Below are 111,285 nucleotides of genomic sequence, written 5' to 3'. Positions count from 1 at the left end.
GCCGCTCCGATCAGAGCGCCGGCCGCGAGCGCGGCAGCGGCCAGACGACGGGCGGTTACAGAAGCAGTAGCGGACACAGGTACCCCTCGGGTTGTGCGGGCACCTCCCCGCCTCGGCCGTGGGCCGTGTCGGGGGTGGTGCGATGTGCGGTGGCGACCGGCTGGCCGCGCACTCACACTCTGGCCGCCACGGGCCGACGTGAACGCGATACGCGCATGGTGTGACGAAGCGACCACATTGCCGTTACCTTCGCCTGTAATGCCCATCTATACCGAAAAGGCATGATGTTGACGCCACGCCAGTCGATCAACCCTTGTGGGCACTGGCCGGCGGCGGTCTGCCACCCCGGTTCGCCACCCCACCCGGGACTCGGCCGTCACCCGAAAGTGAGTAACAGTCCGCGGCCGCACGGAGTGCGGCGACGTTCGGTGCGAGGGATGGAATCCGCAAGGTCACGGGCAGTGCGGCGCCCTGTGGCCGCAGCGTCGGCGCTTCGCCCTGCCTAGCGGTCGATCCGCACCTGTCGGGTCTCGCTCACCTGGTCCACGTCCGACACCCTGACCGTGACCTTCATGGACCAGGTGCCGGGCAGGGGGAGGTTGAACGCGTCCGCCGCCCAATAGCCGCCCCGGTCCGTCACCTTGGTGTCGAGCGGACCGATCCTCTGCCCGGGAAGAGTGAAGGAGAGGCGGAGTTCGGGGACCGTGGACAGGCCGCCGTCGGGGCCGAAGACCACGGCCTCCACCGAGTTGTCACCCACCCGGCCGGGGTCGAGCGTGACCTGCACCTCGCCCTGGGCGCCGGGGGTGCCGAGGTCGAAGGGGACGGTGGTCACGGAGGCGGCGGCGATACCGGGCCCGGACACCGCCGCCGCCCCCGGCTCCGCCGCCTCGGCCTCGGCGCGGCCGGGGAGGGTGGACGTGAGCGCCGTCGTGATCACGAGCACCACCAGGCCGACGGCGGCCTCGGCGAGGACGGAACGGCGCAGGCCTCGCGCGGCGCCGACCTCCGACCGCGACAGCGGCTGCGGCTGCGGCTGCGGCTGCGGCTGCGGCTGCGGCTGCGGCTGCGGCTGCGGCTGCGGCTGCGACAGCGGCTGCGAATCCGCATCCTGTACCGACACCGAATGCCGTTCCGGTGCCGACTCCCGTACCAGTGCCGGCTCCGGTTCCGGTCCCTGCTTCGGGAGCGGTGGTCCGCCCGCCATCTCCGGTACCCGTTCCGTCACGGCCACCTCCACCGACGCCAGCCGTGCCGTCCAGCGCCGCGAGGCGGACGCCGCCGTCAGCAGCAGCGTCACCGCGGCCAGCTTGAGGAGCAGGAGGCGGCCGTACGAGGTGCCGGTGAGCGCGGACCAGGAGCCGAGGCCGCGCCAGGACTGGTAGACGCCGGTCACCACCAGGACCGTGACGGCGGTCGCCGCGATGCGGGAGAAACGGGCGATCACGGGGGCCGGGAGCCCGGTACGGCCCAGCACGGTCAGCAGGGCCGCCAGGCCGCCCAGCCAGACCGCCATCGCCAGCAGGTGCAGGACCGAGGACGTGATCGCCAGCGGGACCTGGAGGCCGGCCGAGGCGTGCTCGGCGACCGCCCAGGTCAGGGCCAGACCGAGGGAGAGCGCGGCGGCAGACGCGAGGGTCGCGCGCGTGGGCGGACGCCTGCGGGCCCGTAGGAGGAGGACGGCGGCCACGGCCAGCAGGGCCAGACGGGCCAGGAGCACCAGGCCCGGACGGCCCGTCAGGGTACGGGTCAGGGCGGACGGGTCGAGGGCCGCCGCCGGGCCCTCGCCGGTCTCGTACGGGGTGCGCAGCACCAGCAGGACGGCGGTGGACGCCAGCAGGGTCCACCAGCCCACGACGAACGGTGTGCGCAGGGCGGCGGTGTGCGGCGGGCGGCACGCCAGGACGAACGCGGCCGTGCCGATGAGGAGGGCCGCGGCGAGGTAGGCGGCGTACCGGGCGATGCCGTAGAGGGCGGCGGTGGCCGGGTCCTCCGTGGGGCCGGCGTTCACCGCGGCCGTGGTCGGGGTGGGTTTGCCGACGGAGAAGGTGAACGCGCCGGAGATCGGGTGGCTGTCCGCCGAGACCACTCGCCAGGCCACGGTGAAGGTGCCTTCGCCCAGTTCGGCGGGGAGGGTGACCCGGGCCGTGTCCGCGCGGTCCGCCGCGTGCTGCGGCTCGCCCGTGCGCACCTGGCGGTTGTCGGGGTCGAAGACGCGGAAGGAGTCGTCGAGCAGGCCGACGGACTCCGTGAAGGTCAGGGTGATGTCACGGGGAGCGGACTTGAGGACGGTGGCGTCGGCGGGGTCGCTGCCGCGGAGGGCGGCGTGGGCCGAGGCCGGTCCCGCGCTGCCGAGGAGGAGCAGGACCAGCACGGTGCCCAGCAGCACCAGCCCTTGAAGTCGCCGGTCCGCGTGCCGTGCACCGCCCCGTCGTCCGCCATCGCGCCCTTCGCTCACGTCACCGCTCCGTCTTCGGACTCGTGTGCTCTGGAATACGTACGGACGAGAACTCCTCCGCGCTCACCGCCGGCCAGCCCGTACGGCCGACGGCCCCCTCGCCGCTCACCGCCGACGGCTCCGTACGGCCGACGGCCCCCTCGCCGCTCGCCGCCGACGGCTCCGTACGGCCGACAGCCCCCTCGCCGCTCACCATGTGGGCCGTGCCGAGACTCCGCCGTCCAGCACCAGGTCGTGTCCGGTGAGCCAGGACGCCAGGGGTGAGGCCAGGAACACGCACGCGTCGCCCACGTCCCGCGGGCGTCCCAGCCGGCCGAGCGGGGCCGCCTGTCGCCACCGCCGCACGCCCTCCGGCCAGGCCTGCTCCAGTCCCTCGCGGTCGATGAGCCCGGGGGAGACGGTGTTGACGCGGATGCCGTGGTGCCCGTACTCCAGGGCCGCGGAACGGGCGTGCATCACCACCGCCGCCTTCGAGGCCGCGTAATGGGCGTGCGCGACCGCGGGCATCCGGGCCTCGATCGAGGCGATGTGCGTCACCGTGCCGCCGCCCTCCTGCCCGCGCATGACCTCCACGGCGGCCTGCGTGCAGGCGAACACGCTGGACAGGTTGGTGTCCACCACCGCCCGCCACTGCGCCGCCGTCATCCCCGCCAGCTCCCGCGTCGGCTGCACGCCCGCGTTGTTGACCAGCGCCGTCAGCCGGCCCTCGCCCCAGGCGGCCGCCTCGCCGACCAGGCGCCTGCACTCGTCCTCGTCGGTCAGGTCCGCGCGCAGGACGACGGTCCGGGCGCCCGAGTCCCGCAGGGTGTCCGCCGTGTCCCGCGCCGCCGCGACCGAGGTACGGCAGTGCAGCGCGACCGCCGCGCCCTCCTGCGCGAACCTGAGCGCGATGCCCCGGCCTATACCGCCGCCCGCGCCCGTGACCAGGGCGACCTGTCCCTGAAGAAGCCCGCTCATGGGCGGCACAGTGCCACGATCCGGGCGGCCTCGGCCGGATAGCGCGCCGTCAGTTCCGCCGGATCACCGTGCTCGTAACCCTCGTACGCGAAACCGGGGGCCATGGTGCAGCCGAAGAACGTCCACGCGCCGTCGCCGTCGACCCGCGCCCCCATCCAGGTGCCGGCGGGCACGGTGAACTGGAGGTGCTGGCCGGCCCGTACGTCGGGGCCCAGGACGACCGTCTCCGCGGTGCCGTCGGGGGCGAGGAGCAGGAGGCGCAGCGGGTCGCCGAGGTGGAAGTGCCAGACCTCGTCGCCGGGCAGCCGGTGCAGGGCCGAGAAGTCGTCCGCGGTGAGCAGGACGACGATCGCGGTGCCCTCCGGGCGGCCGTCCGGCCGCTCGGGGCCCGCCCAGGTACGGCGGAACAGGCCGCCCTCGCGCGGCAGGGGCCGCAGATCGTAGTGGGCGACGAGGTCTTCCGGGGTCACCCGGGGAAGGCTACCTCCCGGCGCAGGAAGGCCAGTTGGGCGTGCTTTTCCGGCAGGTACACGTCCGGGAGGTCGATCTCCGGCAGGACGACGACCGGGCCCGCCTCGAAGCCCTGGCGCAGGAAGCGGCTGATCGCCTTCTCGTTGCGCACGTCGGGGTCGACCACGACCCGGCGCCGGTCCAGGACCACCAGGACGTACGTGGCGAGGACGCCCATCAGGGCGGACGACCAGCCGGGGCGCACGCCCTCGTCCCCGGCGGGCGCGAGCAGCAGGTGTACGCCGATGTCGCCGGGCCGGACCTCGTAGCACTCGCTGACCCGGTCGGCGTCGGGCTCGTAGGTCTGGAGCAGGCCGACCGGTTCGCCGTCCTTGACGGCGAGGTAGGCGTGGTGGGTGTCGAGGGTGTCCAGGTGGGCGTAGATCTCGGCCACCTGGTCCCTGGTCAGGCCGTTCATGCCCCAGAAGGCGGCGCGCTCCTCGCTCACCCAGCGGTGGACGACCTCGGCGTCGGCCTTCGCGTCGAGGGCGAAGAGGCGCACGGTGCCGAAGCCGTCGGCCTCCTGCTCGTGGAGCGCCTCGCGGTCGGGGGCGGCAAGGGGGTCAGACATCGGTCTCCTTCTCCAGCTGGTCCCAGTCGGTGACGACCGGGGCGAGATCTCCCGCCAGCCACAGCGGGAGCTGATCACGGTGGTGCGGTGTGCCGGGGATGCCGGAGGCGCCGAACGGCACCACCCAGCGGCTGTCCTCGCGGCGGGCCAGGTCCCACACGTAGCGGGCCGCCGGGCCGCGCGCGGCGAGGTCGGTGAGGCCGGGCACGGCGGTGGTGCACAGCACGCAGTCGTGGTCGCCGGACAGCCCGGGTCCGGTGTACGACGGGTCGGGCAGCGCCTGCCAGGGGGCGAGCCGGTGGGTGTCGCCCCACGGGCGGTCGGCCGGGTGGGCGGCGGCCGTCTCCTCCAGGGCCTCGCGGACCACGGCCGCGCGGTCGATGCCGTACAGCTTCTCGGCGCGCAGCAGGTGTTCCAGGGCGAAGCCGACGCGCGGGGCGAGGGCGAGCCAGGGCAGGAGGACCTCGGGGTAGGCGGGCGGTGTGGTCAGGGCGGCGAGCGCGGGGTGGGCGGCCAGCCGGCGGACGACCGCGCCGCGCAGGGCCGCGTAGGCGGAAGCGTCCGTGCTGGTGGCGTCCATGTGCCGGTTCCAGCGCAGGAGGCTCTCGCGCAGGCCGGCGGCCTGTTCGGTGAGGCCGTCGAGGGCCGCCAGGTGGTCCAGCAGGGCGGCGGCGGAGGCGAGGTGGGTGTCGGTGTGGATGGCGGGCATGTCGGCCGCGGACAGGACGCGGCGCCGGTCGAGGAGGGCCCGGATGCGGTCGGCGCGGTGCGGCGGCGCGAACTCGACGCCGAGGGGGGTCGCGGGGCCGCGCTGGTTGGCCATGACGGCGATGCCGTCGGTCAGACCGGCGCGGGGCGGCTCGTGCCAGCCGGTCCACTCGTGGCCGGGCTCCCAGGCCGGGACCAGCCGGGTGCGGTTGGCGTCGGAGCGCACCGGCACCCGGCCCGCGACCCGGTGGAGCAGGCCGCCCTCGGTGTCGGCGGCCTGGACGACGTTGACGGGCTCGGCCCAGGCGTCGAGGGCGCGGTCGACGTCGGCGACCCGGCGGGCGCGCAGCAGCGGAAGGAGCGCGCCGAAGCCGAGGTCGGCGGTGACGCGGGGCGGGTAGCGCAGGCTGAGCGCGAGTGCCGTGCCGTCGTCGAGGCCCTCGGGGCCGCCGGCGATGACCGGGCCGCGGTCGGTCTCGATGACCTCGACCTCGACCGTCTCCTCACCGGCCACGCGGACGAGTTCGGTGTGCCGGGTGGCTCGGTGCCAGGTTCCGTCCGGGCCGAGGGCCTCGACGCCGGCGCCGGTGCGGCGCAGCCGTTCGCGGTAGAGGTCCTGGTAGTCGGCCATGGCGTTGGTGATGGCCCAGGCGACCGTGCCGGTGTGACCGAAGTGGGCGATGCCGGGGATGCCGGGCACGGCGAGGCCGACGACGTCGAACTCGGGGCAGGCGAGGCGGATCTGCTGGTAGACGCCCGGGTCCTCGATGAAGCGGTGCGGGTCGCCGGCGATGACGGCCCGGCCGGTGGCCGTGCGCTCGCCGGCGACCAGCCAGCCGTTGCTGCCGGAGGTGCCGGGGCCGTCGGTGGCGAACAGGCCGACCGCGTCCGGGCCGAGGTGGCGTACGGCCTCCTCCCGCCAGAGCTTGGCGGGGAAGCCCGCGAAGAGGATGTGGGTGGAGAGCCAGACGGCGAGCGGGCTCCAGGGCTCCCAGCGGCCGGGCGGGAGGTCCGTCCGGGTGAACTCCGGGGCCGTGGTGGCGGCCAGGCCCTCGTTGACGCCGTCGACGTAGGCGCGGACCCAGTCGGCCGTCTCGGGGTCGGTCCGCTCCAGGGCGGCGTAGCAGCGTCTGGCCGTGTCGTCGAGGCGGACGCGGCGCGCGAAGCGGTCCCAGGGCAGGGCCTCGGGTCCGAGGAAGGCGGCGGAGGTGCCCTGGGCGCGGTGCCGTTCCATCTCCAGCTGCCAGGCGCGGTCCCGGGCGGTGACCCGGCCCTGGGCATGGGCCAGTGCGTGGGCGCTACCCGCGCGCAGATGCGGAATTCCCCACGCATCTCGGTAGATCTCGGTGGTCACCGCTGTGGCCCCTCTGTCTTTTAGGTTAGCCTTGCCTAAGTAGGCCGTGACGGAATCGTACGCGAGACGTGAAGGAGTGCCATGGGGCAGGGGCGGGGTTGGGAAGGTGCGGTCCTGAGGCTGATGCGCGCCAAGGACTTCACCTTCACGGTGACGGACGCCGAGGACGTCACCCCGGACTTCCGGCGGCTGCGCCTGACCGACGGCGGCCTGCTCGCGGCGGCCGGCGTGCACCCGACGATGTGGGTGCGGCTGTGGTTCGACAACGCGGGCAAGCCGCACCAGCGGGCCTACACACTGGTCGATCCGGATCCGGCGGCCGGCACCTTCGCTCTGGAGTTCGCGCTGCACGAGGGGTGCGCCAGCGACTGGGCCCGGGCCGCGAAGCCCGGGGACACCGTGGAGGCGACCGTCCAGGGCACCGGTTTCGAGCGGCCCGAGCCCGCCCCCTCGCACCTCGTGGCGATCGGCGACCCGGCCTCGCTGCCCGCGATCAACTCCCTGCTCGACGCGGTCGGTACGGCCCCGGCGACCATCTTCTTCGAGGGCGCAGCCGACGCCCTTCCGCTGCGCGCCGACCCGGCCCGCCACGAGGTGCGCCAGGTGCCCCGGCCGGACTCCGGCGGCCGGCTCGTGGAACGGGTGAAGGCGGACCTGCCCGCACTGCTCGCGGCCACCCCGGACCCGTACGTGTGGATCGCCTGCGACACGGTGACGACCCGGGCGCTGTCGACGTACGTACGCAAGGAGCTGGGCGTTCCCAAGCACCGGACGCACGCGCTCGGGTACTGGCGCGCGTCCTGACCCCGTACGCGCGATCATCTACCCATGGACGTCACCCTGCACCTCGCCCAGGACCCCGAGGCCGACGAGCTCCTCGGCCGCTCCCCGCTCGCCGCGCTGGTCGGGATGCTGCTGGACCAGCAGGTCCCGATGGAGTGGGCGTTCAAGGGGCCGGCGACGATCGCGCGGCGGATGGGCGCCGACGACCTGGACGCGCACGCGATCGCGGCCATGGACCCGGAGGCGTTCGCCGCGCTGCTGTCCGAGAAGCCGGCCGTCCACCGCTACCCGGGGTCCATGGCCAAGCGGATCCAGCAGCTGTGCCAGTACCTCGTGGAGCACTACGACGGTGACGCCGAGGCCCTCTGGCGGGGCGTCGGCAGCGGGCCGGAACTGCTCGGGCGCCTCCAGGAGCTGCCCGGGTTCGGCAAGCAGAAGGCACAGATCTTCCTCGCGCTGCTCGGCAAGCAGCTCGGGGCTCGGCCCAAGGGCTGGCGGGAGGCCGCCGGGGCCTACGGCGAGGCGAAGTCCTTCCGTTCCGTCGCCGACATCACCGGGCCCGAGTCGCTCGCCAAGGTGCGGGCGCACAAGCAGGAGATGAAGGCGGCGGCGAAGGCGGCGAAGGCGGCCGGCGCCTAAGGCCTCTCGTTCGGACCGGGTCGGTCGTGGCCGACGGGGCTGATCGGCGAGCCCGAGCGGGGTGTGGCGCGGGTGGCCGCGAGGCGGAGGAGGGCGTCGAGGCCGAGCGCCGGCAACCGACGACAACGCCGCGCACGCGCGTGCCACACCCCGCGGCACCGGACCGATCCGAACGACAAGCCCCAGCCGTCAGCCGCCCGGCCCAGCCCGGGTGGCGGGAGGCCGGAACCCGGTCCAAGCATGGACCATGACCGAGCCACCGACCGGTGCCACCTGGGGCCCGGAATACGACGACCGCAAGGTGCACGCCGAACGCGCGTCCGTCCCGCCCGGCGGCGGCCGGACCGGCGGCCACGAGCTCGAACCACCGCTCGAAGGGCCGCTGCACGCCCTCTCCGAGGCCGCCTGGCAGGTCGTCCTGCTCACCGGCGTCGCCTCGCTCGTCCTGGGCATCCTGGTGCTGATCTGGCCGGGCGCCTCGCTGCTCGCCGCCGGCGTCCTTTTCGGCATCTACCTGCTGGTCAGCGGAGTTCTCCAGCTGGTCTCCGCGTTCGGCACCCACAAGAAGACCTCGCTGCGCGTGCTGGCCTTCATCAGCGGCGCCCTGTCGATCGTGCTGGGCCTGTTCTGCTTCCGCGGCCCCATGCAGTCGATCCTGCTGCTCGGTCTGTGGATCGGCATCGGCTGGGTGATCCGCGGGATCACCCAGACCCTGGCCGCCGTCCACGACCGCGGCATGCCCGCGCGCGGCTGGCAGATCTTCCTCGGGATCGTCACCTTCATCGCCGGGATCGTCCTGATCGACTCGCCGTTCGAGTCGGTCGCCGTGCTCACCCTGGTCGGCGGGATCTGGCTGATCGTGGTCGGCATCGTGGAGATCGTCACCTCGTTCCGGATCCGGGGAATGGCCCGGCAGGTCCCGCGCGCCGCATGAACCCCGCCTACGCCGAGCGGGCGGATCTGCCGCCCGGCGCGATGAACGTCGTACGCCGCCCGGGGAGATGAAGCTCCGTGAGCAGCAGCACCGCCCCCCGCCGCACCCCGTACGGCCGTGCCTGGCTGCGGGCGCTCGTCCTGCTGCTCGCCCTGCTGGTGCCGGGCACCCACGCCGAGGTCCACGCGGCCCCGGCCGTCTCCGGCGTCTCCGGTGAGACGACCGTCGAGTACGACATCCTCGACGGCGCTCTGCGGCCGCCGGCCCGCACCGCCCACCGGCCCGCCGCGCCCCTGCGGCCCGCGCCCCTGCCGGATCCCGCGCCCGGTGCGGCCCGGGGTCCGGCCTGCACCGCCCCGCTCGGCTCCGCGTACCCCCCGCACCCCGCCCTGAGCACCGTGGTCCTGCGCTGCTGACGAGAACCGGTCTCCTCCGGTCCCCCTCGGTTCAGTACGACGCAAGGAACACGGACAGCCATGCTCAAAGACCCGTACGCGGTCCTGCGCGCCCTGCTGCGCGCCGAAGCCGCACGCAACGCGCCGAAGCCGGAGACGAAGGAAGCGAGGCAGGCGAAGCCGCAGCCGTCGCCCGTGAGCGAGCGGCAACACGGCTGACCCGGAGCCGGGCCGGACGCTTGCGCGCGTCCGGCCCGTCCCGGCAGGGCGGCAGTTGCTCACCCCCGCCGCCGGACCGTCCTCGCCACTCCCCGGTGGCCCGGGCTCCCGATGGGCGGTCCTCAGCGTCGGCGGCGGGCCGTGCCGAAGAGGGAGCGGCTGATCTCGCGGCCGAGTTGGGTGCCCAGGGAGCGGGCCAGGGACTTGAACATGCCGCTGCCGACGACCTGTTCGACGACGGACTGCTGCTCCCGGGGCGCCGCCTGCCGGCGGCCCGTCGGGGCCGCCTCGGTGGGAGCCTGCGACTGCGCCGCCGCGAGCTTCTCGTACGCCGACTCCCGGTCCACAGCCTGTGCATAACGGGCGTGCAGCGTCGAGGAGCGGACCGCCTCGTCCAGGGCCGTGGCGTCCGCCGGGCCCATCAGGGACTCGGGGGCGCGCAGCCGGGTCGCGGCGACCGGCGTCGGGGCGCCCTTCTCGCTCAGCACGGTGACGACGGCCTCGCCGGTGCCGAGGCCGGTGAGGAGCTCCTCCAGGTCGTAGCGGGAGTCCGGGAAGGTCTTCACGGTGGCCCTCAGGGCCTTCTGGTCGTCCGGGGTGAAGGCACGCAGGGCGTGCTGGACGCGGTTGCCGAGTTGGGCGAGGACGTCACCGGGCACGTCCTTGGGGGTCTGCGTGACGAAGAAGACGCCGACCCCTTTCGAGCGAATGAGGCGGACGGTCTGCGTGATCGAGTCGAGGAACGCCTTGGAGGCGCCGGAGAAGAGCAGATGCGCCTCGTCGAAGAAGAAGACCAGCTTCGGCCTGTCCGCGTCGCCCACCTCGGGCAGGTCGTGGAAGAGGTCGGCCAGCAGCCACATCAGGAAGGTGGAGAAGAGCTGCGGCTTGTCCTGGACGGCGGGGAGTTCGAGGACGGAGACGACGCCCCGCCCGTCCGCCGCGGTGCGCAGCAGCTCGCTCGTGTCGAACTCCGGTTCGCCGAAGAAGTCCGCCATGCCCTGCGCCTCGAACGCGGTGAGCGAGCGCAGGATGACCCCGGCCGTGGCCGTGGACAGGCCGCCGATGTTCTTCAGCTCGCCGCGGCCCTCGTCGGAGGTGAGGAAGGCGACGACCGCCCTGAGGTCCTTGAGGTCGACGAGTTCCAGGCCCTTGGTGTCGGCGTAGTGGAAGATCAGACCGAGCGACTGCTCCTGGGTCTGGTTGAGCTGGAGCACCTTCGACAGCAGTACCGGCCCGAAGCTGGTGATCGTGGCCCGCACCGGGATGCCGTGGCCGAGTCCGCCCAGGGCGAGGAACTCCGCCGGGAACCCGACCGGCGTCCACTGCTGGTGCACCTCGGCGGTACGCGAGCGCACCCTGTCGTCGAGCCGCCCCGGCCGCGAGATCCCGGACAGGTCGCCCTTGACGTCGGCGAGGAAGACGGGCACCCCTTGCGCCGAGAGCTGCTCGGCGATCAGCTGGAGCGTCTTGGTCTTTCCGGTGCCGGTGGCGCCGGCGACCAGACCGTGCCGGTTGAGCATGGGCAGCGGGATGCGGACCTGGGCGTCGGGCAGACAGTTCCCGTCCCAGATCAGAGCGCCCAGATCGAGCGCCGGTCCGGCGAAGGCGTAGCCGGCGGCGATCTCCAGAGCCTCCCCCGGGAGGGCGGGGGCGCTGGCGGCGGCCTCGGGAACGGCGGCCTGCGGCACTGTCTCGCTGTCACTCATCTCTGGCCCCTGTTCCCGTATGCCCCGCTTTACACCGTCTTTTCCAGCGTCGCACTCCGTCGCCATGGCTGCGCCCGGAACGTCTGGGCCGGTAGGCTTTCCGTGTGATCTTCAAGCGCATCGGAAACGGCCGGCCATACCCCGACCACGGCCGGGAAAGCACCCGGCAGTGGGCGGACGTCGCGCCGCGCCCGGTCCGCCTCGATCAGCTGGTGACCACCAAGCAGCAGCTCGACCTCGAGACCCTCCTCGCCGAGGACTCGACGTTCTACGGCGACCTCTTCGCGCACGTCGTGAAGTGGCAGGGCGACCTGTACCTGGAGGACGGGCTGCACCGCGCGGTGCGGGCGGCGCTCCAGCAGCGACAGGTGCTGCACGCCCGCGTGCTCGAACTGGGCTGAACCCCGTACCGGTCACAGTTGACCCTTTCGGGTACTCCTCACCCCAGTCGGATGATCATCTATTAGTCAGGGCCGCTCCGGCGCACTACGCTGCGCTCATGAGCATGCTGACTCCTCCCGGCATGGGCGGCCAGTACCGGATCACGGGGGACAAGTACCCGCGTATGCGCCCACCCCGGCGGCGCGGCAGGCTTGTCGTCGTGGGCATCGCCTCCGTCGCCGTGCTGGGCGTGGTCGGCTGGGGCACGCTGCAGCTCATCGACGTCTTCACCGGCGGGGGCAGGAAAGCGGCGGCCAGCGCCAAGGCGGGCTGCGCCACCAAGGCCAGCCCCTCGGCGAGCGCGACCCCGCGGGTGGTCCCGAAGCCCGCCCAGATCACCGTCAACGTCTTCAACGCCACGCCCCGCGCCGGGCTCGCCAAGCAGACCGCGGACGAGCTCAAGAAGCGCGGCTTCCGCATCGGCGAAGTGGGCAACGCGTCGAAGGAGTTCGACAAGAAGGTCGCGGGCGCGGGCGTACTGCTCGGCCCCACGTCCTCTCTGAACACCTCGCTGCCCGTGCTCGCCACCCAGCTCGGTACCGCCGAGCGCCGCACGGACGCCGCCCGCAAGGGCGACACCGTCGACCTCGTCATCGGCACCGGCTTCAAGCAGCTGACGGCGAAGGCGGAGGCCGACAAGGCACTGGCCGGGCTGACCACGCCGGACCCGGCGTCCAGCAAGACGAAGAGCGGCTGCTGACGACCCGGGGGGTCTTCGAGCAGCCGCCGTAGGCCGTACCGGCCTTGTGGGCCGTCCCCGGCCCGTTCGTCCTGTCGGGTTCGCCGGAGGGCCCTCTCGGGCCCCTCGAGCCTCCTGGGCCTGCCGGGTCCGTGAACCGCCCGCGAGCCGCCGCCCGTCAGTCGGCCGTCAGCCCCCCGGCTCCTCCCGGCGGCCTATTCGGCAGCGCCGTAGAGGCGGTCTCCCGCGTCGCCCAGGCCCGGCACGATGTAGCCCTGCTCGTTGAGGTGGTCGTCGACGGCAGCCGTGACGACCGTGACCGGGGTGCCCGCGAGCTCGCGCTCCATGACCGCGACGCCCTCGGGGGCGGCCAGCAGCACCACGGCGGTGACGTCGTCGGCGCCGCGCTTGATCAGCTCCTGGATCGCCGCGACCAGCGTCCCGCCCGTGGCGAGCATCGGGTCGAGGACGTAGACCTGACGGCCGGAGAGGTCCTCCGGCATCCGCGAGGCGTACGTGGAGGCCTGCAACGTCTCCTCGTCGCGCACCATGCCCAGGAAACCCACCTCCGCGGTCGGCAGCAGCCGCACCATGCCGTCCAGCATGCCGAGGCCGGCCCGCAGGATCGGCACGACCAGCGGGCGCGGGTGGGACAGCTTCACACCGGTGGTTTCGGCGACCGGCGTGACGATGTCGACCTGTTCGGTGCGCACGTCACGCGTGGCCTCGTAGGCGAGCAGGGTGACCAGCTCGTCGGCGAGGCGGCGGAAGGTCGCGGAGTCGGTGCGGCGGTCGCGCAGCGTGGTGAGCTTGTGGGCGACCAGGGGGTGGTCGACGACGTGGAGACGCATGTCCACAACAGTAACCGGGCCGAACGGGCCCGGCGCCCCCCACACTGGGTCAGCCTCTGCCCCGGGCTCGGGGAGATCCCTGGCGTCAAACCGCCCGTCGGAGGGAAGGTGGTGAGGACGGACCGGGGTGGTGTGTCTATGCCTGAGCTGCCTGACCTGCCTGACCTGCCTGATCGCGACTCGCCGGACGCGGGCGAGCCGCCCGAGACGGCTGCCGAGCGCCGTCGGCGACGCGCCCAGTTCCTGCACGACCTGGCCGAGGCGCGGGAACTGCGCGACCGCGTCCAGCCGCGCCGCGCCAGGACGGCCAGGTTGCGGCACGCGGTGCGGATGCGGACCTTCCGCTGGTAGGACTCGCCCGGACCGCGGACCGGTCCGACGGGAGGCGATCAAGGGGGTGGCCGTGCGCGGACGTTGGGAAAAGCCGCGTACGATCCGCAGGTGGCGGCAACGAGTGTGCTGGTGAGTCCCGTTCGGACGCGCTTGCCCCCGTGCGATCAAAACTGCCAGACACAGGGAGCCGAAGACGTCCCCTGAACGCCTTGTTTCTGCCACGATTCCGAGTGGGTGGGGCTCGGAGCACAGCTCTCCCCGCCCGCAACCTCCGCCGGGGGGACCCCCAACCGGCACGCCTATGACCAGTGGGAGAGTCACGGTGTACTTCGCCGCACTGCTCGCGCGCACCGAAGACGGGTGGGAAGCGAGCGACACGGAGCTCGACGATGTGGAGACCCTGTCGGATCTCGCCGACCTGGCCCGGGAGGCCTCGCCCGACGACGACACCGTCCTCGTGCTCATCGAGCAGGAGGACGGGTGGTTCGGAGTCGTCCGGGTGGACGGCGAGGACGACCCGCGCATCTACGTCTCCGACGCCGCCGCCGCCGCCCGCAGCAGCTACGGCGAGATCCTGCTCACCGACGAGCTGCTCGGCCGCGACCCGGGCGACCCCGACGACGAGCTGGACTCGCTCGACCTCGACGGCACCGAGGACGGTGACGACCAGGACGAGGACGAGGACGACGAGGGCCCGGCCGGGGACGGCGGTTCCGACGAGGCCGTGCCGCACGGCCCGGTCGGCGACCCCGGGATCCTCGACGACCTCGGCATCAGCGAGAAGGAGCTGAAGTTGCTGTCGGACGACGCGCTCACCGAGATCGCCGAGGCGCTGGGCGCCGCCGACGTCCTGGAGACCGTCCGCTGACCGCACCAGAGGCGGCCCGGACCCCCGACCCGGTACGCGACCGCTGGCGGGCCGCGATGCGGCTCGCCCTGGACGAGGCCGCACAGGCCGTCCGGGGCGGGGACGTCCCCGTCGGCGCCGTCGTGCTGGCTCCGGACGGCACGACCGTGCTCGCGGCCGGGCACAACGAACGTGAGGCCGGCGGGGACCCGACCGCGCACGCGGAGGTCCTCGCCGTCCGGCGGGCGGCGGCCGCGCTCGGCGAGTGGCGGCTCACCGGCTGCACGCTCGTCGTCACCCTGGAGCCCTGCACGATGTGCGCGGGCGCCCTCGTGCAGTCCCGCGTGGACCGGGTCGTCTACGGCGCCCGCGACGAGAAGGCGGGCGCGGCCGGCTCCCTCTGGGACGTCGTACGCGACCGGCGGCTCAACCACCGTCCCGAGGTGATCGAGGGCGTCCTGGCCGAGGACTGCGCGCGACTCCTCACGGAGTTCTTCCGGGACCGCTGAACCCACGAACACGAACCCCGAGCCACACACCCGGGGTCGCCGCACCCGGCACCGCACGACCGCCGCACCCCGGGCGGAAAGACCCCCGGTAAACGGATTTCAGAGCACGGCCCACCTTGGGGTAGGGTCTCCCTCGGTAGCGTGTCCGAGCGGCCGAAGGAGCTCGCCTCGAAAGCGAGTGTGGCGCAAGTCACCGAGGGTTCAAATCCCTCCGCTACCGCAGATAGGAGAGGCGCCCGGTTCATCGAACCGGGCGCCTCTTCGGTTTCCGTCTCAGTTTCCGTCTCAGTCAGCCCCGTCGGCCGTAGAGGTGGGGAACGGCGAGCGCTCCCGACCCGCGACGCCAAGCCGGGAGGCCGCGCTGAATCGTGATGGCAAAACCGGAGGTGCCCCTCCCGGCCCGTCGTGCTCACCGTGCCTGGGTCCAGTCGCCCGCCTCCATGCCCCAGATCCCTCCGGTTCAGTCGCGGCACCGGACCGGGTGCGGTCTCGGTGGGGCGCACGAACGTCCAGGCGCCCGCCCCGGCCCATGGTCGGGGCGGGCGCGCGTCGCCGCCATCCCGAATGTGACGAACAGTCATAATACGTTCCATTCTGTCAGCCCGGTCGAGAGGATTGCTGTGGCTATCTGTCAAACCGTGAGGGGGGTGGGCGCGCAGGAGGCCCTCCCGTCGTCGGCGCCGCCTGGTCTTCGAGTGCGTCGCTCGTGGCGGGATGGGGCGCTGCGGGCGCTGGTGGCAGGTCTCGTCGTAGCGGCCGGCCTGGCCCTGCCCATGGTGGCCCCGCAGGCCGCCCAGGCCGTGCCGCCCGGCACCTACGCCTACGTCGCCAACTTCAACGCTGACACGGTGTCGGTGATCAACACAGCGACGAACACGGTGGTGGTCACGGTTCCCGTGGGCGATGCGCCGTGGGAAGTGGCGGTGTCGCCGGACGGCACCCGCGCCTACGTCACCAACCGCGCCGATGACACGGTGTCCGTGATCAACACCGCGACCGACACGGTCGTCGCCACCGTCCCCGTCGGCCTTGAGCCCCTGGGGGTGGCGGTGTCGCCGGACGGCACCCGCGCCTACGTCACCAACTTCAGCGCCAACACGGTGTCCGTGATCAGCACGAACACCAACACGGTCGTCGCCACCGCCCCCGTCGGCGCTGCTCCCATCGGGGTGGCGGTGTCGCCGAACGGCACCCGCGCCTACGTCACCAATTCCGACGCCGACACGGTGTCCGTGATCAACACGGCGACGAACACGGTCGTCGCCACCATCCCCGTCGGCGACTTCCCGTTCGGGGTGGCGGTGTCGATGAACGGCACCCGCGCCTACGTCACCAATTTGAACGACGACACGGCGTCCGTGATCAACACGAACACCAACACCGTCGTGGCCACCGTCCTCGTCGGCGATGCGCCCCAGGGGGTGGCGGTGTCGCCGAACGGCACCCGCGCCTACGTCATCAACGCCGACGCCGACACCGTGTCCGTGATCAACACGGCGACGAATACGGTCGTCGCCACCGTCCCCGTCGGCGATGCGCCTCGAGGGGTGGCGGTGTCGCCGGACGGCACCCGCGCCTACGTCACCGACGCCAACGCCGACACGGTGTCCGTGATCAACACGAACACCAACACCGTCGTGGCCACCGTCCCCGTCGACGACCTCCCGTTCGGGGTGGCGATCGGGGTCGTGCCCCAGCCGACGCTGACCTGCGCGACCGCCACGGCCACCATCACCGGTACCAACGGCAACAACGTCCTGATCGGCACTCCCGGCAATGACGTGATCTTCGCTCTCGGCGGCGACGACGTGGTCGACGGCCGCGGCGGTAACGACCTCATCTGCGGCGGCGACGGCAACGACGTGCTGTCCGGCGGCGACGGCAACGACCGCGTCGAAGGTGGCAACGGCGCCGACAACCTGAACGGCAACAACGGCAACGACGCCCTCTTCGGCGGTCCAGGCAACGACGCGCTCTTCGGCGGCCCCGGCACGAACACCAACGACGGCGGCCCCGGCTCCAACGCCTGCTTCACCCCCTCCACCGGACCCGGCTGCTTCTGACCCACCCACACGCCTCCGACCTGATCGACGAACATCGGAAACGGGCCCCGGCACATCCCTCGCCGCAGCAGCGACCGACGCCCGGGGCCCGTTTTCGACGCTCCGCGACACAGCCCGTCAGGGGGCCTACTGCACGCTCCGAAACCCTGCCGGCCAGGCACATTCAGCGTGGTTGCGCGGCTCATCGATCAGTGCCAGGTCGCGACTTGATCGACTGGGGACAAGTCCACCAACGTGCCCCCATCGCTCACCTGACCGATGGGAGCCCGCCGGCGGCTCCGGCGCCGGGCCCGTCTCCGTTCCGCCCGAGGATCAGCAGGACCGTGGCGGTGGTGTGCCGGGCGTCGTACAGCCGGCCGTCGCGAACCTTCGCGTCGGTGAGGAGCTCCTTCCAATCGTCGTAGTCCGTTCGGGGGGATGTGCCTCGGCCATTCGAAGTCGCGAACAGCCACCCCTCCGCAGCCCACTCGGCTCCTGCAACCGCGCGGTCCGCGTCCTGCTCGGCCTGGTGCAGCCTGAGCAGATCAACAAGCTGTGCGGGGACCCCGACCGCGCGCCTCCCCGCGCGCGACTCGGTCTCGGCCGTTTCAGGGTTCGTACGCTCCCGCTGCGGGCAGTAGCCGGCCTTTCGGCCGCAGGTGTCCCCGCACCCGTGGGCGTAGCGCGGTCGGCGACGGCTCCGACGGACCATCAGGACACCCCGCTTCAGGTCCAGCCGGTGAGCACCGAGCACGGGGATCAGGTGCCTTCGCACGGCCACCCGTACCCGACCATCGTGTTCTCGTTGACGGCCAGCGGCGCGATGCTCTCCACCCAGTGGGTCAGCCACGTCGCGGGCGCGGCCGGACGGGAACCGCGTGACCGGGCCGCGGAACCGTAAGATCGTTGGCCCTCGATTCGACGTGTAGTTACACTCGCCGCCGGTAGCAGGGGCGCCCGCACCAGGGACCCCAGGGGCACGGCAGTCACAGGGGAGGCCGCGGTGGCGGTGAATGCGAAGAAGATCGCCGTGTATGTGCTCGTGGTCTTCGCGCTGTATGTGATCATCACAGACCCGGCCAAAGCCGCGGACTACGTCCAGATAGCCTTCGAGGGCATATCGGACGCCGCCCAGGCCATCGGCGACTTCATGACGTGGGTCGCCAACGGAGCCAAGAACTAGGGAGTCCCCGTGATCCGCCACCTGGTCCTCTTCAAGCTCAACGAAGGTGTGGACCGTGACGACCCGCGGGTCGTCGAAGGCGTCGCCGCCTTCCGGGCGCTCGGCGGCCGGATCGACGAAGTGCGCTTCTGGGAGTTCGGCTCGAACATCACCGACCGGCCCATCGCCCACGACTTCGCGATCAACTCGGCGGTGGACGACGCGGACGCCCTCCAGCGCTACCTGGAGCACCCCGCACACCAGGCGGGCGTCGCCCTGTGGCGTGAGTTCGCCACCTGGGTCGTCGCGGACTACGAGTTCTGACCCACAGGCCGCCCACCGACACGAACATCCCTGCGAAGCCCTGCGCCGGAACGAACAGTGCGGGGCTTTTTTGCGTCATATGCCCCAACTCGCCCTCAACACGGCGTTATGCGGTGCTTGCACACAGTGCACATGTCTTGTGATGCTATGACCGCTTTTGACGGATGATTGACGGATGAAGAGGTGGCGTTGACCGTGTCGGCCAGTACTGCGCCGCCCCAGGAGGAGGCCCCCGCCCAGGCGGAGGCTCCCGAGGCCCCTGTTCCGGCCCCGGCTCCGGAGAAGCGCCGCGGCGCCGACACCCGGGCCCTCACCCAGCTGCTCTTCTCCCAGCTCAAGGATCTTCAGCCGGGCACCCCGGAGCACAACCGGGTGCGCGGGGCGCTCATCGAGGCGAACCTCCCGCTCGTGCGCTACGCGGCCGCCCGCTTCCGCAGCCGCAACGAGCCGATGGAGGACGTCGTCCAGGTCGGCACCATCGGGCTCATCAACGCCATCGACCGCTTCGACCCGGAGCGCGGCGTGCAGTTCCCGACGTTCGCGATGCCGACGGTGGTCGGCGAGATCAAGCGGTACTTCCGCGACAACGTCCGCACGGTCCACGTACCGCGCCGGCTGCACGAGCTGTGGGTACAGGTCAACAGCGCGACCGAGGACCTGACGACCGCCTTCGGGCGCACCCCGACCACCGCCGAGATCGCCCAGCGGCTGCGCATCGGCGAGGACGAGGTGCTGTCCTGCATCGAGGCCGGACGGTCGTACCACGCCACCTCGCTGGAGGCCGCGCAGGAGGGCGACGGGCTGCCCGGACTGCTCGACCGGCTCGGCTACGAGGACCCGGCGCTGGACGGCGTCGAACACCGCGACCTGGTCCGCCATCTCCTGGTCCAGCTGCCCGAACGCGAACAGCGCATCCTGTTGCTGCGTTACTACAGCAATCTCACCCAGTCGCAGATCAGCGCGGAACTCGGCGTCTCCCAGATGCACGTCTCGCGGCTACTCGCGCGTAGCTTCCAGCGGCTGCGCTCCGCGAACCGGATCGAGGCCTGACCGCACGCCGGATCGAACCGTCACCTTAAAGAGCGAATCGCTCACCAGGACCGTTCCCGACAGTTACGCGGTGAAGGACCGTCAGACCCCTTCTCTGCAGGGCCGATCCGCTCCTCACATGTCGACATGTCACTACAGCGTGTTGCCGACATGTGACATTCTGCGGGAAGAGCGTTTGCCGCGGCTCCGGCTCCGGTATTCAGGTGAAGGCTGATGTTCCTCGCCGGGAACATCCGCCGCGACCGTCCCGCGACCCAAAGGGGGTGGCATGTCCGCAGACCAGGGCAGCTCGAAGGTGCTCACGCTCATGAAGAGTGCTGAGGCGCCAGTCGAGCCCGTCGTGCCCGACGCGCTCGACGACGTTTCGGCCCTCGAGGCAGCGCCGACCCCGGCTCTCCCCGCCTCGGGAGCCATCGACACCCGCACCCTCTCCCGCTCCCTGTTCCTGCGGCTCGCCGCCCTCGACGAGGAGAGCCCCGAACGCGCGTACGTCCGGGACACCCTGATCGAGCTCAACCTCCCGCTGGTGCGCTACGCGGCCGCCCGCTTCCGCTCGCGCAACGAGCCGATGGAGGACATCGTCCAGGTCGGCACGATCGGCCTGATCAAGGCGATCGACCGCTTCGACTGCGAGCGCGGGGTGGAGTTCCCGACCTTCGCGATGCCGACGGTCGTGGGCGAGATCAAGCGGTTCTTCCGCGACACCTCGTGGTCGGTGCGTGTGCCGCGCCGCCTCCAGGAGCTGCGTCTGGCGCTCACCAAGGCCAGCGACGAGCTCTCCCAGAAGCTGGACCGCTCCCCCACCGTGACCGAACTCGCCGCCGTCCTGGGCGTCTCGGAGGAGGACGTCGTCGACGGCCTCGCGGTCGGCAACGCGTACACGGCGTCCTCCCTGGACTCACCGGCCCCCGAGGACGACGGCGGCGAGGGCTCCCTGGCCGACCGCCTCGGCTACGAGGACAGCGCCCTGGAGGGCGTGGAGTACCGCGAGTCCCTGAAGCCGCTGCTGGCCAAGCTCCCGTCCCGTGAGCGGCGCATCATCATGCTGCGCTTCTTCGCCAACATGACCCAGTCGCAGATCGGCGAGGAGGTCGGCATCTCCCAGATGCACGTCTCCCGGCTGCTCACCCGGACGCTGGCACAGCTGCGCGAGGGCCTCATCTCGGACTGAGCCCGCCGAGCCCGAGCGGGTCACGAGGGTTCCTATTTGACGAGGCGTCAGCCACCATGGCGCGATGCTTCGAGCGACATGGGCGACATGGACACATGGCCGCCGGGGCGCCGTACTGGGCGCGTCGGCGGCCGTCGTCTGTCTGGGCGGGGTGCTGGGCGCCTGCGGGAGCGGCGGGGACGACGACGGCTATGTCGCGGTCGGGGCGGCCGGCGGGCCGTCCCGGGCCCCTGACGCGGCAGCCGGGCCCACGGGCGAGGTGACGCTGGTCCCGCTCGACGGCACCGGCGAGCGCACGAGCGCCCGCGCGAACGGCACGGGCCACTCACCGGGCCCAGGAGACGGCTCAGGAGACGGCGCGGGGGCCGACGCCGAGGCCGGTGCAGGAGCCGGTACGGATCCCGACGGCGGGGCCGCCCCCGGGGCACGCCCCACGAGCGCGGGAGCCGTCCCGTCCCACGGCGGCACGCAGCCCGCCCGCCCGGGCACCGGCGCGAGCCCGTCCTCGCCCACTCCGGCCCCCTCCCGTACGACGTCCGGTACGCCCGCCGCCCTGAGCGTGGGCACGCCGACGCGGGAGGCGGCGGACGAGCGGTGGTGCGAGAGGGTGACCCTCGTTTTCCGCAACACCGGAGGAACCGCGGTGCGCTCGGGCACGGTGACCTTCGGAACGCACGTCATCGGCGCGCTCGGCGTCGACTGGGCGACGGTCGGGTCGGCCGTGGAGCTTCCCGCGCCGATCGGGGCCGGCGCACGGGAAGTGAGGACCTGGACGGTGTGCGTCGACGCGTGGCGCGTGCCGCTGGGGATGCACGTCGAGACGCGGGACGTGTCCGTCCGGTGGACGTAGGAGGAGTCGAGCCTGCGGGGTGAGCGGTTCGCTCTACTTGAGCGCCAGCCAGGCCACCGCGGCGACGATCGCCACGGCGACGACGACGCCCACGATCAGGCCGATGCGGGGACCGCCGGTGGAGGCCGCCGGCTGCTGCTGCTGTCGGCCCTGGGGGGCCTCGTCGACGAACGCGCGGAACATCTGGGTGCTGCCGGCGGGGTCGTGGTTGCCCTGGGGGCCCTGGGTGTTAGCCATGGGCCAGGACACTAGCGAATACGGGGGCCGGGCCCAAGTGGGGGCTTCGCTCCCGATACCCACCGGTACCACGCACAGCCACCTGCGGATTTACGTTCGCAATACTTGCCTTTGCCAAGTTTTTGTCCCCACCCCTACCGCTTTATTTGCCTGTAGCAACCAACCTCTCTATGGTTGCCCTAAGCAACGAATAGGGGAGGTGTGATGGCCGAGCAGGCGCAGTTCGAGGAGCTGGCACGTCAGCTCAGTGCTGTCGGGGCCGTGAAACGGGACCTCGGGCGCATCCTGCCGCACGACTGCCCGGCCGGTTCCGCGGCCGTGCTGACGCTGCTCGGCCGCCACGGGGACATGCGCATGAGCAAGCTCGCGGAGCTGCTCGCCGTGGACATGTCGGTCACCAGCCGCCATGTCGCACACGTGGCCGAACGGGGTTGGATCGAACGGTCCCCCGACCCGGCGGACAAGCGCTCGCGCATCGTGCATCTCACGGCCACCGGCCAGGACCGGCTCGCCGAGCTGTCCCAGCGGACCACCGAGCTGCTCGCCGACCGGCTGAGCGACTGGACCGACGACGAGGTCGAGCAGCTCATCGGGCTGATGACCAGGCTCAGAGCCAGCTTCGGCGACTGCCGTGCCGCACCCCGGCTGCCGCTTCCCGTACTCGGGACGACCACCCGTACACCCGCAAGCACGTAAGAGAAGGAAGCCCATGGCAACGACCACACCAGCCGGTGTGCGGGCAGCTCACGCCAAGCACGGGGGAGGCTCCTCCGGCTCCTCCGACGCCCCGATGACGCACCGGCAGATCATGGAGGCGCTCTCCGGGCTCCTGCTCGGTATGTTCGTCGCGATCCTGTCGTCGACGATCGTCTCCAACGCTCTGCCCAAGATCATCGGTGACCTGGGCGGCGGCCAGTCCGCCTACACCTGGGTCGTCACGGCCGCGCTGCTCTCCATGACCGCGACCACGCCCCTGTGGGGCAAGCTCTCCGACCTGTACAGCAAGAAGGCGCTCGTACAGATAGCCCTGGTCATCTATGTCCTGGGATCCGCCGCCGCGGGTCTGTCGCAGAACGCCGGCACGCTGATCGCCTGCCGTGTGGTCCAGGGCGTCGGCGTCGGCGGTCTGTCCGCCCTCGCCCAGATCGTCATGGCCGCGATGATCTCCCCGCGCGAGCGTGGCCGCTACTCCGGCTACCTCGGCGCGACCTTCGCCGTCGCGACCGTCGGCGGTCCGCTGCTCGGCGGCGTCATCACCGACACCTCGTGGCTCGGCTGGCGCTGGTGCTTCTACGTCGGTGTGCCCTTCGCGGTCCTCGCGCTGATCGTGCTCCAGAAGACCCTGCACCTGCCCGTCGTGAAGCGGGACGTGAAGGTCGACTGGGGCGGCGCGTTCTTCATCTCGGCCGCGGTCTCGCTGCTGCTGGTCTGGGTCACCTTCGCCGGTGACAAGTACGACTGGATGTCGTGGCAGACCGCCGCGATGGTCGGCGGCGCGGTCGTCCTCGGCGCGCTGTTCGTGCTCGTCGAGTCCAAGGCGAGCGAGCCGATCATCCCGCTGCGGCTGTTCCGCAACCGCACCATCACCCTGTCCTCCGTCGCCTCGCTCTTCGTGGGCGTCGCGATGTTCACCGGCACGGTCTTCTTCAGCCAGTACTTCCAGCTGGCCCGTGGCGAGTCCCCGACCATGTCGGGCGTCTTGACCATCCCGATGATCGGCGGCCTGTTCGTGGCCTCCACGGTCTCCGGCCAGGTCATCACCAAGACCGGCCGCTGGAAGTACTGGCTGGTCAGCGGCGGCGCCCTGATCACCGCGGGCCTGGGCCTGCTGAGCACCATCCGCTACGACACGACCTACTGGCACGTCGCGATCTTCATGGCGCTGCTCGGCCTCGGCATCGGTATGACGATGCAGAACCTGGTGCTGTCGACGCAGAACCAGGTGGCGCCGTCCGACCTCGGCTCGGCCAGCTCCACCGTGACGTTCTTCCGCTCCCTCGGCGGTGCGGTCGGCGTCTCCGCGCTGGGCGCGATCATGTCCAACCGGATCACCCACTACGTCAAGGACGGCCTGACCGCCCTCGACCCCAAGTACCAGGCCGCCGCGGCCGGCTCCGGCACCGGCACCATCCCGGACCTGGGCGCGCTGCCCGCCCCGCTGCGCACCCTCCTGGAGAGCGCCTACGGCCACGGCATCGCGGACGTCTTCCTGATCGCCTCCGCGGCCGCGCTGGTCGGCTTCCTCGTCATGCTGTTCATCAAGGAGGTCCCGCTGCGCACCTCGGCCGCGCCTGCCCAGGCCGATCAGGCCGACGCGGGCGTTCCCACCGTCGCCGCCGCGGCAGCCGCCGAGGAGCGGACCCCGAGCCCTGCCGTCGCCGCGCCGGTCACCGGCGCGGACCTCGCGTCCGGTCTCGAGGGCACCCAGCACCTCGCCGCCGTCGCCACGGTGGCGGCGCCCGGGGAGTCCGTCCCCGGCGGCATCCCGGTCCGCGGGCACGTCCGCGGCGCCGAGAGCGTCCCGGTGCCGCAGGCCGCGGTCACGCTGATCTCGCTGGCCGGACGTCAGCTGGGCCGGTCCGTCGCGCAGGCCGACGGCTCCTACGGGGTGGACGCGCCCGGCACGGGCACGTACGTCCTGATCGCCTCCGCCGACGGCCACCAGCCGCAGGCCTCCACGATCGTGGTGAACGAGGAGCCGCTGGCGTACGACATCCTGCTCAACGGCACCAGCGGCCTGACCGGTGTGGTCCGCAGCGTCGAGACCGCGCTGCCGGTCAAGGACGCGATGGTGATCGTCACCGATGTGCGCGGGGACCTGCTGGCCACCGCCGCCACCGGTGCGCAGGGCGAGTTCTCCTTCGCCGAGCTGGTGCCCGGCGTGGTGACCCTCGCGGTCAACGCCGTCGGCTACCGCCCGCGCGCGCTGCCCGTCGAGGTGGGCGGCACCGGCGTCACCCGGATCGAGGTCGACCTCGACTCGGGCGCCCAGCTCCAGGGCGTCGTACGCGCCCCGCACGGTCCGCTGGCCGACGCCCGCGTGACGCTGGTGGACGCGGCGGGCAACGTGGTCGGCACGGCCACCACGGGGACGGACGGGGCGTACGCCTTCACCGACCTCAACGGCGGCGACTACACCGTCATCGCGACGGGCTACCCGCCGGTGGCCACCGCCCTGACGGTCACCGGACCCGGCGTCGACGGCCACGACATCGCACTCGCCCACCCCGGCGAGTAGTCACCCCCCCGGCCCGCGGCGGGCGGCGTGCTCCGAGCGGAGGCGCGCCCCGCCGCGGGCCGGTCTCTTGACGACCAATTTCTGATGCTTTGCAGGGAGAAAACGGGATGGGACTGACCGCGAGGATCCGCACCAGGGACGGATGGGCCGTGTCGCACGCGGTCGTCACGGTGACCGACATGACGGGCACGCAGGTGCTGCGGGCCGAGGCGGACGCGGAGGGCGCGGTGCGGGACGCGAACGCGCTGGCGCCGGGGGCGTACACGGTGATCGTCACGGCCGTCGGATACGCGCCGGCCGCCTCGAGCGCGATCGTCACCGCGAGCGGCCGGGCCGAGGTCGGGACGGTGACGCTGGCCCGGCAGGGCGGCACGGAGCTGCCGCCGCCGGGTCCGTGGACCGTCGACCCGGCGCACTCGACGGTGGGCGCGGTCGCCCAGCACCTGGGCATCTCCAGCGTGCACGGCCGGTTCACGGAGTTCGCGGGCCTGGTGGAGATCGCCCCCGACGACGTCACCAAGTCCCGTGTCCAGGCGGTCATCCGGGCCGCGTCCATCGACACCGGCAACGGCACGCGCGACACGCACCTGCGTTCCGCGGACTTCCTGGACGTCGAGACCTATCCCGAGATCACCTACCGCTCCACCGCTCTGACGGTGGCGGGCTCCGACCGCTGGACCGTCCACGGGGAGCTCGGGATGCACGGGGTGGTCCGGCCCGTCGACCTGGACCTCGCGTATCTCGGCACCGGCTCCGACCCGTGGGGCGGCACCCGGGCCGCCTTCCGGGCGACCACGGAGCTGCACCGCGAGGACTTCGCCATGAACTACAACCAGATCGTGCAGGCGGGCATCGCGGCCATCGGCACGACCCTCAAGGTCGAGCTGGACATCCAGGCGGTACAGGGCGAGTCGCTGCCGCAGGCGTAGCCGCGTCCGGTGACCGGCGCCGGCCGCGTGCCGCACGCGTCTCACATGAGGCCGACCGTGCGGGGCGGGACGAACAGGTGCCGGGCGCGGTGCTCCTCGGCCACCATCACGGTGCCGAGCCGGAACTCCGAGGACTCGTCCGTCTTCGCCAGCCGGTCCTGGTGGTCGGCGCAGGTGCGGCAGTCCGGGTCCCAGCCGGGCAGCCGCTCGGGGTGGGCGTCGGCCAGGTGGCGGCTGAGGGCGATCTGGCTCCCCACGATGTTGTCCATGAAGTCCCAGTCCACGCCGGGGTCCTCGGCGACCAGCCCCGCGATCTCGGCCTGGATGTACTTCATCGCCTCGTACTTGCGCACGCAGTCCCGGCAGTCCCACATCCAGTCGGGCAGGAGCGGCCACTGGTCGTCGGGGCCGAGGTCGTCGGGGCTCTTGTTCGTCACCAGGAGCATCTTCCCCGGCCGGGGACGGGTCATGAGGGACGCGTTCACCCGGGTGGACGCCGGTCCTCGGACGTCGTCCTCGTCACCAACTCGGCGCACAGGTCGCGCAGTTTGATGTTGGCGTTCTGGGAGACGCGGCGCAGGCGTTCCAGCGCGGTGCTGGCGTTGATGCGCTCCTCGGCCATGAGGATGCCGATCGCCTGGTCGATGACGCTGCGGGAGAGCAGCGCGGTGCGGACGTCGGGGACGGACTTGCGTTCGTGTTCGACGCGCAGGGCGAGGTTGATCGCGTCGGCGGTCCGGTCGGCGAAGGCCCGGGCCGCCGCCCGGGACTCGCCCAGCGCGCCCACCTCGAGGCCGTAGAAGTTGAGCGCGGCGTCCCGTTCGCCCTCGACGGCGAGCGGGAGGGCCAGGACGCAGTGGACGCCCGCCGTCAGCGCGTAGGCCGCGTACCGGGGCCAGCGGGTCTCGGCGGCCAGGTCTGGGGCGTACTGCTCGACGCCCGTGCGCGCGGCCTGCACGCAGGGGCCGGAGCCGTTCTCGTACTGCCGTTGGTCGAGGCCGCTCGGCAGGCCGGGGCTGCCGGCCAGGGTCAGCAGCCGGTCGGCGCGGCGCACCGTGATGCTGCACGCGGCGGCACCGGGTACGGCCCGCACCGCGCGCTCTGTCAGGTCGCGCAGCAGCGTGTCGAGTCCGCTGCTGCGCACGATCGCCATCTCCAGCGTGTCGGGCGTCTGAGGGCTCATGGACGTACGGATATCCCGGCCCACGCCGTTCACGCCTGGCCCGGGCCCGCCCTCACCCGGGCCTGTCGGCGTCCCGCCGTCACGCCTGCTTGTTCGCGTCCACGATCCGGCGGGCCAGGTCGCGCAGCTTGGTGTTCTCCCGCTGCGAGGCCCGCACCAGGCTGTCGAAGGCCTGCGCCGCGTCGATGTTCAGCCGCTCCATGAGGATGCCGGTGGCCTGGCCGATCAGGTCCCGGGTGCGCATGGCCTCGGTGAGCTGCTCGCGCACGGTCGCCGATTCGAGCGCCAGGCCGACATGCGCGGTGAACAGCCGCCCGATGCGGGTGGCGGCCTCGTCGAAGGCCCGTGGCTTGCGGGCGTACGCCGTGAGCACGGTCAGGCGCCGGCCGTCGGCGCGCAGCCGCAGCGCGAGCACCGAGCGCAGTCCGAGGTCGGCCAGATCGGCGTCGCCCCCCTCGGACTCGCTGTCGTCGAGCCGTACGACCGGCGCCTGCCAGAGCTGGTCCCAGTACGGGCGCGCGGCACGGATCCCGTTCGGGGACTCGGCGGCCCGGACCACCTCGTCCGACCAGGCGACCGTACGGCGGTGCTCGGCGCGGTCGAGGACGGAGATCCCGGCGTGTTCGGCGCCGGGCAGGATGTGCACGGCCAGGCGGACCGCGGTGCGCAGGGTGCTGTGCGGGGTGACCGTGTCGTGCAGTTGCTGAGCCGCCACCGTCAGGGCTTCGGCCAGCTCGAAACCGACCGGAAAGCGGGGCAAATCAGGAAACTCGGACGCAGTCACCACGAACCTCTTCGGCATGCACGGCCGACCCGGCCATGCGCAGGAGAGCTCCGCAGCACATTCCCGACTGCGAGCAAAGGACGGAGAGCACTTTATCTGCTCCGTTGCGTGGAAGTGACGCCCGACTGACGGACCGTTCGAACGCCTTACCCAGTCGGCCATGGGCATGATGGAATGGACGACAGGTCAGGAAGTGGCCTCCCGGTCCCCGGACGAGTACGCCCTCTGCCAGGTGAGTGCCGTGACCTTCCTCCCGACGTCCTGCGGGGTGCGCGACCTTCCCGGCTGCACCCTGTTCACTCTGCCCCCGGAGATAGATCTCTCGAACACCGCGCCACTGCTCGCCGCCGTCACCGCCGCCGTGCACGCCCGCGGCGGCCGATTGGCGATGCTGGTCCTGGATCTCACCGGGACCCGCTTCATGGACTCCCAGGGAGCCCGCCTCGTCGACGACGTACGCCGTCTGCTGGGCGGCACCCCGCTGCGGGTCGCCGCGTCACCCCACGGGGTGCCCCGCCGCGTCCTGGACCTGACCGGCGTACGACGGGACGTGCCCGTGTACGACGACGTACCCGAGGCCCTGTCGGCCTAGGCTGATCCCATGGCACCGAACATCGCTACCAACACGCCCGTGGCACTGGAAGAGTTGCTGGACTTCGTACGTCCCCGCCACCGCGCCGTCCTGCTGACCCGGCGGGCCGACGGCAGCCCCCAGGGGTCGCCGCTGACCTGTGGGGTCGACGACTCGGGCCGGATCGTGGTCTCCACGTACCCGGAGCGGGCCAAGACCCGCAACGCCAAGCGGGATCCCCGGGTCAGCGTCATCGTGCTCAGCGACGACTGGAACGGCCCCTGGGTCCAGGTCGACGGCACGGCCGAGGTCGTCGACATCCCGGACTCCGTGGAGCCGCTGGTCGAGTACTACCGCAACATCGCCGGCGAGCACCCCGACTGGGACGAGTACCGGGCGGCCATGGTCAAGCAGGGCAAGTCGGTCATCCGGGTCACGCCCGAACGCTGGGGCCCGGTGGCGACCGGCGGGTTCCCGGCGCGTCTGGTGGCCGGGGAGTAGGGCGGCCGGGGAGCGCGCGGGAGAGCGGGCGCGCCCGACAGCGCGCCTCAGCCGCGTTCCACCATCGCCTCGATGCCCGCCACCAGCAGGTCCAGGGCGAAGGTGAAGTCCCGGTCCATCATCTCCCCGACCGTGTCACCACCGCGGGCCGCCATGATGTCCTTCGACTCCTGGATGACCTCGGCGGTGCCCGGGGACTCGTTCACGGCGCTCATGGCCTGCTGGAAGTAGTCGTCCGGGCTCACCCCGGCGTCCGCGACCCGGGCGAGGAAGTGGCCCTCGATGGTGCCGTAGCCGTAGACGAACTGGAAGACGGCGGAGATGGCGCCCGTGACGCCGTGCGCGGGCAGGCCCGTGCGGCGGATGACGTGCTGCACCAGCCGGGAGAAGGCCAGCGAGTTGGGGCCGATGTTGAGGTACCGCCCGGCGAGCGGCGACAGCCAGGGGTGGCGCACCAGCAGCGCCCGGTACTCCGTGGCCAGCGTGCGCAGTTGGTCGCGCCAGCCCGCTGCGTCCGCCGCGTCCGGATCGGGCAGGCGCAGCTCGCCGAAAGCCTGGTCCAGAGCGAGCTCGAGAAGGTCGTCCTTGGTGTCGACGTACCAGTAGACGGACATCGCGGTCACGTTCAGCTCGGCGGCCAGCCGGCGCATGGAGAACCCGGCCAGCCCCTCGGCGTCCAGGAGCCGGACCGTGGCCTCGGTGATGCGGTCCCGGTCGAGACCCGACGGCTGCCCGCCGCCGCGCCCGCCGCGACGCGCCTTGCCCGCCAGCCACACGCTGGTCCGCGCGGCCCGTTCGGCCGCCCTACCCGCTGTCACCGCCTTCACCGCCTTCACCATGGCGTACCTTCCTCGACACTCCCGCGGCCCCGGTCACGATGCTAGTGCCGTGGCAGGCAACGTTCGCCCGTGAAGGAGCGGCGTCCGGTGCGTGCTCCCGGCGGGCCGGCCGGAAGTCCTCGTACTGGACGTACGTGGGCTTTCGGCCGGAGCGGCGAGAGGGCGTGCCGGGCGTCGCGACGGGGCGAACGTCGCCCGCTGCGGCACTAGCTGCAAGCCGCACCGGCCGGGCTCCCGAACCTGGGCCCTGGGCCTAGGCCACCGCCACCTCCGAGTCTGCCCGCTGCGCCCTGTGCAGCAACGCCGCCGCCAGGAACCCGCCGAGCAGCACGGCCACCGCGCCCACCAACTGGCTGGTGGCCAGCCCGGAGGAGAACGCGTCGGTGACACGGACGCGTTCCCGCTCCCCGTCGGCCGACGCCAGCGCCGCGGGCAGCGAACTCGCCGTCACCGGGATCAGCGCGGCGAACCGCGAGTTGAGCACCGCGCCCAGGACGGCGACGCCCAGCCCGTTGCCGAACTCCGCGAGCGTGCCGTTGATTCCGGCGCCCACCCCGGCCTTCTCCGGCGGGATCGCGCCCATGATGGCGTGCGCCATCGCGGGGTTGGCGACCGCGCAGCCCGCGCCGATGAGCAACAGACCCAGCAGCGTACCCCCGTAGCCGCGGTCCGCGAGCGTGGCGATCGACACCAGGCCGCCGGACATCAGCGTCATGCCCAGCGCGATCGCCACCGGCGTGCCGAGCCTCGTCGTCCACCTCGCCGACAGACCCGAGAAGTTCAGCACCACGACGGACAGCGCGAGCGGCGCCGTGCGCAGGCCCGCCTCCAGGGGGCCGTAACCGAGCACGTACTGGAGGTGCTGGGTGAGCAGGAACAGCGCGCCGCCCATGCCGAAGGTGATCAGGACTGCGCCGGCGACCGCGCCCGTGAAGCGGCGGTCGCGGAAGAAGTGCAGGTCGAGCATCGGATACGGGACGCGGCTCTCCCAGTGCGCGAACAGGGCGAGGACGACCACCGCGACGGCCGCGCTCACCAGCACCCGCGCCGACGTCCAGCCGTGCACGGGACCGGAGATGATCGCGAACACCAGCGAGGCCATGCCGATCGTGGACAGCAGCGCGCCGAGCAGGTCCGGGCGGTCGCCCCGGGGGCTCTTGGACTCGGGGACCAGGGCCACCACCGCGGCCAGGCCCAGCGCCGCGACCGGCAGGTTGATCAGGAAGATCGCGCCCCACCAGAAGTGGTTCAGCACGAAGCCGCCGACGAGCGGACCGATCGCGAAGCCGAGGGCGTTGACAGCGGCCCAGACGCCGATCGCCTTGGCGTGCTCCTCGGGCGTGAAGATCTGCATCACCACGGCCAGGGTGGTGGTCAGCAGGAGCGCGCCGCCGACGCCCATGCCGGCCCGCGCGGCGATCAGCTGGCCGCTGGAGTCGGCGAGCCCGGCCACCAGCGAGCCGACGCCGAACAGGGCCAGGCCCGCGATGAGCAGTTTCTTGCGGCCGTAGCGGTCGGCGGCGCTGCCCGCGGTGAGCAGCAGACCGGACTGCACGAGCGAGTAGGCGTTGATCATCCACTGGATGTCGGAGGTGGCCGCGCCCAGCTCACGGGTGAGCGAGGGGATGGCGACGTTCAGCACCGTGTTGTCGAGCAGCACGGTGAGCTGCGCCAGGCAGATGACACCGAGGATCAGCCAGCGCTGGGGGTGGCCGTGGGCAGCGGGCGCGGGGGCGGAAGGGGGCATGTTGTACACCGTAGAACAGCCCTCGTACGGTGTACAACGGGGTATGGGTGGACGGGGTGGGAGATGGGGACGGGGACAGAGGTGGGGGGCGCGGACGCGGGGAAGGGCGGTGGCCGTGAGCCACCGCCCCTGCACTCCTCCGCCCTCCGCCGTCACGGCCCTCGGCCCCCGGCCTGCGGGCCGGGTGTCAGCTGTTCGTCGCCTGTGTCAGGTCGTAGAAGGTGGCCGAACCGACCGTGACCTTCTTGAAGTTGCTCTCGACCCACGAAGTGATCTGCGCGGAGGTGCCGCTGCTGCTTCCGCCCATGCCGCCGCCCGAGCCGCTGGAGATGAAGTAGTGGACCTTTCCGTCCCTCACGTACTTCTTGAACTGCGCCGGCGTCGGGGACGGGTCGGTGCCGTTGAAGCCGCCGATGGCCATCACGGCCTCACCGGTGGAGAGCTGGTAGCTCGCCGCGTTCTGGGCGCCGATGGCCGCGGCCACCCAGGTGTACTCGCCGGAGTCGGTCTCCAGCAGCTTCTCGGCCTCGGAGCTGACGCTCGCGCCGTTCAGCAGGCCGCCGACACCACCGCCACCGCCCATGCCGCCGCCTTCGCCCGTCCCGCCGCCGGGGAAGCCGGTGCCGTTCCGGGTCGTGCCGTCGCCCTGCTGTCCCCGGGCGTTGCCGCCGCCGGGGAAGCCGCCGGCAGCGCCGCCGCCCGGGAAACTGTTGCCGTTCTGGGCGGTGCCGTTGCCCGGCCGGCCCTGGGCGTTGCCGCCGGTGCCGCCACCGGGGCCGCCGCCGTTGCCGCCGAAGCCGCCCCGGCCTCCGCCTCCGCCGCCGCCCAACATGCTCGCGCCCGCCGGACCGGCGGTGACGATGGAGCCGGTGTGGCCTTCCTGGAGCGTGCTGAGGGTGTAGGCCGTGGGACCGGCCAGCGCCGCCACGACACTCACCGCCACCGCGGCGAGGGCGAGCCGCCGGTTCACCCGGCCCGCGAAGACCAGGCCGAGCGCGCCGGCCAGGCCGCCGACCAGGACCAGCCACTTCAGCCACGGCAGGTAGTCCGCGGTGCGGTCGAGCAGGACGTAGCTCCACACCGCGACTGCCACGGCCGAGGCCGCGAGGCCGATCGACGCAAGGATCTCGGCGCGCTTCTCCCACAGGACGCCCGCGCCCATGCCGATCACGGCCGCCATGTACGGGGCCAGGGCCACCGTGTAGTACTGGTGGAAGATGCCCGCCATGTAGCTGAAGACGACCATGGTCATCAACAGCGAGCCACCCCAGACCAGGAACGCGCCACGGGTCACCGACGTCCGCGAGTGCCTGCGCGTGGCCACCAGGCCCGCGACCAGCAGGACCAGCGCGGCCGGCAGCAGCCAGGAGATCTGGCCGCCGATCTCGGAGTTGAACATCCGGTCCCAGCCGGTCTCACCCCACTGACCGGTGCCGCCCGCGCCACCGCCACCGCCACCGACACCGACACTGCCGGTCTCGTCGCCGCTGAGCCGGCCGAGGCCGTTGTAGCCGAAGGTCAGTTCGAGGAAGCTGTTGTTCTGCGAACCGCCGATGTAGGGGCGGGAGGACGCCGGCCACAGCTCGACGATCGCGACCCACCAGCCGCCCGAGACGATGAGCGCCAGGGTCGCCAGCGCCAGCTGTCCCAGCCGCCTGCGCGGCCTCACCGGCGCGCAGACCCCGTACACGATCGCCAGCGGCGGCAGGTTCAGGAAGGCCTGGAGGGTCTTGGCGAGGAAGGCGAAGCCGATCGCCGCGCCGGCCCACAGCAGCCACTTCGTCCGGCCGTCCTCCAGGGCGCGGACCACGAGGTAGCAGGCGACGGCCATCAGCAGCGCCAGCATCGCGTCCGGGTTGTCGAACCGGAACATCAGCGCCGCGACGGGGGTGAGCGCGAGCACCGCGCCCGCGATCAGACCGGACGCGGCGCTGAACCGGCGGCGCACCCCCGCGTACACGACGGCGACGGTGGCGACGCCCATCAGCACCTCGGGGACGAGGATCGCCCACGAGCCGAGTCCGAAGACCCGCACCGCCAGCTCCATCGGCCACAGGGCGGCCGGGGGCTTGTCGACGGTGATGGCGTTGCCCGCGTCCAGCGAGCCGAAGAAGAACGCCTTCCAGCTCTTGCTGCCGGCCTGGACGGCCGCGGAGTAGAAGGAGTTGGCGTAGCCGGAGGCGCTCAGGTTGTACAGGTAGAGCAGACCGGTCGCCAGCAGCAGGCCGAGGAAGGCCGGGCGCGCCCAGCGGGGGTCCTCGGGGCGGCCGCGCCACAGTCTCCGTAGGAGGGGCTGCCGCGGTTCGCCGGCCTCGGGGACGGGCGCCCGCACGGCGGCCTGTTCCCGGGACGCGGCGGTCGAGGGCGCCGCGGTCGAAGGCGGCCCCCAGGTGGCGGGCGCACCCCCCTGGTCGATCGTCCGGTGGTACTGGGTGGTCATCGTGAGTCCCCCGGGTCGGTGTCGTAGGGGCGCACCGGCTGGAGCCGCACGGTCGCGTCCCGCCAGGTGCCGTCCGCGGCTTCACCGGCGCGGAACCGGGTCGTGTCGTGTGCGGCGGCGTACGGCTGCCGCGCCGCCGGGCGCTGCGGCAGCGGGGCGTACGGGTCCCCGGACTGCGCCGGCAACCCCGCCGTCGGGCGGGTCGGCGAGGACGGGGTGCGGGAGGCGACCACGGTCGAGTGGCCGTCGGCCTCACGCCGGTCCGGGAACACCCAGGCGCGGAAGAGCAGGAAGCGCAGCACGGTCGCCGCGAGGTTGGCGGCGATCAGCACCGCGAGCTCGGTGGAGTGCGCGGGGCCGGCGGTCGCCGCGTTCAGGGCGGCCAGCGAACCGCTGGTCAGCGCGAGGCCGATGCCGAAGACGACCAGCCCCTGCGCCTGGTGCCGGACGGCACCGCCACGGCCCCGGACCCCGAAGGTCAGCCGCCGGTTGGCGGCGGTGTTGGCGACCGCCGAGACCAGCAGCGCGAGCGCGTTGGCGATCTGCGAGCCGCCGAAGCCGCGGAAAACGCTGTAGAGCACGAGGTAGAAGAGGGTCGACAGACCGCCGACGACACAGAACCCGACGAGCTGTCGGGCCAGCCCCTTGGGCACGTCCTGGATGTCACGGTCGCGCGGGTCGTCGCCGAACGGACGGGCGAGCCGGTCCAGGGACAGCGAACCGGTGGTCAGGGCCCTGCCCACCCGCCACACCCCCTTCAGGTCCTCGGTCGCCGTCCGCACGATGTGCACCGTGGAGTCGGGGTCGTCGACCCAGTCGACGGGTACCTCGTGGATACGCAGTCCCGCGCGCTCGGCGAGCACCAGCATCTCGGTGTCGAAGAACCAGCCGGTGTCCTCCACCAGCGGCAGCAGCACCTGGGCGACATCACGGCGGATCGCCTTGAAGCCGCACTGCGCGTCCGAGAAGCGGGCTTGCAGCGAGCCGCGCAGGATCAGGTTGTAGGAGCGGCTGATGAACTCGCGCTTGGCGCCGCGCACCACCCGCGAACTGCGGGCGAGCCGCGATCCGATCGCGAGGTCCGAGTGGCCCGAGATCAGCGGGGCCACCAGCGGCAGCAGCGCGTTGAGGTCGGTGGACAGGTCCACGTCCATGTAGGCGAGGATCGGCGCCTCCGAGGCCGACCAGACGGTCCGCAGCGCACGGCCGCGGCCCTTCTGCTCCAGCCGGCAGACCCTCACCCCGGCGAGCTGAGCCTCCAGCCGCCGGGACACCCGCGGGGTCGTGTCCGTCGACGCGTTGTCCGCGATGGTGATGCGGAAGGGGTACGGGAAGGTCCGCTCGAGGTGGTCGTGCAGTCTGACGACGCACGGCTGGAGGTCCTTCTCCTCGTTGTGGACGGGGATCACTACGTCCAGGACAGGCGCACCGGCTGCCGCGGCCGGGAGGTGCTCCCGCGCCGGCAGGTTGCCGGGAGAAGAGTCGGTTCGCATGACACCGACTTTTCTCAAGTGCCCTGTCGCACCCATGTGGTGGCACTGTGCTGCACCTGTGAGCCGAGTCGCCGGTTCGTTTCGGGTGCCGGCGCTGGGACCGCCGGTCCGAGAGCGGGCAGACGCACGGTGAACACCGTCCGCCCGGGCACGCTGTCGACGGTCACGGCACCGCCGTGCGCGGTCGCGACGGCCTGCACGATGGCCAGGCCCAGACCGGTCGACCCGGTGGCGCGGGAACGCGCGGAGTCACCGCGCGCGAAGCGTTCGAAGACGTGTGGGAGCAGGTCCGGCGGGATGCCCTGGCCGTTGTCCTGGACGTCCACGCACAGCCACGGTCCGCGCCGCTGCACCCGTGCGGTGACGGTCGTACCGGGCGGGGTGTGGGTGCGCGCGTTCGCCAGCAGGTTGACCAGCACCTGCTGCAACCGGGCCGCGTCGGCGGACACCGGGGCGGGCTCGTCGGGCAGCTCCAGCCGCCAGACGTGGTCCCGGCCCGCGGCACGGGCGTCGCTGATGGTGTCGACCACGAGCGGTACGAGGTCGGTCTGCTCGAACCGGAGCGGCCGGCCCGCGTCGAGGCGGGCGAGCAGCAGCAGGTCCTCGACGAGCAGCGTCATCCGCCCGGCCTCTGATTCGATACGCCCCAGCGCGTGCCGGGTGTCGGGTCCGACCTGCTCCCGGCCGCGCCGGGTGAGCTCGGCGTAGCCGCGGATGGAGGCGAGGGGGGTGCGCAGCTCGTGGCTGGCGTCCGCGACGAACTGCCGTACCCGCGTCTCGCTCTGCTGGCGGGCGTGCAGGGCTCCGTGGACGTGGTTCAGCATCCGGTTGAGCGCGGCGCCGACCTGTCCGACCTCGGTGTGCGGGTCGGTCTCGGACTCGGATACCCGCTCGCTGAGGTTCACCTCGCCGGTGTGCAGGGGGAGTTCGGAGACCCGGGTGGCGGTGGCGGCGACCTTGCGCAGGGGGCGGGTGGCGACGCCGACCAGCACGTACCCGGCGATGCCGGCGGCGACGAGACCGGCGGCGGTGATGCTCACCTCGACCAGGACGAGGGTGTTGACGGTGTTGCTGACGTCGGTGGTCGGCAGAGCGACGTAGTACGAGTCGCCGCCGCTCCTGGCGGTGATGTATTCGACGCGGTAGTCCCCGAGACCGGGGAGGTCCACGGAGTGTGCTCTGCCGTCCCTCGGCACCGAGGCCAGTGCGGTCCTCTGCGCCGCCTTGAGAGCGACGGCGCTCATCTCCTTGTAGACACCGCTGCTGTCGTTCTTCTGCTTGGCGATGACCGCGGTGGTGATCGAACCGTTCTCCACGTAGGCGGCTATGGTCTCGGGCTGGGTGGGGCCCTGCTTGGCGAAGTTCTCGACCTTGTCGCCTCCCGGGACCCCGACGTCCGAGACCGCCCCGGCCGGACCGCCGGGGTCGCCCGGGGTGCTGCCGCCCGACGGCATGCGCCCGCCCGCCACGCGCATGGCGGTGTCGTGCAGCTTGCCGTCCAGCTGGTCGTACAGATGCGAACGCAGCGCCAGCGTCGTCACCGTGGCGATCACCGCGCACACGACGGCGATCAGCGCGACGGCGGAGACCACCAGTCGCGACCGCAGGGTCCGCGGAGGCCGCTGCCGCTTCTGCCGCGGCTTCTGCTTCTGCTTCTGCCGCTGTCTCTGCCTGCTCATCGCACTGCCTTCACCGAAGCGTCCGCAAGGGTCTCGGGGTCGTTGCGCCGGGCTCACGACCAGGTGGAGGAGCTACGGGTGACGCTCCACCACGACACGGGCGAGCGACCTGGGGACGCTCCGTCCACGACTCGGGCGGCGGGTACGAGGACCGACGGCCCCACCGGGCTCCCGGCCTCAGCCGGCCGGCTTGATCAGGTAACCGGCTCCGCGCCGGGTGTGGATCATCGGCTCCCGGCCGGCGTCGATCTTGCGCCGCAGGTACGAGATGTACAGCTCGACCACGTTGGCCTGACCACCGAAGTCGTACGACCACACGCGGTCCAGGATCTGCGCCTTGCTGAGCACCCGCCGGGGGTTGCGCATGAGGAAGCGCAGCAGCTCGAACTCGGTGGCGGTCAGGTGGATGCCGTCTCCGGCCCGCGACACCTCGTGGCTGTCCTCGTCGAGGGTGAGGTCGCCGACGACGAGGACCGATTCGGAGCGCCGGTCGGCCGCGCCGGAACGGCGGATCAGTCCGCGCAGCCGCGCCACGACCTCTTCGAGGCTGAACGGCTTGGTCACGTAGTCGTCGCCGCCGGCGGTGAGCCCGGCGATCCGGTCCTCCACCGCGTCCTTGGCGGTCAGGAAGAGCACCGGCACATCGGGCAGTTCGCGGCGCAGCCGGCCCAGGACGGCCAGCCCGTCCATGTCGGGCAGCATCATGTCCAGGACGACGGCGTCGGGCCGGAACTCGCGAGCGGTCTGGATCGCCCCCGTCCCGTCACCCGCGCTGCGGATCTGCCATCCCTCGTAACGGAGGGCCATGGACAGCAGTTCGGTGATCGACAACTCGTCGTCCACCACCAGGACTCGGACGGGGCTCCCGTCCGGCCTCAGCAGTTCGGTGCGCCCCTGGGGCGAGGTCGTGGTCATGGTGGAGACCATGTCGGGGTCCTCTGAGAGCCCGCTTTCACCAATCTGTGATTTCCCTGAGAAACGCACAGGCGCCTCTCAGGGAAGCCCTGGGCGATTCCTTGCCAGGCGCCGGGATCGGGCGGGATTCAGAAGAGCCCCTCCTGAACGTCCGACTCCCGTGTGAACTCCCTTACGGGAACGTCTATCCCGCGTACGGCGCGCCCCTCCGCCGGGATCAGCGGACCGGCCGGGACAAGCTCCCACCCGGTCATCAGCCGCGTGTCGAGCACCACGACCGCCCCCTCGCCACCCCCGCTCACCAGATGGAGGTCGGGCCCGGCCGCAGCCACCAGTTCACCTCTCACCGCACCCCCGGCGACCAGCTCCCTCACCTCGCCGACGGCGGCGGGCAGCCCGGCGAGCCCGAACACCCGGACGTGATCCACGGGCCGGAAGGGTTCGCGGATCAGCGACTCGGGCCAGCCGTCGAGCGACACCGCCCGCGCGTGCAGCGCCGCGATCTCGGCCGCCCGCTCGTCCTGCTCAGCGGGCAGCGCGGACCGCACCGCGCGCTTGTCGGCGTACGGAATCCGGTCGGGCACCCGGAGCGCGGCCCGCAGCAACTCCTCGGCCCGCCGAGCCGCCATCAACGGCCCGGCACCGAGCCAGCTGAAACAGACGGCCCCCTGCTCCAGCAGCCGGGCCGGCCCCCGCTCGAGCCTCGTGATCCCGACCTTGACCATGCCGGGCCCGAACCACGCCAGATACACGTGGTAGGGCCGGGGATCATCGGCGAGGGTGTCGGCGGCCACGGAGTGCGCCCGGTCCAGCCGCGCACACTCCTCGCACCGGGCACCCGTGCTCCGGCCGGACACCCCCGTCCGCGCCGCACACGGATGACCCCGCGCCCCGACACAGGTACGCACGGCCCCGTCGGCGACCCCGAAGGCCACCTGCTTCCCCCACGACAGCGCGCTGCCCCGCCCGCCGTCCCACATCAGCACGGGACCATCCGCCGACCACCGCAGTCCCGAGCACTTCCATGCCTGTGCCATCACCGTCGAGCGTAGAGGCAGCCACTGACAACGCCCGCCTCCCTCGGAGTGGCGGTCGGGCATCGCCGGTTCGCCCATCGGAGGAAGGACGGGCTCAGGTCTCAGCCGTCGCCGGCCGCCCCGTCGTGACGATGGAAATCGGCCCACGCCTGCCGCTGGATCTCCTCGGCGTTCGCGAGGAGCTCGTCCAGAGGCTGCGCCGCCCCCGAAGGGCGTGAGACCGATCGGATGAGCGCGTCGTAGAGGTACGCGCAGGCCTCGGCCTCGGTGGCGAAACTCCGGATGGCGCTGTCCTGGGAGCGCTGGCGCACTCCTACGGTCCAGGCGTCGGCCTCACGGCGCAGAAAGTAGTAGGCGTCCGGTTCGACGGACACCTCGTGGACACCGGGGATGTCGTAGAACGCCTCCGGGACGTCCGCCTCGCGAAGTCTTTCGACGAGTTCCGCGATGTCCATCAGGTCCGTCCCGTCGCCTGCCTCGGAGGGCCCCCGACCGGGTGGCTCCGAGGCCACCCGAGGCTGGTTCGTCAGGTTACATTCACTTCTTCCAGCTTCTGCGAGCCGACGAGCGTGGCGATCGACGTGTCCGTCACGTACTGGAGGCCGAGGCCGGGCTGGCCGAACCAGGGCCTGATCGGGCCGGCCTGGACGGTGATCGGCTCGAGGACCCGGTAGAGGTGGTAGCTGTACGGAAAGGCCGTGACGTAGGTGTCGAGGTTGCTCGGCGGGATCGCGCGCTTGGCGTACGGCGTGCCCGCGGGGGCGAGGAAGTTGCCGAAACCGCTGCCGAAGAGGTCGACCAGCTGGCCCTTGCGCAGCGTCTGCGAATGCTCGACCGGCTTGCCGTCCTTCAACACGAAGCCGTTGTGGTCGGGGTACCACCAGCCCGACTTCCCCGTCTTGGGATCCGTCTGCCAGTAACACCCGAGGAACCAGTAGGGGGATGTGCCGCCCGCGCGGTGGTAGCCCTTCAGCATCGCGCCGAGGGCACCCGTCTGAGGAAGGGGCTTCGGTCCCAGCCGCCAGTCGCCGAGGTAGTAACGGTCGAGTTCCGTCGTCGGCGCGGAGTTGTTCCCGCGGTCGCGGTTCTGGGTCGGACAGTGGGCTCCGTACCCCGTAGGGGTGCCGTCGGCGTAGGCCGTGGCCGGTGAGATGCCGATCAGCAGGAGGAGCGACGCGATGGCGCTCCCCACGAAGGCGCGCAGTACGCGCATCCGGTGTCCCTTCTCTTCCGACGCCAGCCCGGCGCCGCCCGGGGGCGGGCAGCCGGTCGCGGTGACCGACCGCCGGCCTCATCGTGTGACAGGCATACGTTCACCCACGGCACACGCACGGACGGCGCAGGCGTCGCGGTCAGTCACCCGGACAGATGAGCAGACTTGCCCGGTCAGCCGAAGAAAGGACCTACGCGGCCAGGTTTCCGCGGTGGTCGCAGCGGTCACGAAGGTCGCGTTGCCCTCGTCGACGCCGAGTTGACAGAGCGTCAGGGCCTGTTCGGCTTGCTCGGCACCCGGCGCTGCGACGCGGATCCCGTCAGCCGCACTCGCACTCAGCCCGCCGGTGCGATCTCGGCGATCAGGTCGCGGACGCGCTTCTCGATCTCGTCGCGGATCGGGCGCACGGCTTCGACTCCCTGCCCGGCCGGGTCGGGGAGCTCCCAGTCGAGGTAGCGCCTGCCGGGGAAGACGGGGCAGGTGTCGCCGCAGCCCATCGTGATCACGACGTCCGACGCCTTGACCGCCTCCACGGTGAGCACCTTGGGGACCTCGGCCGAGATGTCGACGCCCGACTCCGCCATGGCCTCGGCCACGGCAGGGTTGACGGTGTCGGCGGGGGCGGAGCCGGCGGAACGCACGTGGACGCGGTCGCCCGCCAGGTGGGTGAGGAACGCGGCGGCCATCTGGGAGCGCCCGGCGTTGTGGACGCAGACGAACAGGACGGACGGCCGCTCGGCAGGAGTGGTCATGGTGGGTGTCTTCCTGGGCGTGGCTGATCAGGGGCTGGAGGGCGTGGAGAGTTCGGGTCCGCTCCGGAGGGGGACGGTGCCGGTCGGCATCGGTACGGAGCGCTTGAACGTGGCGGCCGCAAGGCACAGGCCGAGTACGGCACCGGCCGTCTGTGCCGCGATGAACGGACCGACCGAGGCGGGCGCGATACCGGCGAACGTGTCGGTGAAGGCCCGGCCGACGGTGACGGCCGGATTGGCGAACGACGTGGAGGACGTGAACCAGTACGCCGCACCGATGTAGGAGGCCACGGCGACGGCGCCGAGATGGGCACGGCGGGTGCGCGCGAGCCCGAAGACCAGCAGGACGAGTCCGGCGGTCGCGACCAGTTCGCCGAGCCACAGGTGGCCGGCGTAGCGGTCATGGGTTGACCACCGCACCAGGGGCTCGGCGAACATGGCGTCGGCCAGGACGGCGCCGCCGATCGCCCCGGCCGTCTGCGCGAAGACGTACGCGAGCGCGTCCCGCAGGGGCGGCCCCTCGGGGGTGCGGCGGCCGGTGAACCAGGCCGCGAGCGTGACGACGGGGTTGAAGTGCGCGCCGGAGACGGGCCCGAACAGCGTGATGAGGACACCCAGGCCGAACGCGGTGGCCAGGGAGTCGGCCAGCAGTCGCAGGCCGACGTCGTGGGTCAGCTGCGTGGCCTGGATGCCGGAGCCGACCACCACCGCGACCAGGGCGGCCGACCCCACGGCTTCGGCGAGGGCCCGACGTCCCAGCGAGGCGGTCACGCGGTCGCCTCGGCCGTCCGCGACGTCTTGAGGAAGGCGGCGAGCCGGTCGAGGGTGGCGGGCAGCGCCCAGTAGTAGACCCACGTGCCGCGCCGCTCGCAGTCGATGAGACCTGTCTGGCGCAGCAGCTTGAGGTGATGCGAGATCGTCGGCTGGGACAGGTCGAACGCCGGGGTCAGGTCACACACGCAGACCTCCCCGCCCTGCCGTGAGGCGATCATCGACAGCAGGCGCAGGCGCACCGGGTCCCCCAGCGCCTTGAACAGCTTCGCCAGCTCCGCCGCCTGGTCCTCGTCCAGCGGTGCGGTCACCAGCCCCGAGCAGCACGCGCCGTCCTCGTCGCTCCGTCCGAGCACCACAAGCTCTTGCTTCGACATGCGTCTATATTGACGGCCTTCGATCCAAGGCGCAACCTTGCATCGACAGACATCAATGCAAGCGGATGGGAGCCGTCATGGCCCGTGCCCAGCTCGCCCTGCGCGTCAGCGACCTCGAAGCGTCGATCACCTTCTACTCGAAGCTCTTCGACACCGAACCGGCCAAGCGTCGCGAGGGATACGCCAACTTCGCCATCGCCGAGCCCCCGCTCAAGCTCGTTCTGATCGAAGGCGAGCCAGGCGAGGAAACCCGCCTCGACCACCTCGGCGTAGAGGTCGAGTCCACCGGCCAGGTCGCCGCCGCCACCACCCGACTCAGCGACGCCGGCCTGGCCACCTCCGCGGAGACCGGCACCTCCTGCTGCTACGCCCTTCAGGACAAGGTGTGGGTGCACGGCCCCGGCCAGGAGCCGTGGGAGGTGTACGTGGTCAAGGCCGACGCTGACACCTTCAGCAAGCACGCCGGCCCCGACACCACCGGCGACGGCTGCTGCGCCGGCATCCCGGGCTGAGAAGGCCGTCCCGCGAAAGGTCCGGGACGGATGGGCACAGCTGAGCCCCCTCACCGGCCGGGAGGGGGGCTCAGCCGCGCTCGGGTCAGCAGGACGCGGGCGGGACGCTCTGGTCGTACTGGAAGACGTTGTGCGGGTCGTACTTCGCCTTGATCTTGCGCAGGCGGTCGAAGTTGTCCCTCCAGTAGGCGTGCTCCCAGTCCTGCATGCCGACGTTCGGCACGTTGACGTAGGCGCCGTCGACGTAGGGGCGCAGGGCCTGGCTGAACTCGGCGATCCAGGCCTGGGCCTGAGGGGTGAGCGGGTCGCAGATGCCCGGCTGATCGGAACGAGTCCCCCAGCCGGCGCCGGGCTCGGAGTAGAAGAGCGCGTCGCGGTGCGGGAACGCCGTGCCGCCGCGGGGGCTCCTTCTGACCGCCCCGCCGAACGCCTGGGTGAAGAAGTTGCTGTCGTCCGTGGGCGCGTCCCGCATGAACGAGGAGATCACGTCGATCGCCTTGGCCGGGAACCGTTTCCTGGTGAACTGCGAGTAGAACTTCCAGTTCGCGGGTTCGTTCTCGGTCGGGATCTGGAATCCCGCATAGACCTCGCCCCAGTTGCCGACCTGCGACGACACCTGCGGGCTGCCGACCGACAGGATCGGGGCCAGCAGCCTCTCGGCCTCCGCGGGGGTTCCCTCCGCGAGGACCGCGAACAGCAGGGTCTGATTGCGGTGGATCTCGAGCTGGGTGCCGAGGCGGTCATCGGCGTCCAGCGCGGTGCGCTGCCAGGCGTCGAAGACCCTGCGCAGGTCGCCGATCCCGTCCCACGTGGCCTGGAGATAGGTCACGCTCTTCAGCGGGGCCAGTTTGTAGGTGAGCGAGGTGACAATCCCGAAGTTGCCGTTGCCCGCGCCTCGCAGCGCCCACAGCAGGTCCGCGTTGTGGTTCAGGTCGGCCTTGACCACCTTGGCGCACTCGGCGCCTTCGGCGACGACGACCTCGGCACCGATCAGGCTGTCGCAGGCCATGCCGAGCCAGCGGGTCAGAAAGCCGAAGCCGCCGCCGAGCGTGGCGCCGGCCAGACCCACGGTGCCCTCGGTGCCCGTCGTCACCGCGAAGTTCCGCTTCGCGAGTGTGGTCACCGCTTCCAGCTGGTTGAGCCCGGAGCCGACCGTCGCGACACGAGCGGCGCTGTCGATGTGAACCGACTTCAGCTCGCTGATGTCGATCACGAGACCACTGTCGACGTTCGACCAGCCCTCAAGGCTGTGCCGGCCGCTGCGGATCCGCAGCGCGACATCGTTCTGCCGCGCCCACGTCAGAGCGTTGACCACGTCCTGGGTGTTCTGAGCGAAGACGATCACCAGCGGATAGTGCGAGAAGAGCTGATCCCAGCCGAGGCGCGCGTCCGTGTACCCGGGATCGTGGGGCCGGACGATTCGGCCGGTCAGCTTCGCAGGCGCGCACCGCGCCCCGTACGCCTCGCTCACGGAAGCCTCCGTCTCGGCGCTCGCACCGGGGGCAGCGGCAGCCGCGACGCCCGGCACGACGACCGCTCCGGCACCGGCGACCGCCGAAGTCTTGAGCAGTCGGCGACGGGAAAAGTCGTTCATGGTCCGTGTCCTCTCGACCGCCAGCACGCGCGAGTCGGTCCTTTATGGGGCATTTGGGCGAAGTGGACGGTAGCAAGGATGATCACGGAGGACCGTCTCGACACGCACACCGCCACGGCCACGACGTCTGCCGCCGCACCGCGCCCGACCCTGTTCGATTCGCTTTCCGACGGCCGGGTCTCCCCTCGAACGGACAGAGCCCGACGGCCGGAAACCGCATTTTCCGCGCCAGGCACCGCACAACCGGCGTTCCTCAGTCGGGCCGTTGGGTTCGGTTCTCGTGAGCCAGACCGTCCGGGTGGGCAGCCGTACGAGGCCCGAGCCCGAGAGGAAGCACCAGGGCCCGCAGCACCATGTCCTCTGGCGGCTGGAGAGGCCGGAGAGCCGAGCGGTCCGACGGACGGTGGACCGTCCCGATGTCCTGCCAGCCCCACGACAGCAAGGCGTCGCAGACCGCCGAGTCGGCTTGATCCACCAACGTCGCCCCGAGCGAGGCATGGTGGTCCGCGAGCAGACGTTGCTGGAGTCGACGGGCGAGGCCCTGGTCGTCCGTGTGAGGGTGCACCAGTGTCTCGCTGATCGCGAAGACGTGCCCGGAGGCGGTGAGTTGTTCGACGCTCCGCGGCAGGGGTCCGTCGAATCCCTGCCACCACGTCCCCTCGCGCCGTACCGGGAACCCGTAGGCACACCCGGCGAAGGCCGTGTTCTCCGCGATCATCAGGGCGAAGCCCGGCCGCCGGATGTCGCCGGTCAGTCGCCGCAGGAACGTTTCCCGGCCCTGGTACTCCCCGCCGGGCTGTGCCCGGGATGACTCCACGTACAGATCGGCCAGGTCCTCCTTGAGCGTCTCGGCCTGCCAGCGGTTCAGCCGGCGCAGGCGTAACGCGTCCATGGCGGGCGGTGTGCTTCCGTCACCGTGCGGGGGCTGCTCCCGCCGACGCGGAGCCGTCACCGCGCACCACACGTGGAATCGGAAATCCGGCACGGTCGTGCGCGACCGGTGAGGACCGGATGAAGCAGAAATCCGGAGCCGGTGATCTCGATGACACGGGCCATGGTCCGCGACGCGTGGTGCAGCCGCAGGGACATACCGGCATCCGTGACAAGCCGGAATGCCGCGAGGAAGGCGTTGAGTCCGCCGGCGTCGCAGAAGGTGACCGCCGTGAGATCGACATCGATGCTTCGGATGCCGTCGCTCAGGCACTCGGCCAGCGCCGCGCTCACCTGCGGTGCCGTGGCCAGGTCGACCTCTCCCACCAGGGTGATCAGCGCGCGGGTGTCGCGGTCGTGCCGGTAGACGTTCAGTTGTGGAAGGGGCATGGCTCCTCGGTTCGATCGGCTTTCTGCCGGCGTCCCGCCAGAAACCTGACGGGGATCGTGCGAAAGCGACCGTGGTGGGGATCGCGGCGACGCGGTCGCTGCACTGCGAGTTCAGGAGGTGGACGAGGAACACGCCCAGAGCGCTCATCGCCATGAGCCTCACATCAGCATCGGCCCATTCGGGAGCCCGGCGGATCCAGCGCCTCGCGCTCCGCCCTCGGCCATCACCGCCGGGATCCGTGGCCGTACGACCGGATCGTGGGCCGCATGTCCGCCTTCGGAGTCCCAGACCGCCTCTACGCCCCGGTCGGTCTCCGACACCGTGCGCAGACGCGCCGCCTCGTCCATCAACCGGCTCGCGGTCGACGTGCCCAGGGGGTCGCTAGCGGCGGTCATCAGCCAGGCGGCCGGGACGGGATCCGTCCGCGGCGGAACCACCAACAGGTTCCACCGGCCCACGTCGTACGAGAGCAGCAGCAGTTCGTGCGGATCCTGCTCGGGCAGGAACCAACCCACGTTCACGACATGCCCGGCGACAGGCACCTTGCGCGGGACGACCGGCCAGTAGGTGGGATTCACCGTGACCCGGGTGATCCGGCCCCACAACGAATCCAGTACGGCTGTGAGAGCGGGAAGTTCCGTCATCAGATCGCGTGATCGGGGCCACCAGGCGCCGTCCAGGAGAGCCGGCGCGGCGCCGACGGGAGCCGGCGACAGGCGGAGCGGGGAAGAAGCGGGAGTGGACGACGGCAACCGGTCTTCGAGTGTCGGCGAGAAGGAAATGGTCGCAGTCATGACGCGAACCCTGCCCCGGGCCGACCGCGGTCGGCCCGGCCTATGCGATCGCCGAAAACGACACGAGCGTGGCAGCCGGTGCGCGGAATATCCTCGGTCTTTTCAGCCTACTCCTCGCCCGAGCCGAACGAGCCGTCTCGTCGCCGGATGACCGCCTCCCGCCTCTCCTCCGGACGGCCGCGCCGGTCAGCATCCGCCGACCGGCGCCGGCCTCCCGACGCCGATGACCCCTCAAGTCCACCACTCGCCCCGGTCGACACAGCAACTCCCGTCGGCGAGCCGCCAACTGAGGTCTTGGGCCCGGCTCGGTGTGCTGTCGTGGCCGACATCTGAGTACACGTACTCATGTGCCCATCCCCGCCACGCCGGAAGGTGAGGGGCGGAGGTGCGGAGATGAAGGGGACCGTGGCGGACCGGTGGCGCGACGTGCGCGCACCGTGGGTCCGGGCGGGCGGATTGCTGCTGGCGTTGGCCCTGGTGGGGCTGACCACGGCATGCTCGCGCGAGCCGTCGGATAAGGAGTTGCGGAAGCAGGCCACGTCTCCCGCGGCGGAGTCCCGCAGGTCGGTGGAGGAGCGAAAGATGCGCGCCCTGATCGAGCGCCTCACCGCCGTCGAGGGTCTGGAGCACGTGCTCACGCGTTTCGAGGACTCCTGCGTCAGGCCCTACAACGGCTCGATCTTCGAGAACCATGAGTCTCCGCACAGCCTCGAATGCGACATGCAGGCCGTCGCCTACTTCGGCGTACGGGGAGATCTCACCGACGTGCTGCGCCGAATCCGCGCGGCCGACATCGCAGCCTGGGGTCCGCACGATGACGAGGGGCGCGACATGCCTCACGCAGCAGGCACCGTGACCTACGCGATCGGCTACCAGCGTGATCACGGCCGGTACCCGGACGGCAGGCTGATGCCCGCGCCGACGCTCGAAGCCCCGGGGCTCCGGATCGACTGGGACCGGCCGCACCTGCCGCTTCCGAATCTGGTGGAGGAGCCTGCCCTGTGCCCCCCGGCTGGGTCCGGGATCTACCAGCGCTGCTCGACCGCCCCCGAGAACCCGATCAGCGTGGCAACCACGCGGGTCCGCTACGGCACCGTCCTCACTCTCAGCCTCGGTGGCTGGGACTCCTCCGCAGACAACTACTTCACCGTCACCCGCCGGAAGTGAACCCGGGACCGGGACCTGACCCTTCGGTTGTGAACCAGGTGCACGCGACCCCCAGGGCCTTTCGTTCGGATCAGGTCGGTCGTGGCCGACGGAGCTGATGGGCCGGCCCGAGCAGGGAGTGGCGCGGGGTGGCCGCGAGGCGGAGGAGGGCGTCGGCGACACGTACAGGCCTGTCCGGGTTGATGATGCTGCGCCCTGTTCGGCGCTGGTGACGACCAACCGCAATGAGCGTCACTGCCACGACAAGACAGAGAGCTGCTGTCTGGAAGTACGTCGCAGGTGACTCGGAAACGCAAGAGGCCCCGGATCACTCCGGGGCCTCTCACCTGTGTGCACTCGGCAGGATTCGAACCTGCAACCTTCTGATCCGTAGGCGTGTTCGCCTCAGATGAACCGACCGCCAACCAGCCTCTCAGCGATGCCAATCCGCCAAGTTCGCCTCACCTCGCCCCGCCGTTGTAAGCCGGTGTGCGTGGGCGTTGATGTCAGCGGTTGATGTCAGGCTGGCGCACAGGAAGATTCGATGGACTGCCCTCAGCGCGCCGTCGTCTGCGCTGTTCGCGGTGACGCCGACGATCCTTCCACCAGGCCAACCGATCGGCCGAATCCTGGGGGAAGACCGTCTGCAGCGCGATAACCGCGAAGCCCAACGTCAAGCACAGGGCGGCAGCCCACCAAGGAGCGCCCGCGAGGCTGCTGCCCACGGCCGCCAAACCGGCGGTAAGTGGAGCCGCAACTATCTGGCGACTCGACGTGGCCCGGCGGCCCCTCGTAGGCTCGGGAACGGAACTGATTGCTCTCTCCTTCCAAACGGTCTGCGAAGAGTGATCGGGTTGCGCAATGCGGCCCCTCGTTGGCGCGGGGGGCCGCAGCCGTTTCTGCCTCCTGTCGTGCGGGGGATCGGGTTACGCATGACGGCGACCTGTTGGCGCAGGGCGACCCCACCTGCTCCTGAGAGCGACTCAGGAACTCCGGTGCGCTGCGGTCGCGTTCGCCGTCAGAACAAGAGACTATGGCGCGGCACCGACACCAAAGCGTGTCGCGAGACATCCCGCGACGTGGCAGAGTGGATCCGATTCCTGAGGGGGGCTTGTGCCAGCTCGGCGGCGGCAAATCGACCCAACCCGAAGCGCATTGGAGGCCTTCGCAAGCGACCTCCGCGCCCTGGGATCAGGTAAGACGCCCATCCCGCACATCGCTCAGCAGTCTCCTGGCGTATCCCGAGCTGCCCTTTACGCGGCTCTGTCAGGGCGTCGCGTCCCCTCCGAGAGGACTTTGTCAACGCTCTTGCGCTGGTGGATTGGCGGTGAGGAAGCTCTTCTTGGCGAAGATGAGGCCGACAGCGGAGTCGACTGGATCGACGAAATCGTTCGGAAGTGGGCTTGGGCGTGGGTAGACAAACTGGCCCGTGACCACGAAGGCAGATCGAGCATCCAGGAGTGGATCCGCCGACGCGATGAACTCGCCATCGGCAAGGCGCCCGCGCAACATGCAGAGCCCGTTGCAATTCCGGTACCGGCCGAGCAAATGCGCTTCATCGAGGCGTTGCGGAAAATGTTGCAAGACAACGGACTTCTCAATGAGCCCCCGCCCGCGGACCTCTGGGAGTGGCGCAGGGCGCAGTCACGGCAGGCACAGCGCATCCAGCGGTATCTCAGCGGCGAGTACATTCCGGCAGACGAAAGTCTCGCCAGGCTCCTTGCTGGCATCGTCGATGGACACCAACTTGACAGCCTTGGGGAAATGGCAAGTGAAGCTCGTGCCGCACGCGTCCGGGATCGACGTGAGGCACGAAACGCTAAGGGCAAGGCCGTTCGAAGAGACTGACAAGGCACCCTTTGGAAAACCAGCTAGGCCGAAAATTACATGAGCCAGCTTGTACAGTCACGCGCGGCAGCCATTCGTACGCCTTAGCTGAGACGGAAACTGGAGAGGCACCCGGTTCGATGAATCGGGTGCCTCTCTTGTCTGCGGTAACGGAAGCTAGGACGGAGCGCTACCCAACCGAGCTGGGCTTCTGCCCAGCGAATGTCAAGGGCGCGAGGTTTCTAGAGCCGCAATTACGGCCGCAGCATCTCCGTCGTACACGAGGTGCGGTTCGCCCGCTTGAGGGGGGATGAACCGCGTGCGGTACCGCTGCAGGTCGCTCTCGGAGAAGTAGATCGAGTTGGGATCGTCCGCGTGGAACTCGTTGCGCTTGCTGATCCGCGCCCAGAGTTCGTCGTGGCCTGCCGCGAGGTAGACGAGCACTGGGGTGGCGCCAGCGTCGATGGCGATGCCTCGCCATCTGGCCCGGTCCTCCGGGGTCCAAAAACCGTGGTCGACGACGACATCGTGCCCCGCCTTGAGCTGCTCGCCGAGGTCGACCGCCACGTCTTCGAGGACCGGTCGCTCAAGAGTGGGGAAGCTGCCTCGGGGGAAGTCCACTCCATAGACACCGTGCCTGCGGTACATCTCTTCGTCGGGGCAGAGTCGTATGAACCCACGATCGGTGAGGGCGCGGGAAAGAGTGGTCTTGCCGGAGCCGGGAAGCCCGGCCATCAGGACACAGAACGGCGGACGTGGTGGCATCGGTCTCGTCATGGTTCGGGAGATGGTGGCCATCTCCGCTTCGGCTTCGGGCGTGATTCTGCCAGCCCTGCGGGCCGCGAGCAGTGAACCTAGGCGGTCTTCGAGCACACTCACGAGCGTGTCATCCAGGACCGTCACGGTGAGACCTCCGATTCTGTACGCCATGTACGGCCAGGGCCTCCCAGGTCCACGCCGTATTCCACGATGGTGCCCTCGCTGTCGACGAACTTCGCGGTCATGACAACAACAGGTTCTGTCGGCGGGTTCTCGGGGTCCAGTTCCAGGAGCCGTACGTACTCCGGTGTCAACCGACGGGCTGAGGCAGTGTCGATGCGGTGACTGATCGGGTGGCCGGTCACCTGGGCGATGAGCTGGAGCGAAGTGCCACCCGTCAGACGCTCGCTAGCCGCTAGCTGTGGGATCAGCTTCCCGTAGCGAGCCGGGATCCAAGACGTGCTGTGCGCCACGATGCCGTGCCGGTCCCTGTACACCCGGCTACGGCGGACCACGTCGGCACCGGGCTCAAGGTCCAGCGCTTGGGCGACTTCAGCGGGCGCGGCCACTACGGCCGCTTGGTGTGAGTCGGACCTTTCGCCTGCTCCCCAGCTAGACCCGGTACGGCGTCCCCGGTCCTGACGCTGGGACCCTGAAGACATCGGCGCCGGCTGGTCCAGGACCTCGGTCCCGATGCCGTGGATGCCCCGGACAAGCCCCTCATTGCGCAGCTTGCGCAGGGCCTTCTCAGCCGTCGCGGTGCTCACCTTCCACTCTTCCGCGAGGTTCTTGATGCTCGGCAAGAGTGATCCGGGCTGGAGCTGACCAGAGGCGATCAGCGCCGTGTAGTGGGCGGCGATCTTCGCGTACGGGGCCCGATTGTCGGCCTGGCCTGCCATGTCGCTCGCTCCTCATCCGTCACTTCCCTGGGGTTCCCTAGCTTACCGCTTGACACCACAGGGAACCCTAGGGAACCTTAGGGATGTGCCTGGAGGAAAGCCCGCAGGGGTGAGTACGAAGTGAGCGCGCATTGATTGAGAACTCAACAGTGGACCGAGGGAAGCCCGTTCCCCCTTCGCAAGCAAGAGAGCGGGCGCGCCCGGGTGCAGTCCCGTGCGCGGAACAGCGCGTTTCGACCTCTTCGCAGCGCAGCGGCGCTGCGGCCGGTTGCCTCTCCCGCCCGTCCAGCCCCGCTTGCTGCGGTGGTCGTACGGGCGGGGGCGTGGGGAGCCGAGATGAGAGGAGCAGGTCTTGCGCAGGATCACCAACCCGAAGCACCCGAATGCCGACCAGGTCGGCACGGAGGTGCAGTACCGGGGCGAGACGCACCGGATCACGGACGTCGGCGGCAGTCAGTTCACGCTCGTGCGACTCCGTGACGGCTACCCGGACAACGTCGACATCGCCGACGTCAACGCCCGCGACAAGCGCGGTTGATCTACGCACTTCCCCCAACGGCGCGCGGTCCCCGGGTTGCCCCCCGGGGACCGCTTTGGGCCGTACCACCTAACAGGGAGAACACGACCCAATGAACCACATCGTCACTGTTCAGGAAGCTGTTACCGCGTTCGCCGACTGGAACGAGCCGACGGACGCGCAGCTGGACGCGATCGAGCTGGAGATGCCGCTGATCCTGGCGGACGTCGACCTGATCGACGCGCAGATCATCGCCATGGACCACATGCCGAACGAGGTCGACACCCGCCGCACCCGCCGCGCCCTCGCCCGGATGCTGGCCGAGTGGCGCACCCTCGCCAACCGCACCACCGACGCCACGGTCGGGGGTGTGGCGTGAAGGCCAAGACCGTGCTGCCGGCCGTCGCGATGACGGCCGTGTCCATGGTGCTCACCCTCGCCGTGGTCGTCATGTGGCTGGGTACGGCGATGCCGTGGCCGGTTGCCCTGGTCGTCGGTCTGGGTATCGACGGCGGGTGGCTGGCCACCCTCGCCTACGAACGGCGCCTCGCCGCGCAGGGCGACCACAGCCGTGCCGTCACCGGCGTCGGCTGGTCCTTCGGCCTCATCGCCGCCGGCGTTCTGATCGCCCACGCGCTCAGCGCCGACGACAACCCGGGCGCGTGGCTGGCCGTGGCCTGGCTGCCCATCGCGGCCAAAGCGCTGTGGCTGGTCCACGGACTGTGGGAGCGGACCGCGCTCACCCCGAACGCCCTCGGGGCGATCCGCGGTATTCAGCAGGAGGCACGCGACGAGGCGGCCGTGGCCCGTGCCCGGTTGCGGGCAGAGGCCACGACGGAGGAGACGCGGCTGACGGCCGTGACGGAGGCCGGGGCCCGCGTCGCCCGCGTTCAGGCCAGGACCGCACACAGCCTGTCGCGGGCGTGGTCGACGCTGGAAACGGCACGTGAGGGCGAGGACACCGGACGGGCGCTGACCAGCGTGACGGCCCGGGTCACGCCCGGCGTCACACCCGCGTGGAACCTTCCGGTGTGGGGACCTACCGAACCCCTCGCCCTGGATGCGGGGCCCGCGCTCACCGACGCGGCGCTTGACGCGCTGGTCGACCAGATCCGCCACAGCGAGACCCCGGCCCTGTCCTACCGCGAGATGGCCACCCGCTTCCGTGCATCCGGCTACGCCGCTTCCGAGGTCCGGCTACGGGCCGCGTGGAAGCGCGTGGTCGTCATCCCGCCGGCGCCCGGCACGGGCGCGACTACCCACACCCCGTGAGGAGCACGTGACCATGGGCAAGCCCGACACCCGCCGCCTGGATCGTGCGATCCGGGAGACCACGCGCAAGCTCGAAGCCGTCCGCCAGGGCGAGATGTGGCCCCTGACCGGACCGGAACGCCGCGCCGCACTGCGCGCGCTGGCCGGCGGCTCCTACCGGGTCATGCGCGGCAAGAGCACCACCCGTGCAGACAACCGGCTGGAGTCCGTGTCCACGTCCGCGGAGACGCGGCTCGTGGCCGAGCTGACCGCGTTGCAGATCGAGCGGCAGCGGATCGTCACCGAGACCGCCCGCGCCAAGGCTGCCAAGAAGTCGACCGGCTGGTGGTGACACCCGCCCGCACCACACCGCCTCGCACGGAACCCCTTCCACTTCACCCCGTCATGGGGCAGTCAGGAGTGCTCACCACCATGAGCGAGAACGTCGTTCCCCTGCACAAGCCCACCGACCCGCCCCACGTGACCACGCTGACCGTGGTCCCCGCCCCGCCGGCCGCGCGGCCCGTGCCGCTGTGGGTGCGCTCCGGCCGCGCCGTGCGAACCGCGGTCACGCACGAGACCACCCGCACCGCCGCGCGGGCGGTGGTCCGGCATGGTCTCTACACCTTCAACGGGGGCCGGATCGTGGCCCGCCGCACCTGGGACGGCCGTACCGGCGCCCGCTACGAGCGCATGCTGCGCGCCGCGGAAGCCGCCGGGAACTACGAGGTGGCGGAAGAGTGGGAGGACCGTCTCCAGCGCTTCCGCGAGGCCCGACACCGCCGCCGCATGGACCTGCTGCACTCGCCCGTCGACGCGGCCAAGGGCATAGCGGTCGGCGCCGGCATGAGCGTCGGCGTGCTGGTCGCGCTCGGGGTCGTGATGGCCATCAACAACGGCGACGTCGCCGACGTCATCACCCCGCTCGCGGCCACGATCGCGTTCATCGGCCTGCTCATCCGGATCGTGCAAGTGGTGTGGGGCCCGGCGGTCACGATCGGCCCGTTCCTCGCCCTGCTCGCCCTGTGGGCCGTCGGCAGCAAACAGCAAGCCGCACCCGCATGGTCGATGCCCGACCACGTCCGCTCCAGCGAGGGCGAGCCCATCACGCCCTCGATCGTGGTCAAGGCCCTGCGCGACCTGGGCGTACCGGCCCTGCGCAACGCCATCAAGGAGATGGGCGACGCCGGCGCGAGCATGCTCGGGCCGATCCGAATCGCCGGATGTGGCGTGGAAGTCGACGTCACGCTCCCGTCCGGGGTCACCACGACCGAGGTGCAGCAGCGTCGACGCAAGCTCGCCGAGAACCTGACCCGGCACGAGCACGAGGTGTTCATCATGACCGCCGAAGCGGCCCGCACCGTCCGGGTCTGGATCGCCGACTCCGGAGCGCTGGACCAGCCGATCGGCCCCTCGCCGCTGGTCACCGACGACACGATGACCGCCGACTACACCAAGGGCCGCGCCCCCTGGGGGCAGGACCTCCGCGGCGACGCGGCAAGCCTGAGCGTGTTCCAGCGACACCTACTGATCACGGGCCTGTCCAACCAGGGCAAGACCGCCGCCCTGCGCGCCCTCGCCCTCTGGCTCGCCCTCGACCGGTCGGTCGAGTTCTGGATGGGAGACCTGAAGGGCGCGGGCGACTGGCGGATGTTCGACGGCCTGGCCACCCGGCTCATCCAGGGACCGACCGACGACCACGTCATCCAGGTCACCGAGATGGTCGAGGACGCGGTGGAGGAGATGAACCGTCGTCTTCAGGCGCCGCCCGGAACGGCATTCCCGCCGCTCATCATCGTCGTCGACGAGGCGCAGGTCGCGTTCATGTGCCCGGTCAAGGACGAACAGAAGCGCCCCTACGGCGGGTCCAGCTCCAACTCCCGGTACTTCATGGCCGCGCGGAAGATCCACAACCAGGGCCGGGCGGTGAACGTGCTGCTGTGGCAGGGCACCCAGGACCCCACCGACCAGAACCTTCCCAAGCTCGTGCGCGAGGGTGCTCACACCCGTGCCTCCCTCGCCCTGGGCACCGAAGCGCAGGCCGTCATGGCCCTTGGGGAGAAGGCCGTGAACGGCGGCGCCGCCCCACACCTGCTGCGCCCCGGTCTGGACAAGGGAACCCTGGTCGTCGCCTCCGACGGCATCGACATCCCCAAGGGGCAGTCGGCCATCACGGTCCGCACGCACTTCATCAGCACCGACGACGCGGAAGTCATCGCCGACCGCGCCAAGGCGCTGCGCGACGGCGTCACCACCCTGCATGTGGTCGAGCGGGGTGAGGAGCGTGACCCGCTCGCCGACGTCGCCGGCGTCATCGGGGACGCCCCGCGGCTGATCACCCAGGACGTGTTGAAGCGGCTCGCGGCGCTGAGCGAGGACGCCTACGGCAAGTGGTCGTTCATCGACCTCAAGCGCGTTCTCGACGGCACCGGAGCCGAACCGTACAAGTCCGACGGGCGCATGGTCGTCGCCCGCGAACGCGTCGCCCGCGCCCTCGCCAACCGCGACACGGATGGTTCCGCTTCCGCCGCCGAATGACAGGGAGCCACACCCCGATGGGTCAGGGAGGCAGGGAGAACTCCCTAGCCCCCTCCCTGACCCGCCTCCCTGCACCTGACCTGCGCGAATGATCGCCAGGGAGGCAGGGAGGCATCCCAGGTCAGAGCCCTGAAACCCCCTTCACAGCGCCCCCGGCAGGGTGTGTCCCTGCCTCCCTCACCGAGCACCGGAAGGGATTCCGCATGTACCCCGAACACGGCCACCACGCGCCCGCACAACGGGCCGTGGAAGTCCACATACCCACCCCGATCACTCCCGCCGCCATAGCGCCGGCGCCGCTCATCCCCGTCCAGCCGGGCGTGGTCCCGTCGGTGGCGAGCGTGGTCCTGCCCGACGGACGCGTCGTCACCGGCTACGCCATCAACCCCATGCAACCGGAGCCGATCACGACCAAGCCGGCCGTCTCGCGCGCCGCGGTGAACGTCGCCCTCGGGGGCGTCGGATTCCTCGCCGTATGCGGCGGACTGCTGCTGCTGACGACGTTCATCGCCGCGCTGACCGCGCTCATCACCCAGCTCATCACACTCGCCGCCGTCATCTTCGGCGGATGGATCGCCGTGCAGGTGTTCAGCGCGAGCGGCCACAGGGGCGGGACCACGGTCAACATCCGCCGCGCCGTGATCAAGCGCAACCGCTTCTACCAGTAGCTACGCCAAGGGCGGCCCCCGCGTCTCGCCAAAGAACGGGGCCGCCCTGACCAACCAGCATCCATCCCAGGAACTGGAGACATCCAGCATGACCCAACCCACCGACATCCGGCGAGCCCTCGCCGCCCTCACGCCAGCGCTGGAGGTGGCCGCGTGAGCACCGTCTCACCCCTGCTGGACACCGCGCTCACGCTGGCGGTGCGCTCCGTCCCGGTGCTGCCGCTGCGGGCGGGGAAGGTCCCGTTCGGCAACTGCGCCGCCTGCACCGGCAACGCGTGCGGCGGACGGCCGAACATGAAGCACGCGGGCCCCTGCCGCTGCGCCAAGGTCTGCCACGCGTGGGCCGCGGCCACCACCGATCCGCAGGTGCTCACCTCTCCCGCGTGGGCCGCGGCATGGCGGCAAGCCGTATCCGTCGCCTACCACCCCGGCGGCGCCGGACTGACCGTCGTGGATCTCGACAACCCCGCCGCCGTCGACTGGGCCCGCGAGACCCTGCCCGCCACCCGCACCGTGCCCACCACACGCGGCGAACACTGGATCTACCAGGGCACCACCCGCTCCGTGAATGGCGTCCGCGAAGGCGTCGACATCAAGTCGACCATGGCCTACGCCCGGTGGCGCGGGTCCGGCACCGGCAGCACGGCCCGCCTGCCGGACGTCGTACGGGCACTGACCGTCAAGGAACCTGCCACAGTCCGACCGGCGGCCGTCATGGTGCCCGCACGGGCCGGGGGCGGGGAGTGCCCTCACCGCACGCCGACCTATCTGGACCGCGGCATCGCCATGGCAGAGCAGCGCATCACCGCGGCCTCCAGCGCGGTGCACGCCACCGTGTACCGCACCTTCCTCGCCGTGCTGTCCACGCACGGCCGGTGCGCCTGCCTCACCGACGCCCACACCGCGCGACTGTTCGCCGCCGCGCAGGCCAAGGGCGAATCGCCGCGGCACTGCACCGACGCGTGGACCAACGCCCTGACCACGTTGGGACTGTGACCATGTCCGACGACGAGAAGAACCCCGCCCGCGAAGTCATCGCCGACTACGCACACGCGCACTTCCGCTACTTCCGCACCGCCGACGGAACCGTCTACGCGCAGAAGAACGGCCACCCCGTCGCCCGGCCGATCCGCTCCCAGGGCACCACCGGCAGCCACCGCCAGGAACTCATGGTCGGCCTCTTCCGTGACGGGATCGGCGTCTTCAACGGAACCGCCCTCAAGGAGGCGTTGGACCTCATCGAAGCACTCGCGCTCACCGAGGACGTACAGCCCGTACACATCCGCGTCGCCCCCGGCTTCGACGGGGCGACGTGGCTGGACCTGGGACGCAACGACGGACAGTCCGTGCGGATCCACCCCACCGGCTGGGACATCCGCACCCCGGACCCGCGTGAGGTGTGCTGGCGGCGCACCCAGCTCACCGGGGAACTGCCCCTGCCGGCCAAGGACACCGACGGCAAGGGCATCGACCTGCTGCTGAGGCTGTGCAACTTCGCCACCGCGGAGACCGAGTGCCTGGCCATCGCGTGGCTGATCGGCTGTCTCGGGCCGTCCGTGCCCGTGCCCGCGCCGTTTCTCACCGGGCCGCAGGGCGCGGGGAAGTCCACCGGCGGGCGGATGCTCGTACGGATCATCGAGGGCATGAGCGGTGACCTGCGCCGGGCTCCGAAGGACGAGGAAAACCTGATCGCGGCCGTGGCGGCCGGATGGGTCACCGCGCTGGACAACCTCTCCCACATGACGCCGGAACTCTCGGACGCCATGTGCTGCATCGTGACCGGAGCCGAGAGCGTCAAGCGCGCCCTGTTCACCGACGGGGACGTGTTCCGCGTCGGCTACCGCCGCCCCCTGCTCCTGACCGGCATCGACGTCGGCGTCATCCGGCCCGACCTCGCCGAACGGCTCCTGCCGCTGCGCCTTGAGCGGCCCCGTGTGCGGCGCACGGAGGCGGAACTGTGGGCGGAGTACGCGGAGGTTCTGCCGGTCGTTCTCGGCTCGCTCCTGGACCTCACGGTCAAGGTCCGCGCCGTCGGGGCGGAAACGCCCACCGATCTGCGGATGGCCGACTTCGCCCATCTGTGCGCGCAGTTCGACGCGGCCACCGGTCTCGGAGCTCTCACTGCCTACCGGGCCAGTCTGGACGATTTGAACGACGACGTGATCGAGGGCGACCTTTTGGCGCAGACCGTTCTCCGGCATGCCGACACCATCGAACCGGGCGCGGAGCAGCGGATGACGTCCACCGAGTGGCTGCACTGCCTCAGTCGCATCTACAGCGGCGAAGACCTGCGTGCCCTGCCCAAGGGCTGGCCGACCACGGGCAAAGTCCTCTCCGACCGGCTCAAGCGGCTCCAGCCGACCCTTGCCGCCCGCGGCGTCCTCATCGATACCGGCCGCACCAGCGAGGGCCGGTACCTCGCCATGACCCGCCCGGCCACCGCTCACCCACACGCGCAGCCGCGGATGCTCTGACCCGCGCCCGCGCTCGCCCGGACAAGCAAGAGGAGCACCAGCGGCGAGGCGTGCTCCTCTTGCTGTTCGGCGCAGCGCGCCGCCCCAAGGTCGCGCCGCGCAGCAGCTCCTTCTTCACGCTCGAAGCAGCACCGCACTACAACAGACACCCCCTCTTTTGTCCTAAGAGGGAAGACGCTGCGTCATCTGCGTCATGCATGCCAAAAAACGGCACCTGACCTGCGGCAACAGCCATGACGCAGACGGCGGGCTCTGCGTCATCCTGCGTCATCTGCGTCATGCGATGACGCAGCCCATGACGCTGCCATGACGCACGCCTCCGACACTGCGTCACGCAAAACCGCAGGTCAGAAGCCTAAATGACGCTGATGACGCAATGACGCAGAAATCCGCACCTCGGACACACGCTGGCTCCCGAAACAGGCCCCGCTCACGGAGGTTCGTCGTGCCCACCGTCGCCCCCACCCTGCCCGAAGCGCTCACGGTTCCCGAAGTCATGCACGCCCTGCGCCTCAGCCGCAGCAAGGTCTACGACCTCTTCCGCTCTAAGCAGCTCGAAAGCTTCACCGCTGGCCGTGCCCGCCGGGTCCCGGTCACTGCAGTGCGCCAGTACATGCAAGACCGAATCGAGGAGGCCGCCTGATGGCCAAGCGTCGCGCCAATGGCGAAGGAACGATCACCAAGCGGGCGGACGGCCGTTACCAGGCCGCCGCCTACGTCTACCGCCCCGACGGCACCCGTACCCGGAAGTTCGTCTACGGCAAGACCCGTGAGGAAGTCGCGGACAAGCTCACGGAGTTGCAGGAGAAGACCCGTCAGGGCATCCCGGCCGCAGAGTCCACGATGGCGTTCGGCGACTACCTGACGTACTGGCTCGCCACAATCGCGCCGGAACGGCTCAAGCCGTCCACGCTGAACAGTTACGAGGGGTTGACCCGCCTGTACATCAGGCCTGCCCTCGGAAAGAAGCGGCTCAACCGACTGTCGCCGGCGGACGTGCGCCGCTTCCTGGCGGAGTTCAAGACGTCCTGCCTGTGCTGCCTCCGGGGCGCGGACAGGGAGCGTCCGGAGGGCAAGCGCTCGTGTTGTGCCGTCGGCCGCTGCTGCGCGCGCCAGCCGTCGGCGCGGACCGTCCAGTACATCCATGCCGTGCTCCGGTCCGCTCTGCAACAGGCGATGCGAGAGGAACTGATCGCTCGCAATGTCGCGCGGATCGTGGAAACCCCCACCGTCACCCCCAAGGAGGTGCGTCCGCTGGACCCCGCAGAGGCTCGCCTGATGCTCAAGACCGCCCGATCCCACCGGCTGTACGCCCTGTGGCTGCTGCTGGTGTCGACGGGCCTGCGGAGAGGCGAGGCGCTCGCCCTCACTTGGTCGGACATTGACCTCACGAACGGTCAGCTCCGGGTCCGTCGGAACGTGCAGCGCATCCGGCGGGAACTGATCTTCGGTAGCCCCAAGACCACCCGGTCCATCCGTACGGTGTCTCTGCCTAAGCGCTGCATGCAGGCGCTCGCGCAGCACCGGGAGCAGCAGGAGCAGGAGCGCAAGGTCTCGGGGAAGAAGTGGCAGCCTGATCCGGGGCATCCTGACGGACTGATCTTCACCACCACGACCGGCCGCGTCACGGACCCTCGCGGCCTGAACCGGATGCTCACCACCCTGTGTCGGGACGCCGGCGTGCGACGGGTGCGCGTTCACGATCTCCGCCACACGTGCGCCTCGCTCCTGCTCGCTCAGGGCGTGGACGCTCGCACGATCATGGAGACCCTCGGGCACAGCACGATCACGATGACACTGGACACCTACGCGCACGTGATGAGCACGACGCTGCGTGCGGCTGCAGATCGGATGGACGACGCGTTGGGCCACGATCCCAACGAGGAGATCGTGTAGTCGGACGCCTTGATGGCGTCATCCGACCGGCCTACGTAGGCGTTGATGTCAGGCGCTGATGTCAAAGGCCCCATCGGGCGAACCGATGGGGCCTCTCACCTGTGTGCACTCGGCAGGATTCGAACCTGCAACCTTCTGATCCGTAGTCAGATGCTCTATCCGTTAAGCTACGAGTGCTTGTGTTCTGTTATTTTGCCTTCGCTCCCGGCCCTTCCGGCCCGCTCGCGGCGACAGGAAGAACATTACATGACTGCCGCCGACATGTGAAATCCGTTTGCCGTACCCGTTGTGACCTGCGAAAACGCCGTTTCGGGCGGTATCTGGGACAACGGAGAACAGCGAAGCCCCGGTCGGGTGGACCGGGGCTTCGCTGATCGCGCGGAGGCGGAGGGATTTGAACCCTCGATGGGATTGAAGTCCCAAACCGCATTAGCAGTGCGGCGCCATAGACCGGACTAGGCGACGCCTCCAGCACAACCGCTCACGCGAGCGCGAGTGGTGCGTGCAGATGATGACACAGTCGAGCGCGCTGTCACCAATCGGCCTCCACGGTACTAGGCAGTCGGGCCGTAGGGCAAAGCCTTACGTGGCGGTGCGGCGGGCGCGCGCAACGTACCGGCGCGCGTCGCGTTAGTCAGGTCATGTCGCAGGTCATGTCGCAGGTCATCTCCGGCCGCCTCCGCCGGCTCGCCGTCACCGCCGCCGCGTCCTTCGCCGCGGTCACCTCGCTGTCCGCCGCGTCCACGGCCGCGTACGCCGGGGTCGCCACCGAAGCGGGCGGGGCCGGCCGCCCCGTCATGCCACCGCCCGTCCGGGACGAGGACCGGGCACCAGGCCCCGGCCACCTCACGGAGTCCGACCACCTCACGGAGTCCGGCCACCTCACGGAGTCCGACCACCTCACCGTCACCGTGCACCAGGCAGGCGGCGACGCGGACGGAACGTACGAGCTGTACTGCCACCCCGGCGGTGGCAGCCACCCGGACGTGGAAGGCGCCTGCCAGGTGGTGGAGCGCAACACCCGGTGGGGCGAGGAGATCTTCGCGCCGGTGCCGGAGAACAGCATCTGCACCCTGCAGTACGGCGGCCCGGCCACCGCGCATGTCACCGGGACGTGGGCCGGATGGCCCGTCGACGCGGTGTTCGACCGCGGCGACGGGTGCCAGATCGCACGCTGGGACCGGTTCGTGCCGCTCCTGCCCGACCTGGGGCCGTAGCGGCCGGCCGGCCGACCCGAGCGCGTCGCGCCTGCGCCTCGGAGGCGGGCCCGAGGTGCGTGGGCGGCCGAGTCCGAGGTGTGTGGGCGGCCGAGGTCAAGCACAGGAGTCTCCTGGTGAAGACAACGGTCCCGTAAACGTCCCGCGAAGGTACCGCGAAGCCGGAGGAGCCGGTCACACGTTCTGTCGCAATTCGTCGTGCGAGCTCCCTCTCATCCGGCGCCGCGAGCGCGACCTGAGCCCTTAGACTCCCTCGCGTGACACGTTGCGGGCAGGTTGGCAAGATGGCCCGAGCGGTCGGCAAGGTGCGGTAACAGGGAGGAAGCGTCTCGTGAGCAGCAGGCCATCCCGAGGCGCTGCTCGCCTCGCAGCCATACTGGACGCGCTGCCCGATGCGTTGGTGCTGGTCAACGCCAACGGGACGGTCGTCAACGCCAACACCATCGCCCTGGAGGCCTTCGAGGCGCCGGGCACCGCCCTCGTCGGGCGCGGGCTGCTCGATCTGCTGCCGCAGTTCGACTCCAAGCTGATCCCGGGCTCCATGCGGCGCCCCGACCACATGGACCCGGTCGGACGGACCAAGCCCACCCGCATGATCGCCCGGCGGACGGACGGGGTCGAGTTCCCGGTCGAGGTCACCAGCGCCAACCTCGAGAACGGACAGCAGGCCTACGACGGTTACGGCTACACCGGCGACGAGCTGCTGATGCTCGTCGTACGCGATCTGTCCGGCACCGTCGACACCGAGGCCGAGCTGGCGCGTTCGCAGCGGCAGACCGAGATGATCCTGCGGGCCGCGTCCGAGGGTGTCGTCGGGACCGACACCGACGGGCGGATCGTGCTCGTCAACCCGGCCGCCGCCCAGATCCTGGGCTACCGGGCCAGCGACCTCGGCGGCAAGGAACTGCACGACCTGGTGCTGCACTCCCGGGTCGACGGCTCCTCGTTCCCGTACGAGGAGTCGGCGCTCGCCGACACCCTGCGCTCCGGGCGCAAGCACCGGGTGCGCGGGCAGGTGCTGTGGTCCAAGAGCGGCGACAAGGTGTCGGTCGACCTGACCACCGCGCCGGTGCGCGACGGCGACCAGCTCGTCGGCGCCGTGATGACCTTCAACGACCGGCGGCAGTTCGACAGCCTCGCCGAGGAGAAGCAGACCGCCGACAAGCGGCACGCGGACGAGCTGGAGCGGCTCTCCGAGGACCACGCCTCCGATCTCACCGCCCTGCGCCAGCAGCACGTCGCCGAGCTGGAGGAGCTGCGCGAGCAGCACGAGGAGGAGCTCGCGGCCGGCGAGGAGCGCTACGCCGCGCTCGGCGAGCGGGAGAAGGACCGGTACGAGGCCCTCGCCGCACGGCACGATCAGCTGCTCACCCTGCTGGGACAGTCGCTGCGCGGGCCCCTGGACGAGCTGCGCCGCGAGCTGGCCGCACTCGCCGCGGACGACGCCGGGCAGCTGTGGCCCGAGGCCAACCAGGTGCTCCACCACCTGTCGGCGGGCTACTCGCGGATCACCACCCTGATCGACAACGTCCTCGGCTTCCAGCTGCTCGACGCCGGGACCGAGACCGTCACCCGCACGAACGTCATGCTCGACGCCGTCGTCGCCGCCGGTGTCGACGGGGCCGTCGAACTGATCGGGCCCGGCCGTGTGCAGTTCGCCGTGCACGCGCCGCCCATCGAGGCCGAGGTCGACGCGCGGCTCCTCGCGACCGCGCTCGCGCATCTGGTCGCGGACGTCGCCGGTGTCGATGCCACCGGCAACGCGCCCGTGTCGGCGGGCGGTTACATGGACAACACCGTCGTCGTGGCGGCGGCGCAGCGCGGCGAGGTCGTACGCATCGAGGTGCGCGGGCCGTACGCCGGGGGCGACCCGGTGCACGAGCCGATCGTGCGTGGGATCGTGCGCGCCCACGGCGGTGTGCTCCAGACGCACGAAGTGCCGGGGATGAGCGGCAGCGCGTACGTCCTCGAGGTTCCGCTCGGCGGCGGGGCCGGCGCGATGGCCGCCGTGCCCTCTCAGGCGCTGGAGCTCGGGCAGGGTCCGGGACCGGGTCTCGCCCTGGAGTCCGCCGCCTCGGCGGACGAGGCCGGGGACGGGCAGGGATCGGGCGGCGGGCGGGGGCGGCGGGCCCGCCGGTCCTCCGTGGACGCCTTCCTGGAGAGTGAGGATCCGGGCGAGTCCGGTGGCGGTGATGCGGAGGGCGCGTCGCCGACCGGACGGCGGCGGAGGCGTGCGGCCGCCGAGGAAGCGGCGGTCGCGGCCGCCGACGCCGGGGAGGTCTCCGGCGGTACCGGGCGGCGACGCGGCCGGCCGGCCGAGATCGCGGCCGCGGCCGCGGGCGCGGGCCCGGGGGCCGCCGAAGGCGCCGTCGTCATGGCCGGGGAGAACTCCTCGGGGACCGCGGCTGCGGGAACGGGTCTGGGCGGGACGGTTCCGCCGCAGGGTGTGCCCGCGCCGACCGGTCGGCGCGCGCGACGCGGCGCCGACGAACAGCACGCGTTGCCGCCCGCGCTGCCCGTGGCGTCGGCCCCGGCGCAGCCCGCCGACGCGGGCGACATGGCCTCCGACGACTCGGAGCCGACCGGGCGCCGTCGGCGTGCTCTGGCCGCCGCGACGGAACGCGCCGCCGCGCAGGAGGCCGCACCGCGTACGGTCTTCGCCCTCCCGCCGGCCGAGGCGGACCGCTCGCCCGACGGCACGGGAGCAGCGGGACAGGCGGCCCCCGTCCCGGCTCAGGCGCCCGTGCCCGCGTCCCCTTCCGTACCCGCGCCCGGTCCGGCCGGTGACGCCCTGATCGACCACGGCCGGCACGACGCCGTGCCCCACGGCCAGTCCGACGACCACACCCCGCCGCAGCCGCACCCCACGAACGCGCCGACCGGCCGCCGTCGACGGGCCGTCGGCCAGTCGGCGGAGGCCGCCGAGACACCCGGGACCGCGATTCCGGCGCAGGTGCCCCAAGGGCAGCAGCCCGTAGCCGCCCGGCCCGCCGCCGCCCAGCCGCTTCCCGCGGAGGCGCTCCCCGGTCAGAGAACCCCTGGCGTCGGCACTCCCGTCCCGCAGCCGTGGCCCAGCGGCGACGCCGCCACTCCCGACGCCGGGACCGTCGCGTCCGTGCCGCCGAACGGCGGCCTCGCGCCCCAGCTCCAGCCCCCGGCGCCCGACCCGGCCGCCCAGCGGCCCGCGCCTGCCGCCACCCCGGCGACCGGCACCCCGCTGCCGCCGGAGAGCGCGCCCGCGCAGCCGCGGGCGGCACAGCCGCTGCCCGCCGAGGCCGCGCAGACGCCGGCGCCTGCGCCGGTCGACCCGAACTCGACGCAGGGACGGGCGATCAGCGTGCGGACGCTGGGGCAGGGCGTGCCGTTCACGCGACAGGCGGCGCAGGTGCAGCAGCCGTCGGCGGGCGCCACTCCGCCCCCGCACGGGGCGGCGGCTTCCGGCCGACGGCGCAAGCTGGGCACACCGCCCGACCCGGCCGCACGCCCGGAACAGACGGCCCGGCCGCACCCGTCGGCCGAGCAGGCGCAGGCGTCCCGGACGGCCGCACCCCAGAACGCCGCGCCCCAGGCGCCCGCGGCGCAGCCCGCCGTCGCGCAGCCGTCGCTCGCCGGACAGTCCCGGCTGGTGCCGACCACCGAGGGCGCCGGACGGTCGTACGCCATAGGAGCACCGGACGAGAACGCCGCCGAAGGTCCCGAGCCGCTGGACGGTCCGGGCGGAGCGGTGGAGGTCGCGGACATGCCACGGCCGCAGCCGATGGACGACGAGTTGCCGCCGGAGCCGCTGGACAACCCGCGCCGGCTGCTGGTCTGGCCGGCCCCGGACGTCGCCACCCAGCAGGCGCTGAGCGACCGCGGCTACCGGCCCGTGATCGTGCACTCGCGCGAGGAGGTGAACGCGCAGATCGCCGCGTTCCCCGCCGCGCTGTTCGTCGATCCGCTGACCGGACCGATCACGCGCACCGCACTCCAGTCGCTGCGCCAGGCCGCCGTGGCCGCCGAGGTGCCGGTGCTGGTCACGGCGGGGCTCGGGCAGGCGACGCGCGAGGCGGCGTACGGCGCCGATCCCGCCGTACTGCTGAAGGCGCTCGCGCCGCGTGACAGTGAGCAGCATCCGCCGCGCGTCCTGCTCATCGAGGAGCACGCGGAGATCGCGCTGGCGCTGACCTCGACGCTGGAGCGGCGCGGGATGCAGGTCGCGCGGGCGGCGAGCGACGGTGACGCGGTGGCGCTGGCGGGACAGTTCCGGCCGAACCTGGTCGTGATGGACCTGCTCCAGGTACACCGGCGGCAGGCCGGGATCGTGGACTGGCTGCGCGCGAACGGACAGCTCAACCGCACCCCGCTCGTCGTCTACACCGCCGCCGTCGGCCCGGCCGACCTGCCGCGCCTCGCCTCGGGCGAGACGGTGCTGTTCCTCGCGGAACGGTCCACCACCGCCGAGGTGCAGGGCCGGATCGTCGACCTGCTCTCGCGCATCGGCACCAACTAGGACTGTCAGGACTGTCCTGGACGACCGACCGCCGTACGGGCGTGAGCTGACGCTGACGTCGTACGGCGGCGAGGTGGGCGCGTGCCGGTGATACGTGCCGTGTCCCCGATCGGAGCCGGCCGAGGCCGGTCGGACGCGGTCGGGGACAGTCGGGCGTGGTCGGTGCCGGTCAGAGCTTGGTGACGTCCAGTTCCCCGGCCGCGTACTGCCTGCGCAGCACCTTCTTGTCGAACTTGCCGACGCTGGTCTTGGGCACCGCCCCGATGATCGTCCAGCGCTCGGGCAGCTGCCACCTGGCGATTCCGGCCTCGTCGGCGAGGAAGCCGCGCAGCGCGTCGAAGTCGGCGACGGAGCCCTCCCTCAGCACCACGGTGGCCAGCGGACGCTCGCCCCACCTGTCGTCCGGGACGGCGACGACGGCGGCCTCGGCGATGTCCGGGTGGGACATCAGGGCGTTCTCCAGGTCGACGGAGGAGATCCACTCGCCGCCGGACTTGATGACGTCCTTGGCACGGTCGGTGAGGGTCAGGAAACCGTCCGCGCTGATGGTGCCCACGTCGCCCGTCTTGAGCCAGCCGTCCGCGCTGAACTTGTCGTCGGGGCGCAGCGGTTCGACGCCGGGGCCGTTGTAGTAGGCGCCGGCGATCCAGGGGCCGCGCACCTCCAGTTCGCCCGCGGACTCGCCGTCCCAGGGCAGACGTTCGCCGCCCGGACCGCTCAGGCGGGCCTCGACTCCAGCCGGGAACCGGCCCTGGGTGAGCCGGTACGCGAACTCCTCCGCCGTGCCGACCGCGTGGGCCGGCGGACGGGCGACCGTGCCGAGCGGGGACGTCTCCGTCATGCCCCAGGCGTGGCAGACCCGCATGCCCAGCTTGTCGAAGGCCTCCATGAGGGAGGGCGGGCAGGCCGAGCCGCCGATGGTGACCTGGGTGAGGGAACCGACGTCACGGGGCTTGGCGGTCAGCTCGCCGAGCAGGCCCTGCCAGATGGTGGGGACGGCGGCCGCGTGCGTGGGACGCTCGGACTCGATCATCTCGGCGAGCGGCGCGGGCTGGAGGAACCGGTCGGGCATCAGCAGGTTCACCCCCGTCATGAAGGTCGCGTGCGGCAGGCCCCAGGCGTTGACGTGGAACTGCGGCACCACGACCAGCGAGGTGTCCTGGTCGGTCAGCCCCATGGACTGGGTCATGTTGACCTGCATGGAGTGCAGGTAGATCGAACGGTGGCTGTACACCACGCCCTTGGGGTCGCCCGTGGTGCCGGAGGTGTAACACATGGCGGCCGCCTGGCGTTCGTCCAGCTCCGGCCAGTCGTACGCGGTCGGCTTCCCCGCGATCAGGTCCTCGTACTCATGCACCTGGACGGACGTCGCGCCCGCGAGCAGCGAACGGTCACCCGGACCCGAGACGACGACGTGCTCTATCGTCCCGAGCTGCGGCAGCAGCGGGGCCAGCAGCGGAAGCAGCGAACCGTTGGCGATCACGACCCTGTCGGCCGCGTGGTTCACGATCCAGACCAACTGTTCCGCGGGCAGCCGGAGGTTGAGGGTGTGCAGGACCGCGCCCATGGAGGGAATCGCGAAGTACGCCTCGACGTGGTCCGAGTTGTTCCACATGAGCGTGGCCACCCGATCGTCGTCCGCGACTCCGAGGTCGTCGCGCAGGGCGTGCGCCAACTGGGCCGCGCGGACGCCGATCTCGGCGTAGGAGCGGCGCTCGGGCTCTCCCTCACCGGTCCAGGTGGTCACCTGTGATGCGCCGTGGATCGTCGACCCGTGGTTCAGGATCCTCGAGATCAGCAGCGGTACGTCCTGCATCGTGCTCAGCACGGCGTCCTCCCGGGCGACATTGCCTACGCGGTGGTAACGGTTGCGCTGATTCTGCGCACATACCGCGCGGTATGTCACTAGGTCCGGACGATCGATCACATCGGTCGGGGACCCGACGTCCCCCGAGCCCGGCCCCCTAGCGCACGAGCACCAGCTCGGGATCCTCGCGCAGCTTCCCGAGCGCCCGCGACACCGCCGACTTCACCGTGCCGACCGAGACCCCGAGCACCTCCGCCGTCTGGACCTCGCTCAGGTCCTCGTAGTACCGCAGCACCACCATCGCCCGCTGACGGTCCGGCAGCTTCATGACCGCCCGCCACATCGCGTCGTGCAGTGCCTGCTGCTCGGCGGGGTCGTCCCCGCCGTGCGCGGTCTCCGGCTCGGGCAGCTCCTCGCACGAGAACTCGTCGACCCTGCGCTTGCGCCACTGCGAGGTGCGCGTGTTCACCAGCGCCCGGCGCACGTACCCGTCGAGCGCGCGATGGTCCTCGATCCGCTCCCAGGCGACGTACGTCTTGGCCAGCGCGGTCTGCAACAGGTCCTCGGCGTCGCTCGGGTTCGCGGTCAGCGACCGGGCGGTCCGCAGCAGCACCGGCTGGCGGGCCCTCACGTACGACGAGAACGACGGGTAGGTGGAGGTCCCCCCGGCCGAGCGAAGACGAGACGGCGGGAGGGTCTGCCTCACTGGTGCAGCGGCTTTCGAGGCGCTGGTGCAGACGGGTGTGGTCATGACTCCACGCTATGAGCGACCCCCGCTCCGGCGGATCGGCCGCAGGTCCCGCAGCGGAGTCCGCCTCAGGTTGTAGGGGTGGGGCAGGCTCCACCTCCTGAAGGTGGATGAGCGGCCGGGGTCTCCTGCGGGATTACCCCTGGGGGGCTCAACCGTCCGCCGCGAGGACCAGGCCCGAGGTCGGCACCCCCGTCCCCGCCGTCACCAGGACCCGCCCCGCCCCGGATATGGGGTTCACGGACGTGCCGCGCAGCTGCCGTACCGCCTCGGCAACGCCGTTCATCCCGTGGAGGTACGCCTCCCCGAGCTGGCCGCCATGGGTGTTGATCGGGAGCCGCTCCCCGGCGACGAAGTCCGCGGCCTCTCCCGGCGCGCAGAAGCCGAACTCCTCCAGCTGCATCAGCACGAACGGGGTGAAGTGGTCGTACAGGATCGCCACGTCGATGTCGGCCGGCGTGAGTCCGGACGTCCGCCACAGCTGGCGGGCCACCACACCCATCTCCGGCAGCCCCGTCAGATCGTCCCGGTAGAAGCTGGTCATCTGCTCCTGTGCGCGACCGGCGCCCTGGGCGGCCGCCGCGACGACGGCCGGCGGATGCGGCAGGTCGCGGGCCCGCTCCACGGAGGTGACCACGACCGCCTGCCCGCCGTCCGTCTCCTGGCAGCAGTCCAGCAGCCGCAGCGGCTCGACGATCCAACGGGAGGCCGCGTGGTCGGCGAGGGTGATGGGTCTGCCGTGGAAGTACGCCGCCGGGTTGGTCGCCGCGTACCTCCGGTCCACCACGGCCACGTGTCCGAAGGCCTCCGGGGTCAGCCCGTAGGTGTGCAGATAGCGCTGGGCCGCCATCGCCACCCAGGAGGCCGGGGTGAGCAGCCCGAACGGCAGGGACCAGCCGAGGCCCGTGCCCTCCGCCGACGGCTCCCGGTGCTGGACCCCCGAGCCGAATCGACGCCCCGACCGCTCGTTGAAGGCGCGGTAACAGACCACCACCTCGGCGACCCCCGTCGCCACCGCCAGTGCCGCCTGCTGGACGGTCGCGCAGGCCGCCCCGCCGCCGTAGTGCACCCGGGAGAAGAAGGACAGCTCGCCCATCCCGCAGGCCTGGGCCACGGTGATCTCCGGGTTGGTGTCCATCGTGAACGTGACCAGCCCGTCCACGTCGGCCGGCGTCAGCCCCGCGTCAGCCAGCGCCGCCCGGACCGCCTCCGCGGCCAGCCGCAGCTCGCTGCGCCCCGAGTCCTTGGAGAACTCCGTGGCCCCGATGCCGACGATCGCCGCCCGCCCGCCCAGCGTGTCCCGCTTCCGTACGCTCATCGCGCGCCTCCCCGCGCGACGGTGAGCGTCACCGTGCCGGTCACATGGCGGCCGACGCCGTTCGCCCCGACCACCCGGACCGTGACGGTGTCGCCGTCGACCTCCGCCACCGTGCCGGTCAACACCATCGTGTCACCGGGATAGTTGGGCGCCCCGAGTCTGATGGCCACCTTACGGAGCACCGCCGTGGGGCCGAAGTGGTCGGTGATGTACCTCCCGACCAGGCCGTTGGTGGTGAGGATGTTCATGAAGATGTCGGGGGAGCCCTTGCCGCGGGCCAGCTCGGGATCGTGGTGGACGTCCTGGTAGTCGCGGGAGGCGAGGGCCCCGGCGACGATCAGCGTGCGGGTGATCTCGATCTCCAGCGGCGGCAGCGCCTCACCCGCGGTCATCGCCTTCATGCGGCCACCTCCTCGGCCTTGAAGACAGGAAGCACCAACTCGTCGTCGTACGAATGGAATACGAGCCGCACCGGCATCCCTATCCGCACCTTGTCGTACGGCACCCCGATCACGTTGCTGACGATCCGCACTCCCTCGGTCAGTTCGATCAGCGCGACCGCGTAGGGAGGGGCGAAGGCCGGGAAGGGCGGGTGGTGCATGACCACGTACGAGTAGACCGTGCCCTCGCCGCCCGCCTCGACCGTGTCCCAGTCCGGGCAGCCGCAGGCGTTGCAGCCCGGCAGCCAGGGGTGGCGCAGGGTCGCGCAGCCCGTGCAGCGCTGGATGAGCAGACGGTGCTGTGCCACGCCCTCCCAGAAGCCGGCGTTGTCGCGGTTGACCACCGGCCGGGGACGGGGAGGTTTCGGTTTGTGCCGCGCGGGAGCGTACTTGAGGATGCGGAAGCGGTGGGTGCCCGCGAGCTCGGCGCCCACTCGCACATCCATCCGGGTCGTGACGAAGTACCCGGAGCCCAGCTTGGTCGTCTTCCGCGCCGAGACCGACTCGATCACCACGTCGAAGGTGATCTCGTCCCCCGGGCGCAGGGGCCGCAGATACTCCTGCTCGGAGTCGGTGGCCACGACCGAGGTGCAGCCCGCCTCGTCGAGCAGGGCGAGGAGCTCGTCGTACGCCTCGGTCCGCCCCGCACCCCCCGTGCGGGCCGTGCGGTCCGTGCGGGCCGCGTGGCCGGCCAGGCCGCCCATGGTCCACACCTGGAGCATGGTGGGCGGGGCGACGGCATCGGGCCCCTCGTAGGCCGCGCCGGTGTCGCCCATCGCTTCGCACCAGTGGCGGATCATCGGCGCGTTGACGGGATCCCTGCCGACACCGGCGACCACGGCCTTCAGGCCCTCGTACGCCTTCAGCCTCGCATCCAACTCGTCACCCATCTCCCACCACCGCCCCCTGTCGACCCTTTTCACTCCCCATGGCCCCATGGCCCCATGAGCCCATGACCTCGAGGCCCCATCACCCCGTGGCCTCGCCCACGACCGCCGCCGCCGGCCGCACGGCCTCATGGCCCTTATCGATCCGCGCCGCTTCGCGCTGACATATCTGGTACACCGCGAGCGCCGCGAGGGTTCCCACGATCTCCGCGAAGATTTCTGACTGTCCGTCAGATACCTTGCAGTGTCAAGGCGGTCGGCCGCTGGAGCACCGAGACGCCAAGGCGCCGACGCACCGATGCGCCGATGCACCGACCTACCCTTTGCCTTTTAGCCCCTTGACCCCTTGGCCCCTTGGCCCCTTGGCCCCTGCTGCGTCCGCGCACGAAAAACGCCTGTGCGGCGACGCCGAAGCACCGCCGCACAGGCGTGTCACACCCCACGAAGCACACCCGGCACGGAGTCAAGGGGCGGGCGGGGCCGGCGCACCGGCCACCCGTCTCCTCAGGTCACCACGACAGCGGCGCGAAGCTGACGGCGATGTTCTCGTTGCCCTGATTGATGGCCGTGAACGCCGACCCGTCGACCTGGGCGGTATTGCTCTGGTTCGAGGCGCCGGAACCGACCGCCTGCTGCTGCGTGGTCGAGGAGTTGCCGTTGTTGTCGTGCCCGACCCCGCTGCCGACGATGCTCGCGGCGGCCGCGTTCGATCCGTCGTCCGCGAAGGCGCCGTCGTCCGCCGCCGCGACGCCGGTGAACAGGGCGGCCGCGAGCGGGAGGGCGGAGACAGCGGCGAGAACGCGGGCGGTACGGATGGTTGCCATGTTGTTCCTCCAGAACCGATGACACCCCCGGACTCATGACCGGAAGTGCTTGAAGTACGGCTTTCTCCAAGGCGGTTGGCCGATCGCCTCGGCGTTGCGCACGACGTCGCGAGATCAGAGTTGCCCATCGAATCCCCGGCGAACCAGCCCGGAAGCCACTATTCGCCCCCAAGCGTGATGACAAGTCGATAAACCCCTTTCGCCACCTTCCACGCCTCAACCTCGCAGGTCAGGGCAGTACGGACGGCTCGTCGTCAAGCACCGCAAGAGGTGAAGCGTTCCGGCACATTTCCAGCCAATTCCCCCAGCCCGGCGTGTCGAGGCCCGCCCCTCTTCCTTTTTTCGAACGTACGTACGAACATGGAGGTATGGCCACCACCGACCGGCAGGCCACGACGCTGGCCCTCGCACACGCCCTGTCAGCCGCCGAACGCGGCCTGGCCGTCCTCCCCCTGTCCCGGACGAAGCTCCCGGCCCTGCGCTCCCCCCATCGCTCCGACCCGACCGCCCCGCCCTGCCACGGCGAGTGCGGCCGCTTCGGTCACGGCGTGTACGACGCCTCGACCGACCCGGCCCGCATCCGCGAACTGTTCGCCGCCGCACCCTGGGCGACCGGCTACGGCATCGCCTGCGGTCTGCCCCCACACCACCTGATCGGCGTCGACCTCGACACCAAGTCCGGCACGGACGCCCCGGCCGCTCTGCGCGAACTGGCCCTGCGCCACCTGTTCACGATCCCCGCCACCGTCGTCGTCCTGACGCCCAGCGGAGGCCGCCACCTCTGGCTGACCGGACCGCCGCACGTCGTCGTCCCCAACTCCGCCGGCCGCCTCGCCCCCGGCATCGACATCCGCGGCGCCGGCGGCTACCTCGTCGGCCCCGGCTCCCGTACCGACCACGGCGTCTACGGCACCGCCCCGGGCTCAGCCCACCTCGCCCCGGCGGCCTGCCCGCCCGCCCTGCTGCACCTGCTGCTCCCCCCGGCCCGTACCCACCACCCCACGCCCGCCTCGGCCGGCGGGCACGGCCAGGGCCTGGTCCAGTTCGTGCTGGCGGCGCACGAGGGCCAGCGCAACACGCGTCTGTTCTGGGCCGCCTGCCGCGCCTACGAGAACGGCATCGGGCCCGACCTCGTGGGCCCCCTGGTCGACGCGGCCCTGGGCACGGGACTGACCGAACGCGAGGCCCGCGCCACGATCGCCTCGGCCGCGCGGCTGACGGCATACCGACCGTCGCCGTGAGGAAGGAGCCCCCGGAGAGGGCCCGCGAGAGTGGCGGAACACCTGAGCCTGCGCACAGGGGGCCGGTACCGAACCACCGGAATCGAACCACCGGAATCAGTCACCGGTGTCGGCCACCGGCATCCCGGTGGCGTTCTGACTCGCGTGTCCGCCGGATCAGCGGCGGACGGGTACGGCGATCCTTCGTCGAAGGAGTCCGGCGAGGCGTCGGCGGTGCGGTCCCCCGACGGCGGCGGTGACCGCCGCGCCCGTCACGGAACCCTCCGGAGTTCTCAACCAGCCTCTGCTGCGGGAGCTGAGAAGTCGTACACGGCCCATTCGGTGACCGGTACGTATCCGATGCGTCGGTAGAGGGCGTTGCTGGTGGGGTCGGCGGGGTCCGCGAAGAGCACGACGTCCGTAGCGCCCGCGGCCAGCGCGGCCCTGCTCGCCTCGACCGTCACCGCGCCCGCGTAGCCGCGGCCCCGGTGGCGGGCCGGGGTGTAGACGGGGTCCACCCGGATCATGCGGCCGACCATCGACGTCGAGCCCGCCATGGAGACGGGAGTGCCGTCCGGGGTCTCCCAGAACGTGAAGTGTTTGTCACCGAAGCGCGAATCGGCCCACGAGTCGGCGTCCACGCCGGGGACTTCTCCGACGGTGTCGAGGAACTCACCGCACCAGCGAACGAGTTGCTCGTGATCCTGCTCGCCCACCACTCGGCCCCGGCCCTCCGGGAGCGGCTCCGGTGGGGTGAGCGAGTCGAGACGGTACAGACGGAGACGCTTGCTGAGCGTCGGCGCCGCGCCTGTGTGCCGCTGCCACGCCTGGGCGAAAGCAGTGGCGGTGGTGTGGTCCGCGCTGACGTGCGGAATGGAGTGCCCGAGGGCGGCCAGGTGGGCGGCGAGGGTGTCGGCGTGCTCGGGGGTGAGGGGAGTGAGGCTCAGGCCACGAAGACGGTAGAAGGTGGCGCGGACCTTGCCCGCTCGCTCCAGTCGACCGAGGACGGGGGCTTGGGCACCGTATGCGTCCGCCCCGCGTGTTCGCAGCTTCTCGGTCACCGTCAGCGGCATGGTGTGCAGCGCGGGCCGTGAGCACAGGAAGTCCCCGGCTCGGGCGACGAAGTCGTCGACGTCTTCAGTGAGGTGCCAGTCATCCGATCGCATGCTTCATGTTTTCCCATGCTGTCGGCGTGCGTCCGTGGTTCTTCTTCGAGCAACTCGCGGCGTCCGCGACCTCGGTCTGTGGGTGACGGACAGGACTGAACCGATGACCTGCGCCTGGGCACGTGAGCCCGACGAGGACCAGCCGGGGATCGCCTCTGCTCGGTGCTTGTCAGGCTACGGGCAGCGGCCCGCCCGGTCGGGAAACAGCGGGGGGACAGCGGCCGTCGACAGGCAACGCCCACGTGAACGGCCCCTGACCGAGTTACCTGGTCAGAGGCCGTACACCTGCGGAGGTGGTGGGATTTGAACCCACGGTGACATCGCTGCCACGACGGTTTTCAAGACCTTTCGCCGATCACCAGGCGTCAGGCCCTCCGCCGCAGGTCAGACGGGTGGGGGCTCGTCTGCCGAGTCGCTGCTGTCGCTGTCGTGCCCGCTACGTGCCCCTCGGTCGTGATCGTGTCCGTTGAACCAGGAATCCGAGGCTTCGGCCACTTGGTCATCGCGTCCGGCGACGGGACGGGCGTAGTGCCGTGTGGTGACGCTCGCGTTCGAGTGGCCGAGTCGGTGAGCGGCCGTCATCACGCCGTATCGGTCTGCGACCCAAGTCCCGTGCGAGGCCCGCAGATCGTGCGGGGTCAGATCCGTGAGGCCGGCCGCCGCGACCGCAGGATCGAAGTACGCCTTGCGCCATTGGTTGTAGCGCATGGGTTTACCCGCGAGCGTGGTGAAGAGCAGCGCGTCATCACCGCCGGGCAAGGTCTCCAGGTACGCCGCAAGCCGCCGCACGAGCGAAGGCGCGATGCGCAAGAGCCGCTTCTGATGGGACTTGGGCGTGTCGAAGACCAGAACGCCGTTGGCTTCGGCGAGGTTCTCGTCAACGAGCACGAAGCCGCCGGACACGTCGATGTCCACGCGTCGCAGGGCGAAGGCCTCTCCCACGCGCAAGCCCGCGAAGGCGAGAAGCGCGATCAACAGATCATGCGGTTTCGCGGCGTTTCCAACGATCCGAGACGCTTCGAGCGGCGTGACGATGTGCGGCTCTGTCTCCGGCATCCGGGGCAGCTTTACTCCCCTGCAAGGAGTCTGCGCGATCATGTCATTGTCGGCCGCAGACTGCATGATCTGGGACAGGACGCGGTACGCCTGCCGGATGCGCGAGGCGCTGAGTCCCTTGGTCCGCATCCCGGCAACCCACTCGGTCACGGTCATCGGCCGAAGGCTCGACAACTCGCGATCCCCGAGCGTTGGAGTGATCACCGAGTTGATCAGCGACCGGTACGACGCTTGGGTCGTGTGCTTGAGCTGCGGAGAGACCGCAGCCAGCCAGCGAGCGGCCCAGTCCCGTAAGATCGTCTGCCCTTCGGCAGGGTCGAGCCATCGGCCACCTTCGATCTCGATGCGCTTCTTTGCCAGCCAGCGATCAGCGTCCGCCGTCGTGGCGAACGTCCTTTCAGCAGGCCTGAGTACGCCGTCAGGCCCCGGATACCGGGCTTGATATCGGCCGGAAGGCAGCTTGCGGACCCTGCCGAAGTTCCGCCGAGATCTGCGCTTTGGCGCCACTAGGCGGCCCTCCTAAGCCCCGCAGGCCCCACAGCGACCGGTTGCACGGTGTTGGCAGCCACGTACGCCTCAACAGCCCACTCAGGGATGCGGACGTGACGCCCGACCTTCACGAAGGTGATCCGGCGCTCTTCGATCAGACGCCGGGGGAACCTCACCCCGGTGCCGAGGAGTTCGGCGACCTGCTGCACCGTCAGTAGACGGTCGACCATCACCACTCTCCCTCTGTCTCGCGATCCGGCATGTCGGCCAGGGCTTCGCGTGCGGCCTCTCGGTTCAGTCGGATCTCCTTCGCGATCGATTCGGCCAGCCAGGACTCTCCCGGCGTGTGGCCCTGCCCGGCGTAGACCCAGTGCGCGAGCACGAGCGTGGAGCCCTCCGCGTCATCGAGGTCTTCCGGCAGCCCCCGTTCACGGCGTTCCTGCCGGGCCCGGTAGTCGGCGCGGACCTGGCGACGCTCGCCCAGGGTGGTGGAGTAGGCGCGGGACTTGGTCATGAAGTGGCCCCGGAAGCCGAGCATGTGGGCCCAGCGCCACAGCATCCGGTCCGGATAGGCGTCGTCCAGGTCCCGGCAGGCTTCAATCAGCCGACGGGTATGCCCGGGCAGGGACAGCTTGTCGAGTTCCGAGAGCTCCCCGATCCGGCGGTCCACGGTCTCGGTGGTCTCGGCCGCCTTCGTGGCGTACTTGGCGACGTAGGAAGCGACCGCCCCGTCCGTCAGCTCAACACCGGCCAAGCTGCCGATCGGCTGGACGTCGACCTGAGAGCCCCACCGCAGGGTGCGGGACGGGAAGTCTCCGCCCGCGGGCAGCGGCACCGTGACCCGAGCGGCAGCCGCCCTGATCGCGTCGTCCAGGAGAGCAACCGTGGCCCAGGCCGGCGGAGGGGAGTCAGGCCCGTCCGGACCGTCCATCCGCACCACCGCGTGGAAGTGCACGGCGCCGCGTTTCTGGAACTCGGCGACCTTGCCGAAGGAGACCCGGCACACCTCCCGCATGGCCGTCTGGGACAGGCCCGCACGTGCAGCGACTTCACGGCGCAGATAGATCGTGAACCGGCGCCACAGGTCACCGGCATGGTTGTTCCACAACACCGCACCGGCGTAGTCGTACCGGACCGGGTCGAGGGCCGTGCCGAGCACGGGATCGCCGTCCGTGTGGGAGCTCCCACAGCGGCAGCGGCCGGACGCGGGCCGGTTGTGGACCGGGCCGAACGAGGGTGCGGTGAGAGTGGCGAAGACGCCGGGATGCTGACGAATCTCCCCGGAGATACCCATCCGGAAGTCACCGGTGATCCCGGCACGGATCAGGTGGTAAACGTCCCCGGCATACGTCCAGGCGCACGACGGGCAGCGCGAGGCCCGCCGGTTGCCGCACGCGACGCGGAGCATGCCACCGGGCTCGTTCTCGGTGCTGTAGGAGTACAGGACGTCACCGGTCGCGCGGTCGCGGGTCACGGTCTGGCCCTGAAGCCGGATCGGATGGGAGCAGCCTCCGGTACGGCGTACTTGCTCCTGCCAGCGGTCGAAGTCCGGGGAGTTGGCAACCCGCAGCAGATCGGCGAGGGTCAGGGGGTCGGTGCCCATGGAGGCCGCAGCACCGGCCACGGCCTCCGGGGGGACGGGGAACACCGTCACGCGGCCACCGCCAGCGGCTCGACCACGGGCAGCGGAGCCGGGACGGGGGCGTATCCGAAGCTGCGGTCCTTCGGGCAGATCAGGTCACCGTCGTGCGTAAGGATGCGCAGGCCATCGATACGGACCCAGCGCCAGGCCGGAGCGTGCGCCTGGCAGCCGGGGCAGGCAGGCGGAACGGCGTCAAGCAGGTCATAGCAGGACGGGCGGGTGCTCATGCCGTCACCGCCAGCCGCCAGGCCGGGAACTGGGTCACGAGCGCGGTTAAGCGCGCGACGTGAGAGGCGTGCCGCATCTTCGCGACATCGCTGATCTGATCCGGCGTGATCGCACCCGGCCCGTACTCATCGAGGCCGGAGCCGAGGCAATAGCGGCAGAAGATCGCCAACGGATCGGAGTCCTCGCTTGCCCAGCCGGAGCCCTCGCACTTGAGGCAGTCGCCCCACGGCCGGGACGTCAGGAAGTACAAGCACTGTGCCGGGTTGGCGCACTTCACCTCACCGCAGGCCGGGCAGGCCCGCTGACGGGAGACGTGCACCCGAAGAGGAACGGACGGCATGATGGGGCTTCCCTTCGTGGGACGAAGGAGGACGGCGGCTTGCTTGGCGGTAGGGCGCCGTCCTCCGGGCTTAGCCGGGCCACTACTTATCTAGCTTCTCTTGTGTTATCTAGATTAGTTAGAACAAGTTGAAGCGCAAGGCTCTGGGGCAGATTTCTTTAGGTCACTTAGGTAACCTGGGGAGGTGACGGTGAGCCAGGACGACCCACGTAGCGCCTACGAGCAGGTGGCCGACGACCTCCGACGGAGGATTGCCTCCGGAGCTCTCAAGGCTGGCCAGCGGCTCGACGGAAACGCCAAGATGGCTGAACGCTACGGCGTTGCACCGATGACCATTCGCCACGCGCTCGACATCCTGCGACGCGAACAGCTCATCGTGAGCCAGCAAGGGCGCGGGACCTTCGTCGCCAGCGATCCGGGCTTCGCGGACTCGTGGGAGGAGGCCAGCACCATGGCCGATGAACTCGGCGAGATCAAGGCCGCTCTGGAACTGATTAACTCGCGGCTCGACCGCCTTGAGACCCAGGTTCGCGAGCGTCCTTGACCGAGGAAGACAGCCGCTCAACCCGTTGGGCGGCTTCGGCGAGCTTCTTCCGGATCTCGTGCAGCTCTACTAATAATCGCGCCCTGTCCGCGACTCTCACAGCGTCTGTCCCCCAGTCAGTGATCAGCCCAGTTTCATACTCGCGGCGAGACGCCTGATCTCCGCCGTGTGCGCGTGCTTGTCCGTCGACCTCAGGTCGTCCACGAGGTTCCGGGCGATCGGCCTGTTGCGCACGTGCTGAGGAGCGATCGCGTCAGCCCGCAGGATCGCGCCAGCCGCCAGGGCCGACTTGCCATTCATCATCTGGCCGACAGCCGTGCAGACCCAGAAGTGCGACTGCCGCTCGCCCGATGCGATGTGGCCGATGTTGACCAGCTCGGCACGCGAGAGCACGTCGCGAGGGTGCCCCAGTTCCAAGCTCACTTCCACAGAGTGGATCTCTGCGTTAACCGCGTTGAACTGAGTCTGGAATGCGTTGCCGTCCTCCGGTAGGCCGGCCGCCGCCTGTCGAGCCTCAGCCAGATGGGACTCCGCCTCCGGCCGATCCCAGAGTCGGGACCATGCGACAGCGGCCCGCAGATGCATCGCACCCCACAGCGCGCGCAGCGTCTGATCAGCCGTCCCCATGTGAGGTTCGAGGTCATCGAGAGCCTTGCGTGCCATGTCGCGCGCCGCGCCTAGCTCCCCCTCGTGCAGCCATAGACCGCAGAGATCCCAGCGAGCCGCAGCACGGAGGACCGGAGACTCTGCCCGCTCCGCCGCCACCAGCTCACGCTGAACAGCGCTCCATCCGAGGTCATGGTGACCGAGGAGGTTGGACGACACCCGCGCCATGTGGCTCGCCCGCAGCATGAGCGACTCGGCCCGCGGTACGTCTTGGCCCTCGGCGGTATCGCACAGGACGACCAGATCACGAAGAATCTGGGGGAGAACGTCACCCAGGGCGGCGAACTTCGCATCCTGCCTCAACCTCTCGGCCGCTTCGACCCGCGCCGTGAGTGCGGGAAGAGCCGGGACGTCCGTCACGGGGATCAAGGCCGCGCCGCCAGGCATGGTTGCCTGTTGAAGCGCGAGCCGGAGACCGGGGATCGCGGCGTGACCGGAGTCGAGTTCCGCAGTCTCGTGACGGTACGGCTGACCGGTCAGCTCTACAACCTCTACACCCAGAACCTCGGCGATCTGCCCGAGGACACTCATTCGATCAAGCGGAAGGCGACCAGTTTCAATCTTCGATACCCAGCTCACGGAGCGATCGACAGATGCCGCCAACTGCGCTTGATCCCAACCGAGACGGCGCCGCGCCCGTGCTACGCGCTGCCCTGTGGTCAGTTCAGCCATCATGGGTTCCCTTCGACACTACGACGGTACCCACGCCGAACCGTGACGCTGTCAGTAAAAGTGACAGTGGACGCCCGAACAGCCCCCAGGCAGGCCGGAGTTACGGATTTCTCTACCTCATCAAGCCCCGGCTGCGCTCCGCTCCGCCGGGCGCGCTCTCGGCTCCGCCGCGGGCGCCGCTCCTGCCTCCGGCCCGCTCCGCCCGCGCTGCGCCGACGCGCGCCCTGGTGAGGATTGGCCGGCGGCATGAAGTCAGAACACGTCGTGGCTGGGGCGGTCGGCTCCACGACTTTAGCCAGCCACTTTGGCGCGAGCCTCGAAGATCATGGCCCCAACGTCGTGCTTTACCGGGCAGGTCCACAGACTGCCCGACGCGCCGGAAGCTTACGGGGCCATGATCACTCGCGCCAAAGCAGCTCCCGGCCAAAGTCGCTCCGCCGACCTGTTGCAAGGGTTAACGTCGCTTTCGGATCTCTTTCAGCAGCTCATCCGCTTTGGCCATAAGCCTCTCGGCCTCCTGAGCTTGCCGCGAGACAGCACCAAATCGCTCTTCTTCCGCCTGGTATGGAGAGGTCAGAGATCGCCGCATATCTCTGTAGCAGTCAGTCAGCCCATCCAGCCTGTACCGGAGAAGATCGTCACCGACTAGATGAGCCAGTTCCTTGATACGGTCGGCCACTGCATCGCCGCCAGCCTGAGCAAACCAAGCGTCATCCTTGTAGCGGACGGTGACGCTGAGAGCTACGTCGCGCACTTTGCCGATCAGCGAAAGTAGCTCTTCAGGCCCAGCCATACGCCCGCGGCGGCTCTCGCGATGCTGGCTCCACGCTGCCCATAGGCCAGCCGGGCCACCGATTGCACCGATGATGCCGCCCGTAGCACTCAGCCAGTCCGTCGTCGCTGACATCGCCCCTCCCAACACGTGCCCGCTGCGTGCCCGTCATACCGGTAAGTCGCGGGTGTCCAGGGGCACGCACGGGTTAGTACGACGGCAATTGGCCCCCGACCAAGTTGCTGGTCAGGGGCCGTTCTTGCTGCTCTCAGAGCGGAGGTGGTGGGATTTGAACCCACGGTGACATCGCTGCCACGACGGTTTTCAAGACCGTTCCCTTCGGCCGCTCGGGCACACCTCCCCGCGTCGCCGATCACGGGCGACGCGGGGACAAGAGTAACGGGTCGGCACGCGCGCGTGAGTCGGCGCGGCGGTCAGCTGTCGCCGACGCGGGAACCGAGGGTCAGATCGACGGTGTGGGTCCTGCTGTCGCGCTCGTAGGTGATCACGACCTTGTCGCCGGGCTTGTGGGTCCAGATCTCGCCGATCAGGGTGGGGCCGCTGTCGATCACGTGGTCGTCGAGCTTGGTGATCACGTCGCCCGACTTCAGGCCCGCCTTGTCGGCCGGGCCGCCGGACTCGACGGAGGAGGCACCGCCGGCGCCCTGGTCGGTGATCTTCGCGCCGTTGGTCGAGTCCTCCAGGGAGACGGAGGCGCCGATCTTCGCGTAGACCGGCTTGCCGTTCTTGATCAACTGCTGGGCGACGTACTTGGCCTGGTTGATCGGGATGGCGAAGCCGAGACCGATCGAGCCGGACTGGCTGGCGCCGCCCAGACCGCCGCTGCTGGTGGACTGGATCGCGGAGTTGATGCCGATGACGTTGCCCTGGGCGTCGAGGAGCGGGCCGCCGGAGTTGCCCGGGTTGATCGACGCGTCGGTCTGGAGGGCGCTCATGTAGGACGCCTGGCTGCCGGTGCCGTCACTGGAGGCGACCGGGCGGTTCTTGGCGCTGATGATGCCCGTCGTCACCGTGTTCGACAGGCCGAAGGGGGCGCCGATGGCGATGGTGGAGTCGCCGACGGCCACGTCGTCGGAGTTGCCGAGGGTCAGCGGCTTCAGGTCCGACGGGGCGCTCTTGAGCTTGACGACCGCCACGTCGTAGCCCCGGGCGTGGCCGACCACCTCGGCGTCGTACTTCTTGCCGTCGGGGAAGGTGGCCGTGAGCTTGCCGCCGTCGACCGCGTCGGCGACGACGTGGTTGTTGGTGACGATGTGGCCCTGGGTGTCGAAGACGAAGCCGGTGCCGGTGCCGCCCTCGCCGTTGGTGGACTCGGCCTCGATGGTGACGGTGCTCGGCAGCGCCTTGGAGGCCACCGCCGCGATCGTCCCCGGGTCCCGCTTGACGGCTCCGCCGCTGGTGGCGGAGGAGACGGTCGTGGAACCGCCGTCGTCGTTCTTGGCCAGCGTGTAGCCGAGGCCGCCGCCCAGGCCGCCCGCGACCAGCGCGGCCACCAGGATCGCCGCGACCAGGCCGCCACGACCGCCGCCGGACTTGGGGGCCGGCGGGTGGTACGAGGAGCCCCAGCCGGAGCCCGCACCGCCGCCGTCGGCGTACGCGGGCGTGGCGGGCGGCGGGGGCGGCCAACCGCTCTCGGGAGCGGATCCGGTGTGCTGGAATCCGTCGTGCGGGCCCGCCGAGGCGTACGCGGGCGCGTGGCCGGCGTGCACCGGGTCGTGCTCCGGGACACCGGGGGCGCTCTGCGGCACCGCCGGGACCGGAGTCGTGGGTGCGCCATCGGGCGCGACGGCCTGCGGGGAAGCCACGGGAGATTCCACCGGCACGGGGGGTGCAGCCGGGGCCTGGGGTACCGCGGTGCCCTCGTTCTCGGTGCTCACAGCTCTTCTCCTCGATCCACGGCTGTTGTTCTCGGTCGCACTAGGTCACGCTCGCTCACGCTTGTCGCCGACCCGGCGCGCTGCAGCTGTGCAGGTGCTTTTGTATGCCGTCAGCTTTTCCCACGGGCCGTCAGAGCACCATAAGCGGTGGCTGTGAGTAAGCTGCCATTCTTTATATGAGACATTCTGCTCCGAACGGACACTTTTTCGGATCCCTCCGGCCCGACGCGTACCCCGCGCCGGTGGCACCATGACGCGGTGACCCACGCACGGCAGCACCACATTCAAGTCGTCGCCCACCGCGGGGCCTCCGAGGAGGCCCCCGAGCACACCCTTGCCGCGTACAAGATGGCGATCGAGGACGGCGCGGACGCTCTCGAGTGCGATGTCCGGCTGACCGCGGACGGCCATCTGGTCTGTGTGCACGACCGCCGCGTCAACCGTACGTCCAACGGCCGCGGGGCGGTGTCCGCCCTGGAGCTCGCCGAGCTCGCGGCGCTGGACTTCGGCTCCTGGAAGAAGCGGGACCACTGGCGCACGCGCGACGAGGAGCCCGACTGGGAGTTCCGCCCCGAGGACCCCGAGGACACCTCCGTCCTGACCCTGGAACGGCTCCTCGAGCTCGTCGCCGATTCGGGGCGACGGGTGGAGCTGGCCATCGAGACCAAGCACCCCACCCGCTGGGCCGGGCAGGTGGAGGAGCGGCTGCTGCTGCTCCTGAAGCGGTTCGGCCTGGACGCCCCGGCCGACGCCGCCGAGTCCGCGGTCCGCGTCATGAGCTTCTCGGCCCGCTCGCTGCACCGTGTCCGGGCCGCCTCTCCCCTCCTGCCCACGGTGTACCTGTTGCAGTTCGTCTCGCCGCGGCTGCGCGACGGGCGGTTGCCGGCGGGCGTGCGGATCGCGGGCCCGTCGATGCGGATCGTGCGCAATCACCCTGCGTACATCGAGCGCCTGAAGCGCGCCGGACATCAGGTGCACGTGTGGACGGTGAACGAGCCCGAGGACGTCGAACTCTGCGTCGACCTGGGCATCGACGCCATCATCACCAATCGTCCGCGCGCGGTGCTCGATCAACTGGGTCGCTGACCGGAGCCGCGCGGGCCCACCTAGGCTCGACACAGCTGCCCCATGAAACCAACCTTGACCCGGGCGCCCCACAGGAGCATCCTCCCCTCTCGGCCATACCGGCGAAATTCAGCCATCTCCTTACGGGGAGTGCACCGGCGCGTTCGCTCCGTGTTCGATCGTTGCGAGTACGTCACCGTCCGTGCATCGGCCGGTTTCCGGTACAGGCCATTGGGGCATCCACACCGTGGCGTGGGGCGAAGGAGGTCTCGGGGGTGGCGTTGGTGGTGGCACAGGAGGTGCCCACGTCGTCGAGCATGGCCGTACCCCACGGCCCTGCGGGCGTGGGGGAAGCGAGACACCGGATGCGTGATCAGTTGCGCACGGGTGGCCTGGCGGAATCGGTCATCGACGATGCCGTACTGATCCTTTCCGAACTGTTGAGCAATGCGTGCAAGCACGGACGGCCCCTGGGGGACGCGTTGGCCGGGGACGGCGACGTACGGGCCACGTGGCGGGTGGACGCGGGCGGCCGGCTGGTCGTCGAGGTGACGGACGGTGGCGGTCCGACCCGCCCGGCTCCGGCCACTCCGTCGGTCACCGCGCACGGCGGCCGCGGGCTGAACATCATCACGGCACTGGCCGACGACTGGGGCGTCCGGGACGACGCCCGGGGCGAGGTCACGGTGTGGGTCGTCGTCCACGACGGCGTCCACGACCCCGACGCCGGATGCCCACGCGCCGGCTTCGCCACCGCGCGCGTAGCGGCGCCGGCTCGGTCGGCACTGCGCGACCTGTCCTTCGCGGACGCGTTCGACGACCTGGACTAGGCCGGGTAGAGGTACACGCGGCGCGACGCCGTCGCCGTGCGTTGTCCACAGGGTCCCGTGGGTTCCCGTACGAGCGACTAGGCTCCCGCCCGTACAGACGAGCCGTAACCGGGAGACACCCACGATGGCCAAGAAGCGACCCCAGACGACGGCCAGGCGGCCGCAGCCCAGTGATGCGGAGATCCCGGTCGTCGGCGCCCGCGAACCCTGCCCCTGCAACAGCGGCCGCCGCTACAAGGCGTGCCACGGCCGGGCCGCCGCCCAGGCCGCGGCCGAGCTGGTGCACCGCCCCTTCGAAGGACTGGCGGGCGAGTGCGACTGGGTCGCGCTGCGCGAACTGGTGCCCGCGGCCACGGTCGAACTGCCCCTCAAGGACGGCCTGCCCGAGGGCGTTCCCTCGGTCACCCTCGCCACGGTCCTGCCGATGGCCTGGCCCGCCCTGCGCCGCGAGGACGGCTCGGTGCTGCTGGGCCTCCAGAACGACACGTCGTCGGGCGACATCAGCCGCGACCTCGCCGACACGCTCCAGCGCGCGTTGGAGGCGCAGCCCGGCACGCCCGTGCAGGGCCGCCGCGCCCCGGCGGACGGTCCGCGGCTGCAGGATCTGCTCGACCCCGAAGGCGCGTTCGAGCCAGTTGTGCACGACGGCTTCGAGTTCTGGGTCCCGGACGCGGAGAACGCCACTCCCGAGGTGACCGCCTCCCTGGAGCGGGCCAACGCCGCGGCCATCCCGACCGTGAAGCTGACCGGCGTGGACTCGGCCTACTGGTGCGAGACCCCGGACAAGAACCATCTGCGCTGGGTCATGCCGCACTCCGAGGAGCGCCTTCTGGACGCTCTCGCGCGGCTGCACGCGGCGGGCCGCTCCAGCCTCGGCGAGGGCACCCGTCTGGTGGGCTCCTTCCGCGCGCACGGCCTGACCGTGCCGGTCTGGGACCTGCCGAGCGGTGTCGGCGCGCAGGACGTCGAGAAGCCGGCGGCCGAGTTCGCCGAGCGCCTCGCCACGGCGCTGGCCTCGGACGCTCCGCTCACCCCCGACGAGCGTCGCGCGCGTGGCGGACTCACCAACCGACAGGTGACCCTCAGCTGACGCACAGGCTCGCCATCCCCTCGGGCTGACCGACCGGTCAGCCCGAGCGGGTCATGCGGATCTCGTGACTCCGGTCACAACTCCCGTCAAGGACAGGGCAGTCGGTGTCCGAATCGCCCGCTCGCCGCGTACGGACCGGTGTCCGAATAGCCGAGGAAAACAAGAGACCGAATTTGCGTAGGGCCGATCTCTTGTTACCGTTCCAGTAGCCCGGTTGCTGGTGCATCCCCCGTCGCCAGCAACCGGGTCTTTTCATGCCCGGCGCCGTTCACGCAACGCTGTCACGCGTCAACTGCGCGTGGGAGCAGGGGAGTTGCTCCCCGAGCGCAGCAACAGCGGGCCGCGCCCGGACCGGCCCGCGAACTCCGCGACCGCCGTGTAGGCGTCCAGCGCCCCCCGGGTCCGCTCACGGGGCGTGTCGCAGGTCCCCGGCTCGTCCTCCGCGCCGACCGCGCAGTTCATCTGCACCGTGCGCCCACCGGGACCCATGAAGCTCAGTACGGCGTCCAGGTCGCCGCCGGTCGCGTTGCGGTAGTAGGTGCGCGCCCAGGTGTCGTCGCCCTGCGTCATGACACACGTCTGCGCCTCGATGCCGTCCGGTGAGGTGAGCGCGGGCCCGCAGCGGGTGGCGGTGGCCAGTCCCAGGCCGAGCAGCAGCGGACCGCGGGCGTGATCGGCGGACGGCTCCTTCTCGTCGTAGCCGGAGGAGCCCGCTGGTTCGGCGGAATCCTGACGGTCGGGCGAATCCGGTTGGCCGGCGGAGTCCGTGCGACCGGACGAATCCATGAGGCCGGAGGAATCCGGGCGGCCGGAGGAATCCGTGAGGCCGGAGGAATCCGTGAGGCCGAGAGAGTCCGTGCGGCCCGAGGAATCCAGGCGGCCCGGGGAACCCGCGCGGCCCAGGGAGCCGGCACCGGCGCCGGAGGCGGAGTCGTCACCGCGCGCTGACGAACGTACGACCGCCCGCCCCTCGTTCGTGGACCCCGCGGACCCCGCGGACGCCATGGCCAGCGGCAGCGCCACCGCGGCTGCCACGACGCCCACGAGGGCGAGGAGACGTACGTTCATGAAGGGGAAGATAACGATCCGAGCCGGGCACCTCTCCCGGCGCGCGGCCGACATCCCTACAAGTCGGGCGCGCTCACACCCGTACGAGTGAGGGCCTCGACGACCGCGCCCACCACGGCCTCGACGTCGGGCACCCAGGGCGAGGCCGAGCCGGGCAGCGGAGCGCGCTCCCAGTGGATGGCGCCCTGGCCGGTCTCGGACGGCGGCAGGGCGAGATAGCCGCCCTCGCCGTGAAAACGGAGGGAACCGGGAACGAAGTCCTGGGCGTACAGCAGTTCGCCCAGCTGTTCCATCGAGTACGGCCGCACGAGCAGCGCCCAGCGGGTGGGCGAGGCCACGACCGGGCCGAGACGCATCCCCTCGCGATCGAGCGCGGCCAGCGCGTGCGAGGCCGCGAGGGCGGGGAGACTGACCGCGCAGGGCGCCGTGCCGCCGGTGGCCAGGATGATGGGCGCCGTCGGCCGGTTGGTCCACCACCAGCGCACCATGCGCGCGTCCGTGGTGGCCGCGAGAAGGCCGGGGTCGAAGGGATGCGCACCGGGCACCGTGCACTCCGGATCAGGGCAGCCGCAGCGGGCCCGCCCCTGCGGATCCGCCGCCACGCCCGGGAGTACGGGCCACTGCCATTCCGTCGCGACAGTCAGGGCCGTGCTGATCAACTCGGGCCCCCCGTCGCTGCGCTGGGACAGGAGCCTGCGTCGCCTTCCGAGGATCTCGCGCATGAGCGCTCGTTCCTTTCCGTTGCACGCCTGGCAACACCGTGGACCACATCACACCATGTGTCGATCACTTCACTGTGCGTACCTGTTGGCGCATCACACCCCTGTCGGAGACAAGGGGAACCCCTCTGGGCCGAACGTTGGCTGCGTCCGCGGCCGTTCCGTCCACACTGCGTCTGTCAAAAGCATGGGCGTGGCGTGGGGGTGGCGAAGTCTGGCGTTTGCCGTCTCGCGTATTTCTCTCCGCCTCCGCCACGGGAGGATGGGGCTCGGTCGTCGGTGGCTAAGACGCCCGGGTCGGTCACCAGGTTCCGGGTGGTTGCCAACCGCCCCTGGCCCTTACCGAGTACGTACCCATCACGACCGCTGTGACGCTCCGTCGAGCTAGGCCAGTCGACCGCAATCACCCGTTACCCGAGGCAGTTTTAGGCCAACTTTGCTTTTCCGTAAAGGATACCGGAGGGGCGCGTGAAAAGTCCTCCGAATCCCCATGGACACCAGGAATCCCGGCAGGACAATGCTGGACATCTCCTCACGAGTGCGTGTACATGTGGAGACACCGCTAGCGGCGCAGAATGACATGGGGGTTTGCGATGCTTTTGAGCAATACGCACCGGTCGGAAAGCCGGACGACATGAACGCCCCTCACCCTCCGAAAGTGGCTGGAATCGATTCAACGGTTCCCGCACCAGCACACACTGTCGCGCCCGCGCCAGCCGCATCGGGCACCACTCCCGTCTCTGCTGCCGTCTCCTCCCCCACACCGGCCGGTGCCCTGCTCCAGGACCGGCTCGCCGGCTGGGTCTCGGACCTCACCACCCTGCACGAGCTCACCGAACGCCTGGTCCGTACGGACACGCTCCCCGGCGCGCTCCAGGAGCTGCTGCGCGCCGGTGCCGCCCTGGTGGGCGCCCGCCGCGGCGTCGTCGTGCTGGAACCCGCCGACGGACTCGGCCCCGAGACGACCCTCGGCCTGGGCCTCGCCCGCGCCGACCTCGGCCAACTGGAGACCGTGCCGCGCGGGGCGCTGTCCTACGGCGCGCTCCTCGACACGGACGCCGGGCTGCCCGGCGGCAGCACCGAGATCGTCCGGCCCGACCTGTTCGCCGAGAAGGCGCTCGACCCCCGCCACCGCGAGGTGGCCGCCCGTCTCGGCTACGCCGCCAGCTACGCGCTCCCGCTGTCCACCGCGGCCGCGGGCCGCCTCGGCGCCGCCGTCTGGCTCTACGACGAACCCGCCGAGCCGGTCGAACGCCAGCGCCACCTGATCGGCCTGTACGCGCGGTACGCCACCGAACACCTCGCCCGGCTCGTCGAGGTCGAGCGCACGCGCGCGTGCATGACGACGATGTCCGAGGAACTGCTGCCCTCACGGCTGCCCCGGGTCAGCGGGGTCCAGCTCGCCGTCCGGCACCGCACCGGGCCGCGCGGCGGCGGCGACTGGTACGACGCGCTGCCGCTGCCGGACGCCGCACTCGGCCTGGCGGTCGGATCGGTCACCGGATCCGGGCCGAGCGCGATCGCCGCGATGGGCCGGCTGCGCGCCTCCCTGCGGGCGTACGCCGTGATGGAGGGCGAGGACCCCGTCGCCGTCCTGTCCGACCTGGAGCTGCTGCTCAGGCTCACCGAGCCCGCCCGCTCCGCCACCGCCCTGTTCGCGTACTGCGAACCCGCGCTGCGCAAGATCACCCTGGCCGGTGCCGGGCACTGCCCGCCGCTGCTGGTCGGTGAGCGGCGCACGGAGTTCGTGGAGACCTCCGTCTCGGCGCCGCTCGGGATGCTCGCCTGCTGGGAGGCGCCCAGCGTGGAGCTCCAGACCGAGCCGGGAGAGACGGTCCTGCTCTACACCGACGGGCTGCTGCACCGTACCGGCGACTCCGTGGACCGGGCCTTCGCCCGGCTGCACGCTGCGGCGTCGAGCGTGCCCAGGGCGCTGCGCCAGGAACCGGACGCCGTCGCCGAGCACGTGCTGCGCACCGTGCTGCCGGACGGGCTGGACGTGACGGACAGCGCGGAGGACGTCGTCCTCATGGCGGCTCGCTTCGAGTGATCGCCCCTCGGCGACCTCCCGGTCACCGCTCGGCGATCCCCCGCCGAACCGACGGCGTTCCCCACCGAATCGTCGGCGGTCCTCCCCTCGCCTTCCGACGCCCTTCGCCGAACGGTCGCCGCTCTTCTTGCAGCCCTCGGCGCCCCGCGCCGAACCGTCGCCGATCTCACCGTCGCCCCTCGTCGATCCCCCGCCGAACCCTCGACGATCCCCACCGGATCGTCGGCGGTCCTCCCCTCGCCTTCCGACGCCCTTCGCCGAACGGTCGCCGCTCTTCTTGCAGCCCTCGGCGCCCCGCGCCGAACCGTCGCCGATCTCACCGTCGCCCCTCGTCGATCCCCCGCCGAACCCTCGACGATCCCCCCGCCGAAGCGTCGGTGATCTCACCGTCGCCCCTGGCCGACCCGCGCCGAACCCTCGGCGATCTCCCGGTCGCCCCCCGGCATTTCCCCCGCCGGACCGTCGGCGGCATCCTGATCACGCCCTCGGTGTTCCTCCGCCGAACCGTCGGTCAGGGCCCTTGGCCCCTGGGCTCTCCCGCGTACGACCGTACGATGGACAAGGTCCAGTGCCGTATCAAGGAGGATGACCGTGGCCGACGAGCTCACCCCGGAGACCCCGGAGACTGAGTCGGAAGAGCCGATCAAGCAGCGCAAGAACGGCCTGTACCCGGGCGTGTCCGACGAGCTGGCCGAGAACATGAAGTCCGGCTGGGCCGACACGGAGCTGCGCGGCCTGGAGCCGATCCCGCAGGCCACCGAGGCCGCCGCCCGCCGCGCGGCGCTGTCCGCGCGCTTCCCCGGCGAGCGTCTGGTCGTCCCCGCGGGCAATCTGAAGACCCGCTCGAACGACACCGAGTACGCCTTCCGCGCCTCGGTCGAGTACGCCTACCTGACCGGCAACCAGAGCGAGGACGGCGTCCTGGTCCTGGAGCCGACCGCGGACGGTCACCAGGAGACGATCTACCTCCTGCCGCGTTCCGACCGCGAGAACGGAGAGTTCTGGCTCTCCGGACAGGGCGAGCTGTGGGTCGGCCGCCGGCACTCCCTCGCCGAGTCCGAGGCGCTGTACGGCATCCCCGCCTCCGACGTGCGCGAGCTCGCCGACGCGCTGCGTGAGGCCACCGGCCCGGTCCGCGTGGTGCGCGGCCACGACGCCGGCATCGAGACGGCCCTGACCGACAAGGTCACCGCCGAGCGCGACGAGGAACTGCGTGTCTTCCTCTCCGAGACCCGCCTGGTCAAGGACGCGTTCGAGGTCGGCGAGCTGCAGAAGGCCGTCGACTCGACCGTGCGCGGCTTCGAGGACGTCGTGAAGGTCCTCGACAAGGCCGAGGCCACCAGCGAGCGCTACATCGAGGGCACGTTCTTCCTCCGCGCACGCGTGGAGGGCAACGACGTCGGTTACGGCACCATCGCCGCCGCCGGCCCGCACGCCTGCACACTGCACTGGGTGCGCAACGACGGCCCGGTCCGCTCCGGCGACCTGCTCCTGCTGGACGCCGGCGTGGAGACGCACACGCTCTACACCGCGGACGTCACGCGCACGCTGCCCGTCAACGGCCGCTTCAGCGAGATCCAGAAGAAGATCTACGACGCCGTGTACGAGGCCCAGGAGGCCGGTATCGCGGCCGTGCAGCCGGGCGGCAAGTACCGCACCTTCCACGACGCCGCGCAGCGCGTGCTGACCGAGAAGCTCGTCGAGTGGGGTCTGGTCGAGGGCCCGGTCGAGCGAGTGCTCGAACTCGGTCTCCAGCGCCGCTGGACGCTGCACGGCACCGGTCACATGCTCGGCATGGACGTCCACGACTGCGCGGCCGCCCGGGTCGAGTTCTACGTGGACGGCACGCTGGAGCCCGGCATGGTCCTCACCGTCGAGCCCGGTCTGTACTTCCAGGCCGACGACCTGACGGTGCCCGAGGAGTACCGCGGCATCGGCGTGCGCATCGAGGACGACATCCTGGTCACCGAGGACGGCAACCGGAACCTGTCGGCGGGGCTGCCGCGCCGCTCCGACGAGGTCGAGTCCTGGATGGCCGCGCTGAAGGGCTGATACGGCGGCGATGGCCGGGTACCGGAAGAGGTGCCCGGCCATCGGCGTGTGCGCGCCCCGTGCGCGTGCCTGGATTTCACGTACCTAGGGGGAGGGTTCTCGTGAACGACTTCTGGTCCGGTGTCGGCATGGACCTGCGTATGGAGCCGGACGGCGCGCAGGGGCGGCGCGCCGGTCTCGAACGCGCGCTGCGGGACGCGGTGCGCGACGGGCGGCTGACGCCCGGCACCCTGCTCCCGGCGACCCGGCGGCTGGCGACCGACCTGGGGATCTCGCGCAACACCGCGAAGGCGGCCTACGACCAGCTGGTCGCCGAGGGCTACCTCACGGCACGGCAGGGGTCGGGCACCCAGGTCGCCTCGCTGCCCTCGCCCGACGCCGCCGCTCCGGACGTGACGGCACGCGCGCGTGAGCCCCGCCTCGATCTGCGGCCCGGCAGCCCGGACGTCGGGGCGTTCCCGGCGGCTGCCTGGCTGCGGGCGCTGCGCCGCGCCATCGCGACAGCGCCCTCACTGGCGTACGACTACGGCGATCCGCGCGGCCGGATCGAGCTGCGCACGGCGCTGTCGGGGTACCTGGGGCAGGCGCGCGGGGTGATCGCGCCGCCGGAGCGGATCGTGATCACCTCCGGGTACGTCCAGGGGCTGGCGCTCCTCACGCGCGTGCTGGACGGCGCCCGCGTCGCCATGGAGGATCCCGGCCTGCCGTTCCACCGTGAGGTCGTGCGGCGCAACGGCGGGAACGTGGTGCCGGTGCGGGTGGACGAGCGGGGTGTGCGCGTGGCGGAGCTCGGTGACGTGTCGGCCGTCGTGGTCACCGCCGCCCACCAGTACCCGACCGGCGTGAGCCTGCACCCGGAGCGGCGGCGGGCGCTCGGCGACTGGGCACGCGCGGGTGGCGGGCTGATCGTCGAGGACGACTACGACGGGGAGTTCCGCTACGACCGGCAGCCCGTCGGCGCGCTCCAGGGCATGGCGCCGGGACAGGTCGTCTACCTGGGCACCGCCTCCAAGACCCTCGGCCCCGGGCTGCGGCTCGGCTGGATGGTGCTGCCGCCGCGCCTCGTCGACGCGGTCGCCGACGCCAAGCTGCACAGCGACCACCACACCGAGTCCATCGGCCAGTTGGCGCTGGCCGAACTGATCGACAGTCACGCCTACGACCGGCACGTGCGCGCGTGCCGCCTCAGGTACCGGCGCCGCAGGGACCAGCTCCTGGCCCGGCTGGGGACGCGCCGGGGGGTGCGCGGTATCGCGGCCGGGCTGCACGCCCTGGTGGAGGTCACCGACGAGAAGGAGACCCTCGCCCGGGCCGAGGCGGAGGGACTCGCCGTCGGCCACCTGGGGGAGCACTGGCACACACCGGGGGCGCGGGCGCGGCCTCAGGGGCTGGTCATCGGGTACGGGACGCCTCGGGAACGGCTCTATCCGGAGGCGCTGGACGTGCTGGGAAAGGTGTTGGCGGGGGGCTGACCGAAGGGCTCGCCCACCTCACCGACCTATCGGCGGCATGTCCAGGAACAGGGCGCCCGCCGGCAGGCCGGCACTGCCGCGCGAGCTCCACACACGCGCGCGTGGAGGTTGTTGTCGCGGGCGGTCAGGGCGTCCCGGCCAGCCCGCGTCGCCGTACCACCCACGGCCGGCACCTCACAGGCACCCGCCTGGACGTGGCGCAGACCCATCGGGCCGGTGGCGTCCAGCAGTTCGGTGTCCTGGAGGGTGGACATCACCGTCAACAGGGCTTCGAGCCAGGCTTGTTCGTCGGTTACGTCGGCCGGGCGCGGCGGTGAGGGCGTCCAACGCCCTTCTTGCATGCGGGAATCCGGCCTTCGTCTCGCCTCGTCGGCGGTCGAGCCGTCCGCGCTCTCCGCGGGCGCGGAGCCGCCGGGGTCGGCGGTGGTGCAGCCAGCCGGGGGACGCTCAGGACGCCGTCACCAGCGGAGCGTTCTTGCGCCACTTGAGGATCTTGTCGAAGCTCACCACGGCCCCGGTCCGGCCGGGCCGGTTGCCGATGTGGACGTGGTCGGCGAGTTCCTGGATGAGGTACAGCCCCCGACCGCTCTCCGCGTCGGTGTACGCCGTGTCGGCGTACACGGCGCGGGCACCACGGTCACCGCGCTCACCGCGCTCACCGCGCTCACCGCGTTCACCGGCGAAGCCGGGGCCCGAGTCGGCGACCTCGATGCGGCACTTCTCGCCGTCGAGGTAGGCGGTCACCCGGTACGCCTCCGAGTAGCCGCCGTGCGCAGTGCCCCCGCCGTGTTCGACGGCGTTGGCGCAGGCCTCGCTGAGGGCCACGGAGAGGTCGTAGGAGATGTCGGGATCGACGCCCGCCGTCTCCATCGTGCCGAGCAGCAGGCGCCGGGCGAGCGGAACGCTCGCAGCTTCGCGCCGCAGATGGAGTGACCACCAGATGCTCATGCTCCAGCCTCCAGGCCGCGGCTCGACATACCGTTACGTATTGCCCCCAGCGCCCGTATGTAAGCGCGAATTTGATGTGATGCCGCCCATTTAGGGGATGCGCCCGTGGGGTCAATCGGTGTATGTAGGACTCATCCGCACCAGCCGACACAGAAGGTGATCTTCCGGTTTCACCGGAATCCTCGTCATCTTGCGGACCTGCCGTATGGAGTCGGTAACGCCAGTGCGATGATGAGCGCGCCATGTCTGCCCCCCACCCGCGCACGGCGCGCTCCGGAAGCGATCTCCGGCTGTTGCGGGCCGCGGTGTTCGCCGCGGTCTGTGTCGTGCTGGCCGCGGCCGGGCACGCCCTCGCCTCCTGCGCCACGGTGCCGCTGTGGACGCTGGGCGCGGGATTCCTGGGGGCCCTGACGGTCGTGGCACCGCTCGCCGGACGGGAACGCTCGCTGCCCGGGATCGCGGCGCTGCTCGCCCTCGGACAGACCGTGCTGCACACGCTGTTCGGACTGGGACAGCACACGGCCATGGCCTCGGCGTCGACATCGGCATCGGCGTCCGGCGCGACGTCGATGGGGTCCATGGCGTCGATGGGATCCATGGCATCGACGGGATCCCTCGGCTCGACGGGCTCGATGACCGACGCCGCGTTGATCGAACGGGCCGCGCGGATCCTGTGCGGAGGCACCGCATCGGCGCTCAGCCCCGACCAGGCCCAGCGGATCCTCGCCGACGCGCGGCTCTACCCGGGAACGGGGACGGGCACCGGCACCGGCGGCACGGGCACCACCGCCATGCACGACCCGGCGGACGCCCTGTCCACCGCCGCCGGTTCCACGGCGTCCCTGCTGCCCTCCCTGCCGATGCTGCTCTGCCACCTCCTGGCGGCCCTCGCCGCCGGCTGGCTGCTGCGCCGCGGCGACCGCGCCCTGCTGCGGATCGTCGAACTGTCGGCGGACGGAGCGCAAGGAGTCGCGGAGGCGGCGCTCGTACGTTCCCTGCGCGGTGCGCTCGCGCTGGTGCGCGCCCTGCTCGCCGGGCTGCCGGCCGGGCCGGAGGCTGACCCGCGCCCGGGGCGCCCCGCCGCGCACCTCGCGCCGAAGCCACGCACCGCCGCACTCCAGCATTCGGTGATCAGGCGCGGCCCGCCGGCCGCCGCCGCACTCGTCCTCGCTGCCTGACACGACGCGACCAGCCGAGCCACTCCGCGGGAGTTCCGCGAGGAGGGCGGCCGCCGTCGTGCGGCACGCGCGCGTGTCCGTGGATCCGACCCGATGGTCACCCACCCGCACGCGTATCCCTCTTCATCACCGGAACCACCCTCGAAGTGGAGTGCACCCTTACATGAAGGCTTCCCGCATCGCCGCCGCCGCTGCCGTCGCCGGTTCGGCCGTTATCGCCCTGTCCGCCCCGGCCTTCGCGCACGTGAGCGTCCAGCCGGAGGGCACGGCCGCCAAGGGCGGCTACGCCGTCGTCGACTTCAAGGTCCCCAACGAGCGCGACAACGCCTCGACCACCAAGCTCGAGGTCACCTTCCCGGCCGACCACCCGCTGGCCTCGGTGATGCCGCAGCCGCTCGCCGGCTGGAAGGTGGAGGTCACCAAGTCCAAGCTGGACAAGCCGCTCGAACTGCACGGCGAGAAGATCTCCGAGGCCGTCACCAAGGTCACCTGGACCGCGGAGGGCAAGGGCATCGAGCCCGGCTACTTCCAGAAGTTCCCGCTCTCCATCGGCGCGCTGCCCGAGGACACCGACGAACTCGTCTTCAAGGCGCTCCAGACGTACTCCAACAAGGACGTCGTGCGCTGGATCGAGGTCCAGGAGGACGGCGCGGAGGAGCCCGAGAACCCGGCCCCGGTGCTTGAGCTGTCCGCCGCCTCCGAGGACGGGCACCACGGCTCGTCCGGCGCGAAGGACGCCTCCGCGAAGACGGACGACGCCAAGGCCGCCGGGAGCAGCACCGAGGCGGCCGGCTCGGCCGACAGCTCCGACACCACCGCCCGCGTGCTGGGCGTGGTCGGGATCGTCATCGGCGTGGCGGGCGTGGCGTACGGCGTGACCGCCGGCCGTCGGCGCGGTGCCGGCGGCAACGCCTGAGCCTGATCGTTCACGGTGCGCACCGGGGGTGCACAGCCCCCGGTGCGCACCGGAGTTCACACATCTGGGACATTTCTCTATGCGCAAGAAGACCTTCGCCGCGGCCTCGCTGCTCGCCGCCGCCATGCTGACCCTCTCCGCCTGCGGCAGCGGTGACGCCGGTGACAGCCCCGTCGCCGTCGTCTCCGAGGACACCTCGCAGCAGGCGGCCACCGTCCTCGACCAGCCCTTCGAGAAGCCGGACCTGGTTCTCACGGACACCCAGGGCAAGAAGTACGACCTCCGTCAGGAGACCGCGGGCCGGCCCACGCTGATCTACTTCGGCTACACCAACTGCCCCGACGTCTGCCCGCTGACGATGAACAACCTCGCCGTGGCCAAGAAGCAGCTGCCCCAGGCCGACCAGGACAAGCTGCGGATCGTGTTCGTCACCACCGACCCGGACCGGGACACCCCGGCCGCGCTGGGCAAGTGGCTCAAGGGCATCGACCCTCAGGTCGTCGGCCTGACCGGCGGCTTCGACACCGTGCAGGCCGGCGCGCGCACGCTCGGCATCACCATCGAGCCACCGCACAAGGACAAGAACGGCAAGACCGTCTCCACCCACGGCACCCAGGTCATCGCCTTCTCTCCGAAGACGGACGCGGGTTACGTGCTCTACAGCGAAGAAGCCACCGTCGACGACTACACCAAGGACCTGCCAAAGATCATCAAGGGGGAGAACCCGTGAGGCTCCCCGGTACGGCGGCCGTGGCGACGACCGCCGTGACGGTCGCGGCGCTGGCCCTGACCGGCTGCGGCGGCTCGGACTCGGACGCCGCCTCCGGTGCCTCGGGGGCCGAGCTGTCCGTCAGCTCCGCCTACATGCCGCAGCCGGTCTCCGACTCGATGGCGGCGGGCTTCCTGACGATCGCCAACGAGGGCGCCACGAAGGACGAGCTGACCTCCGTCACCAGCGACGCGGCGGGCAGTGTCACCGTCCACGAGACCGTCGGCACCTCGATGGAGGAGGTGGCGTCCCTGGATGTCCCCGCACACGGTCGACTCGTCTTCAAGAGCGGCGGGAACCACCTGATGTTCGAGAAGCTGAAGCGCAAGCCGATGCAGGGCGAGAAGGTGACCGTCGAACTGCACTTTGCCGAATCCAGGCCTGTCACGGTCGAGATACCGGTGAAGTCGGCCACGTACAACCCCAAGACCGGGCACTGAGGGAGGGACCACCTTGACACTGACCATCGCCCCGCGCGTCCGCACCCTGGTGCTGCTGTTCCTGGCCGTCACCGGCGCACTGCTCGCCGGAGCCGGTCCGGCTTCCGCGCACGCCGCGCTGACCGGCAGCGACCCGGCGCAGGGGGTGGTGGTCGACAAGGCTCCGACGCAGGTGTCGCTCACCTTCTCCGAGCAGGTCGCGCTGTCGGACGACGCGCTGCGGGTGCTGGACCCCAAGGGCAAGCGCGTCGACAGCGGCAAGCCGGCCAACCTGAGCGGCACGACGTACGCCGTGCGGCTGCACAGCGGGCTGCCCGACGGCACCTACACCGTCACCTACCAGGTCGTCTCGGCGGACAGCCACCCCGTCTCCGGCGCGTACACCTTCTCCGTCGGCGCCCCCTCGCAGACCACGGTCTCCGTGGACCGGCCGGCGGCGGGCGGCGGAGTGGTCGGCTGGCTGTACGGCTTCGGACGATATCTGTCGTACGCCGGCTTCATCGTGCTGGTCGGCGGCGCCTGCTTCGTCCTCGCCTGCTGGCCGCGCGGCTCCGGGGTGCGGGCCGTGCAGCGGCTCGTCGTCTCCGGCTGGGTCACGCTCACCGCGGCCACGCTGGGCCTGCTGCTGCTGCGCGGCTCCTACACCGGCTCCGGGAAGGCCGGTGACATCTTCGACCTGAACCTGCTCGGCGAGGTCCTCCAGACCAAGACGGGCGCCGCGCTGGTCTCCCGGCTGCTGCTGCTCGCCGCGGCCGCCCTCTTCATCGCCGTGCTGTTCGGTGCCTACGACAAGCGCGAGGACGACGAGAAGCGTGACCTGACCTTCGGGCTCGCGGTCGGCGGGACCGTCGTGGCGGCCGGGCTCGCCGCGAGCTGGGCGATGGCCGAGCACGCCTCGACCGGACTCCAGCCGGGGATCGCGATGCCGGTCGACATCGTCCACCTGCTGGCCGTGGCCGCCTGGCTCGGCGGACTCGTCACCCTCCTCGTCGCGCTCTACCGGACCCCCGCGGACACTCCCGTCGGGGCCGCGGCCGTGCGCCGTTTCTCGACCGTCGCCTTCGGCAGCGTCGTCGCGCTGGTGCTCACCGGCGTCTACCAGTCGTGGCGTCAGCTGGGCGCCTGGTCGGCGTTCACCGACACCACCTACGGTCAGTTGCTCCTCGTCAAGATCGGTCTCGTGGCGCTGCTCGTCGGCGTCGCCTGGATCTCGCGACGGTGGACGGCGAGGCTGTCGGACACCGAGGCGGCCGGGACAGCGGTGAAACCGCGCGATGACGAGGTCCGGGAGGCGGACGAGGCCGACGGCCAGGACGCGGGCGAGGGCGCGGAGAAGAAGGAGCCCGCGGGCGTACGGACGGGCTCGGGCTCCGCGTCGGCAAGCACGTCCGCGACCGCGACGGGTTCCGTGACCGGCTCTCTGACCGGCTCGGCAGCCGGTCCCGCGACCGGTCCCGCGACCGGGGAGTCGGCGGCCGGTACGAAGGCGTCGGCGGCGGATGACACCGAACGCGCCGCCCAGCTCGCCCGCCAGCGGACCGCCGTGGACACCGCCCGGCAGAAGCGGCTGCGCGACGCCGACCCCGACCGCCACGGACTGCGCCGCTCGGTGCTCGCCGAGGCGGGCGTGGCCGTCGTCCTGCTGGCCGTGACCACCGTGCTGACGCAGACCGAGCCCGGCCGTACCGAGCAGGAGGCGAAGGCCGCCACCTCGTCGTCCTCGGCGTCCTCGGCGTCCTCGGCGACGGACCCCGGCTCTTCGGGTGCCCTGACCCTCGACATGCCGTTCGACACGGGCGGCAAGGACGGCAAGGGCGTGGTGAGCGTCGACCTCGACCCCGCGCGGGTCGGCGCCAACGAGATGCACGTCTATGTCGAGCGGGCCAACGGCCGCGGCTTCGACGTCCCCGAGGTGAAGATCGCCTTCACCCTCACCGCCAAGGACATCGGGCCGCTGCCTGTCGTCCCCGACCGCATCACCACCGGACACTGGGCGGCGAGTGGCGTGCAGCTCCCCATGGCCGGCGACTGGAAGATCGCCGTGACCGTGCGGACCTCCGACGTCGACCAGGTGACCGTCTCCAAGAACGCGCAGATCGGCTGAACCACACCATGGCTGACCAGTCCATCCCGCAGGCCCGTACACCCGGGGCCGTCGCCGAGGGGGGAGTCTTCGAGGAGGCTCCCGCCGCGGCAGGACTCACGCGACGCAAGCTGCTCGGCACCGCCGGTGTCACCGGGCTCGCCCTCGGCGCGGCGGGCGGGGCCGTCGGCTATACCGCCGCGCCCGCCGCGGCGGATCCGCTCACCTCGCTGGGTGCCGACCGGGCGATGTTTCACGGGAAACATCAGCCCGGCATCACCGAGGGCCTCCAGGCCCGTGGCCATCTCGCCGCCTTCGACCTGGTGGCCGGCGCGGGCCACAAGGAGGCGGCCGCGCTGCTGCGCCGCTGGTCGGCCGTGGCCGAGCGACTGATGGCGGGCGAGGCGGCCGGGCACGGCGACACGGACGTGGCCCGCGACGCCGGCCCCTCCTCGCTGACGGTCACCTTCGGATTCGGCTACGACTTCTTCGCGAAGACCGGGCTGGAGAAGCAGCGTCCGGTCTCGCTCGACCCGCTGCCCGACTTCTCCTCCGACCACCTCGACAAGGCCCGCAGCAACGGCGACCTGTGGGTGCAGATCGGCGCCAACGACGCCCTGGTCGCCTTTCACGCCCTGCGCGCCATCCAGAAGGAGACGGGCAGCGCCGCGCGGATCCGCTGGCAGATGAACGGCTTCAACCGTTCGCCCGGCGCGACCTCCCACCCCATGACCGCCCGCAACCTCATGGGCCAGCTGGACGGCACCCGTAATCCCAAGCCCACCGAGTCCGACTTCGACGGGCGGATCTTCGTGCCCGCGTCCGGCACGAAGGACCCGGCCTGGATGGCCAACGGCTCCTACGTCGTCGTACGCCGTATCCGCATGCTCCTCGACGACTGGGAGCGGCTCTCGGTCGCGGCCCAGGAGCAGGTCATAGGGCGTCGCAAGGCCGACGGCGCCGCGCTGTCCGGGGGCGGCGAGACGACCGGGATGGACCTGGAGAAGCGGGACTCCCACGGCGACCTGGTCGTTCCGCTGGACGCGCACGCCCGGATCACCCGGCCCGACACGAACGGCGGAGCGGCCATGCTCCGGCGCCCGTTCTCCTTCCACGACGGCTTCGACCCTGATGGAGTGCCGGACGCGGGGCTGCTCTTCGTCTGCTGGCAGGCCGACCCGCTGCGTGGCTTCGTGCCGGTGCAGCGCAAGCTCGACCGGGGCGACGCGTTGTCGAAGTACATCCGCCACGAGGCCAGCGGGCTGTTCGCGGTACCGGGCGGGGCGGCCGAGGGCGAGTACGTGGGACAGCGGCTGCTGGAGGGGTGAGAGGCGCCCCGGGTCACCCACGAGAGGGGCCGGCACGGGATACGTACGCCGGGTTCCGCAAGGCCCATTAGGGTGAAGTCATGCCAGCCAGCTACGCGTATCTCGGCCCCGAAGGCACCTTCACCGAAGTCGCCCTGCGCAGGCTTCCGGAGGCGGCGACCCGGGAACTGACCCCCTACGTGTCCGTGCAGTCGGCGCTCGACGCGGTCCGCACCGGCGAGGCCGAGGCCGCGTTCGTGCCGATCGAGAACTCCGTCGAGGGCGGTATCACCACCACCCTCGACGAGCTGGTCGCGGGGGCACCGCTGACGATCTACCGCGAGGTGCTGCTGTCCATCACCTTCGCGCTGCTGGCCAGGCCCGGTACGAGGCTGTCCGACATCAAGACGGTCACCGCCCACCCGGCCGCCCAGCCGCAGGTGCGCAACTGGCTGAAGGCGAACCTCCCGAACGCCGTCTGGGAGTCGGCCGCCTCGAACGCGGACGGCGCCCGCCTGGTCCAGGAGGGCCGATACGACGCCGCCTTCGCGGGCGAGTTCGCGGCCGCCCGGTACGGCCTCGAACCGCTGGAAACCGGGATCCACGACGCCGAGAACGCGCAGACCCGGTTCGTACTGGTCGGCCGGCCCGCCCGGCCCGCGGCACCCACCGGGGCGGACAAGACGTCCGTCGTGCTCTGGCAGCGCGACGACCACCCTGGCGGCCTGCGGGACCTGCTGGGCGAGTTCGCCTCCCGAGGTATCAACCTCATGCTGCTCCAGTCCCGCCCGACGGGCGCCGGCATCGGCAACTACTGCTTCTGCATCGACGCCGAGGGCCATATCTCCGACCGGCGGGTGGCCGAGGCCCTGATGGGGCTGAAGCGGATCTGTCTGGAGGTGCGCTTCCTCGGCTCCTACCCGCGGGCGGACGTGGGACTGCAGGACGTGCGGGCGTTGCGGCGGGGAACGTCGGACGAGGAATTCGTGTCGGCGGCCGACTGGGTGGCTCGGTGCCAGGACGGCCGTTTCTAGCCAGTTCACGCCGGTTCTACCTGCATATTTTCGTTATCCACAGACGTTATCCACAGGTTGGCTTCTCGACCTGGGGACAAGTCGACAACGAAGCACCACCTAGTCGACAAATCGGCCTACAGGCCCCGACTGCACCCTCGATCGCACAGGTCACCCTTCGTCCACTCTTTTCCTTTGATCAATCCTTTGGAGCGAACCCTTTCCACTCGAAAGTGGGGGTAGAAGGGGTTTGTGCCGGGAATCCCCAGCCCTGCCGAACCCGTGCGGAGTGATCAATTCCGGCATCCACAGATCTTCCTCACAGCCTGTGGATAACTCTTCCGGGGGTGTGGATCCCTGTGGACAAGCGAAAGCCAAGTCCCGTTCCCCGCAAGGAAATCCGGTCAACCCGACGCCCGGGGCATGCCCCGTCCCAGGGAGTGAGACACTTTTTATTGACACGATCGGCAATTCGCTCATAACGGAACGTAAGCCGCGATTCGTTACCACTCGGAAACCGAGTCGTAGCCGGATACCGCGCACCGGTAGCCTTGAGCGCGTGATTGACCTTCGCCTGCTCCGTGAAGACCCCGACCGTGTGCGCGCTTCTCAGCGTGCCCGTGGAGAGGACGTCGCGCTCGTCGACGCTCTCCTGTCTGCCGACGAGCGGCGCAGGTCGTCCGGCGTCCGCTTCGACGAGCTGCGTTCCGAGCAGAAGTCGCTCGGCAAGCTGATCCCCAAGGCCTCCCCCGACGAGCGCGCCGAGCTGCTGAAGAAGGCCGAGCAGCTCAAGGCCGACGTCAAGGCGGCCGACGCCGAACAGCACGAGACGGACGAGGAGACCAAGCGGCTCCTGCTCCAGCTCGGCAACCTGGTGCACCCGGACGTCCCGGTCGGCGGCGAGGAGGACTTCGTCGTCCTGGAGACGCACGGCACGATCCGCGACTTCGGCGCCGAGGGCTTCGAGCCCAAGGACCATCTGGAGCTCGGCGAGGCGCTCGGCGCCATCGACGTCGAGCGTGGCGCCAAGGTGTCCGGATCGCGCTTCTACTACCTGACGGGCGTCGGCGCGCTCCTGGAGCTCGCGCTCGTCAACGCGGCGATCGCGCAGGCCACCGAGGCCGGCTTCATCCCGATGCTGACCCCGGCGCTGGTCCGCCCGCGCGCCATGGAGGGCACCGGCTTCCTCGGCCAGGCCGCGGAGAACGTGTACCACCTGGAGAAGGACGACTACTACCTGGTCGGCACCTCCGAGGTCCCCCTCGCGGCCTACCACATGGACGAGATCCTCGACGCCGACAAGCTCCCGATGCGCTACGCGGGCTTCTCGCCGTGCTTCCGCCGTGAGGCCGGCACGTACGGCAAGGACACCCGGGGCATCTTCCGGGTGCACCAGTTCGACAAGGTCGAGATGTTCTCGTACGTCGCTCCCGAGGACGCCGAGAACGAGCACCAGCGGCTCCTGGAGTGGGAGAAGCAGTGGCTGACCGGCCTCGAGCTGCCTTTCCAGGTCATCGACGTGGCGTCCGGCGACCTCGGCTCCTCCGCCTCCCGCAAGTTCGACTGCGAGGCGTGGATCCCGACCCAGGGCAAGTACCGCGAGCTGACCTCGGCGTCGAACTGCGACGGCTTCCAGGCCCGCCGGCTGTCCGTGCGGATGCGGGACGGCAAGAAGGTCCAGCCGCTCGCGACGCTCAACGGCACGCTGTGCGCCGTACCGCGCACGATCGTGGCGATCCTGGAGAACCACCAGCTGGCCGACGGCTCGGTGCGCGTGCCCGAGGTGCTGCGCCCGTACCTGGGCGGCCGTGAGGTCCTGGAGCCGATCGCCAAGTGAGCACGGCTCCGGAGTTCCCGTACCGGCTGATCGCGACCGACCTCGACGGGACGCTCCTGCGTTCCGACGAGTCGGTCACGCGCCGTACCCGTGACGCGCTCGCCGCGGCCACCGCGGCGGGCGCCGCGCACATCGTGGTGACGGGGCGCGCGGTCCCCTGGACCCGGCACATCCTCGACGACCTCGGCTACCGGGGCCTCGCGGTCTGCGGCCAGGGCGCGCAGGTGTACGACGCGGGCGAGCACCGGCTGCTGACGTCGGTGACCCTGGACCGGCAGCTCGCGGGGCTGGCCCTGGCCAAGATCGAGGCCGAGGTCGGCCCGCTGTTCCTGGCGGCGAGCCGCGACGGTCTGGACGGCGAGGTGCTGGTGGGCCCCGGCTACGCGGTCACGGGCACGCTGCCCGCCACCCCGTTCACGGACGCGTCCGACCTGTGGACGGCTCCGCTGAACAAGATCTACATACAGCATCCGACGCTCACGGACGACGAGCTCGCCGAGGCCGCCCGGCAGGCCGCGGGCGGTTTCGTCTCGGTGGCGATGGCGGGCGCGGGCATCGTGGAGCTGCTCCCGCTGGGCCTGTCGAAGGCGACCGGCCTGTCGCTGGCCGCCCGGCGGCTGCGGCTGAAGGCCGCCGACACGATCGCCTTCGGCGACATGCCCAACGACATCCCGATGTTCGCCTGGGCGGCGCGGGGCGTGGCGATGGCCAACGCCCACGAGGAGTTGAAGGCGGTCGCCGACGAGGTGACGGCCTCCAACGAGGAGGACGGTATCGCGGTGGTACTGGAGCGGTTGCTGGGCTGAGCTCTCGGCTGCTGTGCCACCCAGCCCCGGCGGAGGATGCACGGATCGAACGTGCGCGGGGTGACCCCCGACCACGGCTCGCTTCGATGGAGCACAGCGCAAGCCGGTGCCTTGCCTCTCGGCCAATCCTCCGGGTGGGCGGCCCACGCGAGTGCGATTCGCGTGCTCGAAGCGGCCGCCCCGGGCAGCTCACCATGCAGGGCGGGATCGACGGAGGGGTAACTACTCCGGAATCCGCCGCACGCTGCCCTGTGGGGAGCTGGACGTACTGTCGTGCATGGACATCGCCCGGCTCCTCTCCCAGATGGTGGCGCCGGACTCCTGTCCGGCGGCGGGAACACGACCACTGTGCCCGACCGGCGAATCGGCCGCCACCGAATATCGCGGGCGCTGATGCGCTACCGGCGCCGCCACCTGCGGCGGCGGGCCTTGCTGAAGAACCATCCGGCGGGCGGCTCGTCGGAGCGCCAGGGCTGCGGCTCGGGTCCCTGCGCGCGCCAGCGGGCGGCGAGCATACGCGCCCGGGCGGACGGCTCGGCCGTCTCCGCGCCCCGTATGAACTTCTCGTCCAGGACGACGTCGTCCCACGCGTCCTCGCTGTGGCCGCCCGGCCCGCGGCCGGCGCTCTCCGGCGTCTCCTCTGCCATCCCCGGCCCTCCTAGGACCCGTCCCGGCGTACGTCCGATCCGTCCAGTGTGCCCGGACGGAGATGAAGCCCCGGTCAAGACCGGGGCTTCGCTCCTCTACTCCTCCCCGGCCAGCTTCAGCGAGCGCAGCTTCTGGCCCGCGTACCAGGTGGCCAGCACGGTGACCGCGACCAGCAGCACCGTCGCCGTGGTCAGCCCGACGTCCGAGGTGACGAGGTCCCCGCCGGCCACCTTGTGGGCGACGGCCAGCGACCACTGCTGGACACTGAGCGTGCGCGCGCCCGGCACCAGGGAGCCGAACAGCGCCTCCCAGACCAGGGCGTAGACGAGGCCGAAGACCACCGCGTGCCGGGACACCGTGCCCAGCAGGAGGAACAGCGCCGCGTACGCGATGGAGGCGACCAGCGCGGCCACCGTGTAGGCGACGGCGATCTGCTGTCCGTTGCCGTTCAGGATCAGCCCGGCGATCAGGGTCGGCAGCGCGGAGAACACCATCGTCACCGCGACCGCCACGATGAGCTTGGTGAAGATGATCGTCGGCCGCTTGAGCGGCTTGGACAGCAGGTACACCACCGAGCCGTCGTCGATCTCCGGCCCGATCGCGCCGGTGCCGGCGATGACGCCGATGATCGGCACCATCGTGGCGAGCGCAAGCCCGCCCAGGACGTTCGTCGCCGTCTGGTCGTCGGCCCCGGTGAGGGCGCGGACGGCGACGGCGATCACGATCAGCAGCAGCGGCAGCGCGCCGAGGACGAGGGCGCGCCGGCGGCCGAGCAGGGCCCGGTAGGTGAGCCGGGCGACTGTGGGGTCGTACATGTTCGGCCTCCTACGCCGCGACGAGATACGAGAAGACGGACTCGAGGGACTCGTCGGACGGCGAGACCGTGAGCAGCCGGATGCCGTGGTCCCTGGCCACCCGGGGCAGCAGGGTCGTGAACCGGCCGAAGTCGACGGCCTGGACGCGCAACGCGCCCTCGGCGAGGTCGACCTCGATGCCGGACGTCGACGGGTCCGCGATCAGCGCGGCCGCGAGGGCGCGGTCGTCGCTGGAGCGCACCAGGTAGCGGTGCGGGCGGTCGGTCATGAGGCGGCGGATCCGGCGGAAGTCGCCGCTCGCCGCGTGCCGGCCGGCGACGATCACCTCGATGTGCCAGGCGAGTTGCTCGACCTCCTCCAGGATGTGGGAGGAGAACAGGACCGTACGGCCCTCGTCGCCCATGCGCCGCAGCAGTTCCATCAGCTGCATGCGCTGGCGCGGGTCCATGCCGTTGAACGGCTCGTCGAGCAGGAGCAGCGAGGGCTCGTGGACCAGCGCCGAGGCCATCTTCACGCGCTGGCGCATGCCCTTGGAGTAGGTGGAGATCTTCCGGTCCTGGGCGTACTCCATCTCGACCGTGGCGAGCGCCTGCTGGGCGGCCTTCGCGCCCAGTCCGTGCAACTCGGCGTTGGCGACGACGAACTCGCGCCCGGTGAGGAAGTCGTACATCGCCTCCCGCTCGGGGACGATGCCGATCTGCCGGTAGATCTGCTCGTTGCGCCACACCGGCTGCCCGTCGAGGGTGACGGAGCCGGTGGAGGGGGCGAGGAAGCCGCCCATCATGTTGATGAGGGTGGACTTCCCGGCGCCGTTGGGGCCGAGCAGGCCGGTGACGCCCGGCCCGATGGTCATGGTGATGTCGTTGACGGCGACGACGTTGCCGAACCAGCGGGAGACGTGGTCGATGCTGAGCGTGGTCACAGTCCGACCTTTCGGTAGCGGCGCATCAGGAGGCCGTAGCAGGCGGCGATCAGGCCCAGCAGGACGAGGACGTACACCACGCCCTGTCCGTGCGACGGGCCGATGCCGCCGGGGGCCGAGGAGCTCGCGCCCAGGAAGGCCGACTGCACCCCGTCGATGAGCGTGGTGGGCGAGAACAGGCCCACCCAGGGGATGACGTCGGTGCTGCCCTGTTCGTCGGCGATGGCCTGGAGGGTGGAGACCGCTCCGTAGGAGATGGTCAGCACGGCGATGACGGCGGCGATGCCGAAGCCGCGGCGCGGGGTCACGGCGGAGATGACCAGGCCGATCCCGGCGAAGAGCACCGAGAGCAGGGCCACGGACACGAGTCCCTGCCCGAATCCCTCGGTCTGGTCGGCGAAGTCGAGCTTGGCCAGCAGCGCGCCGACGTACAGCACGAGCAGCGGTGCCGCGGTGAGGATGAACAGCGCCGAGGCCAGTGCCGCGTACTTCGCGCGGACGTAGTCGGCGGTCTCGATCGGCCGCGAGAAGTACAGCGGGACGGTCTTGAAGCGCAGGTCGCGCGAGACGGACTGGGGTGCCTGCGAGGCGACGTACAGGCTGATGACGGCCTGCATGACGATCGCGTAGCGCGTGTAGTCCAGCGGCAGGTCCTTCGCCTTGGTGGCGACCGCGACGGCGACCATGATGGCCGCGGGCACGCACATCACCACGAACAGCAGCATCGGCAGCACCTTGGACTTGACCGAGCGGCCGAGGCCGTAGGCGCCGCGCAGGGACTGCGAGTACAGGGAGCGGCGGGCGTAGGCGCGGCCCAGGCGCGGGCCGTCGTAGGTGCGGTAGCCGATGTCGTGGATGCGGGTCTGGTCACCCGCCGGGCTGCTTGCTACGGGGTGCTCAACCGCCATGGCCGACCGCCTCCTTCCGCTGCGCGGCGCTGTCCGCGTCGTTCTTGAACACCTCGGAGATGTGGTGCCGGCGCTGTTCCATGCGCACCAGGCCGAGGCCGAGGTCGGCGACGATGTCGCGGACCAGGTCGTACGTCTCCTCGCCCTGGGCGGTGAGCAGCAGGACGTGTCCCGCGCCCGGGAGACCACCGCTGCCGTCGAGGACGTCGGCCCCGCGCGCGTGGAGCGCCTCGCGCACCGCGCGGGTGCCGTCGGGGTGCTCGTCGCTGTCGGTGACCTCGATCGCCAGGGTGGTCGTGGTCTGGGTGAAGTCGGTGGTGGAGCTGGAGCGCAGCAGTTTGCCGCCGTCGACGACGACGACGTGGTCGCAGGTGCGTTCCAGTTCACCGAGGAGGTGCGAGGTGACCAGGACCGAGATGCCGAAGTCCGTGTGGATGCGGCGGATGAGGCCCAGCATGTCGTCGCGGCCGACGGGGTCGAGGCCGTTGGTCGGCTCGTCGAGGAAGACCAGCTGCGGGTCGTGCACCAGCGCCTGGGCGAGCTTCACGCGCTGCTTCATACCGGTCGAGTAGCCGCCGATGGGGCGGTAGCGCTCCTCGTACAGGCCGACGTGGCGCAGCGTGTCCGCGGTGCGCTCGCGTGCGGCGGTGGGTGGCAGGCCGGACATCCGCGCCATGTGCACGACGAACTCGGTGGCCGAGACGTCGGGCGGCAGGCAGTCGTGCTCCGGCATGTAGCCGACGCGCTCCCGGATGGCGGCGCCATGGGTGGCCACGTCGAGTCCGAACACCTCGGCGCGGCCCTCGGTGGCGGGGGACAGACCCAGAAGGATCTTGATCAGTGTGGACTTGCCGGCTCCGTTGGCCCCGACGAGTCCGGTCACACCGGGCCCGACATCCACGGAGAGCCGGTCAAGCGCGGTCACCCGGGGGAACCGCTTGCTCAGGCTTTCGGTCGCGATCACAGTCACGTCCTCGACGGTAGTGACGCCTACCACGCCGGTCGTCACCCCGAAGAGCGGTCTTGGTGTCGGTCTCTGGTCGTACGGGAACCCCGGGGTCACCCTGAGGTCGAACACCGTGTGGCCGGTTTCTCCCCATCGCCACGGTTGTCCACAGGCTCGCCCCGTCCTATTGACGTCGCCTCTAACAACTGTCACATTCACCAGTGTCAAGTTACGAACACGTACCGCAGTCGGCGGCTGGGACGGGTGGGGCGTTGGCATGACGACGGCAGAGACACGGGACCTCGCCGCGGAACTGCGGGGTTTCCGGCGGGTGCAGCGCCTGGCCTACGAGTGCGCGCAGGCGGTGGCGGCCCGGTTGCGGCCGGGCGTGACCGAGCGTGAGGCGGCGCGCATGCAGCGGGAGTGGCTGCGAGAGCGCGGGGTGCGGGACTGGTTCCACCTGCCGTTCGCGTGGTTCGGCGACCGCACGGCGTTCGTGAACTTCCGCGTGCCCCTCCAGTTCTTCCCGACCGACCGCCGGCTGGAGCCCGGGATGCCGTTCATCCTGGACATGGCCCCGGTGTACGAGGGTTGCACGGCGGACATCGGCTACTCGGGCTCGCTCGGCAGCAACCCGGTGCAGGAACGGCTGACGGCCGACCTGGCGGCGCACCGCGAGCTGATCCTGCGGGAGGTGCGGGAACGCCGGTCGCTGCGCGAGATCTACGAGGACGTGGACCGCCTCATGGTGCGCCAGGGCTACGCCAACCGGCACCGCGCGTATCCGTTCGGGGTGATCGCGCACAAGGTCGACCGGGTCAAGGAGCGCCGCTGGTCACCGCACGTCCTCGGGTTCGGTACGCAGTCCCTCAAGGGGCTGGTGGGGGACCTGGTCCACGGCCACCGCGAGGGCTGGTCGCCCCTGTGGTCGCCGTACCGCTTCTCCGACCATCCGCCGCAGGCGGGCCTGTGGGCGGTCGAACCGCACCTCGGCTTCCGGGGTACCGGCGCGAAGTTCGAGGAGATCCTGGTGGTCACCGACTCCCGGGACCCCGAGGAGAGCGCCTTCTGGCTGGACGACGATCTGCCGCACGTGCGGCGCTGGGCGCAGGAGAGGTGACGAGGGTGACGAGGGCGACGACGCTGAAGGACGCGCGGGAGCGCCGGGTACGGACCGGCGGGGTCGAACTGTGCGTGGCCGAACTGGGCGACCCGGAGCAGCCGACGGTGGTGCTGGTGCACGGCTATCCGGACAGCAAGGAGGTCTGGTCGGAGGTGGCGGTCCGCCTCGCCGACCGCTTCCACGTGGTGCTGTACGACGTCCGGGGCCACGGCCGCTCCACGGCCCCGCGGCCCCTGCGCGGCGGCTTCACCCTGGAGAAGCTGACGGACGACTTCCTGGCGGTCGTGGACGCGGTCAGCCCGGACCGGCCGGTGCACCTGGTCGGGCACGACTGGGGATCGGTGCAGTCCTGGGAGTTCGTGACGGTCGCGCGCACCGAGGGCCGGATCGCGTCCTTCACCTCGATGTCTGGTCCGTCACTCGACCACTTCGGACACTGGATCAACGCGCGCGTGAAGCGCCCGACGCCCCGCAGGGTGGGCCAGCTCCTCGGTCAGGGCGCCAAGTCCTGGTACGTGTACCTGCTGCACACACCCGTGCTGCCGGAACTCGCCTGGCGCGGCCCGCTCGGCAAACGCTGGCCGAGGATCCTCCAGCGTCTGGAGAAGGTCCCCGGGGGCGACTACCCCACCTCGTCACTGCCCTCGGACGCCGCGCACGGCGCCTGGCTGTACCGGGACAACGTACGGGCCCGGCTGCGCGGGCCGCGCCCGGACGCCTACGCGCACGCGCCCGTGCAGCTCATCACCCCCCTGGGAGACGCCTTTCTGTCGGAGCGGCTCTACGACGAACTGGAGCAGTGGGCTCCGCAGTTGACGCGTCGCACTCTCCCGGCCAAGCACTGGATCCCCCGCACCCGGCCCGACCAACTGGCCTCCTGGATCTCCGAGTTCGCGACCGCTGTCGAGGGCGGGCGGCCGGAGCCGAAGGCGGACGGAAAGTACTCCGACCGGTTCGGCGGGCAGCTCGTGCTGGTGACCGGAGCGGGCAGCGGCATCGGGCGGGCGACGGCGTTCGCGTTCGCGGAGTCCGGCGCGCGCGTGGTGGCCGTCGACCGGGACGGGGAGGCCGCGGCCCGCACCGCCGAACTGTCCCGGCTGATCGGCGCCCCACGGGCCTGGGCGGAAACGGTCGACGTCTCCGACGAACAGGCCATGGAGAAGCTCGCCGAGAAGGTCGCGGCCGAGTACGGCGTGGTCGACGTGCTGGTGAACAACGCCGGCATCGGCCTGTCGGGCTCCTTCCTCGACACGACACCGGACGACTGGCGTCGGGTCCTGGACGTCAACCTGTGGGGCGTCATCCACGGCTGCCGCCTGTTCGGCCGGCAGATGGCCGAGCGCGCTCAGGGCGGCCACATCGTCAACACCGCCTCGGCGGCCGCCTACCAGCCTTCCAAGGTCCTGCCCGCGTACAGCACCTCCAAGGCCGCGGTGCTGATGCTGAGCGAGTGCCTGCG

Annotated in this window: 110 protein-coding genes, 6 tRNA genes and 1 pseudogene (2 of these 117 cut by a window edge); 56 read left to right on the top strand and 61 right to left on the bottom strand. The window is 71.0% G+C overall.

Annotation, left to right across the window (positions count from 1 at the left end):
- From ACFV0T_RS07365 to ACFV0T_RS07335, 7 genes are all read right to left on the bottom strand, one after another.
- Positions 1–77, bottom strand: partial view of a lamin tail domain-containing protein gene (locus ACFV0T_RS07365; protein WP_385775426.1) — the beginning only. The gene continues 442 nt to the left of window position 1, outside the view; only the first 77 of its 519 coding nucleotides appear in the window; its start codon is at positions 75–77; its stop codon lies beyond the left edge, outside the window.
- Positions 78–502: 425 nt separating this feature from the next.
- Positions 503–2,389, bottom strand: coding sequence for a copper resistance CopC/CopD family protein (locus ACFV0T_RS07360; protein WP_385775544.1), 1,887 nt, complete (start codon positions 2,387–2,389; stop codon positions 503–505).
- A 70-nt stretch (positions 2,390–2,459) separates the two neighbouring features.
- The gene (locus tag ACFV0T_RS07355) at positions 2,460–2,651 is read right to left on the bottom strand and encodes a hypothetical protein (RefSeq protein WP_385775424.1); all 192 of its coding nucleotides are present in this window, start codon (positions 2,649–2,651) and stop codon (positions 2,460–2,462) included.
- Positions 2,648–3,415, bottom strand: a complete 768-nt coding sequence (locus tag ACFV0T_RS07350) for an SDR family NAD(P)-dependent oxidoreductase (RefSeq protein ID WP_385775422.1) — start codon at positions 3,413–3,415, stop codon at positions 2,648–2,650. Before ACFV0T_RS07350 ends, ACFV0T_RS07355 begins: the two co-directional genes overlap by 4 nt.
- Positions 3,412–3,885, bottom strand: coding sequence for a cupin domain-containing protein (locus ACFV0T_RS07345; RefSeq protein WP_385775419.1), 474 nt, complete (start codon positions 3,883–3,885; stop codon positions 3,412–3,414). The genes ACFV0T_RS07350 and ACFV0T_RS07345 overlap by 4 nt, the downstream gene beginning before the upstream one ends.
- On the bottom strand, positions 3,882–4,496 hold the full coding sequence (locus ACFV0T_RS07340) for a GNAT family N-acetyltransferase (protein WP_385775417.1): 615 nt from the start codon (positions 4,494–4,496) through the stop codon (positions 3,882–3,884). The genes ACFV0T_RS07345 and ACFV0T_RS07340 overlap by 4 nt, the downstream gene beginning before the upstream one ends.
- On the bottom strand, positions 4,489–6,558 hold the full coding sequence (locus ACFV0T_RS07335) for a penicillin acylase family protein (RefSeq protein ID WP_385775415.1): 2,070 nt from the start codon (positions 6,556–6,558) through the stop codon (positions 4,489–4,491). The genes ACFV0T_RS07340 and ACFV0T_RS07335 overlap by 8 nt, the downstream gene beginning before the upstream one ends.
- Before the next feature lie 81 nt (positions 6,559–6,639).
- Here ACFV0T_RS07335 and ACFV0T_RS07330 point away from each other — a divergent pair, with 81 nt between their 5' ends.
- The 5 genes from ACFV0T_RS07330 (at position 6,640) to ACFV0T_RS07310 (ending at position 9,528) form a co-directional block, all read left to right on the top strand.
- A complete protein-coding gene (locus ACFV0T_RS07330; RefSeq protein WP_385775412.1) occupies positions 6,640–7,362 on the top strand; it encodes a siderophore-interacting protein in 723 nt (240 codons plus the stop codon).
- A 24-nt stretch (positions 7,363–7,386) separates the two neighbouring features.
- A complete protein-coding gene (locus ACFV0T_RS07325; protein ID WP_385775409.1) occupies positions 7,387–7,980 on the top strand; it encodes an HhH-GPD-type base excision DNA repair protein in 594 nt (197 codons plus the stop codon).
- Between the two features lie 247 nt (positions 7,981–8,227).
- Complete coding sequence (locus ACFV0T_RS07320; RefSeq protein WP_385775407.1) at positions 8,228–8,914, top strand: HdeD family acid-resistance protein; 687 nt, start codon at positions 8,228–8,230, stop codon at positions 8,912–8,914.
- 77 nt (positions 8,915–8,991) lie between these two features.
- Positions 8,992–9,330, top strand: coding sequence for a hypothetical protein (locus ACFV0T_RS07315; RefSeq protein WP_385775405.1), 339 nt, complete (start codon positions 8,992–8,994; stop codon positions 9,328–9,330).
- A 60-nt stretch (positions 9,331–9,390) separates the two neighbouring features.
- The gene (locus ACFV0T_RS07310; protein ID WP_385775403.1) at positions 9,391–9,528 is read left to right on the top strand and encodes a hypothetical protein; all 138 of its coding nucleotides are present in this window, start codon (positions 9,391–9,393) and stop codon (positions 9,526–9,528) included.
- 122 nt (positions 9,529–9,650) lie between these two features.
- Here the strand turns inward: ACFV0T_RS07310 and ACFV0T_RS07305 are convergent, their stop codons facing one another.
- Entirely contained in the window at positions 9,651–11,234 is a 1,584-nt protein-coding gene (locus tag ACFV0T_RS07305) for a helicase HerA-like domain-containing protein (RefSeq protein WP_385775400.1), read from the bottom strand.
- A 104-nt stretch (positions 11,235–11,338) separates the two neighbouring features.
- Between ACFV0T_RS07305 and ACFV0T_RS07300 the strand changes: the two genes are divergently transcribed.
- Positions 11,339–11,635, top strand: a complete 297-nt coding sequence (locus tag ACFV0T_RS07300) for a type II toxin-antitoxin system VapB family antitoxin (protein ID WP_003986294.1) — start codon at positions 11,339–11,341, stop codon at positions 11,633–11,635.
- A 122-nt stretch (positions 11,636–11,757) separates the two neighbouring features.
- Positions 11,758–12,375 carry a LytR C-terminal domain-containing protein gene (locus ACFV0T_RS07295; RefSeq protein ID WP_385775542.1) on the top strand — a complete coding sequence of 206 codons (618 nt, stop codon included), beginning with the start codon at positions 11,758–11,760 and terminating at the stop codon, positions 12,373–12,375.
- 194 nt (positions 12,376–12,569) lie between these two features.
- On the opposite strand, the gene upp is transcribed toward ACFV0T_RS07295, so the two are convergent.
- Positions 12,570–13,205 (bottom strand): uracil phosphoribosyltransferase, encoded by a 636-nt coding sequence (gene upp / locus ACFV0T_RS07290; protein WP_385775398.1) that lies wholly within the window; start codon positions 13,203–13,205, stop codon positions 12,570–12,572.
- A gap of 138 nt (positions 13,206–13,343) precedes the next feature.
- On the opposite strand from upp, the gene ACFV0T_RS07285 reads away from it, so the two are divergent.
- The 5 genes from ACFV0T_RS07285 to ACFV0T_RS07265 all read left to right on the top strand — a co-directional run bounded on the left by ACFV0T_RS07285 (position 13,344) and on the right by ACFV0T_RS07265 (position 16,957).
- Entirely contained in the window at positions 13,344–13,556 is a 213-nt protein-coding gene (locus tag ACFV0T_RS07285; RefSeq protein ID WP_385775396.1) for a hypothetical protein, read from the top strand.
- 304 nt (positions 13,557–13,860) lie between these two features.
- Positions 13,861–14,406, top strand: coding sequence for a hypothetical protein (locus ACFV0T_RS07280; protein ID WP_385775540.1), 546 nt, complete (start codon positions 13,861–13,863; stop codon positions 14,404–14,406).
- Between the two features lie 56 nt (positions 14,407–14,462).
- Positions 14,463–14,894, top strand: coding sequence for a tRNA adenosine(34) deaminase TadA (tadA, locus tag ACFV0T_RS07275; protein WP_385775393.1), 432 nt, complete (start codon positions 14,463–14,465; stop codon positions 14,892–14,894).
- Positions 14,895–15,029: 135 nt separating this feature from the next.
- A tRNA-Ser gene (locus ACFV0T_RS07270) sits at positions 15,030–15,114 on the top strand.
- A 475-nt stretch (positions 15,115–15,589) separates the two neighbouring features.
- Positions 15,590–16,957 carry a beta-propeller fold lactonase family protein gene (locus ACFV0T_RS07265; RefSeq protein ID WP_385775391.1) on the top strand — a complete coding sequence of 456 codons (1,368 nt, stop codon included), beginning with the start codon at positions 15,590–15,592 and terminating at the stop codon, positions 16,955–16,957.
- Positions 16,958–17,261: 304 nt separating this feature from the next.
- Here the strand turns inward: ACFV0T_RS07265 and ACFV0T_RS07260 are convergent.
- Positions 17,262–17,872: pseudogene (locus ACFV0T_RS07260) on the bottom strand (hypothetical protein); the annotation flags it as partial.
- Between the two features lie 67 nt (positions 17,873–17,939).
- Here ACFV0T_RS07260 and ACFV0T_RS07255 point away from each other — a divergent pair.
- The 5 genes from ACFV0T_RS07255 (at position 17,940) to ACFV0T_RS07235 (ending at position 21,493) form a co-directional block, all read left to right on the top strand.
- Complete coding sequence (locus ACFV0T_RS07255; RefSeq protein ID WP_385775389.1) at positions 17,940–18,119, top strand: hypothetical protein; 180 nt, start codon at positions 17,940–17,942, stop codon at positions 18,117–18,119.
- Positions 18,120–18,128: 9 nt separating this feature from the next.
- Positions 18,129–18,422 (top strand): Dabb family protein, encoded by a 294-nt coding sequence (locus ACFV0T_RS07250; protein WP_385775387.1) that lies wholly within the window; start codon positions 18,129–18,131, stop codon positions 18,420–18,422.
- Between the two features lie 189 nt (positions 18,423–18,611).
- Positions 18,612–19,472 carry an RNA polymerase sigma factor SigF gene (locus ACFV0T_RS07245; protein WP_385775538.1) on the top strand — a complete coding sequence of 287 codons (861 nt, stop codon included), beginning with the start codon at positions 18,612–18,614 and terminating at the stop codon, positions 19,470–19,472.
- A 268-nt stretch (positions 19,473–19,740) separates the two neighbouring features.
- The gene (locus ACFV0T_RS07240) at positions 19,741–20,643 is read left to right on the top strand and encodes an RNA polymerase sigma factor SigF (RefSeq protein ID WP_385775385.1); all 903 of its coding nucleotides are present in this window, start codon (positions 19,741–19,743) and stop codon (positions 20,641–20,643) included.
- 64 nt (positions 20,644–20,707) lie between these two features.
- Positions 20,708–21,493 carry a hypothetical protein gene (locus ACFV0T_RS07235; protein ID WP_385775384.1) on the top strand — a complete coding sequence of 262 codons (786 nt, stop codon included), beginning with the start codon at positions 20,708–20,710 and terminating at the stop codon, positions 21,491–21,493.
- 33 nt (positions 21,494–21,526) lie between these two features.
- Here ACFV0T_RS07235 and ACFV0T_RS07230 read toward each other — a convergent pair whose 3' ends face one another.
- Positions 21,527–21,730 (bottom strand): hypothetical protein, encoded by a 204-nt coding sequence (locus ACFV0T_RS07230; RefSeq protein ID WP_385775383.1) that lies wholly within the window; start codon positions 21,728–21,730, stop codon positions 21,527–21,529.
- 204 nt (positions 21,731–21,934) lie between these two features.
- Between ACFV0T_RS07230 and ACFV0T_RS07225 the strand changes: the two genes are divergently transcribed.
- The 3 genes from ACFV0T_RS07225 to ACFV0T_RS07215 all read left to right on the top strand — a co-directional run bounded on the left by ACFV0T_RS07225 (position 21,935) and on the right by ACFV0T_RS07215 (position 25,897).
- On the top strand, positions 21,935–22,426 hold the full coding sequence (locus ACFV0T_RS07225) for a MarR family winged helix-turn-helix transcriptional regulator (RefSeq protein WP_385775382.1): 492 nt from the start codon (positions 21,935–21,937) through the stop codon (positions 22,424–22,426).
- A 13-nt stretch (positions 22,427–22,439) separates the two neighbouring features.
- The gene (locus tag ACFV0T_RS07220; RefSeq protein WP_385775380.1) at positions 22,440–24,968 is read left to right on the top strand and encodes an MFS transporter; all 2,529 of its coding nucleotides are present in this window, start codon (positions 22,440–22,442) and stop codon (positions 24,966–24,968) included.
- A 107-nt stretch (positions 24,969–25,075) separates the two neighbouring features.
- Positions 25,076–25,897 carry a YceI family protein gene (locus tag ACFV0T_RS07215; RefSeq protein WP_385775378.1) on the top strand — a complete coding sequence of 274 codons (822 nt, stop codon included), beginning with the start codon at positions 25,076–25,078 and terminating at the stop codon, positions 25,895–25,897.
- A 41-nt stretch (positions 25,898–25,938) separates the two neighbouring features.
- On the opposite strand, the gene ACFV0T_RS07210 is transcribed toward ACFV0T_RS07215, so the two are convergent.
- The 3 genes from ACFV0T_RS07210 to ACFV0T_RS07200 form a co-directional block, all read right to left on the bottom strand.
- On the bottom strand, positions 25,939–26,334 hold the full coding sequence (locus ACFV0T_RS07210) for a hypothetical protein (RefSeq protein WP_385775376.1): 396 nt from the start codon (positions 26,332–26,334) through the stop codon (positions 25,939–25,941).
- A gap of 44 nt (positions 26,335–26,378) precedes the next feature.
- Positions 26,379–27,080: a GAF and ANTAR domain-containing protein gene (locus ACFV0T_RS07205; RefSeq protein WP_385775374.1), complete on the bottom strand. Its 702-nt coding sequence runs from the start codon at positions 27,078–27,080 to the stop codon at positions 26,379–26,381.
- A 79-nt stretch (positions 27,081–27,159) separates the two neighbouring features.
- Positions 27,160–27,882, bottom strand: a complete 723-nt coding sequence (locus ACFV0T_RS07200) for a GAF and ANTAR domain-containing protein (protein WP_385775371.1) — start codon at positions 27,880–27,882, stop codon at positions 27,160–27,162.
- A gap of 142 nt (positions 27,883–28,024) precedes the next feature.
- Between ACFV0T_RS07200 and ACFV0T_RS07195 the strand changes: the two genes are divergently transcribed.
- Both ACFV0T_RS07195 and ACFV0T_RS07190 read left to right on the top strand, forming a co-directional pair.
- On the top strand, positions 28,025–28,456 hold the full coding sequence (locus ACFV0T_RS07195) for an STAS domain-containing protein (protein ID WP_385775369.1): 432 nt from the start codon (positions 28,025–28,027) through the stop codon (positions 28,454–28,456).
- A 9-nt stretch (positions 28,457–28,465) separates the two neighbouring features.
- On the top strand, positions 28,466–28,936 hold the full coding sequence (locus ACFV0T_RS07190; protein WP_385775367.1) for a PPOX class F420-dependent oxidoreductase: 471 nt from the start codon (positions 28,466–28,468) through the stop codon (positions 28,934–28,936).
- Between the two features lie 47 nt (positions 28,937–28,983).
- Here ACFV0T_RS07190 and ACFV0T_RS07185 read toward each other — a convergent pair whose 3' ends face one another.
- The 12 genes from ACFV0T_RS07185 to ACFV0T_RS07130 form a co-directional block, all read right to left on the bottom strand.
- Positions 28,984–29,775 carry a TetR/AcrR family transcriptional regulator gene (locus tag ACFV0T_RS07185; protein WP_385775365.1) on the bottom strand — a complete coding sequence of 264 codons (792 nt, stop codon included), beginning with the start codon at positions 29,773–29,775 and terminating at the stop codon, positions 28,984–28,986.
- Between the two features lie 253 nt (positions 29,776–30,028).
- Positions 30,029–31,522: an MFS transporter gene (locus tag ACFV0T_RS07180; RefSeq protein ID WP_385775363.1), complete on the bottom strand. Its 1,494-nt coding sequence runs from the start codon at positions 31,520–31,522 to the stop codon at positions 30,029–30,031.
- A 187-nt stretch (positions 31,523–31,709) separates the two neighbouring features.
- The gene (locus ACFV0T_RS07175; protein WP_385775361.1) at positions 31,710–33,962 is read right to left on the bottom strand and encodes an ArnT family glycosyltransferase; all 2,253 of its coding nucleotides are present in this window, start codon (positions 33,960–33,962) and stop codon (positions 31,710–31,712) included.
- A complete protein-coding gene (locus ACFV0T_RS07170; RefSeq protein ID WP_385775359.1) occupies positions 33,959–35,455 on the bottom strand; it encodes a glycosyltransferase in 1,497 nt (498 codons plus the stop codon). Before ACFV0T_RS07170 ends, ACFV0T_RS07175 begins: the two co-directional genes overlap by 4 nt.
- Positions 35,456–35,469: 14 nt before the next feature.
- Entirely contained in the window at positions 35,470–37,134 is a 1,665-nt protein-coding gene (locus ACFV0T_RS07165; protein ID WP_385775357.1) for a sensor histidine kinase, read from the bottom strand.
- 177 nt (positions 37,135–37,311) lie between these two features.
- Entirely contained in the window at positions 37,312–38,049 is a 738-nt protein-coding gene (locus ACFV0T_RS07160) for a response regulator transcription factor (RefSeq protein ID WP_385775355.1), read from the bottom strand.
- A 128-nt stretch (positions 38,050–38,177) separates the two neighbouring features.
- A complete protein-coding gene (locus tag ACFV0T_RS07155) occupies positions 38,178–39,086 on the bottom strand; it encodes a DUF2797 domain-containing protein (protein ID WP_385775353.1) in 909 nt (302 codons plus the stop codon).
- A 101-nt stretch (positions 39,087–39,187) separates the two neighbouring features.
- Positions 39,188–39,541 carry a hypothetical protein gene (locus ACFV0T_RS07150; RefSeq protein WP_385775351.1) on the bottom strand — a complete coding sequence of 118 codons (354 nt, stop codon included), beginning with the start codon at positions 39,539–39,541 and terminating at the stop codon, positions 39,188–39,190.
- Between the two features lie 71 nt (positions 39,542–39,612).
- Positions 39,613–40,299 carry a TNT domain-containing protein gene (locus tag ACFV0T_RS07145; RefSeq protein WP_385775349.1) on the bottom strand — a complete coding sequence of 229 codons (687 nt, stop codon included), beginning with the start codon at positions 40,297–40,299 and terminating at the stop codon, positions 39,613–39,615.
- Between the two features lie 335 nt (positions 40,300–40,634).
- The gene (locus ACFV0T_RS07140; protein WP_385775348.1) at positions 40,635–41,051 is read right to left on the bottom strand and encodes an arsenate reductase ArsC; all 417 of its coding nucleotides are present in this window, start codon (positions 41,049–41,051) and stop codon (positions 40,635–40,637) included.
- 27 nt (positions 41,052–41,078) lie between these two features.
- Positions 41,079–41,822 (bottom strand): aquaporin, encoded by a 744-nt coding sequence (locus tag ACFV0T_RS07135; protein WP_385775346.1) that lies wholly within the window; start codon positions 41,820–41,822, stop codon positions 41,079–41,081.
- Positions 41,819–42,199: an ArsR/SmtB family transcription factor gene (locus ACFV0T_RS07130; RefSeq protein WP_385775344.1), complete on the bottom strand. Its 381-nt coding sequence runs from the start codon at positions 42,197–42,199 to the stop codon at positions 41,819–41,821. The genes ACFV0T_RS07135 and ACFV0T_RS07130 overlap by 4 nt, the downstream gene beginning before the upstream one ends.
- Before the next feature lie 77 nt (positions 42,200–42,276).
- On the opposite strand from ACFV0T_RS07130, the gene ACFV0T_RS07125 reads away from it, so the two are divergent.
- Positions 42,277–42,711 carry an ArsI/CadI family heavy metal resistance metalloenzyme gene (locus tag ACFV0T_RS07125; protein ID WP_385775342.1) on the top strand — a complete coding sequence of 145 codons (435 nt, stop codon included), beginning with the start codon at positions 42,277–42,279 and terminating at the stop codon, positions 42,709–42,711.
- Between the two features lie 85 nt (positions 42,712–42,796).
- Here the strand turns inward: ACFV0T_RS07125 and ACFV0T_RS07120 are convergent, their stop codons facing one another.
- The 4 genes from ACFV0T_RS07120 to ACFV0T_RS07105 form a co-directional block, all read right to left on the bottom strand.
- The gene (locus ACFV0T_RS07120; RefSeq protein WP_385775340.1) at positions 42,797–44,305 is read right to left on the bottom strand and encodes an FAD-binding oxidoreductase; all 1,509 of its coding nucleotides are present in this window, start codon (positions 44,303–44,305) and stop codon (positions 42,797–42,799) included.
- A 253-nt stretch (positions 44,306–44,558) separates the two neighbouring features.
- Positions 44,559–45,197 carry a hypothetical protein gene (locus ACFV0T_RS07115; RefSeq protein WP_385775338.1) on the bottom strand — a complete coding sequence of 213 codons (639 nt, stop codon included), beginning with the start codon at positions 45,195–45,197 and terminating at the stop codon, positions 44,559–44,561.
- 56 nt (positions 45,198–45,253) lie between these two features.
- Positions 45,254–45,625 carry an STAS domain-containing protein gene (locus ACFV0T_RS07110; protein WP_385775336.1) on the bottom strand — a complete coding sequence of 124 codons (372 nt, stop codon included), beginning with the start codon at positions 45,623–45,625 and terminating at the stop codon, positions 45,254–45,256.
- A gap of 159 nt (positions 45,626–45,784) precedes the next feature.
- Positions 45,785–46,420: a DUF5994 family protein gene (locus tag ACFV0T_RS07105; protein WP_385775334.1), complete on the bottom strand. Its 636-nt coding sequence runs from the start codon at positions 46,418–46,420 to the stop codon at positions 45,785–45,787.
- A gap of 393 nt (positions 46,421–46,813) precedes the next feature.
- Here ACFV0T_RS07105 and ACFV0T_RS07100 point away from each other — a divergent pair, with 393 nt between their 5' ends.
- Both ACFV0T_RS07100 and ACFV0T_RS07095 read left to right on the top strand, forming a co-directional pair.
- On the top strand, positions 46,814–47,587 hold the full coding sequence (locus tag ACFV0T_RS07100) for a hypothetical protein (RefSeq protein WP_385775332.1): 774 nt from the start codon (positions 46,814–46,816) through the stop codon (positions 47,585–47,587).
- Between the two features lie 1,287 nt (positions 47,588–48,874).
- The gene (locus ACFV0T_RS07095) at positions 48,875–49,414 is read left to right on the top strand and encodes a hypothetical protein (RefSeq protein WP_385775330.1); all 540 of its coding nucleotides are present in this window, start codon (positions 48,875–48,877) and stop codon (positions 49,412–49,414) included.
- Positions 49,415–49,618: 204 nt separating this feature from the next.
- Here ACFV0T_RS07095 and ACFV0T_RS07090 read toward each other — a convergent pair whose 3' ends face one another.
- A complete protein-coding gene (locus ACFV0T_RS07090) occupies positions 49,619–50,323 on the bottom strand; it encodes an AAA family ATPase (RefSeq protein WP_385775328.1) in 705 nt (234 codons plus the stop codon).
- Entirely contained in the window at positions 50,293–51,051 is a 759-nt protein-coding gene (locus ACFV0T_RS07085) for a GntR family transcriptional regulator (RefSeq protein ID WP_385775325.1), read from the bottom strand. Before ACFV0T_RS07085 ends, ACFV0T_RS07090 begins: the two co-directional genes overlap by 31 nt.
- Positions 51,052–51,403: 352 nt before the next feature.
- On the opposite strand from ACFV0T_RS07085, the gene ACFV0T_RS07080 reads away from it, so the two are divergent.
- The 10 genes from ACFV0T_RS07080 (at position 51,404) to ACFV0T_RS07035 (ending at position 60,395) form a co-directional block, all read left to right on the top strand.
- Positions 51,404–51,589: a hypothetical protein gene (locus ACFV0T_RS07080; protein ID WP_385775323.1), complete on the top strand. Its 186-nt coding sequence runs from the start codon at positions 51,404–51,406 to the stop codon at positions 51,587–51,589.
- A 91-nt stretch (positions 51,590–51,680) separates the two neighbouring features.
- Entirely contained in the window at positions 51,681–51,947 is a 267-nt protein-coding gene (locus ACFV0T_RS07075) for a DUF6284 family protein (protein ID WP_385775321.1), read from the top strand.
- The gene (locus ACFV0T_RS07070; protein WP_385775319.1) at positions 51,944–52,840 is read left to right on the top strand and encodes a protein spdB; all 897 of its coding nucleotides are present in this window, start codon (positions 51,944–51,946) and stop codon (positions 52,838–52,840) included. The genes ACFV0T_RS07075 and ACFV0T_RS07070 overlap by 4 nt, the downstream gene beginning before the upstream one ends.
- 13 nt (positions 52,841–52,853) lie before the next feature.
- Complete coding sequence (locus ACFV0T_RS07065; protein ID WP_385775317.1) at positions 52,854–53,171, top strand: hypothetical protein; 318 nt, start codon at positions 52,854–52,856, stop codon at positions 53,169–53,171.
- Between the two features lie 80 nt (positions 53,172–53,251).
- A complete protein-coding gene (locus tag ACFV0T_RS07060) occupies positions 53,252–55,357 on the top strand; it encodes an ATP-binding protein (protein ID WP_385775315.1) in 2,106 nt (701 codons plus the stop codon).
- A 203-nt stretch (positions 55,358–55,560) separates the two neighbouring features.
- On the top strand, positions 55,561–56,025 hold the full coding sequence (locus tag ACFV0T_RS07055; RefSeq protein WP_385775313.1) for a hypothetical protein: 465 nt from the start codon (positions 55,561–55,563) through the stop codon (positions 56,023–56,025).
- A gap of 153 nt (positions 56,026–56,178) precedes the next feature.
- Positions 56,179–57,021 (top strand): DNA primase, encoded by an 843-nt coding sequence (locus tag ACFV0T_RS07050; protein ID WP_385775311.1) that lies wholly within the window; start codon positions 56,179–56,181, stop codon positions 57,019–57,021.
- A 2-nt stretch (positions 57,022–57,023) separates the two neighbouring features.
- On the top strand, positions 57,024–58,499 hold the full coding sequence (locus tag ACFV0T_RS07045) for an ATP-binding protein (protein ID WP_385775536.1): 1,476 nt from the start codon (positions 57,024–57,026) through the stop codon (positions 58,497–58,499).
- A gap of 445 nt (positions 58,500–58,944) precedes the next feature.
- Positions 58,945–59,142 carry a helix-turn-helix domain-containing protein gene (locus ACFV0T_RS07040; protein WP_385775309.1) on the top strand — a complete coding sequence of 66 codons (198 nt, stop codon included), beginning with the start codon at positions 58,945–58,947 and terminating at the stop codon, positions 59,140–59,142.
- Positions 59,142–60,395 (top strand): tyrosine-type recombinase/integrase, encoded by a 1,254-nt coding sequence (locus ACFV0T_RS07035; protein ID WP_385775307.1) that lies wholly within the window; start codon positions 59,142–59,144, stop codon positions 60,393–60,395. The genes ACFV0T_RS07040 and ACFV0T_RS07035 overlap by 1 nt, the downstream gene beginning before the upstream one ends.
- A gap of 104 nt (positions 60,396–60,499) precedes the next feature.
- On the opposite strand, the gene ACFV0T_RS07030 is transcribed toward ACFV0T_RS07035, so the two are convergent.
- Both ACFV0T_RS07030 and ACFV0T_RS07025 read right to left on the bottom strand, forming a co-directional pair.
- A tRNA-Arg gene (locus ACFV0T_RS07030) sits at positions 60,500–60,572 on the bottom strand.
- A gap of 202 nt (positions 60,573–60,774) precedes the next feature.
- Positions 60,775–60,865: transfer RNA gene (locus ACFV0T_RS07025), tRNA-Ser, on the bottom strand.
- A 171-nt stretch (positions 60,866–61,036) separates the two neighbouring features.
- Here ACFV0T_RS07025 and ACFV0T_RS07020 point away from each other — a divergent pair.
- Together ACFV0T_RS07020 and ACFV0T_RS07015 are read left to right on the top strand one after the other, a co-directional pair.
- Positions 61,037–61,612 carry an SSI family serine proteinase inhibitor gene (locus tag ACFV0T_RS07020; protein WP_385775305.1) on the top strand — a complete coding sequence of 192 codons (576 nt, stop codon included), beginning with the start codon at positions 61,037–61,039 and terminating at the stop codon, positions 61,610–61,612.
- A 331-nt stretch (positions 61,613–61,943) separates the two neighbouring features.
- Positions 61,944–66,104: a PAS domain-containing protein gene (locus tag ACFV0T_RS07015; protein WP_385775303.1), complete on the top strand. Its 4,161-nt coding sequence runs from the start codon at positions 61,944–61,946 to the stop codon at positions 66,102–66,104.
- Positions 66,105–66,273: 169 nt separating this feature from the next.
- Here the strand turns inward: ACFV0T_RS07015 and ACFV0T_RS07010 are convergent, their stop codons facing one another.
- The 6 genes from ACFV0T_RS07010 to ACFV0T_RS06985 all read right to left on the bottom strand — a co-directional run bounded on the left by ACFV0T_RS07010 (position 66,274) and on the right by ACFV0T_RS06985 (position 72,128).
- A complete protein-coding gene (locus ACFV0T_RS07010) occupies positions 66,274–67,932 on the bottom strand; it encodes a long-chain fatty acid--CoA ligase (RefSeq protein WP_385775301.1) in 1,659 nt (552 codons plus the stop codon).
- Between the two features lie 136 nt (positions 67,933–68,068).
- Positions 68,069–68,662 carry a SigE family RNA polymerase sigma factor gene (locus ACFV0T_RS07005; RefSeq protein WP_385775299.1) on the bottom strand — a complete coding sequence of 198 codons (594 nt, stop codon included), beginning with the start codon at positions 68,660–68,662 and terminating at the stop codon, positions 68,069–68,071.
- Between the two features lie 148 nt (positions 68,663–68,810).
- Entirely contained in the window at positions 68,811–69,977 is a 1,167-nt protein-coding gene (locus ACFV0T_RS07000; RefSeq protein ID WP_385775297.1) for a lipid-transfer protein, read from the bottom strand.
- Positions 69,974–70,369 carry a MaoC family dehydratase gene (locus ACFV0T_RS06995; RefSeq protein WP_385775534.1) on the bottom strand — a complete coding sequence of 132 codons (396 nt, stop codon included), beginning with the start codon at positions 70,367–70,369 and terminating at the stop codon, positions 69,974–69,976. Before ACFV0T_RS06995 ends, ACFV0T_RS07000 begins: the two co-directional genes overlap by 4 nt.
- 5 nt (positions 70,370–70,374) lie before the next feature.
- Positions 70,375–71,307, bottom strand: coding sequence for a Zn-ribbon domain-containing OB-fold protein (locus ACFV0T_RS06990; RefSeq protein WP_385775295.1), 933 nt, complete (start codon positions 71,305–71,307; stop codon positions 70,375–70,377).
- Between the two features lie 506 nt (positions 71,308–71,813).
- The gene (locus tag ACFV0T_RS06985) at positions 71,814–72,128 is read right to left on the bottom strand and encodes a hypothetical protein (protein WP_385775292.1); all 315 of its coding nucleotides are present in this window, start codon (positions 72,126–72,128) and stop codon (positions 71,814–71,816) included.
- A 368-nt stretch (positions 72,129–72,496) separates the two neighbouring features.
- Between ACFV0T_RS06985 and ACFV0T_RS06980 the strand changes: the two genes are divergently transcribed.
- A complete protein-coding gene (locus tag ACFV0T_RS06980) occupies positions 72,497–73,369 on the top strand; it encodes a bifunctional DNA primase/polymerase (RefSeq protein WP_385775290.1) in 873 nt (290 codons plus the stop codon).
- A gap of 272 nt (positions 73,370–73,641) precedes the next feature.
- Here the strand turns inward: ACFV0T_RS06980 and ACFV0T_RS06975 are convergent, their stop codons facing one another.
- From ACFV0T_RS06975 to ACFV0T_RS06945, 7 genes are all read right to left on the bottom strand, one after another.
- On the bottom strand, positions 73,642–74,514 hold the full coding sequence (locus ACFV0T_RS06975; RefSeq protein ID WP_385775288.1) for a GNAT family N-acetyltransferase: 873 nt from the start codon (positions 74,512–74,514) through the stop codon (positions 73,642–73,644).
- A gap of 286 nt (positions 74,515–74,800) precedes the next feature.
- Positions 74,801–74,892: transfer RNA gene (locus ACFV0T_RS06970), tRNA-Ser, on the bottom strand.
- Positions 74,893–74,898: 6 nt separating this feature from the next.
- A complete protein-coding gene (locus tag ACFV0T_RS06965) occupies positions 74,899–76,077 on the bottom strand; it encodes a tyrosine-type recombinase/integrase (protein WP_385775286.1) in 1,179 nt (392 codons plus the stop codon).
- Positions 76,077–76,289 (bottom strand): helix-turn-helix domain-containing protein, encoded by a 213-nt coding sequence (locus ACFV0T_RS06960; RefSeq protein ID WP_385775284.1) that lies wholly within the window; start codon positions 76,287–76,289, stop codon positions 76,077–76,079. Before ACFV0T_RS06960 ends, ACFV0T_RS06965 begins: the two co-directional genes overlap by 1 nt.
- Entirely contained in the window at positions 76,289–77,662 is a 1,374-nt protein-coding gene (gene repSA, locus ACFV0T_RS06955) for a replication initiator protein RepSA (protein ID WP_385775531.1), read from the bottom strand. The genes ACFV0T_RS06960 and repSA overlap by 1 nt, the downstream gene beginning before the upstream one ends.
- A 47-nt stretch (positions 77,663–77,709) precedes the next feature.
- Positions 77,710–77,928, bottom strand: a complete 219-nt coding sequence (locus ACFV0T_RS06950) for a hypothetical protein (protein ID WP_385775282.1) — start codon at positions 77,926–77,928, stop codon at positions 77,710–77,712.
- Positions 77,925–78,098, bottom strand: a complete 174-nt coding sequence (locus ACFV0T_RS06945) for a hypothetical protein (protein WP_385775280.1) — start codon at positions 78,096–78,098, stop codon at positions 77,925–77,927. The genes ACFV0T_RS06950 and ACFV0T_RS06945 overlap by 4 nt, the downstream gene beginning before the upstream one ends.
- Positions 78,099–78,459: 361 nt before the next feature.
- Here ACFV0T_RS06945 and ACFV0T_RS06940 point away from each other — a divergent pair, with 361 nt between their 5' ends.
- Positions 78,460–78,813: a GntR family transcriptional regulator gene (locus ACFV0T_RS06940; protein WP_385775278.1), complete on the top strand. Its 354-nt coding sequence runs from the start codon at positions 78,460–78,462 to the stop codon at positions 78,811–78,813.
- A gap of 123 nt (positions 78,814–78,936) precedes the next feature.
- On the opposite strand, the gene ACFV0T_RS06935 is transcribed toward ACFV0T_RS06940, so the two are convergent.
- From ACFV0T_RS06935 to ACFV0T_RS06920, 4 genes are all read right to left on the bottom strand, one after another.
- On the bottom strand, positions 78,937–80,151 hold the full coding sequence (locus tag ACFV0T_RS06935; RefSeq protein ID WP_385775276.1) for a multiprotein-bridging factor 1 family protein: 1,215 nt from the start codon (positions 80,149–80,151) through the stop codon (positions 78,937–78,939).
- A gap of 454 nt (positions 80,152–80,605) precedes the next feature.
- Positions 80,606–81,058 carry a hypothetical protein gene (locus ACFV0T_RS06930; RefSeq protein ID WP_385775274.1) on the bottom strand — a complete coding sequence of 151 codons (453 nt, stop codon included), beginning with the start codon at positions 81,056–81,058 and terminating at the stop codon, positions 80,606–80,608.
- Between the two features lie 139 nt (positions 81,059–81,197).
- Positions 81,198–81,284, bottom strand: a tRNA-Ser gene (locus ACFV0T_RS06925).
- Positions 81,285–81,357: 73 nt separating this feature from the next.
- A complete protein-coding gene (locus tag ACFV0T_RS06920) occupies positions 81,358–82,821 on the bottom strand; it encodes a S1C family serine protease (RefSeq protein WP_385775272.1) in 1,464 nt (487 codons plus the stop codon).
- A gap of 258 nt (positions 82,822–83,079) precedes the next feature.
- Between ACFV0T_RS06920 and ACFV0T_RS06915 the strand changes: the two genes are divergently transcribed.
- The 3 genes from ACFV0T_RS06915 (at position 83,080) to ACFV0T_RS06905 (ending at position 85,806) form a co-directional block, all read left to right on the top strand.
- The gene (locus ACFV0T_RS06915; protein WP_385775270.1) at positions 83,080–83,907 is read left to right on the top strand and encodes a glycerophosphodiester phosphodiesterase; all 828 of its coding nucleotides are present in this window, start codon (positions 83,080–83,082) and stop codon (positions 83,905–83,907) included.
- A 254-nt stretch (positions 83,908–84,161) separates the two neighbouring features.
- Complete coding sequence (locus tag ACFV0T_RS06910) at positions 84,162–84,716, top strand: ATP-binding protein (RefSeq protein ID WP_385775268.1); 555 nt, start codon at positions 84,162–84,164, stop codon at positions 84,714–84,716.
- Between the two features lie 124 nt (positions 84,717–84,840).
- On the top strand, positions 84,841–85,806 hold the full coding sequence (locus ACFV0T_RS06905) for a DUF5926 family protein (protein ID WP_385775266.1): 966 nt from the start codon (positions 84,841–84,843) through the stop codon (positions 85,804–85,806).
- 288 nt (positions 85,807–86,094) lie between these two features.
- Here the strand turns inward: ACFV0T_RS06905 and ACFV0T_RS06900 are convergent, their stop codons facing one another.
- Positions 86,095–86,592 carry a hypothetical protein gene (locus ACFV0T_RS06900; RefSeq protein ID WP_385775529.1) on the bottom strand — a complete coding sequence of 166 codons (498 nt, stop codon included), beginning with the start codon at positions 86,590–86,592 and terminating at the stop codon, positions 86,095–86,097.
- Positions 86,593–86,930: 338 nt separating this feature from the next.
- A complete protein-coding gene (locus ACFV0T_RS06895; protein ID WP_385775264.1) occupies positions 86,931–87,596 on the bottom strand; it encodes a bifunctional DNA primase/polymerase in 666 nt (221 codons plus the stop codon).
- Between the two features lie 514 nt (positions 87,597–88,110).
- Here ACFV0T_RS06895 and ACFV0T_RS06890 point away from each other — a divergent pair.
- The 3 genes from ACFV0T_RS06890 (at position 88,111) to ACFV0T_RS06880 (ending at position 93,167) form a co-directional block, all read left to right on the top strand.
- The gene (locus tag ACFV0T_RS06890; RefSeq protein WP_385775262.1) at positions 88,111–89,643 is read left to right on the top strand and encodes a PP2C family protein-serine/threonine phosphatase; all 1,533 of its coding nucleotides are present in this window, start codon (positions 88,111–88,113) and stop codon (positions 89,641–89,643) included.
- 585 nt (positions 89,644–90,228) lie between these two features.
- Positions 90,229–91,695 carry an aminopeptidase P family protein gene (locus ACFV0T_RS06885; protein ID WP_385775260.1) on the top strand — a complete coding sequence of 489 codons (1,467 nt, stop codon included), beginning with the start codon at positions 90,229–90,231 and terminating at the stop codon, positions 91,693–91,695.
- Between the two features lie 101 nt (positions 91,696–91,796).
- Positions 91,797–93,167, top strand: a complete 1,371-nt coding sequence (locus ACFV0T_RS06880) for a PLP-dependent aminotransferase family protein (RefSeq protein WP_385775258.1) — start codon at positions 91,797–91,799, stop codon at positions 93,165–93,167.
- Positions 93,168–93,193: 26 nt separating this feature from the next.
- Here ACFV0T_RS06880 and ACFV0T_RS06875 read toward each other — a convergent pair whose 3' ends face one another.
- Positions 93,194–93,421 carry a hypothetical protein gene (locus ACFV0T_RS06875; protein ID WP_385775527.1) on the bottom strand — a complete coding sequence of 76 codons (228 nt, stop codon included), beginning with the start codon at positions 93,419–93,421 and terminating at the stop codon, positions 93,194–93,196.
- Positions 93,422–93,614: 193 nt separating this feature from the next.
- Positions 93,615–94,115, bottom strand: coding sequence for an ATP-binding protein (locus tag ACFV0T_RS06870; RefSeq protein ID WP_385775256.1), 501 nt, complete (start codon positions 94,113–94,115; stop codon positions 93,615–93,617).
- 242 nt (positions 94,116–94,357) lie between these two features.
- Between ACFV0T_RS06870 and ACFV0T_RS06865 the strand changes: the two genes are divergently transcribed.
- The 9 genes from ACFV0T_RS06865 to ACFV0T_RS06825 all read left to right on the top strand — a co-directional run bounded on the left by ACFV0T_RS06865 (position 94,358) and on the right by ACFV0T_RS06825 (position 104,464).
- On the top strand, positions 94,358–95,293 hold the full coding sequence (locus ACFV0T_RS06865; protein ID WP_385775254.1) for a hypothetical protein: 936 nt from the start codon (positions 94,358–94,360) through the stop codon (positions 95,291–95,293).
- Between the two features lie 163 nt (positions 95,294–95,456).
- Positions 95,457–96,209, top strand: coding sequence for a YcnI family protein (locus tag ACFV0T_RS06860; protein WP_385775252.1), 753 nt, complete (start codon positions 95,457–95,459; stop codon positions 96,207–96,209).
- A 79-nt stretch (positions 96,210–96,288) separates the two neighbouring features.
- A complete protein-coding gene (locus tag ACFV0T_RS06855; protein WP_385775250.1) occupies positions 96,289–96,939 on the top strand; it encodes an SCO family protein in 651 nt (216 codons plus the stop codon).
- Complete coding sequence (locus ACFV0T_RS06850) at positions 96,936–97,418, top strand: copper chaperone PCu(A)C (RefSeq protein WP_385775247.1); 483 nt, start codon at positions 96,936–96,938, stop codon at positions 97,416–97,418. The genes ACFV0T_RS06855 and ACFV0T_RS06850 overlap by 4 nt, the downstream gene beginning before the upstream one ends.
- 13 nt (positions 97,419–97,431) lie before the next feature.
- Positions 97,432–99,522, top strand: coding sequence for a copper resistance CopC/CopD family protein (locus tag ACFV0T_RS06845; protein WP_385775245.1), 2,091 nt, complete (start codon positions 97,432–97,434; stop codon positions 99,520–99,522).
- 8 nt (positions 99,523–99,530) lie between these two features.
- Positions 99,531–100,829 (top strand): iron uptake transporter deferrochelatase/peroxidase subunit, encoded by a 1,299-nt coding sequence (gene efeB, locus ACFV0T_RS06840; RefSeq protein ID WP_385775243.1) that lies wholly within the window; start codon positions 99,531–99,533, stop codon positions 100,827–100,829.
- 80 nt (positions 100,830–100,909) lie between these two features.
- Positions 100,910–101,842 carry a prephenate dehydratase gene (gene pheA, locus ACFV0T_RS06835; RefSeq protein ID WP_385775241.1) on the top strand — a complete coding sequence of 311 codons (933 nt, stop codon included), beginning with the start codon at positions 100,910–100,912 and terminating at the stop codon, positions 101,840–101,842.
- A 538-nt stretch (positions 101,843–102,380) separates the two neighbouring features.
- Positions 102,381–103,658 (top strand): serine--tRNA ligase, encoded by a 1,278-nt coding sequence (gene serS, locus ACFV0T_RS06830; protein WP_385775239.1) that lies wholly within the window; start codon positions 102,381–102,383, stop codon positions 103,656–103,658.
- A complete protein-coding gene (locus ACFV0T_RS06825) occupies positions 103,655–104,464 on the top strand; it encodes an HAD family hydrolase (protein ID WP_385775237.1) in 810 nt (269 codons plus the stop codon). The genes serS and ACFV0T_RS06825 overlap by 4 nt, the downstream gene beginning before the upstream one ends.
- A gap of 30 nt (positions 104,465–104,494) precedes the next feature.
- Here the strand turns inward: ACFV0T_RS06825 and ACFV0T_RS06820 are convergent.
- From ACFV0T_RS06820 to ACFV0T_RS06795, 6 genes are all read right to left on the bottom strand, one after another.
- A tRNA-OTHER gene (locus tag ACFV0T_RS06820) sits at positions 104,495–104,596 on the bottom strand.
- Between the two features lie 266 nt (positions 104,597–104,862).
- Positions 104,863–105,111, bottom strand: coding sequence for a hypothetical protein (locus ACFV0T_RS06815; RefSeq protein WP_385775236.1), 249 nt, complete (start codon positions 105,109–105,111; stop codon positions 104,863–104,865).
- A gap of 96 nt (positions 105,112–105,207) precedes the next feature.
- The gene (locus ACFV0T_RS06810; protein WP_385775234.1) at positions 105,208–105,927 is read right to left on the bottom strand and encodes an ABC transporter permease subunit; all 720 of its coding nucleotides are present in this window, start codon (positions 105,925–105,927) and stop codon (positions 105,208–105,210) included.
- Positions 105,928–105,937: 10 nt separating this feature from the next.
- Positions 105,938–106,849: an ABC transporter ATP-binding protein gene (locus tag ACFV0T_RS06805; protein WP_385775232.1), complete on the bottom strand. Its 912-nt coding sequence runs from the start codon at positions 106,847–106,849 to the stop codon at positions 105,938–105,940.
- Entirely contained in the window at positions 106,846–107,757 is a 912-nt protein-coding gene (locus tag ACFV0T_RS06800) for an ABC transporter permease (RefSeq protein ID WP_385775230.1), read from the bottom strand. Before ACFV0T_RS06800 ends, ACFV0T_RS06805 begins: the two co-directional genes overlap by 4 nt.
- The gene (locus ACFV0T_RS06795; protein WP_385775525.1) at positions 107,747–108,721 is read right to left on the bottom strand and encodes an ABC transporter ATP-binding protein; all 975 of its coding nucleotides are present in this window, start codon (positions 108,719–108,721) and stop codon (positions 107,747–107,749) included. Before ACFV0T_RS06795 ends, ACFV0T_RS06800 begins: the two co-directional genes overlap by 11 nt.
- A 259-nt stretch (positions 108,722–108,980) precedes the next feature.
- Between ACFV0T_RS06795 and ACFV0T_RS06790 the strand changes: the two genes are divergently transcribed.
- Both ACFV0T_RS06790 and ACFV0T_RS06785 read left to right on the top strand, forming a co-directional pair.
- Entirely contained in the window at positions 108,981–109,823 is an 843-nt protein-coding gene (locus ACFV0T_RS06790; protein ID WP_385775228.1) for a M24 family metallopeptidase, read from the top strand.
- A 5-nt stretch (positions 109,824–109,828) separates the two neighbouring features.
- Positions 109,829–111,285, top strand: partial view of an SDR family oxidoreductase gene (locus tag ACFV0T_RS06785; protein WP_385775226.1) — the 5' portion only. The gene runs 313 nt beyond the window's last position; the window shows 1,457 of its 1,770 coding nt (coding positions 1–1,457); the start codon lies at positions 109,829–109,831; its stop codon lies beyond the right edge, outside the window.

This window comes from Streptomyces sp. NPDC059582 (genome assembly GCF_042735715.1).
Taxonomy (GTDB): domain Bacteria; phylum Actinomycetota; class Actinomycetes; order Streptomycetales; family Streptomycetaceae; genus Streptomyces.
The sequence above is the reverse complement of the archived record's forward strand: the minus strand, read 5'-3'. Positions and strand labels throughout refer to the sequence as shown.

What these genes read in the sequence shown, in the direction of transcription:
- ACFV0T_RS07350 (WP_385775422.1), bottom strand. Translation starts at nt 3,415, where the DNA reads ATGAGCGGGCTTCTTCAGGGACAGGTCGCCCTGGTCACGGGCGCGGGC.
- ACFV0T_RS07340 (WP_385775417.1), bottom strand. Translation starts at nt 4,496, where the DNA reads ATGTCTGACCCCCTTGCCGCCCCCGACCGCGAGGCGCTCCACGAGCAG.
- ACFV0T_RS07330 (WP_385775412.1), top strand. Translation starts at nt 6,640, where the DNA reads ATGGGGCAGGGGCGGGGTTGGGAAGGTGCGGTCCTGAGGCTGATGCGC.
- ACFV0T_RS07325 (WP_385775409.1), top strand. Translation starts at nt 7,387, where the DNA reads ATGGACGTCACCCTGCACCTCGCCCAGGACCCCGAGGCCGACGAGCTC.
- ACFV0T_RS07320 (WP_385775407.1), top strand. Translation starts at nt 8,228, where the DNA reads ATGACCGAGCCACCGACCGGTGCCACCTGGGGCCCGGAATACGACGAC.
- ACFV0T_RS07310 (WP_385775403.1), top strand. Translation starts at nt 9,391, where the DNA reads ATGCTCAAAGACCCGTACGCGGTCCTGCGCGCCCTGCTGCGCGCCGAA.
- ACFV0T_RS07305 (WP_385775400.1), bottom strand. Translation starts at nt 11,234, where the DNA reads ATGAGTGACAGCGAGACAGTGCCGCAGGCCGCCGTTCCCGAGGCCGCC.
- ACFV0T_RS07295 (WP_385775542.1), top strand. Translation starts at nt 11,758, where the DNA reads ATGGGCGGCCAGTACCGGATCACGGGGGACAAGTACCCGCGTATGCGC.
- upp (WP_385775398.1), bottom strand. Translation starts at nt 13,205, where the DNA reads ATGCGTCTCCACGTCGTCGACCACCCCCTGGTCGCCCACAAGCTCACC.
- ACFV0T_RS07285 (WP_385775396.1), top strand. Translation starts at nt 13,344, where the DNA reads ATGCCTGAGCTGCCTGACCTGCCTGACCTGCCTGATCGCGACTCGCCG.
- tadA (WP_385775393.1), top strand. Translation starts at nt 14,463, where the DNA reads ATGCGGCTCGCCCTGGACGAGGCCGCACAGGCCGTCCGGGGCGGGGAC.
- ACFV0T_RS07240 (WP_385775385.1), top strand. Translation starts at nt 19,741, where the DNA reads ATGTCCGCAGACCAGGGCAGCTCGAAGGTGCTCACGCTCATGAAGAGT.
- ACFV0T_RS07235 (WP_385775384.1), top strand. Translation starts at nt 20,708, where the DNA reads ATGCTTCGAGCGACATGGGCGACATGGACACATGGCCGCCGGGGCGCC.
- ACFV0T_RS07230 (WP_385775383.1), bottom strand. Translation starts at nt 21,730, where the DNA reads ATGGCTAACACCCAGGGCCCCCAGGGCAACCACGACCCCGCCGGCAGC.
- ACFV0T_RS07225 (WP_385775382.1), top strand. Translation starts at nt 21,935, where the DNA reads ATGGCCGAGCAGGCGCAGTTCGAGGAGCTGGCACGTCAGCTCAGTGCT.
- ACFV0T_RS07220 (WP_385775380.1), top strand. Translation starts at nt 22,440, where the DNA reads ATGGCAACGACCACACCAGCCGGTGTGCGGGCAGCTCACGCCAAGCAC.
- ACFV0T_RS07215 (WP_385775378.1), top strand. Translation starts at nt 25,076, where the DNA reads ATGGGACTGACCGCGAGGATCCGCACCAGGGACGGATGGGCCGTGTCG.
- ACFV0T_RS07205 (WP_385775374.1), bottom strand. Translation starts at nt 27,080, where the DNA reads ATGAGCCCTCAGACGCCCGACACGCTGGAGATGGCGATCGTGCGCAGC.
- ACFV0T_RS07200 (WP_385775371.1), bottom strand. Translation starts at nt 27,882, where the DNA reads ATGCCGAAGAGGTTCGTGGTGACTGCGTCCGAGTTTCCTGATTTGCCC.
- ACFV0T_RS07195 (WP_385775369.1), top strand. Translation starts at nt 28,025, where the DNA reads ATGGGCATGATGGAATGGACGACAGGTCAGGAAGTGGCCTCCCGGTCC.
- ACFV0T_RS07190 (WP_385775367.1), top strand. Translation starts at nt 28,466, where the DNA reads ATGGCACCGAACATCGCTACCAACACGCCCGTGGCACTGGAAGAGTTG.
- ACFV0T_RS07185 (WP_385775365.1), bottom strand. Translation starts at nt 29,775, where the DNA reads ATGGTGAAGGCGGTGAAGGCGGTGACAGCGGGTAGGGCGGCCGAACGG.
- ACFV0T_RS07180 (WP_385775363.1), bottom strand. Translation starts at nt 31,522, where the DNA reads ATGCCCCCTTCCGCCCCCGCGCCCGCTGCCCACGGCCACCCCCAGCGC.
- ACFV0T_RS07175 (WP_385775361.1), bottom strand. Translation starts at nt 33,962, where the DNA reads ATGACCACCCAGTACCACCGGACGATCGACCAGGGGGGTGCGCCCGCC.
- ACFV0T_RS07170 (WP_385775359.1), bottom strand. Translation starts at nt 35,455, where the DNA reads ATGCGAACCGACTCTTCTCCCGGCAACCTGCCGGCGCGGGAGCACCTC.
- ACFV0T_RS07165 (WP_385775357.1), bottom strand. Translation starts at nt 37,134, where the DNA reads ATGAGCAGGCAGAGACAGCGGCAGAAGCAGAAGCAGAAGCCGCGGCAG.
- ACFV0T_RS07160 (WP_385775355.1), bottom strand. Translation starts at nt 38,049, where the DNA reads ATGACCACGACCTCGCCCCAGGGGCGCACCGAACTGCTGAGGCCGGAC.
- ACFV0T_RS07155 (WP_385775353.1), bottom strand. Translation starts at nt 39,086, where the DNA reads ATGGCACAGGCATGGAAGTGCTCGGGACTGCGGTGGTCGGCGGATGGT.
- ACFV0T_RS07150 (WP_385775351.1), bottom strand. Translation starts at nt 39,541, where the DNA reads ATGGACATCGCGGAACTCGTCGAAAGACTTCGCGAGGCGGACGTCCCG.
- ACFV0T_RS07145 (WP_385775349.1), bottom strand. Translation starts at nt 40,299, where the DNA reads ATGCGCGTACTGCGCGCCTTCGTGGGGAGCGCCATCGCGTCGCTCCTC.
- ACFV0T_RS07140 (WP_385775348.1), bottom strand. Translation starts at nt 41,051, where the DNA reads ATGACCACTCCTGCCGAGCGGCCGTCCGTCCTGTTCGTCTGCGTCCAC.
- ACFV0T_RS07130 (WP_385775344.1), bottom strand. Translation starts at nt 42,199, where the DNA reads ATGTCGAAGCAAGAGCTTGTGGTGCTCGGACGGAGCGACGAGGACGGC.
- ACFV0T_RS07125 (WP_385775342.1), top strand. Translation starts at nt 42,277, where the DNA reads ATGGCCCGTGCCCAGCTCGCCCTGCGCGTCAGCGACCTCGAAGCGTCG.
- ACFV0T_RS07120 (WP_385775340.1), bottom strand. Translation starts at nt 44,305, where the DNA reads ATGAACGACTTTTCCCGTCGCCGACTGCTCAAGACTTCGGCGGTCGCC.
- ACFV0T_RS07115 (WP_385775338.1), bottom strand. Translation starts at nt 45,197, where the DNA reads ATGGACGCGTTACGCCTGCGCCGGCTGAACCGCTGGCAGGCCGAGACG.
- ACFV0T_RS07110 (WP_385775336.1), bottom strand. Translation starts at nt 45,625, where the DNA reads ATGCCCCTTCCACAACTGAACGTCTACCGGCACGACCGCGACACCCGC.
- ACFV0T_RS07105 (WP_385775334.1), bottom strand. Translation starts at nt 46,420, where the DNA reads ATGACTGCGACCATTTCCTTCTCGCCGACACTCGAAGACCGGTTGCCG.
- ACFV0T_RS07100 (WP_385775332.1), top strand. Translation starts at nt 46,814, where the DNA reads ATGAAGGGGACCGTGGCGGACCGGTGGCGCGACGTGCGCGCACCGTGG.
- ACFV0T_RS07090 (WP_385775328.1), bottom strand. Translation starts at nt 50,323, where the DNA reads ATGGCGTACAGAATCGGAGGTCTCACCGTGACGGTCCTGGATGACACG.
- ACFV0T_RS07085 (WP_385775325.1), bottom strand. Translation starts at nt 51,051, where the DNA reads ATGGCAGGCCAGGCCGACAATCGGGCCCCGTACGCGAAGATCGCCGCC.
- ACFV0T_RS07075 (WP_385775321.1), top strand. Translation starts at nt 51,681, where the DNA reads ATGAACCACATCGTCACTGTTCAGGAAGCTGTTACCGCGTTCGCCGAC.
- ACFV0T_RS07065 (WP_385775317.1), top strand. Translation starts at nt 52,854, where the DNA reads ATGGGCAAGCCCGACACCCGCCGCCTGGATCGTGCGATCCGGGAGACC.
- ACFV0T_RS07060 (WP_385775315.1), top strand. Translation starts at nt 53,252, where the DNA reads ATGAGCGAGAACGTCGTTCCCCTGCACAAGCCCACCGACCCGCCCCAC.
- ACFV0T_RS07055 (WP_385775313.1), top strand. Translation starts at nt 55,561, where the DNA reads ATGTACCCCGAACACGGCCACCACGCGCCCGCACAACGGGCCGTGGAA.
- ACFV0T_RS07045 (WP_385775536.1), top strand. Translation starts at nt 57,024, where the DNA reads ATGTCCGACGACGAGAAGAACCCCGCCCGCGAAGTCATCGCCGACTAC.
- ACFV0T_RS07035 (WP_385775307.1), top strand. Translation starts at nt 59,142, where the DNA reads ATGGCCAAGCGTCGCGCCAATGGCGAAGGAACGATCACCAAGCGGGCG.
- ACFV0T_RS07020 (WP_385775305.1), top strand. Translation starts at nt 61,037, where the DNA reads ATGTCGCAGGTCATGTCGCAGGTCATCTCCGGCCGCCTCCGCCGGCTC.
- ACFV0T_RS07005 (WP_385775299.1), bottom strand. Translation starts at nt 68,662, where the DNA reads ATGACCACACCCGTCTGCACCAGCGCCTCGAAAGCCGCTGCACCAGTG.
- ACFV0T_RS07000 (WP_385775297.1), bottom strand. Translation starts at nt 69,977, where the DNA reads ATGAGCGTACGGAAGCGGGACACGCTGGGCGGGCGGGCGGCGATCGTC.
- ACFV0T_RS06995 (WP_385775534.1), bottom strand. Translation starts at nt 70,369, where the DNA reads ATGACCGCGGGTGAGGCGCTGCCGCCGCTGGAGATCGAGATCACCCGC.
- ACFV0T_RS06990 (WP_385775295.1), bottom strand. Translation starts at nt 71,307, where the DNA reads ATGGGTGACGAGTTGGATGCGAGGCTGAAGGCGTACGAGGGCCTGAAG.
- ACFV0T_RS06985 (WP_385775292.1), bottom strand. Translation starts at nt 72,128, where the DNA reads ATGGCAACCATCCGTACCGCCCGCGTTCTCGCCGCTGTCTCCGCCCTC.
- ACFV0T_RS06980 (WP_385775290.1), top strand. Translation starts at nt 72,497, where the DNA reads ATGGCCACCACCGACCGGCAGGCCACGACGCTGGCCCTCGCACACGCC.
- ACFV0T_RS06975 (WP_385775288.1), bottom strand. Translation starts at nt 74,514, where the DNA reads ATGCGATCGGATGACTGGCACCTCACTGAAGACGTCGACGACTTCGTC.
- ACFV0T_RS06960 (WP_385775284.1), bottom strand. Translation starts at nt 76,289, where the DNA reads ATGGTCGACCGTCTACTGACGGTGCAGCAGGTCGCCGAACTCCTCGGC.
- repSA (WP_385775531.1), bottom strand. Translation starts at nt 77,662, where the DNA reads ATGGGCACCGACCCCCTGACCCTCGCCGATCTGCTGCGGGTTGCCAAC.
- ACFV0T_RS06950 (WP_385775282.1), bottom strand. Translation starts at nt 77,928, where the DNA reads ATGAGCACCCGCCCGTCCTGCTATGACCTGCTTGACGCCGTTCCGCCT.
- ACFV0T_RS06935 (WP_385775276.1), bottom strand. Translation starts at nt 80,151, where the DNA reads ATGGCTGAACTGACCACAGGGCAGCGCGTAGCACGGGCGCGGCGCCGT.
- ACFV0T_RS06930 (WP_385775274.1), bottom strand. Translation starts at nt 81,058, where the DNA reads ATGTCAGCGACGACGGACTGGCTGAGTGCTACGGGCGGCATCATCGGT.
- ACFV0T_RS06905 (WP_385775266.1), top strand. Translation starts at nt 84,841, where the DNA reads ATGGCCAAGAAGCGACCCCAGACGACGGCCAGGCGGCCGCAGCCCAGT.
- ACFV0T_RS06900 (WP_385775529.1), bottom strand. Translation starts at nt 86,592, where the DNA reads ATGGATTCGTCCGGTCGCACGGACTCCGCCGGCCAACCGGATTCGCCC.
- ACFV0T_RS06895 (WP_385775264.1), bottom strand. Translation starts at nt 87,596, where the DNA reads ATGCGCGAGATCCTCGGAAGGCGACGCAGGCTCCTGTCCCAGCGCAGC.
- ACFV0T_RS06890 (WP_385775262.1), top strand. Translation starts at nt 88,111, where the DNA reads ATGCTGGACATCTCCTCACGAGTGCGTGTACATGTGGAGACACCGCTA.
- ACFV0T_RS06885 (WP_385775260.1), top strand. Translation starts at nt 90,229, where the DNA reads ATGACCGTGGCCGACGAGCTCACCCCGGAGACCCCGGAGACTGAGTCG.
- ACFV0T_RS06875 (WP_385775527.1), bottom strand. Translation starts at nt 93,421, where the DNA reads ATGTCCACCCTCCAGGACACCGAACTGCTGGACGCCACCGGCCCGATG.
- ACFV0T_RS06870 (WP_385775256.1), bottom strand. Translation starts at nt 94,115, where the DNA reads ATGAGCATCTGGTGGTCACTCCATCTGCGGCGCGAAGCTGCGAGCGTT.
- ACFV0T_RS06865 (WP_385775254.1), top strand. Translation starts at nt 94,358, where the DNA reads ATGTCTGCCCCCCACCCGCGCACGGCGCGCTCCGGAAGCGATCTCCGG.
- ACFV0T_RS06860 (WP_385775252.1), top strand. Translation starts at nt 95,457, where the DNA reads ATGAAGGCTTCCCGCATCGCCGCCGCCGCTGCCGTCGCCGGTTCGGCC.
- ACFV0T_RS06855 (WP_385775250.1), top strand. Translation starts at nt 96,289, where the DNA reads ATGCGCAAGAAGACCTTCGCCGCGGCCTCGCTGCTCGCCGCCGCCATG.
- efeB (WP_385775243.1), top strand. Translation starts at nt 99,531, where the DNA reads ATGGCTGACCAGTCCATCCCGCAGGCCCGTACACCCGGGGCCGTCGCC.
- pheA (WP_385775241.1), top strand. Translation starts at nt 100,910, where the DNA reads ATGCCAGCCAGCTACGCGTATCTCGGCCCCGAAGGCACCTTCACCGAA.
- ACFV0T_RS06815 (WP_385775236.1), bottom strand. Translation starts at nt 105,111, where the DNA reads ATGGCAGAGGAGACGCCGGAGAGCGCCGGCCGCGGGCCGGGCGGCCAC.
- ACFV0T_RS06810 (WP_385775234.1), bottom strand. Translation starts at nt 105,927, where the DNA reads ATGTACGACCCCACAGTCGCCCGGCTCACCTACCGGGCCCTGCTCGGC.
- ACFV0T_RS06800 (WP_385775230.1), bottom strand. Translation starts at nt 107,757, where the DNA reads ATGGCGGTTGAGCACCCCGTAGCAAGCAGCCCGGCGGGTGACCAGACC.
- ACFV0T_RS06790 (WP_385775228.1), top strand. Translation starts at nt 108,981, where the DNA reads ATGACGACGGCAGAGACACGGGACCTCGCCGCGGAACTGCGGGGTTTC.